Origin of the sequence: Halomonas sp. KM072, assembly GCF_050710315.1 — a bacterium.
In the GTDB taxonomy this organism is placed as follows: domain Bacteria; phylum Pseudomonadota; class Gammaproteobacteria; order Pseudomonadales; family Halomonadaceae; genus Vreelandella; species Vreelandella hamiltonii.
In genome coordinates, this window is the sequence record NZ_CP136132.1 from 1,818,448 (window position 1) to 1,930,936 (window position 112,489).

The 112,489-nt window shown below is 60.5% G+C and carries 104 protein-coding genes, 4 tRNA genes and 1 pseudogene (1 of these 109 cut by a window edge); 46 read left to right on the top strand and 63 right to left on the bottom strand.

The window, feature by feature from the left end; genetic code table 11:
* Positions 1–83 precede the first annotated feature (83 nt).
* The 3 genes from RVM26_RS08525 to RVM26_RS08535 form a co-directional block, all read right to left on the bottom strand.
* The gene (locus RVM26_RS08525) at positions 84–851 is read right to left on the bottom strand and encodes an SDR family NAD(P)-dependent oxidoreductase (RefSeq protein WP_287806689.1); all 768 of its coding nucleotides are present in this window, start codon (positions 849–851) and stop codon (positions 84–86) included.
* A 31-nt stretch (positions 852–882) separates the two neighbouring features.
* Positions 883–2,559 carry an acyl-CoA synthetase family protein gene (locus tag RVM26_RS08530; RefSeq protein ID WP_498941641.1) on the bottom strand — a complete coding sequence of 559 codons (1,677 nt, stop codon included), beginning with the start codon at positions 2,557–2,559 and terminating at the stop codon, positions 883–885.
* A gap of 249 nt (positions 2,560–2,808) precedes the next feature.
* Positions 2,809–3,372, bottom strand: coding sequence for a TetR/AcrR family transcriptional regulator (locus RVM26_RS08535; protein ID WP_498941642.1), 564 nt, complete (start codon positions 3,370–3,372; stop codon positions 2,809–2,811).
* A 127-nt stretch (positions 3,373–3,499) separates the two neighbouring features.
* On the opposite strand from RVM26_RS08535, the gene RVM26_RS08540 reads away from it, so the two are divergent.
* From RVM26_RS08540 to RVM26_RS08550, 3 genes and pseudogenes are all read left to right on the top strand, one after another.
* Positions 3,500–4,687, top strand: coding sequence for a thiolase family protein (locus RVM26_RS08540; protein ID WP_498941643.1), 1,188 nt, complete (start codon positions 3,500–3,502; stop codon positions 4,685–4,687).
* A gap of 149 nt (positions 4,688–4,836) precedes the next feature.
* Positions 4,837–4,995: an ArsC/Spx/MgsR family protein gene (locus RVM26_RS08545; RefSeq protein WP_498941644.1), complete on the top strand. Its 159-nt coding sequence runs from the start codon at positions 4,837–4,839 to the stop codon at positions 4,993–4,995.
* 46 nt (positions 4,996–5,041) lie between these two features.
* Positions 5,042–5,221: pseudogene (locus RVM26_RS08550) on the top strand (CC/Se motif family (seleno)protein); the annotation flags it as partial.
* 25 nt (positions 5,222–5,246) lie between these two features.
* On the opposite strand, the gene RVM26_RS08555 reads toward RVM26_RS08550, so the two are convergent.
* The 9 genes from RVM26_RS08555 to RVM26_RS08595 form a co-directional block, all read right to left on the bottom strand.
* A complete protein-coding gene (locus RVM26_RS08555; protein WP_498941809.1) occupies positions 5,247–5,432 on the bottom strand; it encodes a hypothetical protein in 186 nt (61 codons plus the stop codon).
* Positions 5,429–6,652 (bottom strand): MFS transporter, encoded by a 1,224-nt coding sequence (arsJ, locus tag RVM26_RS08560; RefSeq protein ID WP_498941645.1) that lies wholly within the window; start codon positions 6,650–6,652, stop codon positions 5,429–5,431. Before arsJ ends, RVM26_RS08555 begins: the two co-directional genes overlap by 4 nt.
* Positions 6,645–7,676 carry an ArsJ-associated glyceraldehyde-3-phosphate dehydrogenase gene (locus RVM26_RS08565; protein WP_498941646.1) on the bottom strand — a complete coding sequence of 344 codons (1,032 nt, stop codon included), beginning with the start codon at positions 7,674–7,676 and terminating at the stop codon, positions 6,645–6,647. Before RVM26_RS08565 ends, arsJ begins: the two co-directional genes overlap by 8 nt.
* A gap of 130 nt (positions 7,677–7,806) precedes the next feature.
* The gene (pstB, locus tag RVM26_RS08570) at positions 7,807–8,553 is read right to left on the bottom strand and encodes a phosphate ABC transporter ATP-binding protein (protein ID WP_498941720.1); all 747 of its coding nucleotides are present in this window, start codon (positions 8,551–8,553) and stop codon (positions 7,807–7,809) included.
* A 90-nt stretch (positions 8,554–8,643) separates the two neighbouring features.
* Positions 8,644–10,002, bottom strand: a complete 1,359-nt coding sequence (gene pstA / locus RVM26_RS08575) for a PstA family ABC transporter permease (RefSeq protein WP_498941647.1) — start codon at positions 10,000–10,002, stop codon at positions 8,644–8,646.
* 6 nt (positions 10,003–10,008) lie between these two features.
* Entirely contained in the window at positions 10,009–11,403 is a 1,395-nt protein-coding gene (pstC, locus tag RVM26_RS08580) for a PstC family ABC transporter permease (protein WP_498941648.1), read from the bottom strand.
* Positions 11,404–11,490: 87 nt separating this feature from the next.
* On the bottom strand, positions 11,491–12,510 hold the full coding sequence (locus RVM26_RS08585; RefSeq protein WP_498941649.1) for a type 2 periplasmic-binding domain-containing protein: 1,020 nt from the start codon (positions 12,508–12,510) through the stop codon (positions 11,491–11,493).
* A gap of 166 nt (positions 12,511–12,676) precedes the next feature.
* Positions 12,677–13,423: a sulfite exporter TauE/SafE family protein gene (locus RVM26_RS08590; protein ID WP_498941721.1), complete on the bottom strand. Its 747-nt coding sequence runs from the start codon at positions 13,421–13,423 to the stop codon at positions 12,677–12,679.
* 8 nt (positions 13,424–13,431) lie between these two features.
* Entirely contained in the window at positions 13,432–14,607 is a 1,176-nt protein-coding gene (locus RVM26_RS08595) for a multidrug effflux MFS transporter (protein ID WP_498941650.1), read from the bottom strand.
* Positions 14,608–14,758: 151 nt separating this feature from the next.
* Here RVM26_RS08595 and RVM26_RS08600 point away from each other — a divergent pair, with 151 nt between their 5' ends.
* Together RVM26_RS08600 and tal are read left to right on the top strand one after the other, a co-directional pair.
* Complete coding sequence (locus tag RVM26_RS08600; protein WP_498941651.1) at positions 14,759–16,414, top strand: methyl-accepting chemotaxis protein; 1,656 nt, start codon at positions 14,759–14,761, stop codon at positions 16,412–16,414.
* A 25-nt stretch (positions 16,415–16,439) separates the two neighbouring features.
* Positions 16,440–17,378, top strand: coding sequence for a transaldolase (tal, locus tag RVM26_RS08605; protein WP_498941652.1), 939 nt, complete (start codon positions 16,440–16,442; stop codon positions 17,376–17,378).
* A gap of 72 nt (positions 17,379–17,450) precedes the next feature.
* Here the strand turns inward: tal and RVM26_RS08610 are convergent, their stop codons facing one another.
* The 8 genes from RVM26_RS08610 to RVM26_RS08645 all read right to left on the bottom strand — a co-directional run bounded on the left by RVM26_RS08610 (position 17,451) and on the right by RVM26_RS08645 (position 28,440).
* On the bottom strand, positions 17,451–17,966 hold the full coding sequence (locus RVM26_RS08610) for an STAS domain-containing protein (protein ID WP_039182597.1): 516 nt from the start codon (positions 17,964–17,966) through the stop codon (positions 17,451–17,453).
* A complete protein-coding gene (locus RVM26_RS08615) occupies positions 17,956–19,149 on the bottom strand; it encodes a PP2C family protein-serine/threonine phosphatase (RefSeq protein ID WP_287806719.1) in 1,194 nt (397 codons plus the stop codon). Before RVM26_RS08615 ends, RVM26_RS08610 begins: the two co-directional genes overlap by 11 nt.
* Positions 19,150–19,157: 8 nt before the next feature.
* Complete coding sequence (locus RVM26_RS08620; protein WP_287806721.1) at positions 19,158–19,988, bottom strand: MlaA family lipoprotein; 831 nt, start codon at positions 19,986–19,988, stop codon at positions 19,158–19,160.
* Positions 19,989–20,072: 84 nt separating this feature from the next.
* Positions 20,073–21,197 carry a beta-ketoacyl-ACP synthase III gene (locus RVM26_RS08625; protein ID WP_039182588.1) on the bottom strand — a complete coding sequence of 375 codons (1,125 nt, stop codon included), beginning with the start codon at positions 21,195–21,197 and terminating at the stop codon, positions 20,073–20,075.
* 11 nt (positions 21,198–21,208) lie between these two features.
* Positions 21,209–25,240, bottom strand: a complete 4,032-nt coding sequence (gene hrpA / locus RVM26_RS08630) for an ATP-dependent RNA helicase HrpA (RefSeq protein WP_287806915.1) — start codon at positions 25,238–25,240, stop codon at positions 21,209–21,211.
* Between the two features lie 94 nt (positions 25,241–25,334).
* Positions 25,335–27,005: an AMP-binding protein gene (locus RVM26_RS08635; protein ID WP_287806723.1), complete on the bottom strand. Its 1,671-nt coding sequence runs from the start codon at positions 27,003–27,005 to the stop codon at positions 25,335–25,337.
* 195 nt (positions 27,006–27,200) lie between these two features.
* A complete protein-coding gene (locus tag RVM26_RS08640; protein ID WP_498941653.1) occupies positions 27,201–27,986 on the bottom strand; it encodes a class II glutamine amidotransferase in 786 nt (261 codons plus the stop codon).
* A 28-nt stretch (positions 27,987–28,014) separates the two neighbouring features.
* Positions 28,015–28,440, bottom strand: coding sequence for a hypothetical protein (locus RVM26_RS08645; protein ID WP_498941654.1), 426 nt, complete (start codon positions 28,438–28,440; stop codon positions 28,015–28,017).
* Between the two features lie 62 nt (positions 28,441–28,502).
* On the opposite strand from RVM26_RS08645, the gene RVM26_RS08650 reads away from it, so the two are divergent.
* From RVM26_RS08650 to RVM26_RS08665, 4 genes are all read left to right on the top strand, one after another.
* The gene (locus RVM26_RS08650; protein WP_498941655.1) at positions 28,503–30,605 is read left to right on the top strand and encodes a S9 family peptidase; all 2,103 of its coding nucleotides are present in this window, start codon (positions 28,503–28,505) and stop codon (positions 30,603–30,605) included.
* A 108-nt stretch (positions 30,606–30,713) separates the two neighbouring features.
* Entirely contained in the window at positions 30,714–31,412 is a 699-nt protein-coding gene (locus RVM26_RS08655; RefSeq protein WP_498941656.1) for a putative bifunctional diguanylate cyclase/phosphodiesterase, read from the top strand.
* Complete coding sequence (locus RVM26_RS08660; RefSeq protein WP_498941657.1) at positions 31,387–31,710, top strand: EAL domain-containing protein; 324 nt, start codon at positions 31,387–31,389, stop codon at positions 31,708–31,710. Before RVM26_RS08655 ends, RVM26_RS08660 begins: the two co-directional genes overlap by 26 nt.
* 181 nt (positions 31,711–31,891) lie before the next feature.
* Positions 31,892–32,050 carry a hypothetical protein gene (locus RVM26_RS08665; protein WP_498941658.1) on the top strand — a complete coding sequence of 53 codons (159 nt, stop codon included), beginning with the start codon at positions 31,892–31,894 and terminating at the stop codon, positions 32,048–32,050.
* A 59-nt stretch (positions 32,051–32,109) separates the two neighbouring features.
* On the opposite strand, the gene RVM26_RS08670 is transcribed toward RVM26_RS08665, so the two are convergent.
* From RVM26_RS08670 to grxD, 8 genes are read right to left on the bottom strand one after another with little or no spacing between them, the layout of a single operon-like run.
* Positions 32,110–32,568, bottom strand: a complete 459-nt coding sequence (locus RVM26_RS08670; protein WP_498941659.1) for a YcgN family cysteine cluster protein — start codon at positions 32,566–32,568, stop codon at positions 32,110–32,112.
* Between the two features lie 42 nt (positions 32,569–32,610).
* Positions 32,611–33,192, bottom strand: coding sequence for an acyl carrier protein phosphodiesterase (locus RVM26_RS08675; protein WP_498941660.1), 582 nt, complete (start codon positions 33,190–33,192; stop codon positions 32,611–32,613).
* A 10-nt stretch (positions 33,193–33,202) separates the two neighbouring features.
* Positions 33,203–33,496, bottom strand: a complete 294-nt coding sequence (locus RVM26_RS08680) for a YcgL domain-containing protein (RefSeq protein ID WP_498941661.1) — start codon at positions 33,494–33,496, stop codon at positions 33,203–33,205.
* Entirely contained in the window at positions 33,493–34,626 is a 1,134-nt protein-coding gene (rnd, locus tag RVM26_RS08685) for a ribonuclease D (protein WP_287806736.1), read from the bottom strand. Before rnd ends, RVM26_RS08680 begins: the two co-directional genes overlap by 4 nt.
* Positions 34,627–34,677: 51 nt before the next feature.
* The gene (gene recR, locus RVM26_RS08690; protein ID WP_227406690.1) at positions 34,678–35,283 is read right to left on the bottom strand and encodes a recombination mediator RecR; all 606 of its coding nucleotides are present in this window, start codon (positions 35,281–35,283) and stop codon (positions 34,678–34,680) included.
* A 3-nt stretch (positions 35,284–35,286) separates the two neighbouring features.
* On the bottom strand, positions 35,287–35,613 hold the full coding sequence (locus tag RVM26_RS08695; protein WP_016914346.1) for a YbaB/EbfC family nucleoid-associated protein: 327 nt from the start codon (positions 35,611–35,613) through the stop codon (positions 35,287–35,289).
* Between the two features lie 38 nt (positions 35,614–35,651).
* Positions 35,652–37,571, bottom strand: coding sequence for a DNA polymerase III subunit gamma/tau (dnaX, locus tag RVM26_RS08700; RefSeq protein ID WP_287806739.1), 1,920 nt, complete (start codon positions 37,569–37,571; stop codon positions 35,652–35,654).
* Positions 37,572–37,603: 32 nt separating this feature from the next.
* Positions 37,604–37,954, bottom strand: a complete 351-nt coding sequence (gene grxD, locus RVM26_RS08705) for a Grx4 family monothiol glutaredoxin (RefSeq protein ID WP_039182647.1) — start codon at positions 37,952–37,954, stop codon at positions 37,604–37,606.
* 220 nt (positions 37,955–38,174) lie between these two features.
* Here grxD and argF point away from each other — a divergent pair, with 220 nt between their 5' ends.
* Positions 38,175–39,095, top strand: a complete 921-nt coding sequence (argF, locus tag RVM26_RS08710) for an ornithine carbamoyltransferase (RefSeq protein WP_227406692.1) — start codon at positions 38,175–38,177, stop codon at positions 39,093–39,095.
* A 142-nt stretch (positions 39,096–39,237) separates the two neighbouring features.
* On the opposite strand, the gene RVM26_RS08715 is transcribed toward argF, so the two are convergent.
* A tRNA-Ala gene (locus tag RVM26_RS08715) sits at positions 39,238–39,313 on the bottom strand.
* A 196-nt stretch (positions 39,314–39,509) separates the two neighbouring features.
* On the opposite strand from RVM26_RS08715, the gene uvrY reads away from it, so the two are divergent.
* The 7 genes from uvrY to nadB all read left to right on the top strand — a co-directional run bounded on the left by uvrY (position 39,510) and on the right by nadB (position 44,832).
* A complete protein-coding gene (uvrY, locus tag RVM26_RS08720) occupies positions 39,510–40,160 on the top strand; it encodes a UvrY/SirA/GacA family response regulator transcription factor (RefSeq protein WP_287806743.1) in 651 nt (216 codons plus the stop codon).
* 46 nt (positions 40,161–40,206) lie between these two features.
* A complete protein-coding gene (gene uvrC, locus RVM26_RS08725; RefSeq protein WP_498941662.1) occupies positions 40,207–42,021 on the top strand; it encodes an excinuclease ABC subunit UvrC in 1,815 nt (604 codons plus the stop codon).
* 100 nt (positions 42,022–42,121) lie between these two features.
* Positions 42,122–42,670 (top strand): CDP-diacylglycerol--glycerol-3-phosphate 3-phosphatidyltransferase, encoded by a 549-nt coding sequence (pgsA, locus tag RVM26_RS08730; protein WP_039182535.1) that lies wholly within the window; start codon positions 42,122–42,124, stop codon positions 42,668–42,670.
* Between the two features lie 86 nt (positions 42,671–42,756).
* Positions 42,757–42,831, top strand: a tRNA-Gly gene (locus RVM26_RS08735).
* Between the two features lie 26 nt (positions 42,832–42,857).
* Positions 42,858–42,931: transfer RNA gene (locus RVM26_RS08740), tRNA-Cys, on the top strand.
* A gap of 31 nt (positions 42,932–42,962) precedes the next feature.
* A tRNA-Leu gene (locus RVM26_RS08745) sits at positions 42,963–43,049 on the top strand.
* A 187-nt stretch (positions 43,050–43,236) separates the two neighbouring features.
* Positions 43,237–44,832, top strand: coding sequence for an L-aspartate oxidase (nadB, locus tag RVM26_RS08750; protein WP_498941663.1), 1,596 nt, complete (start codon positions 43,237–43,239; stop codon positions 44,830–44,832).
* Here the strand turns inward: nadB and RVM26_RS08755 are convergent.
* Positions 44,829–45,227, bottom strand: coding sequence for a hypothetical protein (locus tag RVM26_RS08755; protein ID WP_227406695.1), 399 nt, complete (start codon positions 45,225–45,227; stop codon positions 44,829–44,831). The genes nadB and RVM26_RS08755 overlap by 4 nt on opposite strands.
* Positions 45,187–45,480, bottom strand: a complete 294-nt coding sequence (locus RVM26_RS08760) for an FAD assembly factor SdhE (protein WP_193462094.1) — start codon at positions 45,478–45,480, stop codon at positions 45,187–45,189. The genes RVM26_RS08755 and RVM26_RS08760 overlap by 41 nt, the downstream gene beginning before the upstream one ends.
* A 222-nt stretch (positions 45,481–45,702) precedes the next feature.
* On the opposite strand from RVM26_RS08760, the gene RVM26_RS08765 reads away from it, so the two are divergent.
* From RVM26_RS08765 to lapB, 3 genes are all read left to right on the top strand, one after another.
* Positions 45,703–45,999, top strand: a complete 297-nt coding sequence (locus tag RVM26_RS08765; RefSeq protein ID WP_016914356.1) for an integration host factor subunit beta — start codon at positions 45,703–45,705, stop codon at positions 45,997–45,999.
* 99 nt (positions 46,000–46,098) lie between these two features.
* Positions 46,099–46,404, top strand: a complete 306-nt coding sequence (locus tag RVM26_RS08770; RefSeq protein ID WP_039182525.1) for a lipopolysaccharide assembly protein LapA domain-containing protein — start codon at positions 46,099–46,101, stop codon at positions 46,402–46,404.
* A complete protein-coding gene (lapB, locus tag RVM26_RS08775) occupies positions 46,405–47,604 on the top strand; it encodes a lipopolysaccharide assembly protein LapB (protein WP_498941664.1) in 1,200 nt (399 codons plus the stop codon). It abuts the gene before it with no gap.
* A 16-nt stretch (positions 47,605–47,620) separates the two neighbouring features.
* Here the strand turns inward: lapB and pyrF are convergent, their stop codons facing one another.
* On the bottom strand, positions 47,621–48,322 hold the full coding sequence (gene pyrF / locus RVM26_RS08780; protein ID WP_193462096.1) for an orotidine-5'-phosphate decarboxylase: 702 nt from the start codon (positions 48,320–48,322) through the stop codon (positions 47,621–47,623).
* A gap of 301 nt (positions 48,323–48,623) precedes the next feature.
* On the opposite strand from pyrF, the gene RVM26_RS08785 reads away from it, so the two are divergent.
* A complete protein-coding gene (locus RVM26_RS08785) occupies positions 48,624–48,908 on the top strand; it encodes a ComEA family DNA-binding protein (RefSeq protein ID WP_016914360.1) in 285 nt (94 codons plus the stop codon).
* A 119-nt stretch (positions 48,909–49,027) separates the two neighbouring features.
* Here RVM26_RS08785 and prpF read toward each other — a convergent pair whose 3' ends face one another.
* The 5 genes from prpF to RVM26_RS08810 all read right to left on the bottom strand — a co-directional run bounded on the left by prpF (position 49,028) and on the right by RVM26_RS08810 (position 55,812).
* Positions 49,028–50,206: a 2-methylaconitate cis-trans isomerase PrpF family protein gene (prpF, locus tag RVM26_RS08790; protein ID WP_498941665.1), complete on the bottom strand. Its 1,179-nt coding sequence runs from the start codon at positions 50,204–50,206 to the stop codon at positions 49,028–49,030.
* A gap of 92 nt (positions 50,207–50,298) precedes the next feature.
* A complete protein-coding gene (gene acnD / locus RVM26_RS08795; protein WP_498941666.1) occupies positions 50,299–52,941 on the bottom strand; it encodes a Fe/S-dependent 2-methylisocitrate dehydratase family protein in 2,643 nt (880 codons plus the stop codon).
* A gap of 32 nt (positions 52,942–52,973) precedes the next feature.
* Positions 52,974–54,101: a bifunctional 2-methylcitrate synthase/citrate synthase gene (prpC, locus tag RVM26_RS08800; RefSeq protein ID WP_062359127.1), complete on the bottom strand. Its 1,128-nt coding sequence runs from the start codon at positions 54,099–54,101 to the stop codon at positions 52,974–52,976.
* A 57-nt stretch (positions 54,102–54,158) separates the two neighbouring features.
* A complete protein-coding gene (gene prpB / locus RVM26_RS08805; RefSeq protein ID WP_062359128.1) occupies positions 54,159–55,061 on the bottom strand; it encodes a methylisocitrate lyase in 903 nt (300 codons plus the stop codon).
* A 4-nt stretch (positions 55,062–55,065) separates the two neighbouring features.
* Positions 55,066–55,812, bottom strand: coding sequence for a GntR family transcriptional regulator (locus RVM26_RS08810; protein ID WP_287806760.1), 747 nt, complete (start codon positions 55,810–55,812; stop codon positions 55,066–55,068).
* Between the two features lie 252 nt (positions 55,813–56,064).
* On the opposite strand from RVM26_RS08810, the gene pabB reads away from it, so the two are divergent.
* Both pabB and RVM26_RS08820 read left to right on the top strand, forming a co-directional pair.
* Complete coding sequence (gene pabB, locus RVM26_RS08815) at positions 56,065–57,423, top strand: aminodeoxychorismate synthase component I (RefSeq protein WP_287806761.1); 1,359 nt, start codon at positions 56,065–56,067, stop codon at positions 57,421–57,423.
* 133 nt (positions 57,424–57,556) lie between these two features.
* Complete coding sequence (locus tag RVM26_RS08820) at positions 57,557–58,177, top strand: phosphoadenosine phosphosulfate reductase domain-containing protein (RefSeq protein ID WP_287806763.1); 621 nt, start codon at positions 57,557–57,559, stop codon at positions 58,175–58,177.
* Positions 58,178–58,274: 97 nt separating this feature from the next.
* Here RVM26_RS08820 and cysB read toward each other — a convergent pair whose 3' ends face one another.
* Positions 58,275–59,249 (bottom strand): HTH-type transcriptional regulator CysB, encoded by a 975-nt coding sequence (gene cysB, locus RVM26_RS08825; RefSeq protein ID WP_498941667.1) that lies wholly within the window; start codon positions 59,247–59,249, stop codon positions 58,275–58,277.
* A 336-nt stretch (positions 59,250–59,585) separates the two neighbouring features.
* Between cysB and trxA the strand changes: the two genes are divergently transcribed.
* Positions 59,586–59,909 (top strand): thioredoxin, encoded by a 324-nt coding sequence (gene trxA / locus RVM26_RS08830; protein ID WP_016914369.1) that lies wholly within the window; start codon positions 59,586–59,588, stop codon positions 59,907–59,909.
* A gap of 60 nt (positions 59,910–59,969) precedes the next feature.
* Here trxA and RVM26_RS08835 read toward each other — a convergent pair whose 3' ends face one another.
* Positions 59,970–61,082 carry an AI-2E family transporter gene (locus RVM26_RS08835; RefSeq protein WP_287806768.1) on the bottom strand — a complete coding sequence of 371 codons (1,113 nt, stop codon included), beginning with the start codon at positions 61,080–61,082 and terminating at the stop codon, positions 59,970–59,972.
* Positions 61,083–61,278: 196 nt separating this feature from the next.
* Between RVM26_RS08835 and RVM26_RS08840 the strand changes: the two genes are divergently transcribed.
* Positions 61,279–62,127: an SIMPL domain-containing protein gene (locus RVM26_RS08840; protein WP_498941668.1), complete on the top strand. Its 849-nt coding sequence runs from the start codon at positions 61,279–61,281 to the stop codon at positions 62,125–62,127.
* Here RVM26_RS08840 and serS read toward each other — a convergent pair.
* The gene (gene serS / locus RVM26_RS08845) at positions 62,069–63,346 is read right to left on the bottom strand and encodes a serine--tRNA ligase (RefSeq protein WP_498941669.1); all 1,278 of its coding nucleotides are present in this window, start codon (positions 63,344–63,346) and stop codon (positions 62,069–62,071) included. The two genes, RVM26_RS08840 and serS, sit on opposite strands and share 59 nt — an antisense overlap.
* A 314-nt stretch (positions 63,347–63,660) precedes the next feature.
* On the opposite strand from serS, the gene ydiJ reads away from it, so the two are divergent.
* Positions 63,661–66,756, top strand: a complete 3,096-nt coding sequence (gene ydiJ / locus RVM26_RS08850) for an FAD-binding and (Fe-S)-binding domain-containing protein (protein ID WP_498941670.1) — start codon at positions 63,661–63,663, stop codon at positions 66,754–66,756.
* Between the two features lie 76 nt (positions 66,757–66,832).
* Here the strand turns inward: ydiJ and RVM26_RS08855 are convergent, their stop codons facing one another.
* From RVM26_RS08855 to RVM26_RS08880, 6 genes are all read right to left on the bottom strand, one after another.
* Entirely contained in the window at positions 66,833–67,399 is a 567-nt protein-coding gene (locus RVM26_RS08855; protein ID WP_287806775.1) for a metal-independent carbonic anhydrase family protein, read from the bottom strand.
* Positions 67,400–67,556: 157 nt separating this feature from the next.
* Positions 67,557–68,267: a response regulator transcription factor gene (locus RVM26_RS08860; RefSeq protein ID WP_498941671.1), complete on the bottom strand. Its 711-nt coding sequence runs from the start codon at positions 68,265–68,267 to the stop codon at positions 67,557–67,559.
* Between the two features lie 5 nt (positions 68,268–68,272).
* Positions 68,273–69,865 carry a sensor histidine kinase gene (locus tag RVM26_RS08865; protein ID WP_498941672.1) on the bottom strand — a complete coding sequence of 531 codons (1,593 nt, stop codon included), beginning with the start codon at positions 69,863–69,865 and terminating at the stop codon, positions 68,273–68,275.
* Between the two features lie 51 nt (positions 69,866–69,916).
* Positions 69,917–70,720, bottom strand: a complete 804-nt coding sequence (gene trpC / locus RVM26_RS08870) for an indole-3-glycerol phosphate synthase TrpC (RefSeq protein WP_498941673.1) — start codon at positions 70,718–70,720, stop codon at positions 69,917–69,919.
* 8 nt (positions 70,721–70,728) lie between these two features.
* Positions 70,729–71,748, bottom strand: coding sequence for an anthranilate phosphoribosyltransferase (gene trpD / locus RVM26_RS08875; protein WP_039180987.1), 1,020 nt, complete (start codon positions 71,746–71,748; stop codon positions 70,729–70,731).
* Positions 71,749–71,784: 36 nt separating this feature from the next.
* Complete coding sequence (locus tag RVM26_RS08880) at positions 71,785–72,384, bottom strand: anthranilate synthase component II (protein ID WP_186299151.1); 600 nt, start codon at positions 72,382–72,384, stop codon at positions 71,785–71,787.
* A 236-nt stretch (positions 72,385–72,620) separates the two neighbouring features.
* Here RVM26_RS08880 and RVM26_RS08885 point away from each other — a divergent pair, with 236 nt between their 5' ends.
* A complete protein-coding gene (locus tag RVM26_RS08885; RefSeq protein ID WP_498941674.1) occupies positions 72,621–73,538 on the top strand; it encodes a TroA family protein in 918 nt (305 codons plus the stop codon).
* A 3-nt stretch (positions 73,539–73,541) separates the two neighbouring features.
* On the opposite strand, the gene RVM26_RS08890 is transcribed toward RVM26_RS08885, so the two are convergent.
* Positions 73,542–74,219, bottom strand: coding sequence for a phosphoglycolate phosphatase (locus RVM26_RS08890; RefSeq protein WP_498941675.1), 678 nt, complete (start codon positions 74,217–74,219; stop codon positions 73,542–73,544).
* A gap of 125 nt (positions 74,220–74,344) precedes the next feature.
* Here RVM26_RS08890 and RVM26_RS08895 point away from each other — a divergent pair, with 125 nt between their 5' ends.
* Complete coding sequence (locus RVM26_RS08895; RefSeq protein WP_039180998.1) at positions 74,345–75,643, top strand: NAD(P)/FAD-dependent oxidoreductase; 1,299 nt, start codon at positions 74,345–74,347, stop codon at positions 75,641–75,643.
* A 13-nt stretch (positions 75,644–75,656) separates the two neighbouring features.
* Here RVM26_RS08895 and rpe read toward each other — a convergent pair whose 3' ends face one another.
* Positions 75,657–76,355 carry a ribulose-phosphate 3-epimerase gene (gene rpe / locus RVM26_RS08900; protein WP_039181002.1) on the bottom strand — a complete coding sequence of 233 codons (699 nt, stop codon included), beginning with the start codon at positions 76,353–76,355 and terminating at the stop codon, positions 75,657–75,659.
* Between the two features lie 227 nt (positions 76,356–76,582).
* On the opposite strand from rpe, the gene cysP reads away from it, so the two are divergent.
* From cysP to RVM26_RS08925, 5 genes are all read left to right on the top strand, one after another.
* Positions 76,583–77,635 carry a thiosulfate ABC transporter substrate-binding protein CysP gene (gene cysP / locus RVM26_RS08905; protein ID WP_052196450.1) on the top strand — a complete coding sequence of 351 codons (1,053 nt, stop codon included), beginning with the start codon at positions 76,583–76,585 and terminating at the stop codon, positions 77,633–77,635.
* A gap of 9 nt (positions 77,636–77,644) precedes the next feature.
* Positions 77,645–78,499: a sulfate ABC transporter permease subunit CysT gene (cysT, locus tag RVM26_RS08910; RefSeq protein WP_016914399.1), complete on the top strand. Its 855-nt coding sequence runs from the start codon at positions 77,645–77,647 to the stop codon at positions 78,497–78,499.
* Positions 78,499–79,326: a sulfate ABC transporter permease subunit CysW gene (cysW, locus tag RVM26_RS08915; RefSeq protein WP_016914400.1), complete on the top strand. Its 828-nt coding sequence runs from the start codon at positions 78,499–78,501 to the stop codon at positions 79,324–79,326. The genes cysT and cysW overlap by 1 nt, the downstream gene beginning before the upstream one ends.
* Positions 79,323–80,417 (top strand): sulfate/molybdate ABC transporter ATP-binding protein, encoded by a 1,095-nt coding sequence (locus RVM26_RS08920; RefSeq protein WP_096922664.1) that lies wholly within the window; start codon positions 79,323–79,325, stop codon positions 80,415–80,417. The genes cysW and RVM26_RS08920 overlap by 4 nt, the downstream gene beginning before the upstream one ends.
* 157 nt (positions 80,418–80,574) lie before the next feature.
* Positions 80,575–81,168 (top strand): YajG family lipoprotein, encoded by a 594-nt coding sequence (locus tag RVM26_RS08925; protein WP_016914402.1) that lies wholly within the window; start codon positions 80,575–80,577, stop codon positions 81,166–81,168.
* Positions 81,169–81,179: 11 nt separating this feature from the next.
* Here RVM26_RS08925 and RVM26_RS08930 read toward each other — a convergent pair whose 3' ends face one another.
* The 3 genes from RVM26_RS08930 to RVM26_RS08940 all read right to left on the bottom strand — a co-directional run bounded on the left by RVM26_RS08930 (position 81,180) and on the right by RVM26_RS08940 (position 82,907).
* The gene (locus RVM26_RS08930) at positions 81,180–81,812 is read right to left on the bottom strand and encodes a class I SAM-dependent methyltransferase (RefSeq protein WP_498941676.1); all 633 of its coding nucleotides are present in this window, start codon (positions 81,810–81,812) and stop codon (positions 81,180–81,182) included.
* Positions 81,813–81,858: 46 nt separating this feature from the next.
* Entirely contained in the window at positions 81,859–82,494 is a 636-nt protein-coding gene (locus tag RVM26_RS08935) for a TIGR04211 family SH3 domain-containing protein (RefSeq protein WP_039181012.1), read from the bottom strand.
* A gap of 83 nt (positions 82,495–82,577) precedes the next feature.
* Positions 82,578–82,907 carry a DUF1820 family protein gene (locus RVM26_RS08940; protein WP_009100748.1) on the bottom strand — a complete coding sequence of 110 codons (330 nt, stop codon included), beginning with the start codon at positions 82,905–82,907 and terminating at the stop codon, positions 82,578–82,580.
* 208 nt (positions 82,908–83,115) lie between these two features.
* On the opposite strand from RVM26_RS08940, the gene RVM26_RS08945 reads away from it, so the two are divergent.
* The 3 genes from RVM26_RS08945 to RVM26_RS08955 are packed head-to-tail and all read left to right on the top strand — an operon-like array spanning position 83,116 to position 87,182.
* Entirely contained in the window at positions 83,116–84,339 is a 1,224-nt protein-coding gene (locus RVM26_RS08945) for an ATP-grasp domain-containing protein (protein ID WP_144983771.1), read from the top strand.
* Positions 84,340–84,369: 30 nt separating this feature from the next.
* Positions 84,370–86,394 carry a hypothetical protein gene (locus RVM26_RS08950; RefSeq protein ID WP_096922660.1) on the top strand — a complete coding sequence of 675 codons (2,025 nt, stop codon included), beginning with the start codon at positions 84,370–84,372 and terminating at the stop codon, positions 86,392–86,394.
* Positions 86,395–86,432: 38 nt separating this feature from the next.
* Positions 86,433–87,182, top strand: coding sequence for a TlyA family RNA methyltransferase (locus RVM26_RS08955; protein WP_096922659.1), 750 nt, complete (start codon positions 86,433–86,435; stop codon positions 87,180–87,182).
* Positions 87,183–87,187: 5 nt separating this feature from the next.
* Here the strand turns inward: RVM26_RS08955 and mscK are convergent, their stop codons facing one another.
* A complete protein-coding gene (gene mscK, locus RVM26_RS08960) occupies positions 87,188–90,532 on the bottom strand; it encodes a mechanosensitive channel MscK (RefSeq protein ID WP_096922658.1) in 3,345 nt (1,114 codons plus the stop codon).
* Positions 90,533–90,706: 174 nt separating this feature from the next.
* Between mscK and RVM26_RS08965 the strand changes: the two genes are divergently transcribed.
* The 4 genes from RVM26_RS08965 (at position 90,707) to RVM26_RS08980 (ending at position 92,837) form a co-directional block, all read left to right on the top strand.
* Entirely contained in the window at positions 90,707–91,726 is a 1,020-nt protein-coding gene (locus RVM26_RS08965) for a phospholipase A (protein WP_096922657.1), read from the top strand.
* Positions 91,727–91,814: 88 nt separating this feature from the next.
* Entirely contained in the window at positions 91,815–92,147 is a 333-nt protein-coding gene (locus tag RVM26_RS08970; protein WP_016914410.1) for an ElaB/YgaM/YqjD family protein, read from the top strand.
* Positions 92,147–92,551, top strand: coding sequence for a phage holin family protein (locus RVM26_RS08975; RefSeq protein ID WP_016914411.1), 405 nt, complete (start codon positions 92,147–92,149; stop codon positions 92,549–92,551). Before RVM26_RS08970 ends, RVM26_RS08975 begins: the two co-directional genes overlap by 1 nt.
* A complete protein-coding gene (locus tag RVM26_RS08980; protein WP_096922656.1) occupies positions 92,523–92,837 on the top strand; it encodes a YqjK-like family protein in 315 nt (104 codons plus the stop codon). The genes RVM26_RS08975 and RVM26_RS08980 overlap by 29 nt, the downstream gene beginning before the upstream one ends.
* Positions 92,838–92,899: 62 nt before the next feature.
* Here RVM26_RS08980 and RVM26_RS08985 read toward each other — a convergent pair whose 3' ends face one another.
* On the bottom strand, positions 92,900–94,084 hold the full coding sequence (locus RVM26_RS08985) for a BaiN/RdsA family NAD(P)/FAD-dependent oxidoreductase (RefSeq protein ID WP_498941677.1): 1,185 nt from the start codon (positions 94,082–94,084) through the stop codon (positions 92,900–92,902).
* A 190-nt stretch (positions 94,085–94,274) separates the two neighbouring features.
* Here RVM26_RS08985 and RVM26_RS08990 point away from each other — a divergent pair, with 190 nt between their 5' ends.
* On the top strand, positions 94,275–95,339 hold the full coding sequence (locus tag RVM26_RS08990) for an efflux RND transporter periplasmic adaptor subunit (protein ID WP_498941678.1): 1,065 nt from the start codon (positions 94,275–94,277) through the stop codon (positions 95,337–95,339).
* The gene (locus RVM26_RS08995; protein ID WP_498941679.1) at positions 95,339–98,479 is read left to right on the top strand and encodes an efflux RND transporter permease subunit; all 3,141 of its coding nucleotides are present in this window, start codon (positions 95,339–95,341) and stop codon (positions 98,477–98,479) included. The genes RVM26_RS08990 and RVM26_RS08995 overlap by 1 nt, the downstream gene beginning before the upstream one ends.
* A 110-nt stretch (positions 98,480–98,589) precedes the next feature.
* On the opposite strand, the gene RVM26_RS09000 is transcribed toward RVM26_RS08995, so the two are convergent.
* Positions 98,590–99,018 carry a DUF3617 domain-containing protein gene (locus tag RVM26_RS09000; RefSeq protein WP_498941680.1) on the bottom strand — a complete coding sequence of 143 codons (429 nt, stop codon included), beginning with the start codon at positions 99,016–99,018 and terminating at the stop codon, positions 98,590–98,592.
* 125 nt (positions 99,019–99,143) lie between these two features.
* On the opposite strand from RVM26_RS09000, the gene RVM26_RS09005 reads away from it, so the two are divergent.
* Entirely contained in the window at positions 99,144–99,353 is a 210-nt protein-coding gene (locus RVM26_RS09005; RefSeq protein WP_039181041.1) for a zinc ribbon domain-containing protein, read from the top strand.
* Positions 99,354–99,360: 7 nt separating this feature from the next.
* Here the strand turns inward: RVM26_RS09005 and RVM26_RS09010 are convergent, their stop codons facing one another.
* The 4 genes from RVM26_RS09010 to RVM26_RS09025 all read right to left on the bottom strand — a co-directional run bounded on the left by RVM26_RS09010 (position 99,361) and on the right by RVM26_RS09025 (position 103,522).
* On the bottom strand, positions 99,361–100,203 hold the full coding sequence (locus RVM26_RS09010) for an ABC transporter permease subunit (RefSeq protein ID WP_016914418.1): 843 nt from the start codon (positions 100,201–100,203) through the stop codon (positions 99,361–99,363).
* Positions 100,200–101,111: an ABC transporter permease subunit gene (locus tag RVM26_RS09015; protein WP_100731924.1), complete on the bottom strand. Its 912-nt coding sequence runs from the start codon at positions 101,109–101,111 to the stop codon at positions 100,200–100,202. The genes RVM26_RS09010 and RVM26_RS09015 overlap by 4 nt, the downstream gene beginning before the upstream one ends.
* 31 nt (positions 101,112–101,142) lie before the next feature.
* Positions 101,143–102,324 carry an ABC transporter ATP-binding protein gene (locus RVM26_RS09020; protein WP_498941681.1) on the bottom strand — a complete coding sequence of 394 codons (1,182 nt, stop codon included), beginning with the start codon at positions 102,322–102,324 and terminating at the stop codon, positions 101,143–101,145.
* Positions 102,325–102,418: 94 nt separating this feature from the next.
* Positions 102,419–103,522 (bottom strand): polyamine ABC transporter substrate-binding protein, encoded by a 1,104-nt coding sequence (locus tag RVM26_RS09025; protein ID WP_498941682.1) that lies wholly within the window; start codon positions 103,520–103,522, stop codon positions 102,419–102,421.
* Positions 103,523–103,883: 361 nt separating this feature from the next.
* On the opposite strand from RVM26_RS09025, the gene ahpC reads away from it, so the two are divergent.
* Entirely contained in the window at positions 103,884–104,447 is a 564-nt protein-coding gene (ahpC, locus tag RVM26_RS09030; RefSeq protein ID WP_081137576.1) for an alkyl hydroperoxide reductase subunit C, read from the top strand.
* Positions 104,448–104,634: 187 nt separating this feature from the next.
* On the top strand, positions 104,635–106,191 hold the full coding sequence (ahpF, locus tag RVM26_RS09035; RefSeq protein ID WP_498941683.1) for an alkyl hydroperoxide reductase subunit F: 1,557 nt from the start codon (positions 104,635–104,637) through the stop codon (positions 106,189–106,191).
* Between the two features lie 103 nt (positions 106,192–106,294).
* Here ahpF and RVM26_RS09040 read toward each other — a convergent pair whose 3' ends face one another.
* The 5 genes from RVM26_RS09040 to hemA are packed head-to-tail and all read right to left on the bottom strand — an operon-like array spanning position 106,295 to position 110,844.
* On the bottom strand, positions 106,295–107,050 hold the full coding sequence (locus RVM26_RS09040) for a HesA/MoeB/ThiF family protein (protein ID WP_044628220.1): 756 nt from the start codon (positions 107,048–107,050) through the stop codon (positions 106,295–106,297).
* A gap of 4 nt (positions 107,051–107,054) precedes the next feature.
* On the bottom strand, positions 107,055–107,555 hold the full coding sequence (locus RVM26_RS09045; RefSeq protein ID WP_044628221.1) for an Lrp/AsnC ligand binding domain-containing protein: 501 nt from the start codon (positions 107,553–107,555) through the stop codon (positions 107,055–107,057).
* Between the two features lie 30 nt (positions 107,556–107,585).
* Positions 107,586–108,449 carry a HemK/PrmC family methyltransferase gene (gene prmC, locus RVM26_RS09050; protein ID WP_498941684.1) on the bottom strand — a complete coding sequence of 288 codons (864 nt, stop codon included), beginning with the start codon at positions 108,447–108,449 and terminating at the stop codon, positions 107,586–107,588.
* Positions 108,449–109,537, bottom strand: a complete 1,089-nt coding sequence (gene prfA / locus RVM26_RS09055; protein ID WP_058577618.1) for a peptide chain release factor 1 — start codon at positions 109,535–109,537, stop codon at positions 108,449–108,451. Before prfA ends, prmC begins: the two co-directional genes overlap by 1 nt.
* Positions 109,534–110,844 carry a glutamyl-tRNA reductase gene (gene hemA, locus RVM26_RS09060; protein WP_498941685.1) on the bottom strand — a complete coding sequence of 437 codons (1,311 nt, stop codon included), beginning with the start codon at positions 110,842–110,844 and terminating at the stop codon, positions 109,534–109,536. Before hemA ends, prfA begins: the two co-directional genes overlap by 4 nt.
* 348 nt (positions 110,845–111,192) lie before the next feature.
* On the opposite strand from hemA, the gene RVM26_RS09065 reads away from it, so the two are divergent.
* On the top strand, positions 111,193–112,489 hold the 5' portion of the coding sequence (locus RVM26_RS09065; protein WP_498941686.1) for a tetratricopeptide repeat protein. It continues 371 nt past the right edge of the window; only the first 1,297 of its 1,668 coding nucleotides appear in the window; the start codon lies at positions 111,193–111,195; its stop codon lies beyond the right edge, outside the window.

Sequence of the window (112,489 nt, forward strand, 5' to 3'; positions counted from 1 at the left end):
TTATTAACACTATGTTTTTAAAATAAAAAAACCTGCCCGAAAAAGTACGGGCAGGCTGTCCATCAGAGCTTACTGAGCGCAGATCACTGCATTCTGATACCACCGTCCAGGCGAACCACTTCACCATTGAGCATCGGGTTGGTAATGATCTGCTCGGCCAGCAGCGCGAACTCGTCAGGCTTGCCCAAACGCTTGGGAAAAGGCACCGCAGCGGCCAATGCCTGGGCAGCTTCGTCCGGTATCTCGCTCATCATGGGGGTTTCGAATACCCCTGGCGCAATGGCCATGACACGAATGGCGTGACGCGACAGCTCTCTGGCGGCAGGCAAACTCATGCCCACAACCCCTGCCTTGGAGGCACTGTAGGCGCACTGCCCGACTTGCCCATCGAACGCGGCAATCGATGCGGTATTGATGATGATGCCCCGCTCACCCCCTTCGTCTGGCGGATTGCTGGCCATGGCAGCGGCCGCCAGACGCATGACATTAAAGGTACCTACCAGATTGATCTGAATGGTGCGCGCATAACTCTCAAGGTCTGCCGGGTTGCCTTGCCGATCCACCAGCTTGGCCACGCTGACCACGCCCGCACAATGAACCACTCCCGAAAGGCCGCTTTCGCCCCCCAGCGCAACGGCCTTGTTCACCGCCTCCTGCATATCGTCGGCGGAGGTAATGTCGGCGATGCAGGCGTACGCCTGAGATCCCAGCTGCTCGGCAAGGTCCGCCACACGATCACTCATGTCGCATAGCACCACCTTCCCACCCGCCTTTACCAGTCGTGCTGCCGTCGCCGCCCCTAGCCCCGAGGCCGCCCCAGTAATCAAAAACGTACGATCCTTTACCTGCATGGCACTCTCCCTCTGAATGATGTCCCGTGAATCATGAGTTGTGGCGCACTTGCTCGGCGGCTTGAGCACGCAGTTTGAAGCGCTGAATCTTGCCGCTGGGCGTTTTGGGCAGCTCATCGACGAACTCGATGACCCGAGGAAAAGCGTGGGTAGAGAGCCGCTCGCGTACCTGCTGGCGAATCTCCTCCGCCAGCGCATCGCTAGGCTCGAAGCCATCGCGCAACACGATGTACGACTTGATGACTTCGCCACGAATCTCATCCGGCTGCCCCACGGCAGCGGACTCGGCCACCGCCGGGTGCGTCATGACGCTATTCTCGACATCCGTTGGCCCCACTCGGTAGCCCGCCGTGGTAATGATGTCATCATCACGGCCAGCAAACTGGAACGACCCATCTTCATTACGAATGACCACATCGCCGGTCAGGTAGTAGCCGTTGACGAAGGGGTCTTTCTCCTGCCAGGTATAGCCTTGGAAAAAGTGGGCTGGCGAGCGCTTGATATCCACTGCCAGTACGCCAGGCTCGCCAGGCGGCAGCTCGTTGTATTCGGCGTCGAGAATGGCCAGACGATAGCCCGGCATCGGGACGCCCATGGCCCCCACGTGCTTGGGGTGGTCCAGGGAGTGGTGATTGTTACAGGTCATGCCCGTTTCAGTCTGGCCATAGTGATCCATCACCGGACAGCCCAATGATTTTTCCACCCAGGTGACCACCTCGGTATTGAGCGGCTCTCCGGCGGAGCTGGCCGCCCGTAGCGTCAGGGTCTGGTGAGCGTCGTCGAACAGGCCAGACGCCTTCATGAGGCGGTAGGCCGTCGGCGCGGCAGCGAAATTGGTGATCTGATGACGCTTCATGAACGCCAGCGCGCCTTCGGCACTGAAGCCCGCTTCGCAAAAGTGTGTCGTTACCCCCAACAGCAGCGGCCCGGCAATGGCGTAATACAGGCCGTAGGCCCAGCCAGGGTCGGCCATGTTCCAGAAACGATCCTCCTCGCGCAGGTCGACCGCCAGCTCCATGTAGAGCGCAAAGGCCGTCATACCCGACAGGGGCACGGCAACGCCTTTGGGCTTGCCGACCGTCCCCGAGGTAAACATCTGCAGGAACGGCTGATCCGGCGACAGCCGGGGCGGGGTATCGCTGATTGACGTATACGTCAATGCCGCCTGCCAATCATGATCCTGGGCATGCTCACGGGTAGCGCCACCCACGGCCAGCACCGGCGGGCACTGGCTCAGGCCATCGAATTTATAGCGGTTGGCGTGATCGGTTATCACCAGCCTGGTATCTGCCCGCCCCAACCGATAATCGACCGCATCAGGCCCAAACGCGGTAAAGAGCGGCTGGTAGACCGCCCCAATCCGCCAGGTGGCGAGCACCGCCACCAGCAGCGCTGCCGAGCGCGGCAGCATGCAGGCAATGCGGTCACCCTCCCCCAGCCCCTGGCTTTTCAGCCACCCTGCCAGATGCCCACTCAGCTGCTCCAGTTCGGCATAGGTCAGCGTGTGGGTTTGGCCTTGGGTATCCTCATGCACCAGCGCCAGCACATCACCACGGCCCTGGCGTACGTGCCTTCCACAGCAAGCCTCGTAGGCATTCAGGCACCCATCGTGGTGGTCATCCAGCCTGGCGACGACGCTATCTATTGAAAAATCCTCGAGAAATGTCGAATACGCGGGAAGTGAGGTTGCTGCTGATGTCGCTGTCATGACGGCTCTCTTGTGTTGTTGGTCGTGAGCACTCGGACAGGCAGGATTCCACGTAGTATTGGTGTTATTGTCCGTTTACGTTAACGGAAGCCTACCGAATAAACCAACGCTAAAAGCATTTACTCAAGAGCGCAAGCCGCAAGCTGCTCGACAGGGTTAGACGTTGGTCGATCAGACAGCGGTTGGAGAAGCCAGAGGGGACTAGAACTGTCGAGAAAAGATCAGCGAGAAAGGAGCATCAAGACAGAATTACCGAGACAGGATCATCGCGACCAGCTCATCGGCCAGGTCGTCCGGGGTCCGCGGGCCGTTGGGGTCATACCAACGAACGGTCCAGTTCAACGCACCTAAAATAAAGCGGGAAACGAGGAAGCGGTCGCCATGAATCAACCCTGCCGCCAGAGCATCATCAATCACCTCAACCCACATCGCCTCATAAGCATCGCGTAGGTGGCTAAGGTGGGCGCTGGCGGCGGGGTCTAAACGTCGCCATTCAAACAGCGCCACCACGTGAGCATTACGATCTGCAAACAGCGTTTCCAGGTGCGCCCTTGCCATGGCATGCAGCCGAGCTTCTGCACTGTCGGGGCAAGATTCCAACGCGGCTTTTGCGATGCCTAGTGCGTTCTGGGTGCCCTCCTCAATTACTGCTGCCAGAATTTCCTGCTTATCTTTGAAGTGATGAAACAGGCTGCCGGACTTGATGCCCATTTCCTGGGCCAACATGCGCACCGTGGTGCGATCAAAGCCCTCTTGGACGAATAGCTGAGCTGCTAAGCGCGTCAATTCCTTGCGGCGAGGAGATGCATTCATTACATTCATGTCATTTACACTAGCGCTTGCTTGGTTACTTAGGAGAAGACCACAGCCCCGCGAATGGGTCAACGCATCGCTAATCGCTCAGCCAGATAATCACAAAAAATCTATCAGGAGATAGACAATGAGTAGCGCTACCGACGTCGTCTTTTTATCCGCCGCCCGCACCCCAATGGGCGGTATGATGGGCAGCCTTTCCACCTTGAGCGCACCGGAACTGGCCGCCGTGGCCATACGCGCCGCCATCGAGCGAGCAGGCATCGACGCTGCGCTCGTCGAAGAGGGCATCATGGGCTGCGTTCTGCCTGGCGGAGTCAAGCAAGGTCCGGCACGCCAGGCCATGCGACAGGCAGGCATTCCCGATGCCAATGGTGCCACGACCATCAACAAACTCTGCGGCTCTGGCATGAAAGCGGCCATGTTGGCCCATGACCTGATCAAGGCAGGCAGTGGAGAAATAGTGCTGGCGGGCGGCATGGAGTCCATGTCGAATGCCCCCCATGTGCTGACCAAGGCACGCGGCGGCTATCGTCTGGGCCACGGTGAGCTGAAAGACCACATGTTTCTCGATGGCCTGGAGGATGCCGAAACTGGCAAGCTGATGGGGGTCTTTGCGCAAGAGGTGGCCACAGAGCGTGGCTACACCCGTGAACGGCTGGACGATTTCGCGATTGCCTCGCTGGAACGGGCCATGGCTGCCACCAACCATGGCAACCTGGATGCCGAGATGGCGCCCGTCACCGTGACGACCCGCCAGGGTGAAACCGTGGTGTCCCACGATGAGCAGCCCTTTCAGGCCAAACTGGACAAGATTCGCCAGCTGCGTCCAGCGTTTGCAAAAGATGGCACCATTACCGCCGCAAATGCGAGTTCGATCTCCGACGGCGCCTCGGCGCTGATTTTATCGAGCCATGAAGCAGCACAGCGTCACGGTATCAAACCGCTGGCCAGAATGCTGGGGCATGCCACCCACTCGCGTCATCCCAGCGAATTTACCATCGCGCCGGTGGGAGCCATCGAGAAACTGATGAAAAAGCTTGGCTGGGGCGTCAATGATGTGGACCTGTTCGAAATCAACGAAGCCTTTGCGGTCGTCACGCTGATGGCCATGGATGATCTGGGCCTGCCTCATGAAAAAGTCAATGTGTTTGGCGGCGCCTGTGCCCAAGGGCATCCCATCGGCTCTACCGGCTCACGCATCATCGCCACGCTGATTCATGCCTTGCGCCAGAAAGGCGGCAAACGCGGCATCGCCAGCTTGTGCATTGGTGGCGGTGAAGCAACCGCCGTGGCGGTCGAGCTGATCGACTGATTCACAGCGCGCTTCATGGAGGCAGCGATGAAGCGCGTCCAGCCTGTGGCGCATGGCTGGCAGAATGATGGGTGTTGCCACGAAAGGTATATGAAATAAGACGCGCACGCATTTTCCTGTAGCCCAACCCTCCTGATGAGGCCCCTGCCATGATGGCTCACCCGCTGCTCATCAATCGGCCCATCGTCAGTACGCCCAAGGGCACGCGATTATGCCGCCCATCCGAGCAGGTATTGGCGCTCCTGGACCGCCCTGTTGCACAATTTACCAAGGAAGACGGAGAGACCGTCTACTATCCCACCACCTAACGGCCCGGCATGGGCAACCAGGAGCGTCATGCATCAGGTCATCGAGATGGAGCACCCTGCCGTGGCATTCATCCAGCAGCATGGAGGCGTGGTGACGGTACGCCGTTCGCCACGTCATGGCTGCTGTGGCGGGACGGCACATATCGCCGTGGCAGAGCTGGGCGCGCCAAGCGATACATCGGCCTTCGAATATCATCAGTTGCCAGAGGTCGGCCTCTGGATAGAGCCGTACCTTGCCTGCGCCCAAACCCCTACGGGCCAAACAGTGCCAGGGGCAGCGCAGCCGAGAAGGCGCCAAATACCCAGCGAGTGGACAGCTCCAATTCCAGCGCCATGGGCCCCGCCAGAATGGCGGGCAGATAGTAGCTGGACGCCCAGGCAAGGGTCTGGGCACTCCCCAGGGTGAGCGTCAGGCCAGCGCCAGGCGAGCGAATCACGCCACCTGCCTGGGCAGCGCCAGTGCCATGAGCGCGCTGGCAGCCACCAGCGCCGCCGCCGCCCACAGGCACGCACTCAAACCATAGGCCATGTAGAGCCAGCCCGAGAGCAGCGTGCCGACCAGGCGGCCCATGGCGTTGGCCATGTAGTAGAAGCCTACGTCCATGGACACACCATCGGCACGGGCATAGTGGACGATCAGATAGCTGTGCCAGCTGGAGTTGACGGCAAACAGCACGCCGAAGGCCAGCAGCCCCACTACCAGCCACCCCACCTGTGCCAGGGGCAGCAGTGCCAGCAGAATGGCGAGCACGGCAAGCGCGGCGGCCCAGCCAGCCGTGAGCATGCGAGCGTCTCCACGGAACAGTGCGGTGAGCCTGGGCGCCTGGGTCTGCACGCCGCCGTAACCAATGATCCAGGCGGCCAACAGCCCACCCACGGTCCAGTGGCTCCAGCCATGCTGATCGTAGAGGAAGACCGGCAAGGCCACGACAAACCACACGTCCCGGGAGGCGAACAGGCAGAAGCGCGCCGCCGAAAGCACATTGATGGCGCGGGACTTGGAGAAAATCTCGGAAAACTTTGGCTTGACCTTCTGTTTGCCGAGGTCAGCCTTCAACCGCCACAGCGACAGCCCCAGCACGGCACCCAGCATCAGCGCCATGGCCACCACCGCACCGCGAAAGTCGATCAGCGTCAGCAGCACGCCGCCCACAAAAAAGCCCAGCCCTTTCAGGGCATTTTTGGAGCCGGTCAACATCGCTACCCAGCGGTACAAGGCGCTGTTGGCATTGGCGCTATCAGCTGGCACCAGCACTTTCACTGCGCTTTTGGCGCTCATCTTGTTCAGGTCTTTGGCAATACCCGACAGCGCCTGGGCCGCCATGACCCAAACGACGGTGAGCATCCCGGCAGGCACCATGAGCATGGCAAGCGCCACGATCTGCAGCCCCAGCCCCACGTTCATGGTGCGGTTGAGCCCCAACCGCGCGCCCAACCACCCTCCCACCAGATTGGTCACCACGCCAAACGCCTCGTAGAACAGAAACAGCATGGCGATTTGCAGCGGCGAATAACCCAACTGGTGGAAGTACATCACCACCAGCATCCGCAGGGCCCCATCGGTGATGGTAAACGCCCAGTAATTGCCCGTGATCAGCATGTACTGGCGCACTTCAAAAGGCAGTGCGCCGATGCGTGCCTTGAGCGACTCAGCCACGGCGCGCCTGCTCCTTGCCCACCTTCCAGGCCAGCTCTGCGGCACGGTTGGCATACCCCCACTCGTTGTCGTACCAGGCGTAGAGCTTCAGCTGCGTTCCGTTCACCACCATGGTAGAAAGAGCATCAATAATCGAGCTTCGTGGGTCGGTGCGATAGTCGATGGACACCAACGGGCGCTCTTCATAGCCTAGAATGCCTTTCAGCGGGCCATCGGCAGCGGCTTTTAGCGCTTGATTCACTTCCTCGACGGTCACTTCGCGCTCGAGCTCGAATACCATATCGGTCAGCGAGGCATTGGCCAGCGGCACGCGAATCGCATGGCCGTTCAGCTTGCCGGTCAGCTCGGGAAAGATGGCGGTGATTGCCTTGGCCGAACCGGTGGTGGTGGGAATCAGGCTCATGCCGCAGGCGCGCGCCCGTCGCAGATCCTTGTGCGGTGCGTCCAGAATCGTCTGGGTATTGGTAATGTCGTGCACCGTGGTCATGGAACCATGACGAATACCGAACGTTTCCAGAATGACCTTGACCACGGGGGCCAGACAGTTGGTGGTGCAGCTGGCCGCAGTGACGATGCGGTGCGTAGCGGGGTCGAACAGATGGTCGTTGACGCCCACCACCACGTTGAGCACGCCCTCCTCCTTGACCGGCGCACTGACCACCACACGCTCGACCCCCTGATCCAGATAGGCCTGCAGCTTCTCCGTGGTTTTCATCTTGCCGGAGCATTCGATCACCACATCGCACCCGGACCAGTCACCTTCGGCAATCGTCTTGTGGACGCTGAAGGCGATGGTACGGCCATCGATGGTGATCGCCTCCGGGGTAGCGCCTATGCCCTGCCCCGGCGCCCACTGGCCATGAACCGAGTCGAACTCCAGCAAATGGGCAAACGTCGCCGCATCGCCGCCCGGGTCGTTGATGCGCACCAGGGTTACCTCGTCGGCAGCGACTCGCGCCCACAGGCTGCGCAGTGCCAGACGACCAATACGGCCAAACCCGTTGATACCAATGCGTAGTGACATGCTGAACCTCCAGAGCCAAGTGAACCTCAAATATATGAAAAATCATATATAAAAAATCAAAAAAAAACCAGCCATCGAACCCGCAGGCGGCCATGCCCCCTGCGGGTAACCCGTGATCAGTACGGCGTGATCACCCGAAGCGTCCCGTGATGTAATCGTGGGTACGCTGGTCTTGCGGATTGGTGAAGATCTGGTCGGTGTTGTCCACCTCCACCAGGTCGCCCATGTGGAAGAACGCCGTACGGTCGGCCACCCGTGCGGCCTGCTGCATGTTGTGGGTCACCATGACGATGGTATAGCTCTCGCTGAGCTCATCGATCAGCTGCTCCACCTTGGCCGTCGCAATGGGGTCGAGGGCCGAGCACGGCTCATCCATCAGGATGATGTCCGGGCTGACGGCCACAGTGCGGGCAATGCACAGGCGCTGCTGCTGGCCACCCGACAACCCGGTGCCCGGCTGATCCAGACGATCCTTGACCTCTTCCCAGAGCCCGGCACGGCGCAGGCTGCTCTCGACGATGTCGTCCAGCTCGGCCTTGCGCGTTGCCAGACCGTGCAGGCGCGGGCCATAGGCGATGTTTTCATAAATCGACTTGGGGAATGGATTGGGTTTCTGAAACACGATGCCTACCTGGGCACGCAGCAGTACCACATCGCGATCCGGGGCATAGATATCCTTGTCATCCAGGGTGATCTTGCCCTCGACCCGACAGATGTCGATGGTGTCGTTCATGCGGTTCAAGCAGCGCAGAAAGGTGGACTTACCGCAGCCAGAAGGCCCGATGAATGCCAGCACTTCGTTTTCGTACACGTCCAGAGTGATACCGTTGATCGCCTGGCTGGCACCGTAAAAGACCTTGACGTCCTGGGCGCTCATCTTGACCGTGTCAGTGGCTTTACTGGTGCGGCTCTCGCCAGCGCCTACGCTCACCAATGGGGATGTCTTGGGCTCTGTTGAAGTATTCACTTACCACCTCGTCTCGAATTTTTTACGCAGCCAGATTGCCAGTGCATTCAGGCTCAGCATCAACCCCAGCAGTACAATGATGGCCGCTGACGTACGCGCTTCGAAGAAATTACGTAGCTCGTTACCCTGCCATAGATAGATTTGCACGGGTAGCGCAGCAGACTGGTCCAACGGCGTAGCAGGCACGTTGGATACGAATGCATTCATGCCGATCAACAGCAGCGGCGCCGTCTCACCCAGCGCCTGGGCAACGCCCAGAATGGAACCCGTCAGAATACCGGGCAGCGCCAAAGGCAGCACATGATGGAAAACGGTCTGCACTCTCGACGCTCCAATTCCCAAGGCCGCCTGGCGTATGGAGGGAGGAATAGAGCGCAGCGACGCCCGAGTCGCGATAATGATGGTCGGCAAGGTCATCAGCGTAAGCACCAGCCCGCCCACCAGCGGGGCCGACAGCGGCATGCCCAGATAGCCGATGAAGATGGAAGCGCCCAGCAAGCCGAACACGATGGAAGGCACGGCTGCCAGATTGTTGATATTGATCTCGATGAGATCGGTCAACCGGTTCTTGGGCGCGAACTCTTCCAGGTAGATGGCGCTGGCCACACCAATGGGGACCGAAAGCGTGATCACGATCAGCATCATGAACAGCGACCCCATGAAGGCCCCTGCCAGACCCGCCGACGCAGGTGAACTACGCGAGTCGGTGTTCAGGAACAGCGACGTGCTGAAGGAGTTGCGGATGACGTTTTCGTCGTAAAGACGGTCGGCCCATTCACGGGTCTGAGCGCTCAACTGCTGACGTGCATCCGGCAGCGAGCGGTCGATATTGCCCTTGATCCAGACGTCGACGTTGGCCGCTGCGAGCATTTTCACTTCCACGGTCTGGCCCAACAGGGAAGGGTCCTTGATGAACTGCTCACGCAGCGAGAAACGCTCACCCGATGCCACCAGGGCACGCAGATCACGTAGCTGTCGAGACTCGACCTCGACCCCCAGCGCCTCTTCCATGGCGCGGTCGATCAGCGACTGCCAATTTACCATTCCCGCTTGAATCAACCACTGTGTGTAGCGCTCATCGAAGGCCGCCTGACTTTCACCGCTGGCACGCTCGGGCTTCTCGTCAAGTTGAATCACTTCAGGATCGAAGTAAATTTCTGGATACAGAGTTGACTGCCAGAATGCCGGCACACCGCGCATCAAAATACTGATGAACAGAATGGTGACAAGCGTGAGGCCAATCACTACCGCGGCCAAACCCGCAAAGCGGAAACGCTTTTCTTGACGATGACGTCTTGCCAGCGAATTTTCGATCGTTGTCAGACGGTGCTGACGGCGCTGCTCAATCGTAATAGACATGGTCGCTTACTCGTATTGCTGGCGGTATTTACGCACCACAACCAGTGCGATGACATTCAGGCCAAGGGTAATGACGAACAGCGTCAGCCCCAGAGCAAAAGCCACCAGCGACTGCGGGCTGGCAAAGTCCATATCCCCTGTCAGCTGGTTGACGATGGTCACCGTAATGGTTGACACCGCTTCGAACGGATTGCCGTGAAGCACCGGATTATTACCAGCCGCCAATACCACGATCATGGTTTCACCAATGGCGCGGCTGGCGGCCAACAAAAACGCACCGACGATACCTGGAAGCGCAGCAGGCAACACGACTTGGCGAATCGTTTCGGACTTCGTTGCACCCAACCCTAGCGCACCATCGCGCAACGACTTAGGCACTTGGGTAATGATGTCGTCTGACAAGGACGAGACGAATGGAATGATCATGATGCCCATCACCAAACCCGCCGTCAGTGCACTGGTGGTGCGAATGTTGATGCCCACCACATCCCCAAGGCTAGACAAAAACGGACCGATGACGATCAACGCGAAAAAACCGTAAACGATCGTGGGAATACCCGCCAGCACTTCGATGATCGGCTTGGCCACACTACGCAGCCAAGGGGGAGCGTACTCGGCCATGTAAATCGCCGTCATCAAGCCCACGGGAATCGCCACCAGCAAGGCAATGATGCTCACCATCATGGTGCCCCACAGCAGCGGCAGCAGGCCAAATTCCCCCTGTGCATCGGTTCCCGACGTGCTGAAACGGGGGTTCCAGGTCGTACCCAGGAAGAACTCTGCCGGGCTGATGAAGCTGAAGAACTTCAGCGCTTCGCCCAGCATCGACAACACGATGCCCACCGTGGTGAAAATCGCGATGGCGGAGCAGGAGGCCAGCGCAATGGAGATGACGCGCTCGACATGATTACGCGCCCGCCACTGAGGGGAAATACGCCGCCGGGCAAACACCAGCCCGACCACGGCCACCACGGCCATCAGCGCGATCAGCGTGGTGTTCTGGAAGGTCTGCAGGCGCGCCATGTGTGCGGCCGCGGCCAACTCCTCGGCGCTTCCACCCCCAGCCACGTTACGTTCATTGGCCAGCGCGGTGATACGCCGTAACAAGGTATTCATTTCACGTTCGCTCATGCCTGCCACCAGCTCGGGAGGCAGTTGCTGAACGACCAGCATGTCAATCAACTGTGGTGCCAACAGCGACCACAATACAAACAGGGCAAGCGCTGGCAGCCCACACCAAAGGGCCACCAACGCTCCATAATAACCGGGGCGCGAATGCATCCGCACATCGTGCTCTGCCGCAACCGCGCGACTACGTGTTAACCCTAAGTGGTAAGCCAAGGCCATTATCACGAGTAGCGTGGCTATCAAGGCAATGTTACTCATTCTCTCTCCGCCCATGATTTCCTACGTTCAAGCGCCAGCACCATTTTCATGATGCCGGCGCGATACCTACCTGATCACCGCTGTGAAGCGATGGCGGCAGTCTTACTCTTCAACGCTTACCACGGTACGGGCCTGGAACTGAGCCAGTGCTTCAGCACGCTCTTCTTCGCTCATCGGAATCAGACCAGCGTCTTCCAGCGGGCTGCCATAGCCAGAGATCATGTCGTTCAGGAAGAACTCGGTGTACTCGGCCAGACCAGGAATCACGTCCAGGTGCTCGCCCTTCACGTAGAAGAACAGCGGACGAGAAACGGGGTATTCGCCAGAACCGATGGTTTCCAGGCTGGGCGTTACGCCATCCACAGTAGCCACTTGCAGGCGGTCACGGTTCTGGTCGTAGAAGCTCAGACCGAAGACGCCAACGGCATCTGCCTGGGCATCCAGACGAGCCAGCGTTTCGGTGTAGTCACCCGCGATCTCGACGATACGGCCATCGCCACGCAGTGAGTTACAGGCATCGCCTTCTACGTTGGCATCGCTTTCACAGCCAGCGTGGATGACTTTCTCTTCGAATACTTCACGGGTGCCGTGGTTGGAAGCCGGAATGACCAACACGATCTCCTGATCGGGTAGGCTGCTGTCGATTTCGTTCCAGCGAGTGTAGGGGTTGTCGACCAACTCACCCTCGTGGGTAACTTGTGCGGCAGCGGCTTTGAACACGTGCTCAGGCGTTAACGCGAACTCTCCACGGTCGATACGAGAAGCAAACACGATACCATCATAGCCGAACATCACTTCGAGAATTTCGTTGACGCCATTTTCGTTACAGCTGGCCACTTCGCCGCTGCGAATGGCGCGAGAAGCGTTGGCGATGTCAATGGTGTTTTCGCCAACGCCCTGGCAGAACTGACGCAAACCGCCACCGGAGCCGCCAGAACCGACGACCGGCGTGTTGAACTGGGGATAGGTGTTACCAAACTCCTCGGCAACGATACTGGCAAACGGAAGTACAGTGGAAGAACCGGCAATCTGCACCGTGTCACGAGCTACGGCGGCAGTCGATACGCCGGTAGCGAGTGCGGCAGCAACAACAACACCAAGTGTCTTTTTCGTTACTTTCATCGTCATGTCCCCTCTGGTTTCATGCCTGGGCTGCTTGAATTAACCCGTTCGGCAATGTTGGCGATTGGCCTTTCACACCGAGGAGTTTGCACAGTGACGATTGCAGAAATATGACAGTGGTAATTTTTTTAGCAAGGAATGTTAACGAAGCGTTGGCCCAAGGGCTTCAAAGCAGCAGCCCCAGTGCTGCTAGCGTGCATAGTGCCAATGAACAGCGCTGCAGCAGCACTTTATCCAGCCGGTGGGCCACTGCATCGGCCAACGCATTGCCGACCAATACAGCAGGCAAAAACGTCAGTGCCAGCTTGAAATGCCATGCGCTGAGCTGCCCCGCCAGCGCCAGCGTCGCCAGAGTCAGCAGCGAGGTGATGACGAAGAAGGCCGCCAGATTGCCGCGCATGCGATCCGGCGAAAAGCCGTGCATCAACAGCACGATGGGCGGCCCACCAATGGCAGCCACGGTGCCGAAGATGCCCGACAGTACACCGGCCACGAACAGCGTGACGCGATTCACCGGCAAATGAAAACGGCACAGCGTCACGCCGACCGCAAACAGCACGATAGCGGCAATCAACGTTTCCAGTACAGCCATGGGCGCCGCCAGCAGCAGCCAGATTCCCAGCCCGTTACCCGGCAGCCGCCCCACCAGTGCCACGCTGATCTCGCGCAGATGCACTTCGTGCCAATAGCGCCGCACCATCATCAGCGAAACCGTAAAACCGAACAGCACCAGCACTACCGGCACCAGCCGTGGCTCCAGCATCAGCAACAGCGGTGCACCGACGACCGCCAGGCCAAACCCCGTGGCACGCTGTACGAAGGCCCCCAGCAGCAGCACGCCGGCACAGGCCAGCCATGTCGCCAGAGAAATTCCCCAGGAGAGCTCCGTGGTGAGCGCCAGCCATTCGAGCACCGCCACGCCTAGACTGCCTGGGTGAGCTTTCTCACCCCGATGTTACCCAGCAGCGCCGCGCCCAGCATGGTCAGCACCATCGGCCAGAGGTGCTCTACCTGGAAGAGCCCCACCAGCACACCCGCCAGCGCGCCACAGCTGAACTGAACGCCCCCCAGCAGCGCCGTGGCCGTGGCGCTGATATGGCCGAAATGATCCAGCAGCGACGAGATGGCGTTGGGTGTGATCAGCCCGATCATGCCGGTAAACAGCATCACCAGCGCCACCACCACCGGCAGCGTGGCCAGATTGAAGGCCGTTGCGACCACCAGTGCCAGCGCGGCACATAACTGCACCGTCAAGCCAAAGCGCAGGTTCTGCTGGGGCGTCCGCTTGCGCAGCAGGTGAATATTCAGCCGGTTGGAGAGCGCAATCATGACCACGTTGACCCCAAACACCAGCGGGTAAATGCCTGGAGAGAGGGAGAAGTAATCGAGATAAAGAAAGGGCGACGCCGTCACGAAAGCAAACAGACCCGCAAACGAGGCTGCCACGGCGCAAATGTAACCCATGCCCTCTCGGTGGCGCAGCACGCTGGCGTAGTTACCCAGCACCTGACGAGGGGTTGCGGCGGGCAAACCGGGGTCGCGGGTTTCAGGCAGGCGCGTCCCCAACAGCCAGAGCAAAAAGCCTGCATAGACAGCCAGAAACACAAAGATCAGCCACCAGCCTGCAATATGCAGCAGCAGGCTCCCGACCGCCGGCGCCACCAACGGTGCCAGCATCATGATCATGGCCATGGTGGACATCACCCTGGCAGCCTCACGCCCGCTGAAACAATCCCGGACGATGGCCGCCGAATTGACCACGCAGGCTCCCCCGCCCAGCGCCTGCACGAACCGCCATACCAGCAGCGACGTCAGGCTATCGGCGGTGGTGATCATCAAGCTGGCCAGCATGAAGACCACCAGCCCGCTGAGCAACACGGGCTTGCGCCCCATGCGGTCCGACAGCGGGCCAAAACAGAGCTGCCCCAGCGCAAAGCCGAACAGAAACATGCTGATGGAAAGCTCAGTATGGTGGATGCTGGCACCGATACTTTCCGCCAGCACTCCCATGGCAGGCAGGTAGGCGTCTATTGCAAAAGGGGCCAACGCCGTATTGGCCGCCACCAATAGCGCTACGCGACGCGGATTGAGTTCCATAGATCTCCTTGAAAGCTACGCTGGTTGGCCACTTAGATAGGACGCTAATCATACACACAACCCCAGAATCGCGCATCGCCCACTCAGAACTGAAACATTTGCCCACTAAGCTGCCCATCATGATTCAAATGACGCTGTCCTGGGGGCCACGATGATACTCAAAAAGCTGGAAAACATTTCGCTACGCAACCTGAGCCTGGCCGCGCTGCTATTGATGGCAGGCTGCCTGCTGATGTTCGCCGCACTAGCCTGGCATATCATGCAGCAGAGCCAGCGTGACCTGGCTTCGCTGGAGCAGGTCAATGTCCAGCAGGCCTCCTCGCTGAATCGGCTGCACATTGCCAGCCTGGAAGGTCTCAATCGCATGGACCGTGCCCTGGAGCGCCAATTGCGTCCGTCGCTCGGTGACCCCATTGCGGCGCTGGAAGCCGTCGAGTATGAATTGAACGAGATGTCCCAGGCGCTTGAAAGCTTCCTGCAGGCCACTCAGGACAGCCCCTATGCAGCGTTGCGCGACGCCATTGGTGAGCGCGCCAACCAATTGCTGGCCAGTATGGATGCCCAGCGCAACGCCATTACCACCGGTGACCGCAGCGGCTATCGGCAAATCACCCTGGAAGCCATGGATCATAGCGAGGCCCTGGCAGGCCATGCACGGGCGTTTTACCAGGTAGCCGATCAGCAGGGTGTCAGTCTGATGCAGGACGCCGAGCAGCGCGCGGGCATGGTGGCCGCTGGGCTGGTGCTGGGCATGGCGGTCTCCCTGGCTCTGATGGGCGCCTTGATCTGGCTGGGCCACTTCCAGTTGCTACAGCCCATCCGCCACTTGATTGGCCACTTTCGTCATATGGCCGAAGGAGACCTGAGTGCCGAGGTTCCAGCCCGTGGCAACAACGAAATCGGCCAGCTCTATGCAGCCCTGGGAGTCATGCAAAACTCCCTGATCGAGACCGTCAAGCAACTGCATGACAACAGCCAGCACGTGTTCCAGAGTGCCCAGCGGCTGGCACTGGGTAACGAGGACCTGGCCACGCGCACCCATCAGCAAACCGCCTCACTGGACAACACGGCCACCAACGTGCATACCCTGACCGATAGCGTGGCCCACACCGCCGAGCATGCCCTGAAGGCCAAGAAACTGACCGAACACGCCACGACACAAGCTCAGCAGAGCCACCACACCATGGAAGCCTTTCTGTCGACCATGGAAGAGATCGATGCCCACGCCAAGCAGGTCAACGACATCGTCAACGTCATCAATGGCATTTCGTTCCAGACGAACCTGCTGGCCCTCAACGCGTCGGTGGAAGCGGCCCGTGCGGGCGCACAGGGTCGTGGCTTTGCCGTGGTGGCCGCTGAAGTGCGTTCACTGGCCACCCGCAGCGCAGAAGCTGCCACTCAGATTCGCAGCCTGCTGGCCTCTTCCAATACCAGTATCGAGCGCGGCAACCAGCTTTCCCGAGATGCCAACCAGCAGTTCGAGGAGATGGTCGGCTCGATCTCCACGACTCACCGATTGATTACCGATATTGCCGAAGCCGCCCACCTGCAGCACCAGAACATCGAAGAGATCAACGAGACCCTGCAGGAGCAGACCCAGGTAACCCAGGCCAATGCGCTTCAGGTGGATGCCACCGCGCAGGATGCCATGTCGCTGGAGTCGGCCGCCGAAGGCATGCGGGAGCAGGCGGCCCGGTTCAGGATCAGCCAGCGGCCCCAGGCCGTCGGCTATCAGTGGCGAGCAGCGGATTCTTCATCATCGTCACCGATCAAGCATACTCAACGCGAGCCAGCCTTGTTAGAGTAACCATGACTCATACAAGGAGCACTGCATGGCCACTAGCCTATTAAGCCAATTGAAAGAGATGACCACCGTGGTGGCCGATACCGGGGATCTGGAAGCCATTCGTCGCTTCCAGCCCGAGGACGCCACCACCAACCCTTCGCTGATTCTTCAGGCGGCCCAGCAGGAGGAGCGTCGCGCTCGCCTGGCCAGTATCGCCAAGGAGAGCACCGACCTGGATGACGCGGCCGATCGGGTGGCAGTGGATATCGGTAGCGAAATCAGCAAGCTGGTTCCCGGTTATGTATCCACCGAGGTCAGCGCGCGTCTCTCTTTCGACAAGGAAGCGACCATCGCCAAGGCCCACTCGCTGATCGAGCGTTATGCCGAGTACGGCGTGGGCCCCGAGCGTATTCTGATCAAGATGGCCTCGACCTGGGAAGGTATTCAGGCCGCTCACCAGCTGGAGCGCGACGGGATTCGTACCAACCTGACGCTGCTGTTCGGCTTTGCCCAGGCCCAAGCCTGCGCCGATGCTGGCGTCACGCTGATCTCGCCTTTCGTGGGGCGGATTCTGGATTGGCACAAGGCGCGTCAGCCTGATGCCGACTTCAGCGGCGCACAGGACCCGGGCGTACAGTCGGTCAAAGGGATTTACGAGTACTACAAAGGCCACGGCTACCCCACCATCGTGATGGGTGCCAGCTTTCGTAACATCGGTGAGATCCAGGCGCTGGCAGGCTGCGACCGCCTGACCATCTCCCCTGCCCTGCTCCAGGAGCTGGACGAGATCGAAGCCGACCTGCCCCGCCAACTCAGCTCCCTCGGCGCCAGCAGCTCACCGGAAGAAGCCTTGGCACAAGCCGATTTTCGCTGGGCAATGAACGAAGACGAGATGGCCACCGACAAGCTGGCCGAAGGGATTCGCAAGTTCATGGCTGACCAGCGCAAGCTGGAAGAGTTGCTGAGCACGCTGAGAAAGGGCTAGGCTACGATTTTTGCGCGCCTGCTCACCAGGCGTCTTTGAACAGCCCTCTGGCGCATCACTGGCCAGAGGGCTTTATTTTGCAGGAGCCCCCTGGGCTTCCAGCATCTCCACCAGCGGCTGAAACTGCTCGCGGTTATGCTCGTTCATGTGCATCAGGATACGGTGCGCTTCCAGAATACGGCCGCGCAGCCCCTCTTCGTCAGCGGGCTCCTCGGGCAGATCTTCCAGTACCGTCTCCAGCGGTGCCGACGGCTGAATCGGTGCCGACATCAGCGTAAAGAATCGCGCAAAACCCATCACATCCAGCATCTGCCGGACATCCGGATTATCCGCGATGATGGTTGGGGGCTGTTCCAGACGACCTTTGACGGCCATGGCCACCTTGGCGAGAAAACCCAGCGCCGTCGAGTCGACGTTCGTGGCTTCACGCAGGTCGATCATCACGGCACGCAGGCCTGGCGTTTCCGCTAGACGCTGTGCTTGGGTATCGAGTGTGGCGCAGAGCGTAAGTCTTACATCACCACACAGCTTTAAAACAAAAACACCGGAGTCGAACGCCGCCTTGATGCGGCCCTCTTCAATCAGCATGACCAAATCCGCTCACCATCATGATTGTCAGGTCATCGGGTAAAGCATCGCGGTCCTGGTTCGCCTCATCGTCCTCGTCGCCCCCACTCAGGAGCGAGTTGGTGTTGGCTAGCCGGTCTCGCAGCTGCTCAAGCGTGACACTTTCGCTTACTAGTTGCTCAAGTTCCGTGAGCCGCGTGTCGAGCGTCTTACCCGGCAAGCATTCCAATACACCATCTGAACACAGCCACAACCTGAAGTCGGCTGGCAGCGGACAGCTAAGCGAAGGATACTCCACATCAGGGAAAAGGCCTACAGGCATTCCTTCCCCCGCCAAACGCGTCAGGTTGCCATCCGCCATCAATAGCGGCATGGGAAGCTGGGCGCCGAGCGAATAGTGCAGAGTCTTTTCCTCATGGTCAATAACACCGACAAATAAAGTGGCGTGTTTGCCGATGTCGGTATCCTGAAGTTCACGGTTCAGGGCCGATAACCAGCGGGGCGGCAGCGCCTGAGGGTCCTGGCCGTCCCATTCGTTCAACCAGCGGTTGCAGAGATATTTCAGCAGCACGGTCACGAAGGCGGAGGAGGCCCCGTGGCCGGATACATCGGCAAAATAGAACACGCTGAAGCGGTCGTCGTAGCGCTGGTAGTCGAGAAAATCGCCTGACAGATAGAGCGACGGCGCAAACCAGTAATCGTAATAGACGCCGCTGATCACCTTGGGCCCTGGTGGCAGCAGACGGCGCTGGATATGTCCCCCACTCTGCTGATCCATTCTCAGCAGGGCCAGATGCGTTTCCAGGCTTTCGTTCAGCTCCGCCAGCCGTTGCCGGTCACGATCACGCTCCTGGGCCAGTTGATGCAGCTCGATGGCCTTGCGGATCATCCTGCGCAGCAATTCGGTATGCCTGAGCGGGTGGACGATGTAATCCACCAACCCGGCGTCGATTGCCTTGATCAAATCCGCATCCTGACGGGTATCACTCACGACCAGTGCGGGCAGGCGATGGGCCAGCTGCGACCACTGCTGCCTGGGCACTGCTCTGGCATGGGCAACGATCAGCGCGGTGCCCACCGGCAGATGATCGATATTGTCTGCGGCAAACACCCACATACCATCACAGGTAATCGCCTCAGCCAGCGCATCACGCTCGCTACCGGGCTCATCGATTACCGCGATCAACTGCTTTGCGTGATCCATGTCTAGCCTCAGTCGGCGAAGTCGTCTTCACCAAAGTCGCTATCGTCGAACTCGAAATCGTCCATGGCAAAGGGGTCGTCGCCCAGCTCACCATCATTGATCTCGAACTGTCGACGCTGCAAATAAGCATCGCGAATGAATCGGTAGCGATCCCCACGAATCAGTGACTCCTGATCCAGCAGGCCCGCCCGCAAGTGCACGATATCGAGTGCAGTCAGGCCAGCACGCAGCTGGTGATCGTCCATGTAGGTGATGGGGTGTGCTGCGGCATCCAGCGGGAAACCCGACGCATCGCGCAGGGTACGCGGCCCCAGCAGCGGCAACACCAGATAACGTGAATCTTCCCAACCCCATACGGCCAGGGTCTGGCCGAAATCTTCACGCTCGGCGGTGATCTCCATATGCGTCGCGTAATCCAGCAGCCCACCGACCCCTACCGTGGAGTTGATCAGGAAGCGTGACGTGGCCAGCCCCGCATTGGCGGGCTTGCCTTGCAGCAAGCTGTTGATGGCCGTGCGAATTTCCCCTAGGTTCGAGAAAAAATTGCCCACGCCAGTCTGCACCGGTTGAGGGGTGATGGTCTTGTATCCCGTGGCCACAGGCTTCAGCGCATAGCGGTCGAGCACGTCATTGAAAGCAAATACGCGCCGATTGAAGCCTTCCCAAGGGTCTTCCGGATGCGCTGACTGCTCAACGACACCCTCTCCGCTCGCGTCGCCGCGCTCCTGGGTAGACGTGCTGGCACATCCACCCATGGTCAACGTGGCCAACAACAGAACGGGGAGCCAGGGGCGCCACGTCCCAGGCGCCGTGTCTTGCTTGGCAAACAACCTCAGCATGGGGTTTCCTCTTTTCACTTCATCAACGCAACTTCAGGGTGTACAACGCCAACGATTCGCCGCTGACGTACTTATCTCAAGTACTTAGCCTTCCCGGCGAAGGATCACACTTCCCGCGCTGTACCCTGCGCCAAACGAACAGATCACCCCGATATCGCCATCCGACAAGTCTTCGCGATGCAGATGGAAGGCGATGATGGACCCCGCCGAGCTGGTATTGGCATAGCGGTCCAGGATGATCGGTGCCTGCGACACATCGGGCTCCTGGCCCAGCACCTTACGGGCAATCAGATCGTTCATGTGGCGATTGGCCTGATGCAACCACATACGCGAAAGGTCCTCACCGCTCAACTCCAGGGAAGCCAGGTGCTCGGTGATCAGCTTGGCGACCAGCGGGCAGACTTCCTTGAACACTCGCCTACCCTCTTGCACGAACAGCTTGTCCAGGGCCAGCGGGTCGCTGTCGGTGACTCGATTGAGAAAACCGGCATTGTTACGAATGGCGTTGGAAAACTGAGTGACCAGGCGTGTCCCCAGAATCGCATAACGCTCCTTGGCCACCGCCACCTCACTGCTTTCCAGTACCATAGCAGTACAAGCATCGCCGAAAATAAAGTGGCTGTCACGGTCTGTAAAATTCAGATGTGCCGAGCAGATCTCCGGATTGACGATCAACGCACGCTTCACCCGCCCCGCGGCAATCGCATTGGCCGCGGTCTCCAGCGCAAACGTGGCGGAGCTGCACGCCACGTTCATGTCAAAGCCGTAGCCCGACGTGCCCAGCGCTTGCTGCACTTCCACGGCCACGGCCGGGTAGGCGCGCTCCAGGTTCGAGCAGGCCACGATGACCAGCTCGATATCCGCCGCCGACACCTTGGCTGATGCCAATGCCTGACGCGCAGCTTCGGTCGCCATCTCGCACTGAATCGACGGCTCGTCGTTGGCACGTTGTGGCAGTTTAGGCCGCATTCGCTCAGGGTCAAGAATCCCGGCGGCATCGAGTACGTAACGGCTCTTGATACCCGAGGCCTTCTCGATGAACTCGGTACTCGAATAGGCCAGCGCCGCCCGCTCACCCTGGGCAATGGCCTCGGCATGGCGCGCGTTCTCGCGATCTACCCATGCATTGAAGGCAGCGACCAGCGCTGCATTATCGACCGCGTGTTCCGGCGTATAGAGTCCTGTTCCGGTAATCACTGCCTGTGTCATGCCAACCTCCTTCATTGAATGCCTTGCCCGCGGGTGATCTCTTCCCAACGCTTCTCCAGGCGTTTTGCCGATACCGGCATGTGCGTGCCCAACTGCTGCGCAAACAGCGACACTCTCAATTCCTGTATCCACCAACCGAACGCTACCAGCGTCGGGTCTTCGGCCGCGCCACGGCGCTCGCTTTTGCGCCGTGCGTCAAAGCGCGCTTCGAGGGCTTGGACATCCTGCATCAGCATTTGGTCCCTGCCCCGCTCTCGGGCAGCCTTTTCCAATCGAATCAAGGCGGCTTCCATGTAGCGTGGATACTCCGTGAGCCACTCGTCCGCATCACGAATGAAGCCTGGGTAAACCAGCCGCTGCATTTGCGCACTGACATCGCTGTAGACCAGGGCCAGTGCAAAATTAAGTTTCCCTTTCAGAATCTTGCTGACGGCAAGATGGCCTTTCAGCGCCTCTTCGACACGCCCCAGCACGGTCCCGGCATGGGCCACCAGTTGAGGCTGCGTCTTTGCCAGTCGCTCGGCCAGCTCACCGGCAGAACGCGGTAGCGGATGCTGTGCCACGACCTGTGTAAACACCGCCAGCAGCAAATCCTCGGCCAGGGCCTGCTTGCTGCCTACCTTCGCGAACAGCAGCGCGCACTTTTCGACTCCGGCTAGCCGTTTGATGGCTTTGACCTGCTCAGGCAGCTTGGCAATGGCCAACCGGGCGACCCCTTCCTGATGCGCAAACTGCGCCTTGGCGGGATGATCGAACAGGCTGACCTTGAAGTGCCCGCCCTCAGCGACCAAGGCCGGGTAGGCTTCCACGCGAATGCCCGCCTGGGTGGTGACACGAGATTCAGGCAGCGGCGATGCGGGCAGCTCTTCCAGCGTGGGTGCCTGGCTGGCCTGCTCGGCCAGCGCCTGGGCGCCGGCACTGGCGGCTTCCTCGAAGCGCCGCTCAAGGGCACGTACATCACGCCCTTGCCCCAGGGTCTTGCCACCATGATCGACCACCCGCACATTCATGCGCAGGTGGGGCGGCAGCAGGTCGAGGCGCCAGTCGTCGGGGTGAACCCGCGTGCCGGTACGCCGCCGGATGAACTCGCCAAGCGCTTCGGTCAGGGGGCGCTCGTCCGGCACCAGTGTTTCCAGGGCGGCATCGACCCAATCGGGGATAGGCACCACCTGGCGGCGCAGGCTTTTGGGCAGCGACTTGAGTAGCGCAATACACTTCTCGCGCAACAGGCCGGGCACCAGCCAGTCGAGGGAAGTGGCAGGCAGCTGCGGCAGCATCGCCGCAGGCACGGTAAGGGTGACGCCATCGTCCTCGGCATCCGGGTCGAAGTGATAGCTCACCGGATAGGCCACCCCCGCCAGGGTGAGGTGATCCGGGTACTGCGCCTGGGTCACGTCATGGGCATCACGAGCCTTGAGCGCCTCGAGATCGAACTTCAGAAGCTCGGGCTGTTGCTGCTCGGCCTGTTTGCGCCAGTGTTCGAAGCCCTTGCCATTGACGATGTCCGGGGGGATGCGCTCGTCGTAGAAGGCGAACAGGCTCTCTTCGTCCACCAGTATATCGCGCCGTCGGGCACGATCTTCCAGCGCTTCGACCTCTGCGATCAACGCCCGATTATGGGCAAAGAACGCGCCTCGCGTCTGGAATTCGCCTTCGACCAGCGCACGACGAATAAACAGCTCCCGCGACTCCTGGGGCGCAATGGGGCCATAGTGCACCCGGCGCCGCGCAACGATAGGCAGGCCAAACAGGGTCACCTGCTCGAACGCCACCACCTGGGCGCGCTTCATTTCCCAGTGGGGCTCGCTGTAGCTGCTTTTGACCAGATGCTGCGCCTGCGGCTCGATCCACTGGGGGTCGATTTTGGCCACGGTGCGTGCAAACAGCTTGGTGGTTTCGATCAGCTCGAAGGCCATGACCCATTTGGGGCTCTTCTTGGCCAACCCGGAGCCGGGATGGATCATGAATTTGCGGTTGCGAGCGCCCAGGTATTCGCGGTTCTCCAGCAGCGTTCCCAAATTGGACAACAGACCCGACAGCAGCGCCTGGTGCAGCTTGCCAGAGGTTTTACGCCGCGCCTGCTTGGCCTGCTCTTCGCTTTCGTCTTCATCGCGAGGCAGCGGTGGCGGCACCTCGATATCCATGTCACGCAGCAGCTGACGCAGTTGGCGGAACGTATCGTGCCACTCGCGCATGCGCAGATAGTTGATGTAGTGCTCGCGACACCAGCGGCGCAGCTGATTGCCCGAGAGCGCCTCGCGAGCATTCTCGATGCCGTGCCATAGGTTGAGCAAAGCGACGAAGTCGGAATCCGGGTCGTGCCAGCGCTGATGCGCCTGGTCGGCCGCCTGACGCTTGTCGGCAGGCCGCTCTCGCGGGTCCTGAATGGCCAGCGCCGAGACCACCACCAGCACGTCGCGCAGGCTGCCCCGTTCGGCCCCTGCCAGCACCATGCGCGCCAGCCTTGGGTCGATGGGCAGTTTGGCCAGCTTACGGCCCAGCGGGCTCAACTGATGCTTGTCGTCCACCGCACCCAGCTCGAACAGCAGCCGGAAACCATCCTTGATGAAGCGGCCGTCAGGCGGGTCGACAAACGGAAAGTCTTCGATGTGCCCCAGCTTCAGCGCCAGCATGGACAGAATCACCGACGCCAGGTTGGTGCGCTGAATTTCGGGGTCGGTAAACGCCGGGCGAGCCAGAAAGTCGTCTTCATCATATAGCCGAATGCATACCCCTTCGGCCACACGGCCACAGCGCCCCTTGCGCTGGTTGGCGCTGGCCTGGCTGATGGGCTCGATGGGCAGCCGCTGGATCTTGGCACGGTAGCTGTAGCGACTGATACGCACCAGGCCCGGGTCGATGACATAGCGAATTCCCGGTACGGTCAGCGAGGTTTCCGCCACGTTGGTGGCCAGCACGATACGTCGCCCGCGATGGGGGGCGAACACGCGATTTTGCTCTTCGTTGGACAGCCGCGCATAGAGCGGCAAAATGTCGGTGCCTTTCAGGTCGGCACGGCGCAGCGTATCGGCGGTTTCCCGAATGTCACGCTCACCGGGCAGAAACACCAGCACGTCCCGGGGGCCGTGAAGCCAGCCTTTCTGGCGCTCGATGGCCTCGATTTCCCGCACGGCATGAAGAATACCCTCTTGCAGCGTGCGGTCTTGTTCGTCCTCTTCACTGCGTACCAGCGGGCGATAAAGGACATCCACCGGGTAGGTACGGCCCGAGACTTCCACCACCGGGGCCGGCGCGTCAGGCGTGCCGAAGTGGGCCGCAAAGCGCTCGACGTCGATGGTGGCGGAGGTGATGATCACCTTCAGGTCCGGGCGTTTCGGCAGCAAACGCTTCAGGTAACCCAGTAGAAAATCGATATTGAGGCTGCGCTCGTGGGCTTCATCGATGATCAGGGTGTCATAGCGCAACAGCAGCGGGTCGTGCTGGGTTTCGGCCAGCAGAATCCCGTCGGTCATCAGTTTGACCAGCGTCGTGGGCGTGCTCTGGTCATTGAACCGTACCTGATAGCCCACCTGCTCACCCAGTGCCACCTCCAGCTCATCGGCAAGCCTGGCTGCCACGCTGCGTGCTGCCAGCCTGCGCGGCTGGGTGTGGCCAATCAGGCCCTGGCGTCCGCGCCCCAGCTCCAGACACATCTTGGGCAACTGGGTGGTTTTACCCGAGCCGGTTTCACCGGCCACGACCACCACCTGGTGCTCCCGAATAGCCGCCAGAATGTCCTCGCGACGCTCGACGACGGGCAGCTCACCGGGGTAGTTCAAGGCAACACGCAAGGCTTCCCGCTGGGCCAGCAGCTGCGTGGCCTTCGCCATGTCGCGGCGCAGCTCGTTGACACCACGGTCAATCGGCTTGTTGTCACGCTGCCGTCGCTTCAAGCCCGACACACGCCGGGCCAGGCGCTCACGGTCGCGATGCATGACATCACCCAGCGATGCGTCGAGTACCGCCAGCAAAGCAGCAGGATCTTGCGGGGATTCAGTGCGAGAAGAGTGCGTGTCGGTGGTCACGTTAGGCTCGGTTTCCATCTCAGAATAAAACGTCGGCCCACTCATGGAGTGGGCCGACCATTGTACCGCTTTCAATCACGTGACGCCTAACGCCAGCCAATATGGCAATGTATCAGGCCTTGTTGGCTTCCTGGTCGCGCAGCTGGCGACGCAACACTTTACCCACATTGGTCTTGGGCAGCTCATCGCGGAATTCAACGTACTTGGGTACTTTGTAGGCGGTCAGCTCCTTTTTGCACCAGGCGCGCAGCGTCTCGGCATCCAGCTGACTGTTTTTCGACACGACGAAGAGCTTGATGGCTTCGCCGGCGTTTTCATCGGCCACCCCGACGGCAGCCACTTCCAGCACGTCGGGATGTGCGGCCACGACGTCTTCCACTTCATTGGGATAGACGTTGAAACCGGACACCAGAATCATGTCCTTCTTGCGATCGACGATCTTGATATAGCCATCGTCTTGAAGGATGGCGATGTCACCGGTGTGGAACCAGCCCTGCTCATCGATGGAATTACGCGTTTCGTCTTCACGCTGCCAGTAGCCTTTCATGACCTGAGGCCCTTGCACGCACAGCTCCCCTGGCTCACCGAACGGCACGTCGTTGCCCTCGCTGTCCACCACCTTCACCGCCGTACCTGCCACGGGTTTGCCGATGGTGCCCAGTTGAATGGCGTCGTTGGGGTTGAAGCTGACGATGGGAGAGGTTTCTGTCAGCCCGTAGCCCTCGGCAATCGGGCAGCCGGTGGTCTCTTCCCAGCGCTGGGCGGCTGCCTTGGTCAAGGCCATGCCGCCGGAAATGGTCAGCTTGAGTTTCGAGAAGTCGAGCTGGCGGAAATCATCACGGTTGCACAGGGCATTGAACAGCGTGTTCAAACCAATGAAACCGGTGAACGGCAGCCCTTTCAACTCCTTGACGAAGGCTGGCAAATCACGCGGATTGGTAATCAGCAGCGAGTGGTTGCCGGTTTCCATCAGGAACAGGCAGTTAACGGTAAACGTGTAGATGTGGTACACCGGCAGCGGCGCAATGACCAGTTCTTCACCGTCGGTCAGATGCTCGCCAATGGCCGAGCGAGCCTGCAACATGTTGGCCACCAGGTTGCGGTGCGTCAGCATTGCCCCTTTGGGCATGCCGGTGGTGCCACCGGTGTACTGCAGCGCGGCCAGATCTTCCTGGGTGCGGTCTACAGGGCGATGGGTGAGCGAAGCGCCCTTCTTCAGCGCATCGCGAAAACCAACTGCGCTGGGCAGCGAGTAGGCGGGCACCATTTTCTTGACGTGCTTGACCACGGCATTGATCAGCCAGCGCTTGGGCACGTCATGCAAGTCCCCCAATTGAGTGACCAGCACGTGCTTGATGTCGGTCTTGTCCAGCACCTTCTCGAGCTTGTCGGCCATGTTGGCCAGAATCAGGATGGCCTTGGCGTTTGAGTCCTTGAACTGATGAGCCATTTCACGCTCGGTGTAGAGCGGGTTGGTATTCACCACCACCAGGCCAGCACGCAGTGCGCCGAAGACGGCCACCGGGAACTGCAGTACGTTGGGGAGCTGGATGGCGATCCGATCCCCCGGCTCCAGATCGGTTTCATGCTGCAGCCAGGCGGCGAAATCCGCTGACAAGCGGTCCAGGTCGGCAAAGCTGAGCGTCTTGCCCATGCAGGTAAAGGCTGGCCTCTGGGCGAAGCGCTTCACTGCCGAATGGAATACATCGGTGACCGAGTCGTACTGCTCCAACCCTTCAAGCGCTGGGCCGCGTAAAATGGGGGTGCTGGCGTGTTCGCTCATGGGGAATCTCCGCTATCCGTGTCGATGCTGTACCGACCTTGTTATTGTGGCGAGGCTATCAAGTGGTTCATGAACGCCAACGATATACGACGTCCAGCAGACTGTAAAACGAACGATTGAAACTTGCGTTTCAACTTTAGCTTAAAGCCCTTCGACCCTCACCACCGTTCTGGTCATGCCATTTCTTTAGCATAGTCAGGATTTTGAGCCATAACGGGCACGGATTTCTCCCCCACGCCATACCAACAGTTCACCTGGCGCCATACGCTGCCAGGCTTCATTGTGGGTCAGAGGCGCGGTGGCCACCACCGAAACGATATCGTTGGGCGTGGTGTGCTCGACGAAATTGACCGTCATCTCGGCATCCGAGAGTTCCGCCTGCCCAAACGGTGCCCGTCGAGTGATGTGCGCCAGTTTGGTAGAACAGTAGCAGTAGAGATAGACACCGTCCGAGAGCAGCAGGTTGAACACCCCCAGCCCGCGCAGCTGTTCGCAGAGCGCATGCAGCCGCTCCCAAAGTGGCTCTGGCGATTCAGGAGGCGAAGGAAAATGTCGCCGCAGCTCGCCCATCAGCCAACAGAAGGCGTGCTCACTGTCGGTACTGCCCACGGGGGTGTAGAGTCCCAGCGGCAGTTGTTGCCAGCCACTCAGTTGACCGTTATGGGCGTAGCACCAGGGCCGCCCCCACATTTCACGGGTAAAAGGGTGCGTATTGGCCAGCCGAACGCCCCCCACGTTGGCCTGACGGATATGGCTGATGACCACGTGCGACTTGATCGGGTAGTCGCATATCAACCGCGCGATAGGCGAATCCACGGAAGGGTGAGGGTCGCGAAACTCGCGATAACCGCCCTCTTCATAGAACGCAATGCCCCAGCCATCGCGGTGGGGCCCCGTACCGCCGCCCCGATGCAGAAAACCCGAAAAGCTGAAGCAGATATCCGTGGGTACATTGGCGCTCATACCCATCAACTCACACATGAAGACGCCTCCCCGGCCAGTTTGGAGATCAACGGATCACCGGCTCACGACGGCGGACAGGCTGAGGCTCTTCGACACTCTGACGGCGTGCAGGGGCTTCTTCGACCGGCATCGGACGCCGCCACCACCACAGCGCAATCCCCACGCAGGCGCCCAGCGCAATGCCCAGGATCGCCCACAGCAGGCCATTGCGCAGGCCACTGGTGCTATGTTCGAAAAACGCCACCGCCGCGACCATGGCCGATGGCGCCCAGCCGGTATAGAACTCGCCTTCTTCCACCAGCGGCAAGCGGTAATTGGCCGGCATCCACATGACGCCCGACACGCCCCAGGTAATGACAAGACGAGGCAGGCGCGGCAACCAGGCCAACGCAAAATAGATGGCCATCACGACCAGCAGCGAAAGTCCGTAATAACTTAGCCACAGCAGTGACATTGAGTCAGCAAACAGCATAATACCCCTCATGTGGGTGGAAGCACCCGACGTTGATTTCCCGTTATGGTACCTGTCAATTTATGAAAGCACAGCCTGGTATGCACGAAGGCTCGCCCGTAGCACGCTATTATCGCGCCGATGACCCTGAATGGCACTGGTTGGAATCTCGTGACGCACCAGACGTTCAACCTTTTTTAGCCGACGCCAACCAGCAGCATACCAACTGGTTTCGCCCCTTGGCGCCGCTGGCCGACGCCCTCTACCATTCACACTTGGCACGGCGCGAGCTGGCGGTCAAAAGCCTGGCCACGGTATTGGATCACTTCACCTGCTGGAGCGAAACGGGAGCCGACGACGACTACCCGTGCTGGTGGCGACATCCCAACGGCCAGCCCCAGCGTGCCGAGTGCTTTCTGGATGTGCGCGAGCGTGCGGCAGAGCAGCCGTTCTACGACATGGGGGACATGGCCCTCTCCCCCGACGAGCAGTGGCTGGCCTGGACCGAAGACACCCAAGGGGACGAACGCTACACCCTCTGGCTGAAAGCGTTGCCCAGCGGCACTCCCCGCCAGTTGCTCGAAGACATCGGGCCGTCGGTGTGCTGGGCAGAGGACCAGACAACCCATGGCGCGACGCTGCTGTTTACCCGCTTCGACGACACCCAGCGCCCCGATAGCTTGTGGCGACTGTGGGTAGGGCTCAATAGCGACGCCGCGGTCGACACCGACGCTCAGGCTAGCGCACCGACACTGATCCTGCGTGAAGACGACCCGGAGTTCTGGCTGGGCGTTGGCAAGACCCGCTCGCGTCAATGGCTGATCATCGAGAGCGGCTCGAAAGATACCACGGAGGTCCACGCCCTGCCCGCCCACCAACCCGCCGCGAGCCCAGTATGCCTGCATGGGCGCACGAATGGCGTGGAGGTCAGCATCGACCATCGGCCGGGGGCTTTCTACCGGCTACACAATCAGGCAGGGCCACACTTTGCCCTGGATACGCGTGCCGACACGCTGGAAGATACGAGCTGGAAAAGCCTGCTGCCCCCGCGGGAGGACGCCACGCTGGAAGGAGTCGATGCGTTCGCCTGGGGGTTGGTCGTGGCCGAACGCAGCCATCAGGAAGCTCAGGTGCGATTGAGGCAACTGAGCCTGGCCGAAGATGGCCATACGCTCATCGAAGATCACTACCTGGCGCTACCCGACACACCTGTCTCGCAACTTCTGGAGGACATGCCCCACTTCGATGCACGCACGCTCCACCTGCGGGAAGAATCTTTTACCCACCCGCCCCGCTGGTTTGCGCTGAACCTGGACAGCGGTGAGCGCACGCTACTCAAGCAAGTACCGGTACACGGCAGCCTCTCCCCTGAGCAACTGGTCAGCCGACGGATCTGGGCCACCAGCCACGACGGTGAACAGGTGCCCGTTTCCGTGGTCATGCGTGCCGATCTGGTCGGACAGCCTCTGCCGACGCTGCTATATGGCTACGGCGCCTATGGCGAAGCACTCGACCCCTGGTTTTCGATTGCCAGGCTGGAGCTTCTGGAGCGTGGCGTGGCCTTTGCCGTGGCCCACGTACGCGGCGGCGGCGAGCGCGGCGAACCATGGTACCTGGCAGGCAAGATGGCCAACAAGGAAAACAGCTTTCATGATTTCCTGGCTGCCCGCGAGGCACTGGTGTCCGAGCAGGTCAGCCAGCCTGAACGGATCGTCGCCTGTGGTGCCAGCGCGGGCGGGCTGCTGGTGGGTACCTGCCTGAACCGGGCACCAGAGGCGTTCTGCGCTGCCGTGCTCGACGTACCCTTTCTGGATGTACTGCGCACCATGCAGAATCCCGAGCTGCCGTTGACCACCGCCGAGTACACCGAATGGGGCAACCCTGAGAGCAACGACGTCCGCGAGCGGATCGCTGGCTACTCTCCCGTGGATAATATTCGCCCTCAGCGCTACCCGGCGATATGGATCGAGGGCAGCTGGTTCGATACCCGAGTCAGCTATTGGGAGCCCGCCAAGTTCTATGCTCGCGTGACCCAGGCTCAGCAGGGAAGCGCCCCTATTCTGCTGCACACCGACATGACCAGCGGCCACGGCGGCGCCTCCGGCAGATTCAAGGCCTGGCGCGATGCAGCACGCCAGGATGCCTTCATTCTATGGGCGCTGGGTCTCGTGACAAGGCCTGAATAAAGCCCTCGAAGGCCTGCTCGGCCCCTTGGCGCACACAAGGCCAATCGGGTTCCGGGCAGGCCGCTCCTGCCTGGCGCCATAACGCGGCCCAGGTGTCATGACGTTGCCTTGGCCCAGCGCCACCAGCAGCAGCTTGCGGTACTCTTCATCGACCTGGACGACTTCAAGCCCATCAACGATACCCTGGGTCATGCCGTGGGAGATCAAGTGCTGATTCACGTCGCCAAGCGGCTGGAAGCCATGATTCGCCCCTCCGATACGCTATGTCGACTGGGCGGGGACGAATTTGTCCTGCTGTTACCCGATCTGGTCAACGCCAGGGACGCGGAAGAGGTCGCGGAAAGGCTACTGGTGGAATTGGCCAAACCCTATCGCATCGAGCGCCACGAGCTGTATCTTTCAGCCAGTATCGGGATCGCCCTGAGCGACGAAACGCTGGAACAGCCTGCCGCGCTGCTGCAGCAAGCCGACATGGCCATGTACAAGGCCAAACAGCAGGGTCGCAATACCCAACAGACCTTTACCCATGATATCAATCATAAGCTGACCCAGCGGGTGACCTTGCGCAACGAGCTGCAGGAGGCCATGGCCCGAGAACAGTTCGAACTGCATTATCAGCCGCTGTTGACGCGTGATGGGAAGGTACACGGTTTCGAGGCCCTGGTACGCTGGAATCACCCCATAAAGGGCGCCATTTCCCCTGGGTTATTCATCCCCATTGCCGAGGAGACGGGGCAAATCATTGGTTTGAGCGCCTGGGTCATGGAGCACGCTGCGCGAGATGGGCGTCAGCATCGCCATCGATGACTTTGGCACCGGCTTCTCCAGCCTGAGCTACCTTCGCCACTTGCCCATCGACAAGATCAAGATCGACCGCAGTTTCATCATGAACATCGACCTCCACCGCAAGGATGCCGCCGTGGTCCAAGGCATCATCGCGCTGGCACACCACCTGGATCTGACCGTGGTCGCCGAAGGCATCGAAACAGACGCCCAGCAACAGCAGCTGTTGCTGCTGGGCTGCGATGTGTTGCAAGGCTATCTTTTGGCCAGGCCCATGCCGTTCGACACGCTGAAATCATGGCTGGCAGAACGCCAAGGCTGACAATAAGACAGTCTCCTGACGACTTTTTCCTGAAGGCAGCGCTCAGCGCTGCTTTTTTATGCCGATAATTTTTTATGAAAATATTTTCCAAAAAAACTTTTCAAAACGCCTTTCTTTGGGCATACTCGCCCTACGTCTTATAGACCAACGTCTAAAACCACCTCTCCATCAGGAGTCTGTCATGAAATATCAGGAACAATTTCTCACTATCTGGGACACCCCGACCAAGGCCTTCGCACCCCAGCCCAAAGCCGCTCCCCAGGCATCGCCCACCCCGCTGAAAGAGATGTTCTTCACCATCTGGGATAGCGCCAAAAACAAAACCGCCAGCCCACGATAAGGTGAGCCAGCGGTGTCAGCCCTGCCATGGATGGCAGCGCATTGCGTATTGGTCGGCAGTCAGGTCATGGGAATGACCGCAATGATATGCTCTTCGAGATGCCGTTCCGGCACCTCATCCTGCGATACCGCAAAGCCTCTGACGCTTACACCCTTGCGATGCACGCGCTCGGCGTCGTTGCTCAACAAGGGATGCCATCCCGCCAACTTGCGCCCTTCGGCCACCCGACGGTAGCCACAGGTATGAGGCAGCCAGGTAAACTCTTTTACCAGCGCTGGCGTCAGCTGTGTGCAGTCCGGCACGCTGGCAAAGCGATTCTCGTAATCACTGCATTGGCAGCTGTGTAGATCCAGCAGGCGGCAAGCAACGTTCAGAATGGCCAATTCCTGAGTGTCATCGTTATGCAGCTTCAATAGGCAGCACTGGCCACAGCCATCGCAGAGCGCTTCCCACTCTGGCGCGGTCAACTCCTCCAACGAGTAGCGCTCCCAGAAGCGCTCACGCAACGTGGTTTCCATGTTCGGTTCTCTCTCGGGTAGGTGCATGATCGCCGACGCCGATCAATGGGCGCTGGTATCGTTGCCGCTGCTGGTCAAGTGCGCCTGACATTCGCGCCACAGCACGCTGAAGTCAGCCTCAAGAAGGGCGTAATCATCGTATAGCCAGGGGACCAGCTCGGCCAAACGGTTCGGGCCTGTCAACCGCTTGCCGATGCCTGCCACGGCCTGACAGGTGAAATCGAAATCCGCATAGCGGCGCAGCCAGTCCTGCTCGACCAGTACGGGCATCATGGTGGCCAACCGCTGGGGAGCAGGCCTGGCCGACAGCAGCTGATAACAGCGCTCGATGAGTTGGTGCTGCCGCTCACCCGCTTGCTGCTGGGCAATGAAGTGATCCCACACCAGATCGAGGGCAATACCGGCATATCGGCGCTGCTGCCTGGGCGCGCGTTGACGGGCAGCCAGTACCCGAGGGTGCTGATCCACCCAGGCATCCACACGGCGGTGATGGCGAATGCCGCCCGCCACGCTGGCTGGCCAGCCGGAGAGATCACTGCCCTTGACCCCATCGGCAATCAGGTTGCCATAGAGAAAACTATCGTTGCCGGGGCGTGCCAGCCAGGCATGGGCCAAAAAATTCATTCTGGCATCATCACGAGCGGCTGGCAGATTCAGCGCGGTGCAGGTCCAGCAGGTACGGCTCCTTGGCGGGGGGCATCTGCAGGTAGAACCCCTGCTCTTCAATGGCCACCATGACATCGCGGGCGGACACGCGTGCCAATGACTTCTCCTCGGTCAAGATCATGGTCAGCACTGGGACGGGCTTGCCGAAAGTCGCCATCAAGGCCTCGGGCACGTCTACCATGCCCTTGCGCTTGTCCACGTAAAGGTACATCTCCTCTTTTCGTGAGCTTCTGAAAATTTCGCAAAGTAACTTCTCGCTCATTCCGACGCTTCCTCTAAGGCTCGTTGAAGGTCCTGACCCAGGCAAACTCCGCGCCAACCGTGCAGTTCATCGAGCGGCTCGCCGGCCATGGCCTGCATGACCAGCGCTTCGATATCACGACGACGAAGCAGCATTTCCGGCGCAATCCCCAAGGCCGCCGCTTTGTCCGCCACGACCTGTTTGATGGCCTTGAAGCGTCGTTTGAAGGGCGGCTGCATGGGGTCAGGCCAGCGGGCCGGCAGGGCGCTTTCAGCACAGTGTTGCGCCTGCTTCACCCACCCCAGCAAGGCATCGCCCTCTTTCTTGACCAGAGGTGGCTTGACGCCCTCTACCTCTGCCAGTTCATAGCGATTTGCAGGCATTTTTTCGGCCACGGCAAACAGCAGCTTGTCACTGACCAGCCAGTTGCGTGGCAGGTCACGCCGCCGGGTTTCACCTTCTCGCCAGATGGTCATCAGACGATAGGCTTCCAGCTGGCGTGGCGTCAGGCGCCACAGCTGACGCTGGCGGGTGTACCACTGGCCGTCGCTCTCTTCGTCACGACCCGCTTGTTCGATAAGTGATGCACACTCTTCCTCGACCCAGCCAAGCCGCCCTGACTCAGCCAACTGGATAGCCTGGCGCCTCCAGACCTGAAGCAGGTAGGTCACGTCCAGCGCCGCATACTCGCATTGAGAAGCGGTCAAAGGCCGCTCCAACCAGTTGGAGCGAGTCTCTTCCTTGGGCAGCGTGTCACCTATCCAGTGCTCCACCAGCTTCTGATACCCCATTCCCGGGTTCTCACCCAGAAACGCTTGCGCCACTTGGGTATCGATCAGCGGCGTCGGAAGCGTTCCTGCCCAGCGCTGAAATACCTCTAAGTCTTCACTGCAAGCATGCAGCAGCTTAGGCACCTGGCTTTGCAGAAGAGCCTTGAAAGCGGGCGTACAAGGGGTCACCAGCGGGTCCACCAGGTACGCTTTTTCCCCTGCGGCAAACTGGATCAGTGCAGGCACGGGAAAGAAGGTGTTTTCACGAAAAAACTCGGTATCCAGTGCAATGACCTCTGCACTGGCCACCTGTTGGCAGGCGGCATCCAACGCCTCGGCGCTGTCGATCCATTGATACAAGGAGGAGGTTGAAGAGGACAATTCGGTCTTCCAGGTTGTCACAACCGCCTTGGCGCTTGCGTTTTATCCGACTTAATCGCTAGCAAAAGGCTGACGACCGTTAAAGGCACGACTCAAGGTGCCACCATCCACATACTCGAGCTCCCCCCCCATCGGGACACCGTAGGCGAGGCGAGAAAACGCCACACCGTACTGAGCAAGCTGGGCTGCGATGTAATGCGCCGTCGCCTCGCCTTCTACCGTAGGGTTGGTGGCCAGCACGATCTCGCGAATGTGCCCTTCGGCCACTTGGCTTTCCAACAGCGCCAAGCCCAAGGCATCAGGGCCTACACCATCCAGCGGTGAAAGGTGACCATGCAGGACGAAGTAGCGACCCTGAAAACCGCCCGCCTCTTCGATGGCGAGCTGATCCGCTGGCGACTCGACCACGCACAGCAAGCTGTCGTCGCGGCGCGGGCTCTCGCACAAGGCGCATATGTCGGCCTCGGTCAGCGTGCGGCAGTGCTGGCAATAACCCACGTCTTCGATGGCACGCAAGATCACCTCGGCAAGCCGCTGCCCGCCGGGGCGCTCACGCTCCAGAAGGTGCATCGCCATGCGCTGGGCCGTCTTGGGCCCAACGCCGGGCAGCACACGAAACGCATCCATCAACTGCTCTACGAGGGGGGAAAAGCGCATGGATCAGAACGGCATCTTGAAGCCAGGCGGAAGGTTAAGGCCCGCCGTTGCCTCTTCCATTCTGGCTTTCGAGTTGGCTTCTACCTTGCGCACAGCGTCGTTGACGGCCGCGGCCAGCAGGTCTTCCAGCAACTCCTTGTCTTCCTCCATGACGCTTTGGTCGATGGCCACGCTGATCACATCGTGGCGGCCGTTCATGACGACCTTCACCATGCCAGCGCCAGCCTCACCATGCACTTCTGCCTTGGCGACCTCTTCCTGAGCGCGCTGCATTTTTTCCTGCATTTCCTGGGCTTGCTTCATGATGTTGCCCATTCCGCCTTTGAACATGCGGTGATCTCCTGAGTGATATGACTGAAGTGATAGGGTCAAGAGTGCGATGCGGGTTTTACCGTCGACTCAATCAGCGTAGCCCCAAAAGCGTGACGTAACTTCTCAATATTGGGGTCACGATAAAGTAGATCAACCGCTTCGGCATGTCGCTCCTGCTGGAGACGCTCTTCCTGCTGCCGCGGGGTCTCGATTCCCGTGTCCAGCGCCGCTACCTTGAAGTGCACTTTTCTGGGCAGCCCAATCCCGTTCAACGCGCGCTCGATGCGCTGGTTGTGCACCTCAGCCTGCATGGCCGACTGCGATGGATCCAGGCGCAGCACCAGCGTGGCGCCATCATCGCTTTCCACCTGGCAGTGTGCCGCGAGGTTGCGCGTCAGCCCCCCCAGGGCCAACGCATCAAAGCAGCCCAGCCACCCGGCCTGATCCAACGGGCCTTCCAACGAGGGCGAAGATGACGAGGAAACCATCGGCTCTTGGTGAACTGGCTCTGGCTCTGGCTCTGGCTCTGGCTCTGGCTCTGGCTCTGGCTCTGGCTCTGGCTCTGGCTCTGGCTCTGGCTCTGGCTCTGGCGAGAGCATGGCGGCCTGATTCACTTCGTCAAGCGACCAGGGGGGCGGCTCCTCTGCTGGCTGTGCCACAGCCACGTTACTTTCTGGTGGGTAGCTCTCTGGTGCGTTTTGGGGCGGCTCAGCAGATACCCGCGCAACAGGTGTTTGCGGCGGTGCAGCCTGCGCAGCGGGCGGCGCAGGCTCAGGCTTTTTTGGCTCGCTCTCAACGGCCGCAGCCTCGGCCGCGGGCTCAATGACCGGTTCACGACGCAGCGGCAGCGGCACCGTGGGTGGTTTTGGAACCCCCTGCGGGCGAAACGCCAGCATCCTCAACAGCGTCATTTCCAGCGCGCTGCGCAAGTCGGGCGCATGCACCATGTCGCCTCTTCCCTGGATACCGATCTGGTAGTAAAGCTGCAGATCTTCGGCGGTAAAGCGCCCGGCAAGCTGCTGAATCTGGGCGCGGTCACCGTGACTGTTATCCACCGCGTCAGGCACCATCTGGGCAACGGCCAGCCGGTGCAAAATGGCGGTCAGCTCATCCAGCACTGCGGCAAAGTCCGGCCCCTGCTCGGCGAGCTGAGCAACCTCCTGCAGCAGCTGTTGAACGTCCACGTTCGCCAGCGCTTCTACCAGCGCCAGTACGTGGCGATGATCCAGCGTACCCAGCATGGCCGCAACATCGCCATGGCGTACCGCCCCCTGACCAAAAGCAATGGCTTGATCGGTCAGGCTCATGGCATCACGCATCGAGCCCCCAGCGGCTTTGCCCAGCAGCCAAAGCGCACTCTCGTCGTATTCGACGCCTTCTTCACCCAGCACGAAGCTGAGGTGTTCGACTACCCTCTCAGGCGGCATGTGCTTCAGAGTGAACTGCAAGCACCGAGAGAGCACGGTGGCAGGCAATTTTTGCGGGTCAGTGGTCGCCAGCAGAAACTTGACGTGGGGCGGGGGTTCTTCCAGTGTCTTCAGCAGCGCATTGAAGCTGCTGGTCGACAACATGTGCACCTCGTCGATCAGGTACACCTTGTAACGTCCTTGGGTAGGCGCGTACTGAACGTTGTCCAGCAGCTCACGGGTATCTTCGACCTTGGTTCGCGACGCGGCATCGACTTCGATCAGGTCGACGAAGCGCCCCTGGTCAATCGCCTCACAGCTGGGGCACTGGCCACAAGGTGTCGACGTGACGCCCTCGTCACCACGGCCTTTGGCCGTGCAGTTGAGGCACTTTGCCAATATCCGTGCCAGGGTGGTCTTGCCGACGCCCCGCGTCCCCGTAAACAGGTAAGCGTGGTGCAAACGCCCCTGGTCAAGAGCATTGACCAGGGCGCGTTGGACATGGGCCTGCCCCACAAGCTCGTGAAATGTGCGTGGCCGCCACTTGCGGGCCAGAACTTGATAGCTCATGGAGCAAAACTTCCTTGGGCGCTGTTCTTGGGTTAGGCGTCAGTGCCGTTCTCAGCAGCGCCTGCACGCTGGGCAGCTTCTTTGATCAACTTCTCGAGATCGCCACTCTGGTGCATTTCCATCACGATATCGCATCCGCCGACCAGCTCGCCTTCTACCCACAGCTGCGGGAAGGTGGGCCAGTTGGCAATCTTGGGCAGTTCGGCGCGAATATCAGGGTTATCCAGCACGTTGACGAAAGCGAAACGCTCGCCGCAGCTCATCAGCGCCTGAACGGTCTGTGCAGAAAAGCCACACTGCGGCAGCTGAGGCGTGCCTTTCATGTAGATGAGAATCGGGTTTTCAGTGATTTGACGCTGGATATTGTCAGCCGTGGTGCTCATAGGATGCTCCTCGATAAAAGATGTGGTCTCTTCCAGTGTACGCAATTCGGCCACTGGCTTTAACCCTGCGACCGGGTAATCGTCAGTCTTGATCATGCACGTCAATACCTGAGCAAACGACTCGGTCATATTGCGTGGCGGATATTCTACGCATGCCGCTTGCGTTGCGCATCCCCTGCGGCCTCGCTAGGATGGTGTTTTTGCGCGGAGAGACGTCATCATGGCGACACGCCATTTCCTTACCCTGCTGGATTTGACCCCTGAAGAGCTGGACTATCTGATTCAGCGCGCCATCAAGATCAAGACGGACCTCAAGGCCAACGGACCGGTTTACACGCCGCTGCCCAACCGCACTCTGGCGATGATTTTCGAGAAGTCCTCCACGCGAACCCGTGTTTCCTTCGAGACCGGCATGGCCCAGTTTGGTGGCCACGCCCTGTTTTTGTCTCCGCGCGACACCCAACTGGGCCGCGGCGAGCCCATCGAAGACACCGCCCGCGTGCTGGCCGAAATGGTCGACGCGGTGATGATCCGCACTTTCTCCCATGCAGGGCTGGAAGCGTACGCCAGCGCCAGCAGCGTGCCCGTCATCAATGCGCTCAGCGACGACTACCACCCTTGCCAATTGCTGGCAGACGTCATGACCTGGACCGAGCTGCGCGGCAGCGTCAAGGGCAAGACCGCCGCATGGATCGGCGATGGCAACAACATGTGCCACTCGTGGATCAATGCTGCCCGCCAGTTCGGTTTCCACTTGAGAATTTGCTGCCCGGAAGGCTACGAGCCCCGCGACGACATCATGCAAGCCGCCGGCGACTGCATCACTCTGTTGCGCGACCCACAGCAAGCCGCTCAAGGCGCTGACCTGATCACTACCGACGTCTGGGCCTCCATGGGCCAGGAACAGGAACAGGCGAAGCGAGAGGCCGATTTTACGGGCTTCCAGGTAACGGAAGCGATGCTCGACAGCGCTAACGCGGACGTCCTGTTCTTGCACTGCCTGCCGGCACATCGCGGCGAAGAGATCAGCCAAACGCTGCTCGATGACCCGCGCTCGGTGGTCTGGCAAGAGGCAGGCAACCGCCTGCACGCACAAAAAGCCTTGATCGAGTTCCTGCTGCTGGGCAAGGTCGACGACTAGCCCACAGCGGCGCCCGCTCACCCATGAACGGGCGCCGATAGCAGCGCAGCAATAGAAGGAGTTCAAATGAGAGGCTACATGACAGTCAAGATGACAGGCAAAACAAAAAGCGCCGCGTAAGATACGCGGCGCTTCGAAATCTTGGTGGAGCCTAGCGGGATCGAACCGCTGACCTCAACACTGCCAGTGTTGCGCTCTCCCAGCTGAGCTAAGGCCCCACATGCTGCCATTGCGGCAGCGGTGCGAATATTACCCCATGGTTTGCGCGAGGTCAAGAGTTAAAGTGAACAAGCATTAACTAATTCTCCTTTGCCAAGAGCTATGGCACTCTATGGCCAAGAGCTATGGCACTCTATGTCAACGCAGCGTGCGTATCGCCCCAGTCCACGATGATTACCTGCAGGAGCCAGCCCCTTGATCAACGTTTTAATCGCCGATGATCACCACCTGGTAAGAACCAGCATCGCCCACCTCCTGAACGAAGAGAGCGATATCAAGATCGTAGGTGAAGTGGATGATGGTGAGAACGCAGTCACACAAAGCCGACAACTGAAGCCTGACATCGTATTGATGGACATTCGTATGCCAGGCATTGGCGGTCTGGAAGCGACCCGCCGTATCTACCGCACGCTTTCGGATGTCAAAGTCATCATCCTTACGGCACATCTGGAAGACAGCGTCTTGCGGCGCATGCTCGAAGCAGGGGCGTCAGGCTTTCTCAGCAAGGGTGCCGATGCAACGGAAATGACCGATGCCATTCGCCAGGTCTTTCACGGGCGCCGCTATGTCAGCCAGGAAATCGCCCAGCGGCTGGCACTCTCCCATTTCGACGATGAAGACAACCCTTTCAGCCACCTCTCGCATCGTGAATTGCAAATCGCCCTGATGATCGTCAATTGCCAGCGCGTACAGGATATTTCGGACCGATTGCACCTAAGTCCCAAAACCGTCAACACCTACCGCTACCGCTTATTCAACAAACTGCAAGTGGCCACCGACGTAGAGCTGACTCATCTTGCAATGCGCCATGGACTGGTCGAGGGCTTTGACGCCATCCTGGGATAGACCTACCATCACTGCTTCAGCCGACAAGAAGCGCCGTTGATACGCCATGCCCTTTGATGCCAAGCAGTTCCTCAGCTCCGTCAGCGCCTCTCCTGGCGTCTATAAAATGCTGGATGAGCATCAGAATGCGCTCTACGTCGGCAAGGCCAAGCGCCTAAAGCCGCGTCTGGCCAGCTACTTTCGCGGCCAGCTCAATGCCAAGACCCAGGCCATGGTCTCGCGCATTGCCGACATCCAGATCACGGTCACGCGCAGCGAGACCGAAGCGCTGCTGCTGGAACAGACCCTGATCAAGGAGCTACGTCCGCCCTACAACATTCTCCTGCGCGACGACAAATCCTACCCTTTCGTATTCGTGACCGACCGCCACCCCTACCCTGCCCTCGAGTACAAGCGAGCCCGACAGCGGCGCGGTGACGGCAAGTATCTTGGCCCCTACCCCAGCAGCGGCGCAGTCAGGGAAAGCCTGACCCTGATGCAGAAAATCTTTCGTATCCGCAACTGCGAGGATAGCGTCTTCGCCCATCGCTCTCGCCCGTGCCTGCAATACCAGATCGAGCGCTGCAGCGCCCCTTGCGTGGACTACATTTCACAGCCAGAGTACCAGCGGGATGTCGACCATGCCGTCATGTGCCTGGAAGGCAAGAGCGAACATGTGACACAACTGCTTACCGAAGAGATGGAGGCAGCGAGCCGGACGCTCAACTTTGAAGAAGCCGCCCGCCTGCGTGACCAGATCCAGCAGTTGCGCCAGATGCAGCAACGCCAGTTCGTCGACAACGAGAGCGGCGATGCGGATATTTTCGCGCTGGCTCAACGCCCTGGCGCGCTGGGCATCTCCATCCTCAGCGTACGCGATGGGCGCCTGCTGGGTGCACGACATCACATGCCCAAGAACGACCTGGATCTTTCCCCCGAGGCACTGCTGACCGAAGTGGTCAGCCAATACTATTTTGGTCAACCCCACAGCGTGCCCAGTGAAGTGATCACCAATCTCCCGCTTGAAGACGGCACACTGATTGCCGACGCGCTTGCCCAGCAGGCGGGCAAAAAAGTCCGCGTGACCCATCAGGTGCGCGGGCACCGCGCCCAGTGGCAGCATCTGGCCATGACCAATGCCGAACAGCAGCTCGCCTCGCAGCTGGCCAACACCACGCAGCTCACCGAACGCTTCACGTCACTGCAGCAAGCGCTGGGGCTACCCTCACTACCGGAGCGCCTGGAGTGCTTCGACATCAGCCACAGCCAGGGCGAGGCCACCGTGGCTTCCTGCGTGGTGTTCGACCACCAAGGGCCACGCAAGAGCGACTACCGCCACTTTCGCATCGAAGGCGTGGCCGCAGGCGACGACTACGCCGCCATGCAACAGGCACTCACGCGACGCCTCAAACGCGTCAAAAGTGGCGAAGCCATTGCGCCTGACGTGCTGATCGTGGATGGCGGCAAGGGCCAATTGAACATGGCACGGCAAGTGCTGACCGACCTGCAGGTGCCAGGCATCGTCCTGCTGGGCGTGGCCAAAGGCACTACCCGCAAGGCAGGGCTCGAAACCCTGTTTCTGGAAAGTAGCGACAACCCGCTGGTACTGGCACCAGCCTCTCCCGCCCTGCACCTCGTTCAGCATATTCGCGATGAATCGCACCGCTTCGCCATCGCGGGGCACCGAGCAGCACGCGACAAGGCGCGACGCACCTCTACCCTGCAGGACATTCCCGGCATCGGCCCCAAGCGGCGCCGCGAATTGCTCAAGTTTTTTGGCGGCCTACAGGGCGTGCAAAAGGCCAGCCGTGACGAACTCTCTCGGGTGCCGGGCATCAGCGCCGCCCTGGCGGAGACGATTTATGTCACTCTGAACGGATAAAGCGGTGGTTAACATGGATGCAATGCGCCAAGGGGGATAGAATGACCGGGCACATTACATTCCGACTTTCATGATTCTCCGGCAAGGATCGCGCCCTGCGATGAATATACCCAACATACTGACACTGGCACGAATCGCGTTCATCCCACTCCTGGTAGTGCTCTTTTACCTGCCCTTTGGCTGGAGCATGCCGATGGCGGCCGGGCTGTTTGCCCTGGCATCGGTGACGGACTGGCTGGACGGCTATCTTGCTCGCCGCTGGAACCAATCGACACCGTTTGGCGCATTTCTGGACCCGGTGGCCGACAAGCTGATGGTCGCAGTGGCACTGGCGCTGCTCATCGAGCGCTTCGACACGCTGGTATTGACGCTCCCCGCTCTGGTCATCATCGGTCGAGAAATCGTCATTTCCGCCCTTCGGGAGTGGATGGCCGAAATGGGCAAACGCGGCATGGTGGCCGTGTCGTGGATCGGCAAGCTCAAGACCACGCTGCAGATGGTCGCCATTCTCGTCTTGCTCGCCTTCCCGCCCGGACACGACGTTGCGCTGCTGGGCGTGGTCATACTGTATGCAGCAGCGACCCTGACCCTGTGGTCTATGATCCAGTACCTGCGCGCCGCCTGGCCGCATCTCAGTCGTTCGATGTAGGCAGGGTAAGCTCGCTTTTTTAAGCACTTAACGAATTGATTGATTGACAATCGCTGGGCGATGCGTATAATTCGCCCTCGAGTCAAGCGGGAATAGCTCAGTGGTAGAGCATCGCCTTGCCAAGGCGAGGGTCGGGAGTTCGAATCTCCTTTCCCGCTCCAATTTGGTTCAATCCAATGACTTGTCAGGCTGGATGGCAGAGTGGTTATGCAGCGGACTGCAACTCCGTGTACGCCGGTTCGATTCCGACTCCAGCCTCCATTTCCCAGTGTATCGATCTCTTCGACACACTGCCCGGATGGCGAAATTGGTAGACGCAAGAGACTTAAAATCTCTCGGAGGTAACTCCGTGCCGGTTCAAGTCCGGCTCCGGGCACCAATATGAAAGACGACGACGCTGCGAGATCATCTGATCGACGCGGCTTTTTTTGTGTCTGGCCACCGCCTACCATCTCTTCCTGTTGTCGATGCATCGCCCGACACCCTCAGTCGCGCTATGATGCCGAGCGAACGATGGCGACGCTAGCCACCCACTTGTACTTGTAAGTCATGGAGGAGCGGGCCCAATGAGCACGTCAACATCCGACATCGTCATTATTGGTGGGGGCGTCGCCGGCTTGACGCTGGCACTGGAAGTGGCCGATCAACGCTCGGTGCTGCTGGTGCGCCCTGCCCAGGACGACAAAGGGGCCAGCCGCTGGGCCCAGGGCGGGATTGCTGCCGTCCTGTCACCCGACGACCAGCTCGAAGACCATGTCCAGGACACGCTCATTGCCGGGGACGGCCTGTGCGATGAAGCGGCCGTACGCTTTACGGTCGACCACGGCCCCCAGGCCATTCAGTGGCTCATCGACAATGGCGTGCCGTTCACCCCAGACCCTGACCCCAGCGCCCGCTACCCCTTTCACCTCACCCGAGAGGGCGGCCATAACGCAAGACGCATCATCCATGCCGACGATGCCACAGGGCGCGCCGTGGTCGATACGCTGCTGGATAAAGTCGCTGCCCACCCCAACATCACCCAGCGCAGCGACCTGACCATTCTGCACCTGCTTCAGAACGCCTCTGGCCACTGCCTGGGCGCACTGGGCATCGACAGCGGCGGCAATCTTCACCACCTGCTGGCTACGCATACCGTACTGGCAACGGGCGGCGCCAGCGGCCTGTATCGCCATACGACGACCCCCGCCCCCAGCAGCGGAGAAGGCATGATGATGGCCGCCGAGCTGGGCGCCACCCTGTGCAATCTGGAGTTTCAGCAGTTTCACCCCACCTGCCTGTTCGACCCCAACGGCCCTGCGTTTCTGATCAGCGAAGCCGTGCGAGGAGAAGGTGGCCACCTGCTGAACGAGGCGGGAGAGCGCTTCATGCTGGCGCTGGATGCGCGTGCCGAACTGGCGCCCCGTGACATCGTGGCCCGCGCCATCGATGCCAACATTCAGCAAGGTACGCTGGGGCATGTCTGGCTCGACGTGCGCCACCTGGGCGACACCAACCTACGCCACCACTTCCCGACTATTCTGGCCCACTGCGCCTCACGGGGCATCGACATCACCCGGGAACCCATTCCCGTCGTACCCGCCGCCCACTACAGCTGCGGCGGCATTGCCACCAACAGCGCAGGCGCAACCGACGTGCCTAACCTTTACGCCATCGGCGAGACCGCCTATACCGGCTTGCATGGCGCCAATCGCATGGCCAGCAACTCCCTGCTGGAGTGCCTGGTCTACGCCCGCAGCTGCGCCCTGCATCTGCTCAGCCAGCCGCAGACGGCGCCTTGCCAACTCTCTGAAGCGCTGGCTGACAGGCCCTTTGATGCACACATCAAGGTGGACCGGAACGCCCTCGACGAGCTGCGCCACGCCATGCGCAGCGTGATGAGCCAGCATGTTTCCATCGTGCGCAGCGAGCAGGGCTTGAACAGCGCTTATGCGGCGCTGGAGAACATGGCGCAGAACCTGAAAGCGCTGGATCCTGAGCGGCAGCACCCCGACAGCCTTCAGCTTGGCCAGGCACTGGCCCTGGCACAGTTGACCACCCTGGCAGCCCTGCGACGCCATGAGTCACGCGGCCTGCATTACTCCACCGATTGGCCCTCGGCCCAGCCAGACAGCCAACCTTCCCGACTGACGCTGGACGACCTGCCCAACGCCAGGCGCTAACGACCGGGACGGTGCAGGCAGCGGCGCAGCTGGCGCTGCTCTGAGGCAGGCAGGCTGTCAGGCCATATCCAGATACGCTGGCTGCCGACACGCAGCCCCACCAACCAGGGCCCCAAATAGTCACAGCGCACAGGCTGCTCGGGGCCCAGTTCACCAGTAGGCAACAACCAGCTTGCCGCCCAGTGTTGCCCTGTATGCACGAGCTGCAATGTTCCTGCCGGCTGACGGCAGCGGCTGCCCCACCACACCGCCAACCCCACCACCAAGGCCACCCCGATCCAAGCAGCGCTGACGAGGAGCATCAGCAACGTCATGCAGCCCATCAACAATGCTGCATGAACGCCGCTGGCCACGTTAGAGCGTACGATAGGCAGCGTTATCGGTGGTTTCTGCATGCTCGACGATCATCTGGACCAATTGACGCAACTCCGGGTCTTCCGGCCACTCGCGGTGCATCAGCCAGACGAACAGATCCTGATCTTCCTCTTCGATCAACCTTTGATAGGTCAGTTGCTGCTCATGGCTGAGCGACTCGAAGCGTGCCTCCAGAAACGGAATCAACAGCAAGTCCAACTCCCACATGCCACGACGGGAGTGCCAATAGAGCCGCTTGCGCAGCACAGCTGCTGGGGATGTATCGTCGTTCAACGCCACTTCTCCACGTAAAGGGAATGAAAAGGCAGTATACCGGAGCGACAGGGTCGCGCCAGCGCCCGGCTTCGCCTATGCTGTTACTCAGCCTTGAGCTCACCAAGCTAGTACCTTGTTTTATCTGAATTGTTTTATGCCGTTTGGCGAAGTATGCTGATTTCGATGGTATCGAGGTCGCATGCGCAAGAACGGCCTTTAACGTTTGCAGGGAGCCAACCGATGACCAAGTCTGAACTAATCGAACAAATCGCGATGCGTCAACCGGAGCTATCCGCCAAGGAAGTCGAAACGGCAGTGCGTATCATCCTGGATGATATGACCGATGCCTTGTCCAGCGGCGGGCGAGTAGAAATACGGGGCTTTGGCAGCTTTTCACTTCACTACCGCGAGCCACGCACCGGCAGAAACCCCAAGACGGGCGACCCGGTGGAACTGGACGGCAAATATGTCCCCCACTTCAAGCCCGGCAAAGAGCTGCGGGAACAGGTAGACGCCAGTCGAGCGCTGGGCTATTGAGCCTGAGTAAACGCCCCCTTCGACGTTCTTCGGGATGACGTCACGCTTAGACTCAGACACAATAGCACTACCGCGAACGCCACTAACCAGGAAACACACATGCGTTGGATCAAAGGGCTGATTCTGGCCATCATTCTACTGATAGTGCTGCTGGTCGGCATTCTTTTTGCCGTCAACAACCAGCAGACCATTGCCTTGAACCTGATCTGGACAGAGCTGCCTGCCGTCTCGCTGTCGGTCTGGCTGCTGGCAACGCTGACGCTGGGCGTGGTGGTCGGCATGATCGCCATGCTGGGCGTGTACGTACGCCTGAGAGCCAAGCTGGTGCGCAGCGAACGCCACAACAAGCAACAGCGCAAGGAGCTCGACCGCCTCCGCACCCAGGAGTTCAAGGAACTGGCATAAATGCAAGATGCCGTGCTGCTGGGCGTGCTGCTGACCGCCATTGTGCTGGGCTTTGCGCTTGGGGTCAGACATGCGACCAGGCGCCAGCGGCAGGTCCCTTTGTCACGCCCACCCGATCTATCTCGAGAGTACTTCGTCGGGTTGAACTATCTGCTCAACGAGCAGCCCGACGAAGCCATCAACACCTTCATTCATGCCCTCGACATCAATAGCGAGACGGCAGAAACACATATTGCCCTGGGCAAGCTGTTTCGCGCTCGCGGTGAAGCCGACAAGGCCGTCAGTATTCATCAAAACCTGCTGGCCCGCCCCGCCCTGTCGGCAGAGACCAACGAACACGTTCAACTGGAGCTGGCGCGAGATTTCATCGCTCTGGGCGTGCATGATCGCGCCCAGCGGCTGCTGCGCAGCGTGCTCGAACACTCGAGCAGCGAGCCTATGTGCCTGGAAGCGCGCCGACTGCTGATCGACCTGCTGGAAAGAGAAAACGACTGGCATGAAGCGCTGGAGACCGCCCAGCCCCTGATGAAGCTGCAACCTGCCATGCGCCGACCCGCCGCCCACTGGCTGTGCGAACTGGCAGAACAGGAGATCGCCCAGGCAAGCCGCCCGCTGGCCCGCAAACATCTGAAAAAAGCGCTGCAGTTCGATGAGCGCTGCGTCAGAGCTACCCTGCTGTTGGCCGAACTCGATATGGAAAACGGCCATCATGACAAGGCCATCGAGCGGCTCGACCATATACTTCAACAGGATATCGCCCACGTCCCCACCATGCTGCCGGTCCTGCAACGGGCCTATACCCGCAACGATGACCTGGACGGCCTGGAAAACCACCTGTATCGGCTGCTGGGGCAAGCCCCCTACACCAGCGTCATGATTACCCTGGGGGCCCTGATCCACCAGCGAGAAGGAGTCGACAACGCCATCGAGCGGATCGGCACGTGGTTACGAGAAGCGCCGAGCCTGGGTGGCCTCGACTACCTGGTGGATCTTTATCTCGAAAGCGAGAAACTGTCAGGCAAAGCTTCTCCCGACACACGCTTGCTGCTGCTCAAGCACCACACTGACCAGCTGCTGTCCGACCGACATCGTCACCGCTGCCGCCGCTGCGGCTTCAACAGCGACAGCCTGAGCTGGCAGTGCCCCAGCTGCCGACGCTGGGGCACCATCAAGCCCGTCACGGGCGTTCAGGGCGAATAGCCACTCGCATCCAGCCTCAGACGCTCGCCAGCTCGCTTTCGATAGCGACCAATGCCGCCATCGGGTCTTCTGCCTGAGTGACCGGCCTGCCGATGACCAGATGAGTGCTACCGGCCTGCATGGCTTCTGCAGGTGTCATGATCCGCTGCTGGTCATTGGCTGCGGCGAAATGGGGACGAATTCCCGGCGTCACCTTGAGGAAGCCATCGCCATACCGAGCCTTCAGAGGTGCCGCCTCGTGGGCAGAACACACCACTCCCGCCAAACCACTGGCATGCGTCAACGCCGCGAGACGATCCACCTGGGCATCGATCCCGCCGCTCACGCCGGCGCTGGCCAAATCCTCTTCCTGCATGCTGGTCAACACGGTGACGGCTATCAAGTGCGTCTTCAAACGATGCTCCGCCAGCCGCTGGGCCGCGGCCTCCATCATCTTGCGCCCACCGGAGGCATGAACATTGACCATCCACACGCCCTGCTCTGCCGCCGCCTGCACCGCACTGGCGGTGGTGTTGGGAATGTCGTGAAACTTGAGGTCCAGGAATACCTCGAAGCCCCGACCATGCAATGCCTCCAGTACTGCTGGGCCGCTGCGCGTGAACAGCTCCTTGCCGACCTTCACACGGCAACGCGCCGGGTCGAGCTGGTCAGCCATGCACAGGGCCGCGTCAAGCGAAGGGTAATCAAGGGCAATGATGATAGGTGAGTCGGTGGACACGCGCTTACTCCGTGCTCGTTAGATCAACAATGGAAAGGTTCATGTCTGTCACGAACCCGTTCAATGGGCGACGGTCTGCCACCCTGCTAGTGTAACAGCCCTCGTCACGCGGCTGTGTAAGCGATTACCGACATCCCTCATGGCAAACGGATTACAAAAACTGTCGGCAATGGCTTACAGCGCGAGGCGCGCCAAAAGATTAAGTTGACTAAGGACGCAAGCAATTCGGTCATGCTGGCGATCAAGGAGGCTTGGCTCTTGGCGAGCCGAGCGACGAACCAACACCGATGAGGTACTTCACATGCAGAAAACGTTCAAGGGATTTGTAGCCGCACTCGTGATGTCACTGTGCCTGGGCTTGTCCAGCGCCGCGCTGGCCCAGGCAATCGCCCCCATCAATGTCAATAGTGCCGACGCCGAGCTGCTGGCGGAACTGCCGGGCATTGGCCCCAGCCGGGCGGCCGCCATCATCGAGGAGCGTGAAACCAACGGCGCTTTCGAGAGCGCTGACGACCTGACACGGGTCAGCGGCATTGGTCCGGCCACCGTTGACCGGATGCGCGACCAGGTCGTGGTAGAGGATTAATCACATCACACGCGACACCATGACCACCCCGCCCGTCACGGCAAGCCTTGCGCCTATACCGTGACGGGCACCACTCAGCAAGTGGACACCAGGGTGGGCAAAGCAGTGCCTGCCGTCGATTACAGCACATCACCCGGCACGCGCACTCGCCCTTCCATCAATACCCGAGCACTGCGGCTCATGACCGCCTGATCGATTTGCCAGCGTCCCTCCACCAGGCTGGCCTTGGCGCCTACCCTGAGCGTGCCGGAGGGGTGGCCAAAAGTGACCGACTCCCGTTCGCTGCCGCCTGCTGCCAGGTTCACCAGTGTCCCCTGAATGGCCGCTGCCGCGGCAATGGCCACGGCCGCAGTGCCCATCATGGCGTGATGCAACTTGCCCATGGAGAGCGCCCTGACCAACAGATCGATCGACTCGGCCTCGACCCGCTTCCCACTGGAAGACGTATAGCCAGCCGGTGGTGCCACGAACGCCACCTTGGGCGTGTGCTGACGGCTGGCGGCCTCGTCCACATGGGTAATCAACCCCATCTTGACGGCCCCATGGGCGCGTATTCTTTCGAACCTGGCCAGTGCATCCGGGTCGCCGTTGATCGCCTCTTGCAGCTCACAGCCGCTGTAGCCCAGGGCTTGCGCATCGATGAACACGGTAGGAATACCCGCATTGATCAGCGTCGCCTTGAGCACACCGATGCCGGGCACCTCCAGCTCATCCACCGGCTGCCCGGTGGGGAAGATCGCCCCCTCACCGTCGGCAGGATCCAGAAACGCCACCGGAATCTCGGCAGCAGGAAAGGTGACGCCATCCAGCTCGAAGTCTCCGGTTTCCTGAACGGCGCCGTGGCTGATCGGCACCTGAGAAACGATGGTTTTCTGTATGTTGACCTGCCAGATGCGCACTTCCACGACGCCGTTTTCAGGCACCCGCGCGGGGTCGACCAGCCCATTGGCCACGGCATAGGGGCCCACCGCCGCAGACAAGTTGCCGCAGTTGCCGCTCCAGTCCACGAAAGGCTTGTCGATGGACACCTGCCCAAACAGGTAATCCACATCATGCTCCGGGGAAGTACTTTTCGAGAGAATCACCGCCTTGCTGGTGCTGGACGTGGCACCGCCCATCCCATCGATCTGTTTTTCATAGGGGTCGGGGCTACCCATCACCCGCAACAGCAGCCTGTCTCGCGCCTCACCCGGCTGCTGCGCAGCGGGAGGCAGGTCACTGAGGGTGAAAAACACCCCTTTGCTGGTGCCACCTCGCATGTAGGTGGCGGGAATACTCATCTGCGCTGCGTGCGCCATGGTCACTCTCCTGACAACGGCCTGACACGCGTCAGGCCGTCGATGTTCACTCGTTGGGCTTTCCCTTCCGGTGCTACGCTGGGACAACGCGGCTAGACAGCGGCGCTGGATTCCAGAAAATCCTGCGCAAAGCGCTGCAGCACACCACCGGCGGAGTAGATGGTGACCTCCTCGGCGGTGTCCAGACGGCACACCACCGGCACACGCTCCACAGCTCCCTGCTGGCGATGGATCACCAGCGTCAGTTGGGCTCTGGGTGCAGGCGTTCCTTCCACGTCGTAGATTTCGGTGCCATCCAGCGCCAGCGTTTTCCGAGTCGTGCCCTCCTCGAATTGCAGCGGCATCACGCCCATACCCACCAGATTGGTGCGGTGGATACGTTCAAAGCCTTCTGCCACGATCGCTTCGACCCCGGCCAGAGCCACGCCCTTGGCCGCCCAGTCTCGAGACGACCCCTGGCCATAGTCGGCACCCGCGATGATGATCAGCGGCTGTTTGCGCGCCATATAGGTTTCGATGGCTTCCCACATGCGGGTCACGGTGCCTTCCGGCTCGATACGCGCCAGCGAGCCTTGCATGACCTTGCCCTGCTCGTCGTGCACCATCTCATTGAAGAGCTTGGGATTGGCCAGGGTGGCCCGCTGGGCGGTCAGGTGGTCTCCGCGGTGGGTGGCGTAGGAGTTGAAGTCCTCCTCCGGCAAACCCATGGCATGCAGATACTCGCCAGCGGCGCTGTCCATGAGAATGGCATTGGACGGCGACAGGTGGTCCGTGGTGATGTTGTCCGGCAGGATGGCCAGCGGGCGCATGCCTTTCAGCCCTCGCTCCCGGGCCATGTTGCCCTCCCAATAGGGAGGCCGCCGGATGTAGGTGCTCTGGGGCCGCCATTCGTAGAGCGGGCTTACCTGAGTACGCGCACTTTTATCCAGATCGAACATCGGGATATAGGTTTGGCGGAACTGCTCGGGCTTCACCGCCGACTTCACGATAGCATCGATTTCGCTATCGTCGGGCCAGATGTCCTTGAGGGTGACCGGATTACCCTTCGTGTCATACCCCAGCACGTCTTTTTCAATATCAAAGCGAATGGTGCCTGCGATGGCATACGCCACCACCAACGGCGGTGAGGCCAAAAACGCCTGCTTGGCGTAGGGGTGGATACGCCCGTCAAAGTTACGGTTACCGGAAAGCACCGCCGTGGCGTACAGGTCGCGGTCGATGATTTCCTGCTGGATGTGCGGCTCCAGCGCACCAGACATCCCGTTACAGGTGGTACAGGCGTAGGCCACCACACCAAAGCCGAGGTTCTCCAACTCATCCATCAAGTGCGCTTCTTCTAAGTACATCTTGACGGTTTTTGAGCCAGGGGCCAGCGACGACTTCACCCACGGTTTGCGGGTCAGCCCTAACCGGTTGGCGTTGCGAGCAATCAACCCAGCCGCCACCATATTGCGCGGGTTAGACGTGTTGGTGCAGCTGGTGATGGCGGCAATAATCACCGCACCGTCCGGCATTCTGCCTGCCTGCTCATCGGCCCGGGCTTTATCCAAGTCGATGGCGATACCCCGCTTTGCCAGCTCGGAAGTAGGCAGATGGGCATGGGGGTTAGAAGGGCCAGCCAACGTGCGCGCCACGCTTGAGAGATCAAACGTCAATACCCGTTCGTAATAGGCACTTTTGAGATCATCTGCCCATAGCCCAGTATGCTTGGCGTACGCTTCCACCAGCGCGACTTGCTCATCTTCACGCCCAGTGAGCTTGAGATACTCAATGGTTTGGTTATCGATGTAGAACATCGCCGCCGTAGCACCATACTCCGGCGTCATATTGGAAATCGTGGCGCGGTCGCCCACGGTCAGCGCATCAGCCCCTTCGCCGTAGAACTCTAAGTAAGCGCCCACTACCCGCTCTTTACGCAGAAACTCGGTAATCGCCAGCACCATATCCGTGCCGGTAATCCCCGGCTGCAGCTTGCCAGTGAGCTCGACCCCGACAATATCCGGCAGGCGCATCATCGAGGCGCGGCCCAGCATCACGCTCTCGGCTTCCAGCCCCCCGACCCCCACGGAAATCACGCCCAGCGCGTCCACCATGGGCGTGTGGCTGTCGGTGCCCACGCAGGTGTCCGGGTAGGCCACCTGCACGCCCTGCTCATCCGGGCGGCATTGCACCACCGGAGACATCTTTTCCAGGTTGATCTGGTGCATGATGCCGTTGCCGGGAGGAATCACGTCGACGTTCTCGAACGCCAGCTTGGTCCAGTTGATGAAGTGAAAGCGGTCGTCGTTACGCCGATCTTCCACCTGGCGATTCTTCTCGAAGGCGTCCTTCTCGAAACCGGCGTGCTCCACGGCCAGCGAGTGGTCGACGATCAGTTGCGTCGGTACCACCGGGTTCACCTTGGCAGGGTCACCGCCCTTCTCCGCGATGGCGTCGCGCAGCCCGGCCAGGTCGACCAGCGCGGTCTGGCCCAGGATATCGTGGCACACCACCCGGGCCGGGTACCAGGGAAAGTCCAGCTCCTGCTTGCGCTCGATCAGTTGCTTGAGGGCGTCGGTCAGCAGCGCCGGATCACAGCGCCGAACCAGTTGCTCGGCCAGCACCCGAGACGTATAGGGCAACTGGGCATAGGCACCGGGCTGGATCTCCTCGACGGCCTGGCGCGTATCGAAAAAGTCCACTGGTGCGCCCGCCACCGACACATTCGGCAGCGGTTTGCGATAATTCGTGTTCATGATGCCTCTCACTTGGTCACAGAGCCAAACGCCTAGTCACGGGCTTCAATGGGCACCCATTCGCTCTTCTCCGGGCCGATGTAGTCGGCGCTGGGGCGAATAATGCGGTTATTGGCACGCTGCTCGAATACGTGGGCGGCCCAGCCGGTCAGCCGCGACATGACGAAGATGGGCGTGAACAGCTTGGTCGGAATATCCATGAAGTGGTATGCGCTGGCGTGGAAGAAATCGGCATTGCAGAACAGCTTCTTCTCCCGCCACATGACCTCTTCGCAACGTACCGATACCGGGTAGAGCACGGTGTCGCCGACGTCGTCAGCCAGCTTCTTCGACCACTCCTTGATGATCGCATTGCGCGGGTCGGACTCACGGTAGATGGCATGACCAAAGCCCATGATTTTCTCTTTGCGCTCCAGCATTCCGAGCATCTCCCGCTCGGCTTCTTCGGGCGAGCGCCAGTGCTCGATCATCGCCATGGCCGCCTCGTTGGCGCCACCGTGCAGCGGGCCGCGCAGGGAGCCAATCGCCCCCGTGACACAGGAGTGCATATCCGACAGCGTCGAGGCACACACCCGCGCGGTGAACGTGGAGGCATTGAATTCGTGCTCGGCATAGAGAATCAGCGAGACGTTCATGACCCGAGCATGCAGCTCGGAAGCGGGCTCACCACGCAGCATATGCAGGAAGTGGCCACCCACCGAGTCGTCGTCGGTCTGGGTGTCGATGCGCACGCCGTCGTGGCTGAAGCGGTACCAGTAGCAGATGATCGACGGCAGCACCGCCAGCAGCCGATCCGCCACGTCCTGCTGCTGATCGAAGCTCTCTTCGGTTTCCAGATTACCCAGCATGGAGGCACCGGTACGCATCACATCCATGGGATGGGCGTCTTTGGGAATCTGCTCGAGCACCGTCTTCAGGGCCTCGGGCAGCCCACGCAGACCTTTCAGCTTGGTAATGTAATGATCGAGCTCCGCCTGATTGGGCAGCTTGCCCTTGAGCAGCAGGTACGCTACTTCTTCGAACTTGGCCTTCTCAGCCAGCTCCTTGATGTCGAAGCCGCGATAGGTCAAGCCGGAACCGGTTTTACCCACGGTACACAGCGCCGTCGAGCCCGCACTCTGCCCACGTAATCCTGCACCTGCTAGCGGTTTATCAGCCATGGTAGTCTCCTGACGTACTCAGTATTGTCACTGTTATTAGGTGTATTGCCTGCGCACTCAAGCGTCTTTTTGTTCGGCGAACAGCGCATCGAGCTTCTGTTCGAAATCGTGGTAATTCAAGAAGTCGTACAGCTCATCGCGTGTCTGCATGGTGTCGATCACCTCGCGCTGATGGCCATGCTCCAGAATGCTCTGGTAAACCTTCAGGGCCGCTGCGTTCATGGCGCGGAAAGCCGACAGCGGATAGAGCACCATCCGGCAGCCGACGTCTCCTAACTCCTGCTGGCTGAACAGCGGCGTGGCGCCAAACTCGGTGATATTGGCCAGAATCGGCGCATTGACGCGCTGGCAGAAGGCGCGATAGTCGTCGAGGGTATGCACGGCCTCGGCGAAGATGGCATCGGCTCCCGCTTCCACGCAGGCGTTGGCGCGCTCGATGGCGGCATCGAGCCCCTCTTTCTGGAACGCATCGGTACGTGCGATGAGATAGAAATCCGGATCCAGCTTCGCATCGGCCGCAGCCTTGATGCGGTCCACCATCTCCTGCTGGGAAACGATCGCCTTGTTGGGGCGATGACCGCAGCGCTTCTGAGCGACCTGATCTTCCAGATGCACTGCGGCGACTCCGGCACGCTGCATCTCTTTCACGGTGCGCGCAATGTTGAACGCGCCGCCCCAGCCGGTATCGATATCCACCAGCAGAGGAAGCTCCGTGGCAGCACAGATACGATGTGCATCCTCGACCACGTCGTTCATGGTCGTCATGCCCAGATCCGGCAGGCCGAAGGAGGCATTGGCCACGCCGCCGCCGGAGAGATAAATGGCCTGGTGCCCCACGCGTTGGGCCATCATGGCCGTATAGGCATTGATGGTGCCCAGGATGGGCAGCGGGCGCTGGGCTTCCAGCGCGGCACGAAAGCGCCCACCGGGGCTCAGGCGAGAAGTGGATGAAGCGGTCATGACATCAGCTCCTGTCTTCGGTTGTTGTTTGTTGTTCAAGAATGGCGGCGTAGCGGTCTGCCACGTTCGCCCGTGACGCGCTGACATGGCGACGCATCAACAGCTCGGCCAGCTCGGCATCGCCGGCCTCGATGGCATCGACAATTCGGTGGTGCTCCACGAACGCCCGCTGAGGGCGGGTACCGCTGGCGCTGAACTGCGTGCGATAGAGGCGCACCAGGTAGTAGAGGTCGTCACACAGCAGGTTCATCAACATTTTGTTGTGGCTACCCTGAACGATGCGATAATGGAAATCGAGATCGCCTTCGCGCTGGTAATAGGCTTCACCGCGCTTTAAGTCGCCCTGGCTTTCATGCACCGCCAGTACATCGCGTAAGCCCTGAATCTCCTCAGGTGACATATGCTCGGCGGCCAAGCGAGCAGCCATGCTCTCTAAGGCTTCGCGTACGTCGAAGAGCTCCAGCAGCTCTTTCATGGAGAGTTTGACCACCCGCGCGCCTACGTGGGGCACGCGTTCAATCAAGCGGTGAGCTTCCAGGCGTCGCATGGCTTCACGCAGCGGCCCCCGGGAGATACCGTAGGTTTTGGATAGCCCTGGCTCGGTAATTTTACTGCCTGGCGCTAGCTCGCCGCGCACAATGGCGCTTTGCAGCTGATGAAACACACGCTCGGCCAGTGTGCGTACTTCTGGCGAGACGACGTCGCTGGCGTCGCCGTCCGGCAGTGGTGAAGTGGAAGCAAGTAAGGTCATGGCTAATTGTCGACAATTAAGGAATAATGAAACTTTAACCCTCCCCTTTTCTGGCGTCAACCTCGGAAAATAAGCGTTTTTATTCACCTTTCGTTGCACGCCTGACGAGACCTCCCGCGTAAATGTCTACAATCCCTGTCGCGACCCCCTCTCCCCGCCTGCTTACGTGAGAACGCCGTCGATAAACGCGGCTGGTGTCCTTGGCGCGAGCACCCTAAAATGTGCCGCCCTTTCCGGATTGGCGTTTGCTTCATGACAACGGCGTTGACGATATCCGCTCTGCCCTATTTCTCCCACCCGCTGGCCACCTTTGCCCGATTACGGCAACGGCCAGGGGCGGTGCTGCTGGACAGTGGCCGACCCGTGGCCACCAGCGGCCGTTACGACATTCTCAGCAGCGACCCGCTAGCCACGCTGGAAATCTTCGCAAACCGCCAGGCACAGCTCAGCTCCACCACGTTGTCGCTGCCAGCTCATCTCGACGATGACAGCACAGCGCAACAGCAGTGGCTGCTGGAACAGCTTCCCACGCCCGCTCTCGACAGCGACCTGCCCTTTCTGGGCGGCTTGATCGGCTACTGGAGCTACGACCTGGGCCGCCAAAGCTGTACGGTGCCCAGCCAGCACCCGCCCGCCACCCAACTGCCGCTGGCCCGCCTGGGCCTGTATGACTGGTGCATCACCTTTGACCACGTCACCCGACAAGCCTGGCTGGTGGCCAGCGATGCGCGCCGTCGAGAGGTGTTGGCCTGGCTGGAAGAAGCCCCACCAGCAGGCGAGCCTTTCACGCTGACGCAGCCGTTCAAGGCCCAGCTCAACCAGGCCGAATATACCGAGCGCTTCGATGCCGTACAGCGCTATATCCGCGCCGGTGACTGCTACCAGATCAATCTTGCACAGCGCTTCTCTGCCCGCTACGAAGGGGATGAGTGGCAGGCCTATCTGCAGCTGAGACGCGCCACACCGACGCCTTTCTCGGGGTATATGGCCTGGCAGGGCCAGGCGGTACTGTCGCTGTCGCCCGAGCGCTTCATTCAGTGCCGTGATGGCCGCGTCGAAACTCGCCCCATCAAGGGCACCAGACCCCGCGGCGATACGCCCGCAAAAGACCAGGCGCTAGCCGAGGAGCTGCTCGACAGCTCCAAGGACCGAGCCGAGAACGTGATGATCGTCGACCTGCTGCGTAACGACCTCGGGCGAGTCTGCATCCCCGGTTCGATACGTGTGCCGCAGCTTTGCCAACTGGAAAGCTACCCCAACGTGCACCATCTGGTCAGCGTCGTTCAGGGGGAGTTGGCGGCCGCACACTCACCGCTTTCGCTGCTCACGGCGGCCTTCCCCGGCGGCTCGATCACCGGCGCGCCCAAAATACGCGCCATGCAGATCATCGATGAGCTGGAACCCTGCCAGCGTAGCGTCTATTGCGGAAGCCTGGGCTATATCGACACCCGCGGCAGCATGGACACCTCGATTGCCATTCGCACCATGCTGGCCGATCACGGCAGTCTGCATGTATGGGGCGGCGGCGGATTGGTCGCCGACTCTCAGGCAGACGAGGAGTACACGGAAACCCTCGACAAGATCCGTCACCTGATCAGTGCTCTGGAATAGATCAGCGCGTTGGAATAACAAAGAAGCATTGTTACATCAGAAAGGAATATAAAACCCAAACCAAACGGTATTGGGGCACCACACAGGGCTTTGGTAGCCTAAGGGCATCGCACGCTTTTCAACAGGAAACAGCATGTCCTCAGTTCTCGAAGCCATTCATCAAGAGTACGCCAACGACCCTCAAGGGTTGATCGAGTGGGCGTTTCGTCAGGGCGAGCGCCCTATTTGCACCACCAATTTCCGCCCGTTCGAAGCCGTGATTCTGCACATGGTGACGCAGGTTCGCCCTGATATCCCCATTGTCTGGATGGACAGCGGTTACAACACCGAGGCTACTTACCGGTTTGCCGATGACGTGATTCGACGGCTCGACCTCAACCTGGTGAGCTTTTTACCCCAGCGCACCCGCGCGCACCGGGAGGCCTTGGACGGCCCCATGCCGGGCATCGACGACCCGCGCCATGCGGCGTTCACTCAGGAAGTAAAGATCGAGCCGTTCGAGCGCGCCCTGGCCACCATGCGGCCCGACATCTGGTTCACCGCCCTGCGCGCCGAAGACACGCCCGAGCGGGCCAAGATGCAGTCCGTTAGCCGCAACAGCGACGGCCTGCTGAAAGTGGCGCCGCTGCTGAAGTGGACCGCCAAGGACATGTACGAATATCTGCAGGCCCATGACCTGCCCAACAACTTCGACTACTTCGACCCCACCAAGGTGGAAGAGAAACGCGAATGTGGGCTGCACCTGCAGCATTGATATAGCCACCCGACGAGCTCACCGCCCTGCTCACCACACAATGGGGCGGTGAACAGAACGGTGAGTTGGCTTATCAACCCTGAATCACTGGCCGCACTCAATATTCGGGGAGTTCGACACCTTCGAACAGCGCGTGCTCATGGCGAGGCCCTGCCGTGAGCGCTTCATCCACTCGGTCGCGGGTCAGGTGGGGAGCAAAGCGCGCCAGGAAGTCATACATGTACCCGCGCATGAACGTTCCACGACGAATGCCGATCTTGGTGGTGGAGCTGGCAAACAAGTGGCTTGCGTCCAGCGCCACCAGATCATCATCCTGCGTAGAATCCACCGCCATATGGGCCACGATGCCCACTCCCATGCCCAGGCGCACATAGGTCTTGATGACGTCGGCATCGGCAGCCGTCAGCACAACGTTGGGGGTCAACCCCTTGGCCTTGAAGGCATCGTCCAGCTGCGAGCGCCCGGTGAAGCCAAAGACGTAGGTCACCAAGGGATACTCGGCCAGAGCATCAAGGGTGAGCGGCCCCTCCAGCGAAGCGAGCGGGTGCTCCTTGGGTACCAGTATGCAGCGATTCCAGCGGTAGCAGGGCAGCAACACCAGGTCGGTAAACAGCTCCAGCGACTCGGTGGCAATAGCAAAGTCCGCCTGCCCTTCACTCACCATCTGGGCAATTTGCTTGGGCGTACCCTGCTGCATGTGCAGCGCCACATCTGGGTACTTGAGCGTGAATTCGCTGATGATGGGTGGCAAGGCATAGCGGGCCTGGGTATGGGTGGTCGCAATGGCCAAGCTGCCACGGCGCTCGTCGCTGTGCTCCTGGGCTACCTGCTTGATGTTTTCGGTAAGCTTGAGCACTTGCCCGGCCAGCTCGATGATCGACTGGCCAGCGGGGGTGACACGCGTGAGATGCTTGCCACTGCGAGCAAAGATCTCCACGCCCAATTCGTCTTCCAGCAGGCGAATCTGCTTGGAAATACCTGGCTGAGAGGTAAACAGACTCTGGGCAGTTGCTGACACATTCAGGTTATGTCGATTGACTTCCCAGATATAGCGAAGTTGCTGTAGCTTCATATCCTCACCTAATGTTCGATGCTGGGAAACGTCCCAAAACGCCCCGCGCTGCTGCCACTGCGTACCTGCCCGATGCTCGGAGCATGACGCTCAACGAGCATAATTGTGAATAAAAAAACGATCTATAATTCCCATATAGTATAAAAAATCATCGCTATCAGCATCCATTAATTTTTTCTATTTCAGCGTAAAACGCATCTGGAATTTGCCAGCATCCGCCGTGACCGCTAACATCTGGCAACTTGGCGCGGTGAAAGAGCGCTGGTAAATCGCGTATAGACCGTTGCTCCATTTGAGGCAACGTAACTGCAAGAGCAACGCAAACGGGAGAAGCAAATGGCTAACAATGTTGATGTCACCAACGCCAATTTTGAGCAAGAAGTCCTCAACGCCGAACAGCCTGTCCTGCTCAAATTCTGGGCCCCCTGGTGCGGCCCATGTAAAGTCATGGCACCTGTGGTCGATGAAGTCGCTGCCGAGCGCGGCGACAATCTGAAAGTCGTCAGCGTCAACGTAGACGATGCACCGGAAATTGCCGCTGAGCAGGGTGTACGTGGCGTGCCCACGGTCATGCTGTTCAAGTCGGGCACCAAGGTCGCTTCGCTGGTCGGCGCGCAGTCCAAGTCGCAACTGACTCAGTTCATCGACCAGAACGCCTGAGCACTTCCAATCACCGCTGGCCTCGCCAGCGGTGATTGCCCCTCCCGCCCTTGCCTGTCCCTACTGCTCCTGCTTATCCCGCTTCAGCGGTGGCCGCCGCGCATCGCCCGGCTGAAGAGTCGAACGGCGCTGCTTGCCAGGCCCTAACAGGTGCGCCATCCAGCGCGTTTGTGGATGACTGTCCAAGGCAATCTTGAGCGTCATGGTCAGCACCACCGACAGCAACATACCCGCCGCGCCGAAAATCCAGCCCCATACCACCAGGGAAAGAAACGCCACGAAGGTGGATAGCCCCAGCGCCTGCCCCATGACCCGCGGCTCGACCAGATTGCCCAGAATGAAGTTGATGACCAAATAGGCCGACGCCAGCATGAATGCTTGCAGCACACCGCCATCCTGAGACACCAGCAGCAGCAAGACAGGAGGAATGGCCGCCAGAGCAGAGCCAATGTTGGGAATGAAGTTGAGGGCAAAGGCCAGCACCCCCCAGAGCAGCGGGAAATCGACCCCTACCATCAGGCAGGAAAGCCACACCAGAACACCGGTGGCCAGGCTGATGACCGTCTTTACGGCCAGATAGCGCTTCAGGGTCAAGCTGAACTCGCTGAAACGTTTCAGGCTAGGCGCAGGGTTTTCCAACGCGCGCGAGACCTTGTCACGAAAGTGCAGCGTCTCGAACAGCATGAAGATCACCAACAGCGCCACGATGGTGCCCTGCATGAACAGCGAGCCCAGCTCTCCCAGCAGCAGGGCAACCCATGAGCCATCGTCTTCCATGGCAAACATTGAGCTTAGCTGCTCCGGGTTGATCGCCAAGCCATGGGACGCCAGCGTATTGAGCAAATTCCAGTAATGCTCGTACAAGCGCGCCTCGATGTCCGGCAGCGCTTCCACGAAAGTGCCGAAGCTGTTGACCACCAGCAGGCCAATCAGGGAAATGAAGGCCAGTAGCACCAGCAGCGTCAGCATGGCTGCCGTACGCCGACTCAGCCCCCAGCCATGCAGCCACTGCACTGGCGACGTGCACACCACCGCAATGAACACCGCCAATAGCAAAGGCACCAGCAGATCGGCACCTACTTTCATTCCGGCAACAATGACCACCAGCGCGGCCAGCGCCAGGGTAGCGTTAAGTGGAATACTGCGATAATCCTCATCTGACAACTTCGACATAGCCTGATCCTTAGCATGTTATCCGTACATAATGGCTGCTGGCGTGACAATGCACAAACCGTGCACCTATTGAGAAAGACGTCATCACGACTCATTAGCCTGTGAACTTTCCGTGCATCTCTGCTTCAAAGCTGCGGGTAATCACCCAACATTCGCTCTCACGACACATTGGCTCTCTCAGCAAGGAAGTGACTCCATGAACACCCAGCTCAACTCCGTCAATCGGCTGCGCCACCCTGTCAAACGCCTTCGTCATGGCGTGTTGGGAGGCGCCCTGCTCGCGCTATTGGTCGCCCCCATCACCCAGGCGGCCCCTCCTTCCCCTGGCGTCTTCGTGCAAGCGCAGTCGTGGGTCGAAGTCGAGCCCGACAAGGCGACGCTCAGCGCACGCCTGTGGGAACACACCTCTGCCGTGTCTGCCCTGGAAGATACCCGAAGCGATGAGCTGAGCGACGCACGGCAGCGCCTGGAGCAGCGCGCCAGTGAGCTGATTGCGACCATCGAGGAAGCGGGCATCGAGCAGCGCGCCATCACGGCGGGCTCGCTCAACGTCTACCCCGAGTACGTGGCAGGCCCGCGTAGTGAAGACGGCGAGCAGGAGAACCTGATGCGTACGCGTCTCGAACGCCCGTTCAGCGTCGAACTGGCTGACGTAGAACAGCTGGGGGATGTGCTGGACGCGCTGATCGACGCGGGGGTCAATGCCCTGGATGGCGTGCAGTTTGACCTGCACGACCGCGACGCCGCCACCGATGAGGCATTGACCAAGGCACTGGAGAAGGCCCGTCACAAGGCGGACCTGATGGCCACCACCCTTGGCGTGGAGCTGGGCCATGTCCAGCGTATCGAAGAGACCCAGGCGCCCATCTTCCAGCCACGCATGATGGCCATGCGCGCCGAGAGTGACGCCGTGGGTAGCGGTTCAGCCAACGACTATCGCCCCGGCACCATTCGCATCGATGCTGGCGTGAACGTCGAGTGGGCCATTACAGGGCAAGACGCTCCTGACCGCCCAGATAGCGCTGAAGAGGCGCCGGCACGCTAATTGAGCCATCCGCCTGCTGGTGGTTCTCCAATACCGCCAGCAGGCACCGCCCTACCGCCAACCCAGAGCCGTTCAACGTATGCAGCAACAGCGGCTTTTTCGAATCCGGGTGGCGGTAGCGAGCCTGCATGCGACGCGCCTGGAAGTCTTCGCAGTTGGAGACCGACGAAATTTCCCGATAGGTGTTCTGGCTGGGCAGCCACACTTCCAGGTCGTAGGTTTTCGCTGCCCCAAAGCCCATATCCCCTGTGCAAAGCGTCACGACCCGGTAAGGCAGCTCCAGAGCCTGCAGGATCGCCTCGGCATGCTCGCGCATCTCCTCCAGCGCCGCGTAGCTCTTGTCGGGCTCGACGATCTGTACCATTTCGACCTTGTCGAACTGGTGCTGGCGAATCATGCCCCGGGTGTCGCGCCCATGAGAACCGGCCTCGCTGCGAAAACAGGGCGTGTGCGCGGTCAGCTTCAGGGGTAGCGCCGACAGCTCGACGATCTCGTCGCGCACAAAGTTGGTCAGCGGCACCTCGGAAGTGGGAATCAGGTGGTACTCTCGCTCATCGTCGAGCTTGAACAGGTCTTCACCAAATTTCGGCAGTTGCCCCGTTCCCATCAGCGAATCGCGATTCACCATGTAGGGCACATAGCACTCTTCGTAACCATGCTGCTGGGTTTGCGTATCCAGCATGAACTGTGCCAGTGCACGATGCAGGCGCGCAATCGGCCCACGCATGACGGCAAACCGCGCTCCGGTCAGCTTGGCTGCCAGTTCGAAATCCAGATAGCCCGAACGCTTGCCCAGGTCCACGTGGTCCAACACCTCGAAGTCGAACTCACGGGGCGTGCCCCAGCGGTGCAACTCGACGTTGTCGTCTTCGTTCTTGCCTTCCGGCACGCTGTCATGGGGCAGGTTCGGAATACCGCTGATGGCATCGTCCCACTCCTCCTGGACCTCAGCCAACTCTTTCTTGGCCTTGTCCAGGCGGTCGCCCAGGTCGCTCACTTCATCCAGCAGCGGCTGAATGTCTTCGCCATTGGCCTTGGCCTTGCCAATCGCCTTGGAGCGCATGTTGCGCTCGTTTTGCAGCTGCTCGGTCTGAGTCTGCAGCTCACGACGGCGCGACTCCAGCGCCTGCAGTGCCGCTGTATCGAGTTCGAAGCCCCGCCGGGCCAGTTGTTGCGCCGTCGTCTCCAGATCACCGCGCAGCAGTTTCGGATCGAGCATGAGGTATCCCTTGGCCAGAATTCAATGACACGCGCCGCCCAGGGCGCGACAAAGGCGACCATTGTAGGCAAAAGCGCGGACGGGAGCCATGGCCATTGTGCGAGGGAAAAGCGGACATGAAGATTGTAGGCGTTTAGCTATAGCAAAACGCTGCATTTTAAAGCTAAGGTAGTGCAAAGCCTCACCATACTGAGCAACCATAATCTCTCACGGTCTCGCCAGCGCCAACGGCCAGGCAAGATGCACGCTTGGAGTAGCTGGGGTAAAGTACGCTATTCCCCTATTCGCTCCCAGCAGTGACGGCTCGATTCACTATGATTGCATCTCTGGATACCCGCACGGCCCCCGCTGAACGTTTGAAGGGCCACTACGTCCGCTTCCTCGACGCCCTGCGCGCCCGCGGTTTCGAGGGCGAAATCGCCCCGGACTACGCCAACCGCACCGTGCTGGCCACCGATAACTCGATTTATCAGCGCTTGCCCCAGGCAGCGGTCTTCCCCAAGCACGCCGAAGACCTGGAGCGCCTGGCCAAGCTGGCTGCCGAGCTGCCCCACCGGGAAGTGGTGCTGACCCCCCGAGGTGGCGGCACCGGCACCAATGGCCAATCGCTGACCGACGGCATCGTGGTGGACGTTTCCCGCCACATGAACCAGATCCTCGAGATCGACGTGGCGGCCAGGCGGGTGCGGGTGCAGGCTGGGGTGGTCAAGGACCAGTTGAACGCCGCTCTGAAACCCCACGGGTTGTTTTTCGCCCCCGAACTGTCCACCTCCAATCGGGCCACCATCGGCGGCATGATTTCCACCGATGCCAGCGGCCAGGGCAGCTGCGAATACGGCAAGACCCGCCATCATGTACTGGCGCTGGATACCATCCTGCTCGGTGGGCAGCACCTGCACAGCCGCCCGCTGAGCGAGGAAGAGGAGCAGCAAGCACTGGCCGAGGAAGGCGTACTGGGGAAAGTACACCGTACCGCTGCCACCATCATCGACCAGCAGAAGGCGTTGATCGACGCCAAGTTCCCCCCGCTCAACCGCTGCCTCACCGGCTATGACCTGGCCCATCTGCGTGAGGACGGCCAGCTCAACCTGAACAGCCTGCTGTGTGGCTCCGAAGGCTCGCTGGGCTTCCTGAACGAGGCGGTGCTGAACGTACTGCCGATTCCGAAGCACGCAACGCTGGTGAACGTTCGCTATGCCAGCTTCATGGATGCGCTGCGCGATGCCAAGGCGCTGATGGACAGTAGCGCCCGCCCTACCTCCATCGAGACCGTGGACGACACCGTGCTGCAGCTGGCCATGGAAGATTTCGTCTGGGACAGCGTGGCCGAGTTCTTCCCGGCGGGCAGCACGCCCATACAGGGCATCAACCTGATCGAGTTCAACGACGACGACGCCGATACACTGGCCGAGCGTGTAGCGTCGTTCACCCGGCACCTTGGCCAGGACACCCGCGTCGAACGGCTAGGCTATACCCTGGCGGAGGGCCGCCCGCAAATTCAGAAAGTCTACGCCATGCGCAAGCGCTCGGTGGGCCTGCTGGGCAATGTGCAGGGGGAAAAGCGCCCGCTACCCTTCGTGGAAGATACCGCCGTGCCGCCGGAACACCTGGCCGAGTTCATCGCCGAGTTCCGCGCGGCGCTGGATGCTCGCCAGCTCTCCTACGGCATGTTCGGCCATGTGGATGCAGGGGTGCTGCACGTGCGCCCGGCACTGGACATGAAAGACCCCGAGCAGCAAGCGCTGATTCGGGAGATTTCCGATGAAGTGGTCGCCCTGACCCAGAAATATGGCGGGCTGCTGTGGGGTGAACATGGCAAGGGGGTGCGTTCGGAGTATGGCCCCACCTTCTTTGGTGAGCTGTACCCTTGCCTGCAGCAGATCAAGGCGGCCTTCGACCCGCATAACCAGCTCAACCCCGGCAAGATCGCCTCGCCCGCTGAAAATGCCCCGCTGATCGCCAAGCAGAGCGACCCGGAACTGCTGCGCGTAGATGGCGTAACGATGCGCGGCCAGCTGGACCGCACCATCGACGAACGCGCCTGGCAGGCCTACGACGCAGCGGTTTACTGCAACGGCAACGGCGCCTGCTACAACTACGATGTGGACGACCCCATGTGCCCCTCGTGGAAGGCCACCCGCGACCGCCGACACTCTCCCAAAGGCCGTGCCAGCCTGATCCGTGAATGGCTGCGCTTGCAGTCTCAGGCAGGCATCGACGTGGTCGAAGAGTCGCGCAAGAAGAAAGCCGAACGCAGCTGGGGCTTTATCAAGAGCTTTCCCAAGCGAGTGATGAACACCCTCAGCCGTCAGCAGCACCACGACTACTCCCACGAAGTGTACGATGCCATGGCAGGCTGCCTGGCGTGCAAATCCTGCGCAGGCCAGTGCCCGATCAAGGTCAACGTGCCTCAGTTCCGTGCGCAGTTCCTGGAGGTCTACCACGGCCGCTATTTGCGCCCGCTGCGCGACTACGTGATCGGGGGCACCGAGTTCATGCTGCCCGCGCTGACCAGGATCGCCCCTCTGTATAACGCCGCCCTGGGGCAGCGCTGGGTCACCCAACTGATGCACAAAGGGCTCGGCATCAGCGACTCCCCCACGCTCTCCCGCGCCAGCGTGAAAAAGCAGCTGCGTGCTTGGGGGGTGGCAGAAGCCACGCCTACGTCACTGGCCCTGCTCACCGAACAGCAGCGAGCGCAGAGCGTGATCATCGTGCAGGACGCGTTCACGACTCACTTCGAAGCCAAGCTGGTGATGGATGTCGTAGAGCTGCTGTCGCGGCTGAACCTGCGCGTGTTCGTGATGCCGTTTTCCGCCAACGGCAAGCCACTCCACGTACAAGGCTTTTTAGGTGCCTTCGAGCGCACCGCGGCCAAGCAGGCCAGACGCCTGAGGGCGCTGAGCGAGTTCGACGTGCCCATGGTAGGCATCGACCCAGCCATGACGCTGACCTATCGCCAGGAGTACGTCAAAGCGCTGGGCAGTGAACAGGTGCCCACGGTGCTGATGCTGCAGGAGTGGCTCGCTACCCGTGTCAACACGCTCAATCCCAGCCCGGTGAAGCTGAATGACCCGGGCTACAAGCTGCTTTCCCACTGCACCGAAAAAACCAACGCGCCGGGCAGCCCCAAAGCGTGGCAGCAGGTGTTTACTGCCTTTGGTTTGCAGCTGGAGCTGGCCACCACGGGCTGCTGCGGCATGTCGGGAACTTACGGCCATGAAACCCGTAATGTCGCCACCTCCAAAACCATCTACGCCCAGTCTTGGCAGCCTCAGGTAGAGGCCGAAGAGAACGCAGGCAAGTTGCTGGCCACCGGGTACTCGTGCCGTAGCCAGGTGAAGCGTTACTCAGTGCAAACGCTGGCTCATCCGCTTCAGGCGCTGCTCCACTGCCTGCGTAGCCAATAACCGCCTCGAACCGCAACGCGAAGGGCCTGCTGTCTCCAGCAGGCCCTTTGGTTTTCCGGCGTTCGCCGCTAATCCGTTAGCTCTCTTCCTGCTGATAAGGCAGCGAAGAGTGGTGCAGCACGATGCGCAGACTGCCCTCGTCATCCAACTGATAGCCCCAGGTCTTGTCGACCGTGGTGACGTTACCATCGCTGTCGGTCATGGCCACATGGCCCATGGTGAGGGCCGTATCACCACTGATGAAAATGGCCGCATTGTCGATCTCAACCGCTTGCCAGCCTTTCAGCGCGAAGCCGCTGTCTTCTGCGAAGTCGTCGCTATGGCCCACGAAGTAGGCCAATGCCCCGTCAGCCGTGGTGCGGAAGGTCTGTGGCTCGCTGGCCAGCGTGGGTTTGAACAGCACCGGGCCCATCTCATAGCCGTAGGCTTCATCGATGATCGTGCTGGCCAGTTCGCGGGCCGCATCGATGCCGTCGTTTTCATAGGTGGTGGCAATCGCCACCAGCGCCTCGCCCCACGCCTGCTGAGCCTGCTTCACCTGCTCGGGGGTAATGTCTCCCCCCAGGTGGGTTACTTCGGTGGCCTGAGCCAAAGAAGCGGCGCCAAGCCCTAGTGCAGTACCGAGTAGGATTTTTTTCAACATGGTGTCGTCTCCGTGGTGTGTTCGACGGTTACAGCTGTTGCGACGTGACATGCAACAGGGATGCCGTTCACTATACGGGGCCAACACTTACATTCAGGTCACCAGAGTATTAACAGAGCGCGAGTTTTAGATTAATACAAGGTGAATAACCGCCCCGTCACGGGGAGGGCGCGGGGTCCAGACGGTAGCCAAAACCGCGCTGGGTCGTGATCAACGACTCCCCGGCACCATGTACGTCCAGTTTGCTACGCAGCCGCCGGATATAGACATTGACGATATTGGTCAGCGGGTCTTCGTGGGCACCCCAGACACTGGCCAGGATGCGCTCTCGGCTGTACAGCTTGCCGGGCGTACTCATCAGCAGTTCGAGGATCGCCAGCTCCTTGGGTGTCAGCTCGATCCGCTGGCCGCCCCGGGTCACGCTACGCTGCTCACGATTCAGGCACAGGTCGCCCACCCGCAGCTCGTTCACTTCCTGGCTGGCCGGGTGGCCCCAGGAACGGCGCTGCAGGGCGGCAATGCGTGCCAGCAGCTCCTCGAAGGCAAACGGCTTGACCAGATAGTCGTCGGCCCCGGACTCCAGGCCCGAGACACGGTCCTCGATGCTGTCCAGCGCGGTCAGCATCAGGATGGGAAACGCCACCCCCGCCGTGCGCAAGCTGCGACACATATCGGTGCCGGTGATGTCCGGCAGCAGCCTATCCAGAATGACCACCGGCTGCCGGTCGGGCTCCCGGGCACACTGGACGAGGTGCAGCAGCGCCACCTGCCCTTCACTGAAGGCTTCCACCTGATAGCCTTCGGCTGCCAGGCCTCTGCTCAAGAAGTCGCGAATCCTGGGGTCATCTTCGATGACGACTATATGCATCCTGATTACCTCATGACGCTCAGCGCGGGGCCAGCCTGGGCGTGCACCGGCAGCTGCAGCAGCGCCTCACAGCCGCCTTCAGGGGCGGCCCTCAGGCTGAGCGTACCTCCATGTAAACGCGTCAACAGCATGGCAATGGCCAGCCCGACGCCTTGCCCATCGGGGCGGTGCGAACGCGCCTTCACGCCGCGGTAGCCGCGCTCGAACAGCCGCGGCAGTTCATCTTCCGCCACCCCGATACCATCATCACGCACCCGTAATGCCCACACTTGCTTGCCTTGCAGCACCTCAGTGGTAGCGCTCACTTCCACCATGCCCCCCGCATGGGAATAGTGCACGGCGTTATCCAGCAAAATACCGAATATCTGCTGTAACCGCTGAGGGTCTCCCAGCACCGTGGCCTGGGCTGTGACGTCTCCATGGAGGGCAATACCACGCAATCTGCCTAACGTCGAAGCCTGCTCCATGGCATCGGCCAGCGGCACGGCAGGGTCCAGCAGCTGGCGTTTCACCTGCCACTCGACGATATCGCTGCGCGCCATGGTCAGCAGGTCGCTGATCACGTCCGAAAGCCGCTTGGCATCGCTGGCGATTCGCTCCAGGGCCTGGCGGTACTCGGCTTCGCTGCGCATACCGCCGCGCAGGGTGATCTCGGCTTCCCCACGAATCGACGTGGTGGGGGTGCGCAGCTCGTGGCTGATATCCTCCAGCAGCTGCTGGCGCTGCTGACCCAGCTGGCGCAGGCTATCCAGCGCCGTGGCCAGCTCCCGAGTACGCACCGCTACCAGATCTTCCAAATGCTGCTGGCGGTCCTGCTCCGTCTGGCGATGCTGTCGAAGCTCGTCTGCCATGAGGTTCATGCGGGTAGCAACATGGCCGAACTCATCGCTCATGCGCTCATCCAGCCGATGGGCAAGATCACCGCGCTGAAACGCCTGGGCACCATTTACCAGCTCGAGGATGGGCCGCTGCAGGGCGCGGGCAAAATAGCCGAACACGGCCATGATGGTCAGCATCAAGGTGAGCGTGGCGCCAATCGCCAGGGTGATCAGCTGCTGCAGAGAGTGGTCGGCGTCGCTGCGCTGTTGTGCCAGCAGCGTGCGCTCCCGGGCCAGCGCATCGTAGAGCACCATGCGCAGGCCCTGGCTGTCGACCAGTTCGAACTGCTCCGCAGCCGGGATCATGGAGGTCGCCAGTACTGCCCGTTCAAGGGCGTGAAACAGTTTATCGAAGGTCGCCAGCGCCGCCTGGCGCTCCTCGACCAGCGCAGCCGTCAGCTCACTGGAGGGCTGCATCCTGGCCGCCAGGCGGTCGCTGTTGACATGCAGACGCTCAAGATGGGAGTGCATCTCGTGAAGAATGAAATCGCGCTCTTGCACGTCGGCAGGCTGGCCGCCCTGTTGAGCGTTGGCCAGCCAGGTACGCAGCTGGTTCTTGCTGTCGGAAAACGCCAGAAAACCCGCGTGAAGGTCACTGGAAAGCCTGCCCAGCTCTACCTTTTGCCGAGCGCCGTCGATGGCCCACACGGCCACGCCGCCCTGAGCGAGGGTCAGCATGATCAACACCAGCAGTGCCACCAGCAGGCGACGCTGAAACATCGGCAGCTCTCCTGAAAACCGCTTTCCGCAGCGCTTGTTCGACCCCCAGGATCAGAAGAACAGACGCTTCAATGCAAGGCCCGGGTCCTCTTCACGCATGAAGGCTTCCCCTACCAGAAAACCGTTGACGTCGTGATCACGCATGCGCTCCACATCGTCACGGGTATGAATCCCCGATTCGGTGATCACGGTGACGCTGTCCGGAATGCGCGTCAGCAGGTCCAGTGTGGTATCCAGGCTGGTATCGAAGGTATGCAGGTTGCGGTTATTGATGCCGACCAGCTTGAGATTCAGCGCCAGAGCACGCTCGAGTTCATCGGCATCGTGCACTTCGACCAGCACGTCCATGCCCATGGCGTTGGCCTGCTGATGCAGGTCCCGAAGCTTCGCATCGTCCAGCGCCGCCACGATCAGCAGGATACAGTCTGCGCCAATGGCTCGCGCTTCCGTCACCTGATAGCCGTGGGTAATGAAGTCCTTGCGAATGACCGGCAGCTCGCAGGCATCCCGCGCGGCGATCAGATAATCTTCGTGGCCCTGAAAAAAGTCGGCATCCGTGAGCACCGACAGACAAGCGGCGCCGCCCTGGGCATAGCTGCGGGCTATGTCGGCAGGATGGAACTTCTCGCGCATGACTCCCTTGGAGGGGGACGCCTTCTTCACTTCGGCAATCACCGCAGGGTCACCCGCCTGGATGCGCTGATTCAACGCCTCGATGAAGCCGCGCGGCGCGCTCTGCTGACCCGCCAGTGCCAACAGGTCCTGTTCGGAAACCGCCTGCTCGCGTTCGGCGACCTCCTGGTCCTTGCGAGCCAGAATGCGCGTGAGAATGGTGGGAGTAGCCTGCTCTGTCATGGCATTGATCATCCTTTGAAAACACTGGTGAAGTGCGAAAGCTCTCTGAGCTTTTCGAGGGGCAATTTGGAGGCCTGCGCATCCTGGGCCACCATCACGCCCTCTTTCAAGCTGTCGGCTATGCCGGCACAGTAGAGCGCGGCACCGGCGTTCAGGGCCACGATATCTGCCGCTGCGCCTTCGCCACTCAGGGCTGCCTTTACTAACCGCAGGCTATCTTCGGCACTGGTGGCTTTCAGCGCCGCCAGGCTCTGGCGCTCGATGCCCAGCGCTTCGGGGGTAATGGTGTAGCGGGTGATCTCGCCCTCTTTCAGCTCGGCCACCTGGGTGGGGGCTGCCAGGGAGATTTCGTCCAGGCCATCATCGGAGTGGACGACCATCACGTGGCGACTGCCCAGTTTGCGCAGCACTTCAGCCATCAGCGGCACCAGTTCGGCGGAATACACGCCCAGCACCTGATTGGGCGCACCGGCCGGGTTGGTCAACGGGCCAAGAATATTGAACAGCGTGCGCACGCCCATTTCACGACGCGGCCCAATCGCATAGCGCATGGCCGGATGGTGGTTGGGGGCAAACATGAAGCCGACCCCCACCTGCTCGATACAGCGCGCCACTTGTTCCGGCTTCAAATCAAGGTAGATGCCCGCGATATCGAACAGGTCCGCACTGCCAGATGACGAGGAAACGCTGCGATTACCGTGCTTGGCCACATGGGCACCGGCTGCAGCCGCCACAAAACTGGCCGCCGTGGAGACATTGAACAGATTGGCGCCGTCACCACCGGTGCCGACGATATCCACCACGTTATCGGCATGCAGCGTGACGCGCTTCATCAGGTCGCGCATCACCTGGGCGGCGGCGCTGATCTCCTCGGCGCTCTCACCCTTCATGGCCAGCCCCACCAACAGGCCGCCAATTTGTGCATCGGAGGCCTCGCCGGTCATGATCTGGCGCATCAACGCGTGCATGGCATCGAAAGAGAGGTCTTCGCGGCGCATCACCGCGTTAATTGCGTCTCGCATTTGCATGAGCAGATAAGCCCCTAAAGCGTATGAATTTGGCGATCAGCCGCGTCGCAAGAAATTGGCCAATAACGCATGGCCCTGGCGCGTGAGTATCGACTCCGGATGAAACTGCACGCCCTCGACGTCTAGGGTACGGTGACGAAACCCCATGATGAGCCCCGGCGTCACGTCACTCTCTGCGGTCCAGGCGGTGACTTCCAGGCAGTCGGGCAAGCTGTGCTGGTCGACCACCAGCGAGTGGTAGCGCGTGACTTCCAGCGGATTTTCCAGACCGTCAAACACCCCGGCTCCACCATGTACCACCGCAGACGTCTTGCCGTGCATCACCTGAGGAGCGCGCACCACCTTACCACCGTATACCTGCCCGATGGCCTGATGACCCAGACAAACCCCCAGAATGGGCAGTCGGCCCGCGAAGTGTTCGATGGCAGCCAGCGAGACGCCCGCCTCATTCGGGGTACATGGCCCCGGCGAAATCACCAGATGGGTAGGCGCCAGCGCTTCCATTTGCGCCAACGTGATCTCATCGTTGCGGTAGGTCATCACATCGGCATTCAGCTCACCCAGGTACTGGACGATGTTGAAGGTGAAGCTATCGTAATTATCGACCATCAATACCCGTTGCATTGCCTTCGCCATCGTCCCACTTACTCCATGACACCCATAGAACTACGTGCCTGGCATGATACCCCAACCAAAGGCCTACTTGCAGTGGCTACCGGTGACTAATGCCAGGGCGACAGGACACCCCTGCCACTCGCTGAATAGGCGGGGCAGCGTTCATCGACTACCCTGCATAGGAAGTGGCCGACACTGGCAACACTGCCCAACACTCTTTATGATCTGCTGTTTTTTTAACGGGTTAGGAGCGTGACATGGATAGGCGATTCCCTGGGACGATCACGCTGTTGCTCTTGGCACTGCTTGCTGCCCCTCCCGCCTTCGCGACCGCCACCATCAACGTGATTGCATCGTTCTCGATCATCGAGGACCTGGTGAAACGCGTGGCAGGCAGTGACGTGCGCATCGTGACCATCGTACCGCCCGGTGAGGATGTTCACCGCTGGGAACTGACGCCCCCCAACGTGCTGGCCCTGGAAGAGGCCGATATCGTGTTTTACAACGGCTATGGCCTGGAGCCCTGGCTGCGCCATGTACAGGCCATGGCGGATGACACACTGACACTGACTGCTCTGGCGGAAAACGCGGCCATGTCGCCGCTGACCATTCCCATGGGCCAGTACAAGGGCAACCCCGACCCGCATATGTGGATGGACCCCAAGGGCGCTGCCGCCTACCTCGATGTGATTGCCGAAACGCTGAGTGAGCACTACCCACACAAGGCCGACGCCTTCCAGCAACGTGCCGTTGAAGCCAGGGAAGCCCTGCTGGCGCTGGACCAGCAGGTGCGAGAGCGTCTGCAGGGCATCCCGCAGACCAACCGCACCCTCATCACCAGCGAAGCCTCGATGGGCTACTTTGCCCGCGCCTACGAGTTCGAGTACAACGCCATCTGGGGCCTCAATAGCGAAACCCAGGGCAGCGCATCGGCCATGGAGACCATGAGCATACAGCTCGCCGAGCAGCGTCCGCCTGCGCTCTTTTATGAAAGCACGGTGCCCGACATTCACATGGACGCCTTGGCGAGAGAGTCAGGCCTGGCCCTGGCAGGCCCGCTCTACATCGATACGCTCAGCGAGGCCGATGGCCCTGCCTACAATTACCCTGCCCTGCTGCTGCACAACGCCGAGCTGCTTCATGAGGCGCTGGGGGGCGCCCGCGCCGATCACTGACGCCTAAGCGCCAGAGCCGATCAGCTCAGCCAAGGACTCGATCAGCACATCCGGCTGGCTCTGTTCGATAGGGTCGCCGTGATTGTAGCCGTAAGGCAGCGCCACCGTGGCAAAACCCGCTGCCTTGCCCGCCTCGATATCGTGGCGTGAGTCTCCGACCATCACGCAGGCACTCGGCGCAACGTCCAACAAACGTGCGATATGTAGCAGCGGTGCGGGGCTGGGCTTTTTCTCTGGCAGCGAGTCGCCACCCACGCAGTGGGCAAACAGCGCCAGCAGTTCGAAATGCTCCAGAATGGGCGCAATGAAGCGCTCGGGCTTGTTGGTAATGAGTGCCAGCGTGAAGCCTGCGTCATGCAACTGCTGCAGCGCTTGCGCCACGTGCGGGTACAGCACGGTGCGTGCGTTGGGCGCCGCCGCATAATGGCGCATGAACGCCGCCAGCGCAGCCTCGACAAGCCCCGGCTCCGGCGCTGACGAAGTCGCCCAACTGAGTGCGCGCTCCACCAACACCTGTGCACCGTTGCCTACCCAGTGGCGCACCTGCTGCTCATCGGGCAGCGGCAGCGCCATCTCCCGCATGGATTGCTGTACGGCCACGGCCAGGTCGGGCACGGAATCGATCAAGGTGCCATCGAGGTCAAAGGCGATCAGTTGCTTCTGCTGCAGAATGGTATGCACACGGGCTCCTTGGTCATGGCACTGGACGCGATAATCTCGATCAATTTTATCATCTTATCGGCCTGCGATTACCCATACCGCGTGGAAGCTTCTATGCTGAGGCTATATTAGCCAAGGAGAGAGTAATGGCCACTCCCCGAATCGTGATTGTGGGCGGCGGCGCCGGAGGCTTGGCCCTCGCCACCAAGCTGGGGCACACGCTGGGCAAGAAAAAACGCGCCGAGATCGTGCTGCTGGACCGTAACGCTACCCATGTCTGGAAACCGCTGCTCCATGAGCTGGCTACCGGCGTGTTGAACTCGAGCATGGACGAAGTGGACTATCGTGGCCACTCCACCGCCCATCACTACCGCTACCAGCGGGGCTCGCTGAGCGGGCTGGATCGTGAACAGAAGGTGATTCACCTGGCGGCCATCGTCGATGAAGAGGGCGAAGAAGTGCTGCCCGCTCGGCAGATCACCTATGACTACCTGGTGCTGGCACTGGGCAGCGTTTCCAACGACTTTGGCACTCAGGGCGTGGCCGAGCATTGCCACTTCATCGATTCGCCCCAACAGGCCAAGGCGTTCCAACGGGACATGATCAACACCTTCCTGCGTTACACCGACCCATCGCTGCGCCAACATACCCAGCTCACCATCGGTATCGTCGGCGGTGGCGCCACAGGGGTAGAGCTGTCGGCGGAGCTGCTGGATGCCTCACGTCTGTTGAACGCCTACGGGGTGACGGCGGTGGACCACCAATCCATCAGCGTACACTTGATCGAGGCCGCGCCGCGCCTGCTGCCGGGTTTGTCCGAACGCATCAGCGGCACCGTACAGCAGGAGCTGGAAAGCCTTGGCGTCACCGTGCACGTCAACACGGCCATTCAGGAAGCGAAGGAGTATCATCTGGTCACCAATGATGGCGAAGTCATCGATACCGACCTGAACGTCTGGGCCGCGGGCATCAAGGCGCCCGAGTTCCTCAGCGAGCTGGGGCTCACTACCAACAAGCGCCATCAGGTCGCCGTGCACCAAACCCTGCAAAGCGTCGATGACCCTGCCATTTTTGCCCTGGGCGACTGCGCCAGCTGCCCACAAGGCGAGGATGCCACCGTGCCGCCCCGCGCCCAGGCCGCCCATCAGCAGGCCAAGGTACTGGCGAAGAACCTGATCAATTGCCTGGAACAGAAACCCCTGGCCGCGTTTCACTACCGTGACCACGGCTCACTGGTATCGCTGGCACGCTACGATGCGGTGGGCAACCTGATGCGCAGCTCCGCTTCTCGCGGGCTGTTTCTGGAGGGCTGGCTGGCGCGCCAAGCGTATGCTTCCTTGTATCGTATGCATCAGCTGTCGATACATGGCGCGCCAAAGACGGGTCTTGCCTGGCTGGTAGATAAACTGAACCGCTACCTCAAGCCACGCATGAAGTTACATTGAGCGCCTGCCTCGATCAGCGGACGCTGGCCAACGCAGCTCGCATCTGCTGAATGACGCTATCGTATCCGTGGGGGTCGCTGGCTTGGTGCGCATTGAAAATGGCCGAGCCAGCCACGAACGTATCGGCACCGGCAGCGGCAATCTCGGCGATGTTATCCACCTTGACGCCCCCATCGATCTCGAGCCGGATCGGCAAGCCCGAAGCATCGATCCGCGCCCGCGCCTCGCGCAGCTTGTCGAGGGTCGTCGGGATGAACGACTGCCCACCAAAGCCCGGGTTGACGCTCATCAGCAGCACCATATCCACTTTGTCCATCACGTAATCGAGATAGGAAAGCGGCGTTGCCGGGTTGAAAACCAGCCCGGCCTTGCAGCCGCCATCGCGGATCAGCTGCAAAGAGCGATCGATATGCTCGGAGGCTTCGGGGTGAAAGGTGATGTAGCTCGCGCCTGCGTCGATGAAATCACCGATCATGCGATCCACCGGCTTGACCATCAGGTGCACATCGATGGGCGCGGTCACGCCATGCTGGCGCAGCGCCTTGCAGACCATTGGGCCAATGGTCAGGTTGGGCACGTAGTGGTTGTCCATGACATCGAAGTGCACCACGTCTGCACCGGCGGCCAGAACGTTGTCTACCTCTTCCCCCAAACGGGCGAAGTTGGCCGACAAAATGGAAGGGGCAATCAAGAAATCCTGGGCAGTGCTCATCATGGGGTCCTTAGCGCGGATTAACGGTATCGCGCTATCTTACCAGAGCGCTGCGCCCAGCCCCACGCAAGGATGAAGCCCTTGAGCGGCATGAAAGGCATGTATCATTGCCTAACCTTCCTCATATATTCACAAATAGAATATAAAACACAATTGTAATTCCACAATGACAGGTTTAACCTTAGCACCATCGCGACTATGTCGCCCCCTGCTATCAGGAGCCTGCCATGACACGCCATACTCTACTTCGCACCAGCCTGCTTCGTAATGGACTGCGCCGCAGCCTGCTCGCCGCTGCCGTCGGCACCGCCGTTGCCGGCATGACGCTCTCCACCAGCGCCGTGGCCCAGGAGCGTGAGCTGCTCAACTCTTCCTACGATATCGCCCGTGAGCTTTTTTCGGCCATCAACCCTGAGTTCCAGGCCTGGTGGCAGGAAGAGCACGGCGAAGAGATCGGTATCAGCCAGTCTCACGGCGGCTCCTCGGCTCAGGCACGGGCCATTCTGCAAGGCCTGCGCGCCGATGTAGTGACCTATAACCAGGTCACCGACGTTCAAGCGCTGGCGGATGCAGGCCTGGTCGCGGAAGATTGGCAGCAGGCGTTCGACAACAATGCGTCACCCTACTATTCCACCACCGCGTTCCTGGTGCGCAAGGGCAACCCCAAGGGCATCGAGAGCTGGGACGACCTGGTACAGGAAGACGTCCGCATGGTCTTCCCGAACCCGAAAACCTCCGGCAATGGCCGCTACACCTATTTGGCCGCCTGGGGCTTCGCCGATCAGGCTTTCGACGGTGACGACGAGCAGATTCAGGACTTCATGCGCACCTTCCTGCGCAACGTCGCGGTATTTGACACCGGCGGTCGTGGTGCCACTACCAGCTTCATCGAACGCGGCATTGGCGATGTGCTGATCAGCTTCGAGTCCGAAGTCAACAATATCCGCACCGAATACGGCAGCGACGATTATGAAGTGATCGTGCCGCCGGTCAGCATCCTGGCCGAATTCCCGGTCGCCGTGGTCGGCCCTAACGCCGAGCGCAACGGCAATAGCGATCTGGCCCAGAGCTACCTTGAGTACCTCTATAGCGAAGAGGCTCAGCGCCTGCTGGCAGGCTTCAACTACCGTGTGCATAACGAGACCGTGGTGGCCGAGTTTGCCGACCAGTTCCCCGAGACCGAACTGCTTCAGGTCGAAGACGTGTTTGGTAGCTGGGAAGAAGCCATGGAAGCCCATTTCGAAGGCGGCGCACTGCTCGATCAACTGCAACGTCGTTAACGGAGCCCCATGAGCCAACTTGCATTCTGGCGATCCGGCAGCACACGCGTGCTGCCGGGTTTTGGCCTTTCCATGGGTATCAGCGTGCTGTTTATCTCGCTGGTACTGCTGCTGCCCATCACCGGGCTGTTTGGCCAACTGGCGGGGCTCAGCCTCAGCGAGTACTGGGCCATCATCACCGATGGCCGCGTGGTGGCCAGCTACACCGTGACCATTGGCGCTGCCGCCGTGGCCGCGCTGGTCAACGCCGTTTTCGGGCTGCTGCTGGCCTGGGTGCTGGTGCGCTACGAGTTCCCCGGCAAGCGTCTGCTGGATGCGCTGATGGACCTGCCCTTCGCCCTGCCCACGGCGGTGGCGGGCATTACCCTGGCCACCTTGTATGCCGGCAATGGCTGGATGGGCCGCCTGCTCGAACCGCTGGGCTTTCAGGTCGCCTATACCTGGGTCGGCATTGCCCTGGCCATGGCTTTCACCAGTATTCCTTTCGTGGTGCGCACCGTGCAGCCAGTACTCGAAGACCTGCCCGCCGAGATCGATGAAGCCGCCATGTCGCTGGGTGCTACCGACAGCGTGGCATTTCGCCGGGTGATCATGCCCCACCTGTGGCCAGCGCTGGTCACAGGTACGGGGCTGGCGTTCGTGCGCTCTCTGGGCGAGTTCGGGGCGATCATCTTCATCGCGGGCAACATGCCCTACGAAACGGAGATCACGGCATTGATGATCTTCGTTCGGCTTCAGGAGTACGACTACGCAGGCGCTTCGGCCATCGCCTCGGTGGTGCTGTTCGTGTCGCTGGCACTGCTGCTGGTCATCAACATCTGGCAGGGGCGCTTCGTGCGCCGCTTGCATGGAGGAAAAGGCTAATGCATCGCGTAGGGGATGCGCCGCTGGTGCGGCGCGTACTGATCGTCAGCGCCCTGCTGCTGTCGGCGCTGTTTCTGCTGCTGCCGCTGGTCGCCATTTTTGCTCAGGCCTTTTCTCAGGGCGTGGCGGTGTTCTGGGCCAACGTGACCAATACCTTCACCCTCCACGCCATCGGCCTGACGCTGGTCATCGCGCTGATGACCATTCCGGTCTGCCTGGTCTTTGGCGTCGCGCTGGCCTGGCTGGTGACCCGCTTCAGCTTCCCCGGCCGCCGCATTTTGCAAACCCTGATCGACATACCCTTTGCCGTTTCGCCAGTCGTGGCCGGTTTGATCTACCTGCTGCTCTACGGCCGCAATGGCTGGATCGGCAGCTGGCTGGACACCCATGACATCCAACTCATGTTTGCCTGGCCCGGCATTCTGATGGTCACCATCTTCGTCACCTGCCCCTTCGTCGCTCGGGAGCTGATTCCGTTGATGCAGGCCCAGGGCTCCCGCGAAGAAGAAGCCGCCGTGACCCTGGGCGCCTCAGGCTGGACCACGTTCTGGCGCGTGACACTACCCAACATCCGTTGGGCACTGCTGTACGGCATCATCCTCACCAATGCTCGCGCGGTAGGTGAATTCGGCGCGGTCTCCGTGGTCTCAGGGGCTATTCGCGGGCAGACCAACACGCTGCCCTTGCATCTCGAACAGCTCTATCAGGATTACAACGCCGTGGGGGCATTTGCCAGCGCGGCCTTGCTGGCGCTGATTGCCCTGTTAACCCTTGCGGCCAAGGCAGGCCTGGAATGGCGCGCATCGCGCCGGGAGGCACTCGTATGAGTATTCGCTTAGAGAATATTGCCAAGCATTTTGCCAACACCCAGGCCCTCGAACCCATCGACCTGGACATTCATGAGGGCGAGCTGGTCGGCTTGCTGGGCCCCTCCGGGTCGGGCAAGACGACCCTGCTGCGTATCATTGCAGGGCTGGAGAGCGCTGACCGCACGCCAACGCCCGGTAAAATTCTGTTTGGCGATCGCGATGTCACCCATGTGCACGTGCGTGACCGGCGCATCGGTTTTGTATTTCAGCACTATGCGCTGTTTCGCCATATGAGCGTCTACGACAACGTGGCCTTTGGCCTGACCGTGATGCCGCGCAAGCGTCGCCCCTCCAGCGGCGAGATTCGTGCACGAGTATTTCGGCTGCTGGAAATGGTTCAGCTCCAGCATTTGGCCAACCGCCTGCCTGCGCAGCTCTCGGGCGGCCAGCAGCAGCGTGTGTCGCTGGCCAGGGCACTGGCCGTAGAGCCCGACGTGCTGCTGCTGGACGAGCCCTTCGGCGCGCTGGACGCCAAGGTACGTCAGGACCTTCGCCGCTGGCTGCGTCGCCTTCATGATGAGCTGAACTTCACCAGCGTATTCGTGACCCACGACCAGGAGGAGGCGCTGGAGCTTTCGGATCGCGTCGTGGTGATGAGCAACGGCCGTATCGAACAGATCGACACGCCGGAAACTCTCTACCGCTCGCCGAAGAACCGCTTTGTGTTCGAATTCCTCGGTGACGTGAACCACCTGGAGGGCAGCGTGCAGCAAGGTGTGCTGACCTGCGGAGACGCGCGCCTGCAGGTAGACCTGCCAGACGGTGACGAAGAGCTGCTGTTGCGCCCCCACGAAGTGCGCCTGGCTGAAGCACCCAGCCCGGAAAGCCACCTGCCTGTCACGGTCACCGCGCTTTCCCCTGTGGGGGCCGAAGTACGGGTCGAGCTGGAGGCGGACTGGCTTGCCAAGCCCTGGCTGGCCACCGTGCGTCATGCCGACTTCGAACGGCTGAACCTGCAGCGCGGCCAGCGGCTGTTTGCACATCCGCGCCAGTGGCATCGCTTCAAGGAAGAGACCGCACCCCAGCCGCAGCCTAGCCGGGTCACGTAAGCCGCTGGCCTCGCCTGTCGCAGCAGGGCTATACTGTACCGACCCTGGACAGCAATGCCTTGTTACGACAGGCTTTTACTATCCAGGCAAGTGACTACCCAATCAGGTTACTATCCAAGCAAGTTACGCCCCAAACAAGTAGAGTGTGGAGAGTTGTATGCGTCGGCGTCATTTTTTACGTATTTCCGGTGCGCTGTTGGCCACCGCCCTGCTGGCCGGCTGCGCCAGCCCCCAGTTCCTGCAGCTGAACCCTTCCCGCACGGCCAACGTGCCGCAGGTAGGTTCCGGGCAGCAGGTGACCGTGGTGGCCGTGGATGCCCGCCCCAGTGAAGTCATTGGCACCCGGGCAGGCGGCAGCATGTCGACGGCGCAAATCACCGTCAACCGACATGAATTGATTCCGAAACTTCAGGCCGAAGCAGAGCGTGCGGTGCGCGACATGGGCTTCAATCCCACCCGGGAAACCGCCCAAGGCCGCCCCACTCTGACGCTGGAGCTCGCCAGTCTGGCCTACCTGCGGGGCGATAGCGGCCAGCCGCTCATTGACGAGGCCCGTATCGAGGGTGTCTTCCGCGCCATCGCGCAGCATCAGGGCACGACCTATACCGGCACCTATACATCACGCCGTACGCAGGGCTACGCCATCAAACCTGGTGAAGACAGCAATACCCGCATGCTGAACGACCTGTTGAGCGATGGTTTGAACCGCGCCTTCAGCGACCCGGAACTGGGCCGCCTGCTGGCGCGCTGATCTGTATCAACTCACACGCGAGGGCCGCGCCGCTCCAATGCCCAAAGGCTCTCGCGACGGCCACGCTCATCGACGGGCTCCGTAGAGAGCCGATCAACGCGAAAATTGGGCGCCAGCAGGCGCTCTATTTCGTGGTCGGGCACGTTGAAGGGCGGCCCTGCTTCGCCTTCCTGATGGGTCAGCGCGACGAGCAAACCCTTGGCACCAGGCGGTATCAGCTGTGCCAGGTGGAACGCATAGCGCTCACGAGTGGCGGGTGGCAGGGCAATCAACGCCGCCCGGTCATAGAAGGCCCCGACTTCGGCAGCCTGTTTGATATGCAGATGAAAGAAGTCCCCGCACCAAAGCTCGACACTCCCCTGACGAAACACCTCGAAACCTGACTGGCGGTAGCGTGAAACGCCATCTTCCCGCTGGGCCAGAAACTGCTCGATGGCTTCTGGGGCCAGCTCGACGCCCAGCACCGGATGACCCTGCTCGGCCAGCCAGCGCATGTCCAGGCTCTTGCCGCACAGCGGCACCAAGACCTTGGCGCCCTCCTCCACCCCCAGCTCGGGCCAGTATTGCGGCAGCGCGGCGTGCGTTGCCGCCAAATGAAAGCCAATGCGCCCTTCCTGCCAGCGCAACCGCCAGGGGTTGTCCATGGTACTTACCTCGTCAGGCCGTGATGGGTGATGACCAGCAAGACGCTTAGAACCAGCGGTCACGTTTCTTGCGGCGACGCGGCAGGTGCGGCACGACCAGCCCCACCAGCAGGCCTGCACCGGCCACACCCCCGCCGTACATGAAGTAGCGCATCAACAGGTCCTCTTCCTGGGTATCCAGGCGGGCCTGCAGCGCACGCACCTGGCGGCGAGCCTGCTCGGATTGGGCGTCCAGTTCGTGATTACGCGCTTCCAGCTCGGCAATGCGCTGCTCACGGACATCCAGGGTTTCCGTCATCGAAGAGACCCGCTGCTCCCAGGTATCGTTGATGCCGTCAAGCTCCTGGGTCAGCTCTTCCACCTGCGCCTGAAGCTCAGGCAACTGCTGACGAGCACTGGGCGTTTGCTGCAATTCGCTGCTCAGCACCCACACGGTATCGCCGCTGTTGCTGCGCACTCGGGTGTAGTTCCCGCTGGTTTCCAGTACGTCTACCTGCTCACCCGCATTCAGCGTTCCCACAATGCGATAGCCATCCGTGGGCCCACTGCGCACATAGGTGCTCAGCTCGTCACTGACCCAGGCTTGGCTATCGGATTGAGCAAACGCTGAATGGCCACTGGCACTCAACAGCACGCCCATGGCGGCGGCGTAACAATTCCTGCGAAATTTCTCTACTTGCATGACGTCATGTCCTGATCATAAAAACGCAGCTGACCGACGAAGCCAGCCTGCGTATCGCTATAGCGTTGCGCGTTCTTGGGCGCTTACCCTTCCCCCCTGGGCGGTAACGGGAAGGGACGAGGAAACTCTGCGACGCGAGCATCACTTTTCACTGCCTTCAAGGGGCCTTCACGCTCTACTTCGTCAATGCGCACAATGGCATTGAGCGGCAGGTAGCTGCGCTTGACGCCTTCGAAGGTACGCTGCAGTTTTTCCGCTCCTGGATCCACCACGACTCGCGACGCATCGTCAAAGACAAACTCCTCGACTTCAATAAAGCCCCAGAGTTCGCTCTGAAAGATCTCTCTTACGTATAAATCCCAAATTTCACCCTGCTGGTGAACCACCACACGGTAGATCGGCTTGGCCGCCATCTTGGCCTGTTCCTCTTGACGCTTGAACGTATCCAACAACGGGGTAGCCTACCACACTCACAGGGCAGCCCCTTAGCAGACATCATCAATGCCCACTAATTCCCTACCGCCCTTCAGTGGGTGCTAATTAGCCCCGGGTCGCTTGGGTCGTGTATGGTGAGGTGAGTGGTTGGCACGATCATTCATCTACCCAACAGGAGTCACCACCATGCAGAAGGATCCCAACAAGGGCTATATCGCCCTCCTCGGCTGGAGCCTCAATGCAATCGAAGCGGCCGAGCAATTCGACCGGCGCTACATCGTGGTTGCCCCCGACTGGGCAGAAGAGCACTGCCAGAAACACGACATCCCCTACGTTCCCTGGAACTTCGAGCGCCTCAACGATCGCTCCATGGAGATTGCCGAGACCCTCAAGGAAAAAGGCGTGGATGTCGCCATCCCGCTGTTCGAGGAGACCGTCGAATGGGCCGGTGCCATCAACTCCGTGCTGCTCGACAACCCCCGTCTTTACGGCCAGTCCCTGCTCCTGCGTGACAAGGCGCTGATGAAGCGGCGAGCCCAACTGGGCGGGATCCGCGTGGGCATTTTCGAAGAGGCCCACGACAGAGACGATGTCATCCGTTTTCTGAAGCGGGTCAACCAGACCCTGCTCAAGCTGGACGGCGACCCCAACGATCCAATCCACCTGAAGGCGTTCGACAAGGCGGGCTGCCTGGGGCACCGCGTCATCCGCACCCCGGACGAGGTGGATACCATTCCGGACGAAGAGTTTCCCGTGCTGATGGAGTCGCACCTCGATGGCTGGGAATTTGCCGTGGAAGCGTGGATTCACGACGGCAAGATCGCCTTCCTGAACATTTCGGAATACGTCACGCTGGGCTATTCGGTGTTCGTTCCCGCCTCGCCGGAGCTCGAGCAGTATCGCCAGCAGATCACCGCCCAGATCGAAAAACTGATCAAGGCCTTCGATATCGAGTTTGGCCTGATCCATCCGGAGTATTTCGTCACCAGCGATGGCGAGATGTACTTTGGTGAAGTCGCCTATCGTCCGCCAGGGTTCAAGGTGTTCGAACTCCTTGAGCGCGTCTATGGTTTCAACGCCTATCAAGCGTCGATGCTGGTCTTCGACCCCAAAGCCACGGCAGAAGAAGTGGCCGAGTTCTTTCCCAAGGAGATCGTCGATGCCAACGGGTTTGCGGGCTGCTTTGGCGTCTATCCACGCCGCCGCGTGGTCAGCCGCCTGGAGATACCCGAAGAGACCGAAGATCATGACTACTTCGAGTCCCATGAGCTGACCCCACCCGTCGAAGAGACCGTCACCAAGCGCACCGCGTTTGGCACCCACTGGGGGCTGGTCTATTTCAAGGGTGACGATGCTCATACGCTTCGCGATCTGCTCAAACGCCAGGAAGCACTCGACTTCTATGTTTAACTCTCCCCCTTGCCGGGATAAGGAGTCAGCGTGACCAATCAGCGTTCCACCCCTGAGGGGGAAGAAGGCAAACTCGATGGGCTGCTGAGCAAGTTCGATGAAGCCGTGGCGCTGCTTGCCCAGGCTCCCGCCGTCTCCAAGCTGGCCAAGCTACCCCGTGTGATGGACACCGCCAGGCGCATCCTGATGCTCAGCGGAGGCTGCGCAGCGCTGGAAGCACGCGCTGCCTGCTTCGAAGCCGCAGGCGTGTTTGCCGGCTCGGACTGGGACACACCGCAGTACCTGATCCCGACCCTGACGCCCTTTGCATTGAAAAGCGCCGATGCCAATGTGGTGGTGATCGAGACGCTGAGTGAACTGCGGCTGCTGGCGGTGGCCAAGGGAGGCTACGAGCATCCACAGGTATCGCCAGAACACGCCCATCACTACCTTACCCAGGTCATGGCCATCAACTTGGGCCTGCTGTTCAATGCCCCCAGCGAGGCCGAGCGCGAAACCCAAGGGCGGCTGGCGACCATTCCACGCCAGCTGTTTCAGCACCTGGCCGAGCGGGTCGGGCACGAGCACGTCATCGATCAACTGATCGATGAAATCTGGCGGATTCTCAAGCAGCGGCCCATCCAGGTCGACTCGATCAAGCAGATGATCACCCAGATCGCGCTGTGCCAGGCCAACCCGGAGATCGACTTGGGCGCCAGCGGCCAAGGCGCCGACCGGTTGGTCAGCTCGCTCTATGGGCCCACCCAAGCCTGCCGAGAAGACCCTGGCATCGAGATATACCAGGCACGCCTGGAGCGCATGGACCACGCGACGCTTCAAGCGGAGTCCACCGGTTTTGCACGCGCCATGCACGATACCGGCCTCGTATCGCCCTACCATGCCGTGCTGCTGCGCTTCCTGCTGGAAGAAGCCGACCAGCTGCTTTCCGAAGCGCTGGGGCTTTCGTCCACGGGGCGCGACTGCCTGCTGTGCTATCGCGAATTGGCGCACACCTTGATTCGCAGCGGCGTCTACCCTGCCACCGCCCAAGCCGTCTATGGTCTGGCGTTACTGCTGGAGCGCGGGATTCTCTATCAACCGCCGGTGGCTCCCGCCATGTGGCGGCAGCTTAGCCTGCCGCTCTCCGACTGGGCCATCTCGCGCTTGACGCTGGCGTATGGCGATACGGCATCACCCAGAGCACGCTTGATCGAGGGCGTGCTGTGCATGCTGGGGCTACCGCTGGGTGTGGGCCAAGGCAACAACCCTACCTGCCAATCGGCGCGAGCGCTGTCGATGTGGGCCTACAACGACCCGGACTACCTGCTCCAGATGGTGACCTGGGCCGCCCGAGACGATGAAATCATCATGCATTTCGAAGGCCAGCCCATCTCCTCCCAGGAGAGCGTGGCAGGCCTGGCCAGCGAACTGCCCCTCGACCTCGACCCTGTGTCATTGGTCGTCGTCCCGCACCTGGATCGCATTTATGCAGAAATGGGCCGACGCTGCATCGGCCGGGAAGGCGACCCGCACCGCTGGGTCAATCCTGAGTTTCACGGCTGGTGGTCTGGCCGTGGATTCAGTATCAATGTGGACGTGGCCACCGGGCAGCTGGATGACGTCGACACCTTCATTCGCCACTTCTACGCCAGCTATCACCCTTTCTACAACGGTAATCAGCCGCTGATCCACCCCCAGCCTGCCGGCATTGCGGTCACGGACAGCGCTGCGCGCTTCATCGGCTGGCACGCCATCACCATTTTGCGCGCCTCGCTCGACCCCAGCGATGTCATGCGCGTCTACTTCTACAACCCCAACAACGATAGCGGCCAGGACTGGGGAGACGGGCTCAAGGTCAGCACGGCTGGCAACGGCGAGCGCTTCGGTGAGGCGTCACTGCCCTTCGAGCAGTTTCTCTCACGGCTATACATCTACCACTACGACCCTCTGGAGAGCGGCAAACTGGCCACCGTCAGCGAGGAGGAGCTGGAGCGCGTCAAGGGCTATCTGCATCGTAGTTGGGGGGCCACGCGAATCCCACCCACCGAGCTGCAGGCAGAGCCAGGCACAACATGACATAATGCGCGGTCTTTCAAAGATCCTGATACCCCGCCATGATACGACTCGATCAACTGCTGGTCAGCCAGGCGCTGGCCAGCTCACGCACCCGCGCCCAGCGCCTCATCAAGAACGGGCGTGTCTTCTTGGCCGACGGCACCCCACTCACCAAGCCTTCCGAAAAGTGGCCCGCCGACACATCACTGCACGTCGAGGAAGACCCCGAGGAGCGCTACGCCTCCCGGGCAGGCCTTAAACTGGAGGGGGCGCTCTCCACGCTGGGTATGCGGCTGGAGGGCAAGGGGGTGCTGGATGTGGGCCAGTCCACCGGTGGTTTTACCGACTGTGCCCTACGCTACGGTGCCCGCCATGTGGTGGGTGTCGAGGTAGGCCATGACCAGTTGGCCGAAGCGCTGCGCCAGGACCCGCGGGTAGTGTGCCTGGAAGGCTTGAACGCACGCCACATGAGCACCTCGGCCGCCTTGCGGGAGGTACTGCAAGCATTTCCCATCGAGATGACCATCATGGACGTGTCGTTTATCTCCCAAACGCTGATCCTGCCGGAAATCGCCGCCCTGCTACCGGCCCAGGGCCAGCTTATCTCTCTGGTCAAACCGCAGTTCGAGCTGGAGCCCAGCGCGCTGGACAAGCGCGGCGTGGTGCGCGACCCAGCCCGCTACAGCGAGGTGGAGCACAAGATACGCATGGCCTGCCAGGCCTGCGGTTTGCGCATCGCCCACTGGCAGGAGAGCCCGATCACCGGCGGGGACGGCAATCGGGAATTTCTCATGCTGGCCTGCAAATAGACGCCTTAGCCCAGGTTTTCAGGAGGCAGCGGCTTGCGGGTCTGTACTTTCACCGACTCCCCCTGATCACGATGCAGCCAAACGTCCATCTGCTCGAAGGCCACCCGTACACCCGCTTCGCGGAACAGCTCATCCACCCGGCAGTTCACTTCGTCGGCCGCAAACAGTCGGTCCAGCAGGTCGTTGACGAAGATGCGCAGCTCGAAATTCAGGCTGTGCGGGCCATAGTTGAGGTAGAACACCTGAGGCTCCGGGTCCGCCAGCACGCGTGGGTTTTCATCGGCGGCCTGGCGCAGCAGCTGATGCACCAACGGCAAATCAGAGCCGTGCGCCACGCCATAGGTCAGCACCACCCGGGTGACATTGTCCGACAGCGACCAGTTGATCAACTGGTCGGTGACGAACGTCTTGTTGGGTATGATGATCTCCTTGCGATCGAAGTCGGTCACCGTGGTGGCACGGATGCGGATACGGCTGACGGTGCCATGCAGGTTGCCCAGCGTGATGGTGTCGCCAATCCGAATCGGGCGCTCGAACAGAATGATCAGGCCCGAGATGAAGTTGGCAAAGATCTCCTGCAAACCAAAACCCAGCCCCACGCTCAACGCGGCCACCAGCCACTGCAGCTTGTCCCAGGAGACCCCCAGGGTGGCCAGCGACATGACGACTCCCGTCCCCACGATGGTATAAGAGAGCAGCGAGCTGATGGCGTAGGCGCTGCCCTGTTTCAGGGCCAGCCGCGACAGCACCATGACTTCGAGCAACCCTGGCAGGTTGCGCGCCATGATGAAGGTGATGGCGACCACCAGCAAGGCCGTGAAAAAATCAGAGAGCGAAAGCGAATTGTCCACCAGGTCGCCTTCATCGGCATCCCACAGCGCCACCTGATCCAGATACCCCAACACCGCCAGCAGGTCCGACCAGACCAGATAAAGCAGCAGGCTGAACCCGATCAGCAGGATGAGCTTGGAGAGCCGCAGCGACTGGGTGTTGATCTTCTCCATGTCCAGGGGTGGCTCTTCGACCACTTCCAGCCCGCCCTCGGCCCCCTCCTGTACCTGGGCCCGCCGCCGCGCCAGGGCTCGGCGATACGCCAAGCGGCGAGCGGCCACTGCCAGGCTGCGAACCACCGTGGCTTCCACCACGACCCACAGCCCCAACAGGTAAAGCGTCATCGCAAAACGTGCTACCAGCCGCAGCGCCGTGTATTCATACCCCCAGGCCACCAGCCCCAGCATGACCAGCGGCACGCTGGCCATGGCCAGCCCCAGGACCAACCGGAACAGCCGAACCCCAAAAATCGGCACGTGAGCCAGAATCAGCTGCATCAACCACCACGCCATGGCCAACAGCCCCAGCATGAATAGCCCCATGGCTACCGGACGCATGGCCAGCGGGGTTTCCATCTGCTCTGACATGGCCGCGATCCCCACCACAGGCACCAGCGCTATGCCCAGGCCCCCCAGCAGTTGACGTAGCCGCGCATTGTAGGCAGGCGCCCAGGTAAAATGACGCTCTGCAACGCCATCGGGCACCAGCAGGCGGCGCCCCAGCGCGACCACACCCCAGCTCAGGCTCAATTGCAGCAAGGCCGGTGCCAGCCCCATCGCCAGGGCACCTTCTGCCGTCCGCAGGGCAACGCCCGCGCCCGCCAGCGCCAGCGGGCCTGGCAGCGCCAGCAGCGCATTCATCAGAACCGCTTTGGGCGTATGCAGCTGCGTATCACTCTTCAGACGACCTATTTGCGAGTGCAGCCGCGCCAGGGCGGCCTTGATACGAGAGCGCAGCCCCAGCAAGGTCAGGCTCAGCAGCAGTAGCGGCGCACCGACCAGCATGTCCCAGCCAAGGCCCTGCCAGCGGTTGGGCAGCACGGCTCGCCATTCGCCCTGCTGCCACTCCTGCTGCAGGTAATTGGGTAACTGGCGCACCCAGTTGAGGTCCAGCGGACGACTGTTGGCTACCCAGAAGAGCTGTTCATCGATGGTGGCGCGCAGGTCGTGGGTGGTGGTCAAGAGCTGTTGCTGGTTCAGCTGAAGCTCGATGGCGGCGCTCAACAGGCTGCCATAGGACTGCTCGAGCTGCTCCACCAGCTCACGGCGAGATTGATAAAGCCGCGTCAGGGAGTCCACCAGCCCAGGCGTCACCTCGACACCCGCTTCCTGCAGCCGCTGGGTGGCCAATCGCTCCCCCTGGCGCAGCTGATCACGTTGACGTATCAGATCGAACTGCTTGAGGCGCAAGTCGGCAATTTCATCCTGCAGGTCCCGGCGCGGCACGATTACCGGCAGCGATTGACGCTGCTCACGGAGTATCCGCGATAGCAGCTGGCTGCCGCGAATGGCTTCCAACTGCTCATTGAGACTACGCTGCAACTGGCGCACCAACTCCAATTGACGCTGGGCTTCGATATTCTCGCGCACGATGCTGTTGGCGCGGTCAGTGGCCCGCAGCAGCTCGAGACTCAAGGTCTGGTTCATCTGCTGGGCGCGCAGCACTACCGGATGCCCTTCGGCGATCAGCGGGTCATCCCGCGCGGCATCGGCAATCGCCTGTTCGGACTGCAAGCGCCGCTGACGATCGATGACCCCTTGCAGCAGGTTAAGCCGCTGCTCCTGATGATCGATCTGCAAAGCCAATAGCTCACGCCGCTGCTGAGCCAGCTCCCGCAGTCGGCTGTTGGCACTGAGCTCACGTTGATTGAGGGAGACTTCCTGCTCGGCCAGGGAGCGTTCCAGACGCCACTGAATCAGCTGCGCATCCTCGCGAGCCGAGAGCTGGCGGTCGGCCAACAGCGCTTCGCGGGTATCGTGCTCGCGGCGCAAGGTCTCGGCCCGCTGCAGAGCTTCGGAGATGGCCTGCTGGGCACGTTCGGGCAAGGTTTGCGCAGCCAACAGCTGTGAGTTGACCTCGGCCAACTGGCTCTGCAACTGCTGGAGCTCGATCACCGCGCTGCCCTGCTGCGCCTCCAAGGCTTCCAGCGGCATGTCGCTGAGGCTATCCACGGAGAGCTGTTGGCTCTCTTCCTCGGCTTCTCGCAGCTCTCGTTCGAGTTGCAGCAGCTGCTCAGGGGCCTGGCTGACACGCTGCTCCAGCGCCCGTTGGCGCTCTTCCAGCGCCGTGAGCCGCTCATAGGCTTGCAACGCGGCGCTCAGGGCCGCCTGCTCACGCTGCTGCGCGGCGGTAAGCTCCCCTTCCTGGGACTCGAGCGCAGCCAATCGCTCGTTCAGGGCGCTTTCAGAAGGCGCCCGCTCACCATCTTCTGCCCACCCCATGGGCGACACGCACAACAACACGACACACAGCAATATTCCTAGCGCGCCGCTCACCGCCTTCATGGCATTCTTCACCACGTATAGAAGCCTCATTGACTGGTCGACCCGTATCATCGGGCAAGGCATCATTGTCAATCGTAAGGCCCGGCGGCGCAATCCAGCCCGGCACGAGAATATTGGCAGTTGACTTACCTCATCCGCCTGTATAGAACGTCGCTAACATTTATCTACTTTTCATTGCGAGCCATATCAATGGTTATCCGACCCCTGATGTTCACAGGCCTGCTGGTTGCCTTGGCCACGCAGTCGGCCATGGCCGAGACGCGTGACGATATCGAAGCGCGTATTCGCGCCTTGAATACCGAGCTCTATCAGCTCCGCCAGCAGCTGCAGCAAATTGACGCACCCGAGGCTGCCGCCCAGGGTATTCCACCGACGCCGCTGCCGGAAGAAGTGGCCCTGGAGGACCTGTCCGAACGCCGCCAGCTGGAACAGCAGTCGTCGCGGAACCCATTCTCCATCACGACGCATCGCACCAATTACCTGTTTCCGGTGAGCTACAACACCAATCAGGACTCCAACAACTTTCGTGAAGTGACCGATGCTTCAGGCCCCAACAACAACGAAGTGAAGTTTCAGTTCAGTGCCAAGTTCAACCTGGCCGAAGACGTGTTTGGCGACATTGGCGACGTCTATTTCGCCTATACCCAGCGAAGCTGGTGGCAGGCCTATAACACTGATGCCTCTTCCCCTTTCCGGGAAACCAACTACGAGCCCGAGGTGTTCATCGATTTCGATAACGCCTGGAGCGCCTTGGGCTGGGTGAATACGCGCAATCGTATCGCCTTCAACCATCAATCCAATGGCCGCTCGGACCCGCTGTCACGGAGCTGGAACCGCGTCTATCTGGAAAGCACGCTGCAGCGCGGCGACTGGGCACTGACCCTGGCACCCCACTGGCGCGTGCCGGAGTCCGACGGTGACGACGACAACCCGGATATCGAGCGTTACATGGGGTATGGGGATATTCGTCTGGCCAAGCGCCTGGACAACAATCACGAAGTCGCCGGACAGCTGCGTGGCAATCCTAGCCCCGGCAACCTGGGTACTCAGATCGATTACAGCTGGCCAGCCTTCAATGGGGTGCGAGCACACGTACAGTATTATTACGGGTACGGCGAAAGCATGATCGATTACGACAACCGCGTGCATCGCCTGAGTCTTGGCTTCAGCCTCAACCCGCTGTTCAGCGCCACGGGCCTGAACCGCTGATGCGGAACCACTAAACTTTGGGGTTGTCTATGGAGTGACGGCTGCTATGCTGAAGCTGTCACTCATTCATTCGTCAAAGGAAGACATCATGGCTAAACGTAACACAGACGCCTCCGCACGTGCCGACCAGCTGAAAGAAGACCTGCGCCATCTCAGCGAGACGGTCGAAGAGCTGATGAACGCCACATCGAAAGATGCCAGCGGTGAAATGCGCGACCTGCGTGAGCGTGCCGAACGTCGTTTGAAGGATACTCGTGCCCGCCTGGAAGCCCGCGGCGAGCGCATCTATGAAGACACCCGCGAGTCACTGGCTCAGCAAGCCGATTGCTGCGACCGCTATGTACATGAGAACCCCTGGACCAGCATCGGTATCGGTGCCGCAGCTGGCCTGGTGGTAGGTATGCTGCTCGGTCGTCGCTAATGGCATTGGGGCCAACCCAACGCGTCTTTTCTGCCGCCAAACGCTTGTTGAGGTCACTGTTAGCCAACGGTGAAACCCGCCTGCGTTTGGCGGTGTTGGAATTGGAGGAAGAGCGCGCTCGTTTATTGGTACTACTGTTGTTGGCTGGCGCTAGCCTGCTGCTACTGCTGCTGGGTGTGGCCACGCTGACGGCGCTGGTAGTCGTTCTGTTCTGGGACACCTATCGGCTGACGGCCATTGGCGTGAGTGCTGGCGTACTGATGGCACTCAGCCTGCTGCTGGCAGTGATTGCCATACGTCAGGCAAAGCGGCACTCGCTGCTCAAGGAAACCTTGAAACAGCTGGCAGCCGATCGCGCCCTGCTGGAGGCCAATGATGAAGAACTCACCGACCGTCGACGTTAAGACCACAGACAAGCCGTTGAGTCGCCAGCAGCGCAAGGCAGCACTGCTGGCCGAGCTGGAACAGCAGCGTATCGATATACTGGTGAGCAGTGATACGTTGCAACGCACTTCCGCGCCGCTCGACCGGCACTGGCGAAGCCTGCGCTTACCGCTGTACGTCGTGGGCGGGCTCGCTGCCGTGCGGCTGGTTCGCCATCCTGGTGGCGCCATGGCCGTCGGCAAACGCGCATTGGCAGGCTATATGCTGCTTCGCAAGCTGAAACTGCTGGCCAAAGTCGCCAGCTGACGAGGCGTTTGCCTGTTCAGAGCCGCCGGATGCCTTGCATCAGGCGGCTTTTTCAATGGTGATCAACACGCCTGGCCACAGGCGACGCCACTCGCCCAGGCCCACTGAAAGTTGTAACCACCCAACTGGCCCGTGACATCCAGCACTTCGCCAATGAAACGCAGCTGGGGTAAGCCTCGCACTTCAAAATTCTTCGACGAAATGGCCTCGGTACTGATCCCGCCCATGGTCACCTCAGCCGTACGCCAACCCTCTGTGCCCGCCGGTTTCACCTGCCACTCATTGAGGTACTGTGCCCAGCAGTCGATCGCCTCGTTGCTGTACTGTGCCAATGGCATGGCGGTGGCGTGCTCGGGGTACCACTCCACTATCGCCTGTGCCAGACGTTTGGGAAACCGCTCGCCCAGCCAGGTAGACAGCATGCGCTTGGGAGTTTGCTCACGCGCATGACGCAGCGAAGCCGCCACCTCCTCACCCGGCAATAAATCAATCGTAATGGCGCTACCGGGCTGCCAGACGCTCGAAATCTGGAGCATCGCCGGCCCCGACAGCCCCCGATGGGTAAACAGCATGGGCTCATTGAAGCGCCCTTGACCACAGCTGACCGATACCGGCACGCTGAGCCCTGACAGCGTTTCGGCACGCGCTTTCCAGACATCACTGAGCGTGAAAGGCACCAGCCCAGGCCGAGTAGGCAACACTTCAAGTCCAAATTGACGGGCGAGATCGTAACCGAAGCCCGAAGCCCCCATGGTGGGAATGGAGAGCCCCCCCGTGGCCACTACCAACACACCACAGCTGATGGTGCCCATCGAGGTAGTCAACAGCATCCCCTCGCCCAGGCGCTCCACCTTGGAAATGGACGTCTTCAATGCCAGTTCGACACCGGCCCATTCACATTCGGTCAGCAGGACTCTCACGATCTCCTTGGCGGAGTCGGCACAAAAGAGTTGCCCCGGCGCTTTTTCCACATACTCGACGCCATGGCGCTCCACCAGAGATACAAAATGTTCTGGACGGTAACGTTTCAACGCAGAAATGCAAAAATAAGGATTTTCCGAATAAAAATGGCTTGGTGAGGCATCAAGGTTGGTAAAGTTACAGCGGCCTCCTCCCGACATGAGGATTTTCTTGCCCGGTTTATTGGCATGGTCAACCACCAGCACGCGCCGCCCTGCATAACCTGCTTGAGCCGCACACATCAACCCGGCGGCACCTGCGCCAATGACGACGACGTCGTAAACCATCTTGGAAGCCCTACATGAAAAGCTGACTATCTTAGCAGCAGTGAGGCTGCTCATCACTCTACAAATCCAAAATAGATGTACATATAATGTACAACAAATATCTTTTCATCCCGCTATCTTACCGTTTGCCCTTATCACGGCAGTCGATTTCAGGATAATGCAGGTCACCTCTGTTTACGTTGAGACGCCAATGCTTGTTTACAAACGCCTCTTCTGCTGTCTGCTGCTGGCCGCCTTGCCGCCATACGCCATAGCGCAAACCCCGCCACCCGTGATCGGTCACTACGCCACGGCCACCGCCTGGTCCGACCCATTAGAAGCCCTGGGCACCCTGCGTGCTGACGAGAGCGTCACGCTGTCAGCCACCGTGACCGATACCATTGCCGAAATCACCTTCGAAGATGGTGCCCAGGTCGAACAGGGCGAGCTGCTGATACGCCTTGAAGATGCCGAGGAGCAGGCGCTGCTGAGGGCAGCACGGGCGATCACCGATGAGCGCCGTAACGCGGTGGGCAGAACGTCTCAACTTCAGGAACGCAACTTGGCCCCCCGCGCCGAACTGGAAGATACCCAAGCGCGGTTGAGGCAGGCAGAAGCCGATGTCCAGGCGTTAGAGGCACGCCTGGCCAACTATCAGGTAGTGGCACCGTTCAGTGGTCGCGTCGGCTTTCGTAATGTCAGCGCTGGTGCACTGGTGACCCCGGGCATGGAGCTGGTGACCCTCGACAAGCTGGATGTCATGAAACTGGATTTTACCGTACCGGAGGTGTTTCTGGGCCGCCTGTCGGCAGGGCTGGCGCTGAGCGCGACCACCGCCGCCTATCCGGATGATGTCTTCCGCGGTGAAATCGCCAGTATTGGTACCCGTATCGACCCGGTGTCTCGCAGTATCAGTGTGCGGGCCGAGCTGGCCAACCCAGAGCTGCGCCTGCGCCCCGGCATGTTGATGGAGGTCGTCGTGCAGCAACGCGTGCGCAATACGTTGGTACTGCCTGAAGCCGCTATCGAGCCGAGCGGCAATCGCCATTTCGTGATGGTCATTCACGAGGAGGAAGGAGAGCATCGCCTGGAGCGCCGAGAGGTCGCCTTGGGTGAGCGTCGCAGTGGCGAAGTGGAAGTGCTCGAAGGCGTGGCAGATGGCGAGCTGGTGGCAGTACACGGTCTGCAGCTGGCACGAGATGGCCAGCAGGTACGTTTACTGGGCATCACCGATGAAGAGACCAGCATCCGTACCCTGCTGGAGGCTGACCGCTGATGCGCTTATCCGACATCTCCGTACAGCGTCCGGTGCTGGCCATGGTCATCGCCGCGCTGATCGTGGCCTTCGGCCTGCTGGCGCTGAATCGCCTGCCGCTGCAGGAGTACCCCACGGTCGACCCACCGGTCGTCAGCATCGATACACGTTACCCCGGTGCTTCGGCCAGCGTGGTCGAAACCCGCATTACCCAGGTGCTGGAAGATCGTATCGCCGGGGTAGAAGGGATCGAGCTGATTACCTCCCAGAGCGAAGATGGACGATCACGCATCCAGATCGAGTTTGCCATCAGCATGGATATCGACGCGGCGGCCAACGATGTGCGCGACCGTATATCGGGTGCCTTGCGCAACCTACCCGATGATGCCGACAACCCTGAAGTCACCAAGGCCGACAGCAGCGATGAAATCGTCATCTGGCTGAGTCTCTCAGGGGCGGACTACTCGATCACCGAGCTCACCGACTACGCCAACCGTTTTCTGGTAGATAGCCTGTCGGTGCAGCCGGGGGTAGCCAGGGTGCGCGTGGGCGGTGGCCGCGACTATGCCATGCGTGTCTGGCTGGACCGCAACGCGCTGGCAGCACGAGGCCTCACCGTGGGTGATATCGAGGATGCCCTGCGCGCCGAAAACGTCGAGCTGCCCGCCGGCTCCATCGAGTCCGATGATCGCCAGTTCATCGTACGGCTGCCGCGCAACTTCGCCACCGCCGATGACTTTCAGCGGTTGGCGGTTACCCAGGGCAGCAACGGGCACCTGATTCGTCTGGCCGATGTGGCCCGAGTGGAAGTGGGCTCGGTAGAAGACCGTTCGGTGTTTCGTGCCAACGGCGTGCCCATGGTGGGGCTAGGCATGATCATGCAGTCCACCGCCAACGTGGTGGAGCTTTCCGAAGCGGTGCAGCAGGAGCTGGAGCGCTTGCAAGGCACCCTGCCCGAGGGCATGTCATTGACGCTCAACTACGACGCCTCGGTGTTCGTGTCGGGTGCCATCGACCAGGTGGTCATGACGCTGTTCATCGCCATGGGCCTGGTAGTCATCGTGATTTTCCTGTTCCTGGGCAACCTGCGAACGACCATCGTGCCTGCCGTGACCGTCCCCATCGCCGTGATTGGCGCCTTCACCGCGCTGGCTGCCATGAATTTCTCGATCAACCTGTTGACGCTGCTGGCACTGGTACTGGCCATTGGCCTGATCGTCGATGACGCCATCGTGGTGTTGGAAAACATCAACCGCCGCATGCACGATTACGGTGAAACGCCGCTGGTGGCGGCCTTCCGCGGCACTCGACAGATCGCTTTTGCGGTCATTGCCACGACCCTCGTGCTGGTAGCCGTATTCGTGCCCCTGAGTATGCTGCAGGGCGATATCGGCAGACTGTTTTCCGAGTTTGCACTGACCATGGCCGCCGCGGTGGTCATCTCCACGCTGCTGGCCCTGACCCTGACCCCCATGATGGCTTCCAAGATCCTCAAGCCGGGGATGCACGATAGTCGCATTGGCCAAGGGGTTCAGTGGCTGCTGGACGGTGCTCGGAAACGTTACCAGCGTGCGCTGGAAGTCGTGCTGGCATTCAAATGGGTAGTGGTGGCCTTGTTTGCGCTTCTGGTGGCGGGCACTGCCTGGCTGGCCTCGGCACTGCCCAGCGAGTACACCCCTCAAGAAGACCGGGGCAACTTCATCGTGCTGGTCAACGGGCCCGAAGGCGCCACCTTCGATTACATGATGGATTACATGGATGAAATCGAAGCACGCCTGACACCCTTCGTCGATAGCGGTGAGCTGGAGCGCGTGGTAGTAAGGGCTCCACGGGGGTTCGGCAATATCGAAAACTTCAACAGCGGCTTCATCATCGTCAACATGGCCGACTGGGGCAGCCGCCGCAGCGCCTGGGAGATCATGGCAGACGTGCGTCAAACTCTGGGGTCCCTGCCTGGAGTCCAGGCCTTCCCGGTCATGCGCCAGGGGTTTGGTCAACGCACCCAGAAACCGGTCCAGTTCGTGTTGGGGGGTGGCACTTACGAGGAGCTGGCCAGCTGGCGGGATACGCTGGTCAACCATATTCGCGAGCACAACCCGCGCCTGACCGCCGTAGAGAGCAACTACAACGAAACCCAGCCGCAGCTCAGGGTCGACATCAACTACGAACGAGCCGCCGCGCTGGGGGTCACCGTCACGGAAATAGGCCGTACGCTGGAGGTGCTGCTCGGTGGGCGCAACGTGACCCGTTACGTGGATGACGGCGAAGAGTACGATGTGATTCTGGAAGGCGACCGTGGCCGCCAGAAGAGCCCGCGAGCGCTGGACAACATCCAGGTACGCTCCGCGCGGTCCGGTGAACTGATTCCACTGGCCAGCCTGGTGACGCTCTCTGACTTCGCGGGTGCCAGCACGCTCAACCGCTTCGACCGCGTGCGCGCCATTACCATCGAGGCCAACCTGGCCGATGGCTACCCCCTGGGTGAAGCGCTGGCCTATCTGCAAGACACCGCGAATACCATCCTGCCTGAAGAAGTGCAGACCAATCTGGCAGGCCCCTCTCGAGACTTCCAGCAGGCCAGCGGGGCGACGACCTTTCTGCTGGTGCTTGGCGCCGTGGTGGTATTCCTGGTGCTTGCCGCCCAGTTCGAGAGCCTGGTTCACCCCTTCGTGATCATGCTGACGGTGCCGCTGGCCATGAGCGGTGCCCTGCTGGCCCTGCTGCTGACCGGCCAGTCATTGAATATCTACAGTCAGGTGGGGCTGGTGCTGCTGATAGGATTGGCGGCCAAGAATGGCATACTGATCGTCGAGTTCGCCAACCAGCTGCGCGATGAGGGCCAAGCCTTTCGTTCGGCCCTGATCGAAGCATCGGTCACCCGCCTGCGGCCCATTCTGATGACGGCAGTCACCACCATGGCCGGGGCGATCCCGTTGATCATCTCCAGCGGCCCTGGCGCAGAGTCTCGCCTGGTGATTGGCACGGTGATCATGGCGGGGGTAGGCGCGGCCACGGTGTTTACGCTGTTCGTGGTACCCGTGGCCTACGATTTGCTGGCACGCTACTCAGGCTCCCCTGGCGCCGTGAAGCGACAGCTGGAAGAAGAAATTGCCAATGCGCCGGAGCCCGACCACGAACCGCTGGCTACGCCCGATCGCTAAGCAACCTCTTCTACCGAGCAGACAGACAACCAGGGCGCCAAAAGGCGCCCTGGTTGTTAAAGAGTGCTGTTGAAGACTGCGCTTGATGATCGCTAACGCACTGTACGCGATTACTCGCAGTCGCCGATGCGCTCGCCTTCGATCACGGTGTTCATGGTCAATTCGCCCATGGGTGACTGGGTGAAGATGTCCACACTGCCTTCGATACGCTCACCCATGAAGCGCATTTCACCGTCGATATTGGCTTCGCCGCCTTCAGCACGACATACCATGCTGTAGGAGAGGCCATCAGCATTCATATCCTGGTCAAGCAGTTCGCAGCCCTCTTCTTCTTCGATGAAGCCAAACTCTGCGCCATTCAGCTCTTCTTGAGTGATGCACTGACGTTCGGTTTCGGTCTGATCGGGAATCTGCATGTCACCGCTGATACTGGTTACGCTGACGAACTCCCATTCGCCAGGCGTCACGTTCGGTGTTTCCGCCAGAGCGACCATCGGGAAGGCCAATAAGGCCGCTACTGCCATGTGACGTTTCATCATCGTTTTTTCTCACTAGGTTAATTGGGCAAACCCGCTCATATCCTACCTGATTCGTTCCGCTTGTGCCCGCCCCAGGCAGGGCTGTTACACTGGATATCCTTTTTTCACCTGGCAGGGCAACCGCCATGCATGACGACGCGCTGGTTCCTCACGACTTTTATTGCCCTTACTGCGACACGCCGCTGACCTTCGTGATCGACACATCTCAGGGCAGCCATGATACCTGGGAAGACTGCCATCAGTGTTGCGCGCCGATACGACTGCAGGTGGTGGTATCACCTTTCACAGGCGAACTCGACGCCGTCATCACCGGCCGTGACGACGACGTCTTGTGAGCCATGGTCAGGCCACGTCATCCTGCTGCATCTGAGCCACCCGCCTGGCCTCGCTGCGGCGCATGAAGTACCACGCCAGCAGCGTCGCCAACGAGACGGTCAGAATGATCAGCGTGGCCAACGCATTGATCTTGGGCGAGACGCCCATGCGCACAGAGGAGAACACCACCATGGGCAGCGTATTGGCTCCCGGGCCCGATACGAAGCTGGCGATCACCAGGTCATCCAGCGACAGCGTGAACGCCAGCAGCCAGCCTGCCGCCAGGGCAGGCGCAATGACCGGCAGCGTCACGCTGAAGAATGTCTTGACCGGCGGCGAGCCAAGGTCCATGGCCGCCTCTTCGATGGAACGATCCAGTTCCCGGAGACGCGCCGACACCACCACCGCCACATAGGCACTGCAGAACGTGGTGTGGGCAATCCATATCGTCGCCATCCCTCGGTCCGCGGGCCAGCCAATCAGTTGCGCCATCTGCACGAACAGCAGCAGCAGGGAAAGCCCGGTGATCACTTCGGGCATGACCAGTGGTGCCGTCACCATGCTGGAGAGCGCCGTCTTGCCCCGAAAGTGCCCGTAGCGAGTCATCACGAAAGCCGCCACCGTACCCAGGCACACCGCCATGCTGGCAGCGAAAAAGGCGATCTTGAGACTGGTCCATACCGCCGAGAGAATCTGCCGATCCCGGAACAGCTCGCCGTACCAGTGGGTCGAGAAGCCCGCCCACACCGTCACCAGGCGCGATGAGTTGAACGAGTAGAACACCAGCACGAACATCGGCAGATAGAGAAACAGCAGGCCAAGCACCAGCATCACCGTGGTAAAGCTGGGGCGCCGAGAGGACGTCATCATTGTTCGAGCTCCCGTGACTGGTAACGGTGAAACCAGACGATGGGGATCAACAACAGCAACAGCATGACCATCGCCAACGCCGCAGCCACCGGCCAGTCACGATTCAGGAAGAACTCTTCCCAAAGCACCTTGCCGATCATCAGGGTGTCAGGCCCTCCCAACAGCTCGGGGATCACGAACTCACCCACCGCAGGAATGAACACCAGCATGGAACCCGCTACGATGCCTCCCATGGAAAGCGGCAAGGTGACTTTCAGGAAGGTATTCACTTTACGCGACCCCAGGTCTGAGGCCGCTTCCAACAGTGACGTATCCAGACGCGTCAGATGGGCATACAGCGGCAGCACCATGAACGGCAGGTAGGCATACACGATACCCACGACGACCGCAAACTGGGTATTCATCATGCGTAGCGGCGAGTCGATGAGGCCGATGCTCAGCAGCAGATTGTTGATCAGGCCATTGTTGCTGAGTATGCCCATCCACGCATACACGCGGATCAGAAACGACGTCCAGGAGGGCAGCATCACCAGCAGCAGCAGAATCAACTGCCAGCGCCCCGGGGCACGGGCCATGGCATAGGCCATGGGATAACCGAGCAGCAAGCACACCACCGTGGCGGTAAATGCCGTCTTGATGGAGCCCCAGTAAGCCGCGACATACAGCGAGTCGGTCAGCAGAAACAGATAGTTGCCGACATTCAGAAAGATACTCAGGGTTTGATCGGCATACTCGACCAGCGGCCCGTAGGGAGGAATGGCAATCGCCCCTTCGGCAAGGCTGATCTTGAGCACCAACGCAAAGGGCAGCAAAAAGAACAGCGTGAGCCACACCAGCGGGAATGCGATTACCGCACGCCGCCCCAGCTGTAGACGCTTGATCATGCCGGTAAAGCCAGATGGCATCATGGTAGGCAATCTCCTTCAAGAGACCGAATCATCAGCGATTCAGCACGATAGCGCTGTGATCTTCCCAATAAACGTACACGCTATCCTCCCAGGTGGGACGATCACCGCGCCGCTCCGTGTTGGCCATGCTCACCTTGATCAACTTGCCCGAGGCCGTACGCACGTAATACAGCGAATACCCCCCCAGATAGGCAATGTCGTCCACCTTGCCGGCCTCCCAGTTGTACTCACCGACAGGCTGTTCACGGGTCAGCCAGATTTTCTCGGGCCGCAGGGCTGCCCATACTCGACGGTCCACCGCCTGGGTGGTGATCCCGTGGTCGAGATAGATCGGCCGTGAAAGCGCAGGGCTGGCGATGCGGCAATGATCCGCCGCGTCTTCGATGATCTCCCCTTCGAACAGGTTCACGGTACCGACGAATTCCGCCACCATGCGACTGGCGGGGCTTTCGTAAATATCGACCGGAGAGCCCACCTGCTCGATCCAGCCATCGGCCATGATCGCCACGCGGTCCGCCATGGTCATGGCTTCTTCCTGATCGTGGGTCACCATGATGCAGGTAACGCCTACCTGTTCGATGATCTCGACCACTTCCAGCTGCATTTCCGTGCGCAGCTTCTTGTCGAGAGCGCCCATGGGCTCGTCCAGCAGCAAGAGCTTCGGCCGTTTGGCCAGTGAGCGCGCCAAGGCCACCCGCTGGCGCTGGCCGCCAGAAAGCTGATGCGGCTTGCGCTTGGCAAAGCGTTCCATATGCACCAGTTTCAGCATCTGGGCTACCCGCGCCTCGATTTCCGCCTTGGGCAGCTTGTCCTGCTTCAACCCGAAGGCGATGTTCTGCGCCACCGTCATATGCGGAAAGAGCGCATAGGATTGAAACATCATGTTGATCGGGCGCTTGTGCGGCGGCATGTCGGTAATGTTTTCGCCACTCAGCAGGATGCGGCCCTCGCTCGGCGTCTCGAAGCCCGCCAGCATGCGCAGCAGGGTCGACTTGCCAGACCCCGAGCCCCCCAACAGGGCGAAGATTTCGCCGCGTTTGACCTGCAAATTCACGTCATCCACCGCCAGCGCGTCATCGAAGCGCTTGCTCAGGCGTTTGACTTCCAACACGATATCCTCGGCAAAACGGGGTGCCTTTCCCTGTGGTCTCATCGACGGGGGAATGGCAGATGACGAGGATGAAGTGTCGTTCGACAGGGGCGTAGTGACCATTCGCCACTCCCATCAAAAGGCCCGAGAAGCCGGGCGATAAAAGACGAACAGCGAGCCAGGCAACTGCCCGGCTCGCTGTCAGACAAGGGTCGGTTTAGCGACCAGACTTGACGCGGTTCCAGATACGAGTGCGCGCACGCAGCACGTCCTGCGGCTTTTCCGCCTGAACGTACAGGTTCTGCATGACGTCTGCATTCGGGTAAACCGCAGGGTCATTCAGCAGCTCCTCGGACAGGAACTCGTTAGCGGCCAGGTTGGGGTTGGCGTAGCTGACGTACTCGCTGATCTCGGCGGCAATTTCCGGGTCGAGAATAAAATTGATGAACGCATGAGCGTTCTCGGGGTTAGGCGCATCGGCAGGCACGGCCATCATGTCGAACCACAGCGCAGCGCCTTCCTTCGGGATGCTGTAAGCGATGGTGAATTCGCGACCTGCTTCTTCAGCTCGGTCTGCTGCCTGGAACACGTCTCCCGAGTAGCCTGCGGCGACACAGATCTCACCATTGGCCAGGTCAGAGATATAGCGCGAGGAGTGGAAGTAAGTGACATGGTTGCGCACGGCCGCGATCACTTGGCCAGCGGCTTCGATGTCATCCAGGTTCTCGCTCAGCGGGTCGCCGCCCGAGTAAGCAATGGCAGGCGAGAGCATTTCGTCCGCCGAGTCCATCATGGAGATACCGCAACCGGCCGCATGCAGAGCCGCGGTAATTTCAGGGTCGAAGAGCAGTGCCCAGCTATCTACCGGGGCATCGTCGCCGAGAATTTCCTTCACTCGCTCGACATTGTAGCCAATGCCATTGGTGCCCCACATGTAGGGGATGGAGTACTGGCTGCCCTCGTCGATGGCTTCCAGGTTGGCCATCAACTCCGGATTGAGGTTTTCGAAATTGGGCAGTTGCTCGTGATCGAGCGGCTGGAACACACCTGCCCTGGCCTGACGAGTAAAGTAGTAGTTGGAGGGCACGACGACATCGTAGCCCGAGCGGCCAGACAGCAGCGCCGCATCGAGGATCTCGTTACTGTCGTAGACATCGTAGGTCACGGAGATACCGGTGCGCTCGGTGAATTTCTCCAGCGTTTCCGGCGCAATGTAGTCGGACCAGTTGTATACCCGCACTTCATTGGCGTGGGCAGCGGTGGCCGCTACGGCAAAAGCGATTGCCGTAACGGCCACTGAACGTTTTGGGATATTCCCCATCTAGCTACTCCTTATCTCGAAAGTCCACTTGTCTTGAAAGTGCCCGTCGAACAGGCGCACCGAGCTTGGCAACGGTTAGCGCTGACGCCGATACCTCTTTGACTCATTTGCCGCTGCTGAGAAACAGCTTAGGCCATTCTCCTGACCGTGCGAATTTTGCGGCGCAGCGACGTCCATCGCAAGTCCAAGTGAAAAATTCTTGCATTACCCTGTTGGTGACCCCACATCCAAGGGCGCAGGCAAGCTATAGACCCTGGCTATTGGCAATATCATTTTTTCCAATTTTAGCTATTAGTCGCAGTTCGCTAGTATGGCCAGCAACTTTTCCAACCACCATTCACTCACAGCGGAGATGTTTTCAATGTCTTTGATCAATACCGAAGTAAAACCGTTTAAAGCGACTGCTTACCTGAACGGCGAGTTCGTTGACGTTACTGAAGCGGATCTGAAAGGTCAGTGGTCAGTGTTCTTCTTCTACCCCGCTGACTTCACCTTCGTATGCCCCACGGAGCTTGGTGATCTGGCCGACAACTACGAAGAGTTCAAGAAGCTGGGCGTCGAGATCTACAGCGTCTCCACCGACACCCACTTCACCCACAAGGCCTGGCACGACAGCTCCGAGACCATTGGTAAGCTGCAGTACCCGATGATTGCCGATCCGACCCTGCAAATTTCACGCAACTTCGAAGTACTGATCGAAGAAGCTGGCCTGGCCGAGCGCGGCACTTTCGTTGTCGACCCCGACGGCAAGATCCAGATCGTCGAAATCAACGCGGGCAACATCGGCCGTAACGCCGAAGAGCTGCTGCGCAAGGTCAAGGCTGCCCAGTACGTTCGCGCCAACCCGAACGAAGTGTGCCCGGCCAAATGGAAAGAAGGCGAAGAGACCTTGGCCCCGTCTCTGGACCTCGTAGGCAAGATCTAAACGCCTACCGCTGCCGACCCGGCGCGTGTCGGTCGGCAGCATCACACCCGGGCATGTCCCGGGTGTCTTTTTTTCAGCACCCTGTTAATGCATCCCTGTTTTCCCACACGCTTGCTCCTTATCGCATACCCAAGGCTGGCGTGCCTGGTCGAGAACGTTCTACTGCTGACTACGAGGAACCACTGTCATGCTGGACGCCAATTTAAAGAATCAATTGAAAGCGTATCTGGAAAAAGTGACTCAGCCCTTCGAGATCGTTGCGTCCCTCGATGACGGTGCCAAGTCACGCGAGCTGCTGGGCCTGCTGGAAGACATCAGCAGCCTGAGCACTCAGATCACCCTCAAAACCGACGGCCAGGATGCGCGCAAGCCCTCCTTTGCTCTCAACCGTGCCGGTGAAGAGACAGGTGTCGTGTTTGCGGGCATTCCCATGGGCCACGAATTCACGTCGCTGGTACTGGCGTTGCTGCAGGTCGGTGGACACCCGCCCAAAACGTCGCAAGAGCAGCTCGATCAGATCAAGGCGCTGGACAGCGAGATGCTGTTCGAGACCTACTACTCGCTCTCCTGCCAGAACTGCCCGGACGTCGTCCAGGCGCTGAACCTGATGGCCATCTTCAACCCCAAGGTGCGCCACGTCGCCATCGACGGCGCCCTGTTCCAGGAGGAAGTCGAGGCCCGCGAAATCATGTCGGTGCCCAGCATCTACCTCAACGGCAAGCCCTTCGACCAGGGTCGCATGACGCTGGAGCAGATCCTGGCCAAGGTGGATACCGGTGCAGCCGAGCGTGAAGCCAAGAAACTGAATGACAAGGCAGCCTTCGACACGCTGGTCATCGGCGGCGGCCCGGCGGGCGCCTCGGCGGCTATCTACTCTGCGCGCAAGGGCATCAATACCGGCGTTGCCGCCGAGCGCTTCGGTGGTCAGGTGGCCGATACCATGGGGATCGAGAACTTCATCTCCGTGACCCATACCGAAGGTCCCAAGCTGGTCAGCGCCCTGGAAGAGCACGTCAAGCAGTACGAAGTGGACGTCATGAACCTGCAGCGTGCCACCGCCTTCAAAGCAGCAGAAACCGAAGGTGGCCTGCACGAAGTGACCTTCGAATCCGGCGCCAAGCTGAAAAGCAAGACCCTGGTACTGGCCACCGGTGCCCGCTGGCGTGAAATGAACGTGCCCGGCGAGCAAGAGTACCGCAACAAAGGTGTTGCCTACTGCCCCCACTGCGACGGCCCGCTGTTCAAAGGCAAGCGTGTCGCGGTGATTGGTGGCGGTAACTCCGGCGTTGAAGCCGCTATCGACTTGGCTGGCATCGTCGGCCACGTAACGCTGGTTGAGTTTATGGGTGAAATGCGCGCCGACGCGGTACTGCAGAAGAAGCTGAAGAGCCTGCCTAACGTCGACATCGTGCTAAATGCCCAAACCACCGAAGTGACCGGCGACGGCAGCCGCGTTAACGGCCTGACTTACAAAGACCGCAACACCGATGAAGTGAAGAGCATCGCGTTGGAAGGCATCTTTGTACAGATTGGCCTGGTGCCTAACACCGAGTGGCTGAAAGGCTCGCCAATTGAAATGTCACCCCGTGGCGAGATCATCGTCGATGCCCACGGTATGACCTCGGTGCCCGGCGTGTTCGCCGCTGGCGATGTCACCACCGTGCCCTACAAGCAGATCATTATTGCGATGGGTGAAGGTGCCAAAGCGTCACTGGGTGCCTTCGATTATCTGATTCGTAACTAATCTGCTAGATGACTGGCTGATAGGGCGGCAGCGCCGCCCTACTGAGTTCGTTCCCTTTGACGTGAAGACCGTGACGTCGCGCCCGCCTCCCTGCGGGCTTTTTTTATGTGCGAGCGCTACACACCGGGCACGCCGGGTCTCTTGGCACCTGAAAATGGCGCCACTGGCCGCTTAAGCCATCAAACGTAGATAACCCCTGATGTGCACTCCCTGCGCCGCTTAGCAGCTTAAATGCCTCTACCGCCTGGAAGCAGCCAATTAGCCCCACTAGCGGGGCCATGACACCGCTCTCTGCACAGCTCAGCGCCTCATCCTCACTATCCCCTGGCGGGTATAAACAGGCGTAGCAGGGACACGCGTCATCACGCGGGTCAAACACCGCCAACTGGCCCGAAAAACGAATCGCCGCGCCGGAAATCAGCGGTACGCCTGCCTGTTGGGAGGCGGCATTGATGGCATAGCGGCTGGAAAAACGGTCGGTGCAGTCCAACACCACATCGGCCGAGGCCACCAGGGCGGTGAGCGCTTCACCTTCTGCATGCTGCTCAAAGACCACAACGTGGCACTCTGGGTTAAGCGCCTGCATGCTCTCCTTCGCGGAGCGCGCTTTGTTCACCCCCAGGCTTGCCTGCTGATGGGCAATTTGGCGCTGCAGATTGGTTAGCTCGACATGGTCAGCATCGGCGATGGTAATGTTTCCTACACCAGCCGCCGCCAGATAGAGCGCCACCGGCGAGCCCAGCCCACCGGCACCGATAATCAGCGCATGGGCAGCGTGCAAGCGCTCCTGCCCTTCAATGTCCACCTCAGGCAGCATGATTTGGCGGCTATAGCGCAGCAGCGCCTGATCGTCCATCATCGCGTTACTTATCCTCAAATTCCTCAAAGTCGGGGATGTGCAGGCTGAAGCTCTCCTTCACCTCCTCCATCACCACGTAGCTTTTCGACTCTTTCACGCCCGGTAATGTCAGCACCACATCGCCTAATAGCTGACGATACGCGGCCATCTCAGGAATGCGGCACTTCAAGATGTAGTCAAACTGCCCAGAGACCAGATGGCACTCCTGAATCTGCGGCAGCTTCTCCACCGCGCGGCGGAACTCGTCGAATACGGCGGGCGACTGGGTTTCCAGGCTAATTTCAACAAACACCAGTAAATTCGCCTTGAGCGCTCTGGGGTCAAGAATGGCTTGGTAGCCGCGGATAATGCCCGCACGCTCCAAGCGCTTCACCCGCTCTAGGCAAGGGGTTGTGGATAAACCAACTTCAGAGGCAAGGTCTACATAGGAAATGCGTGCGTTCTCTTGCAGGCAACGCAAAATTTTCAGGTCGATACGGTCCAGCGTTCTATTTTTTGGTTTCATGGCAGGATCCAATACTGATGAATCAGGCAGTTATTCGAGGTACCCCAGGGTAACCCGTTCATGGCCGCCCATGTCTTGCACGCTTTCAACGCTTTGATAGCCCGCCAGCTTTAGCGCTTGGCGCACACTGGGAGCCTGCTGATAGCCGTGCTCCAGCACCAGCCAGCCGCCGGGCGAGAGAAATGCCTGCGCGGTGGTAATCAAGTGCAGCAGATCCGCCATACCATCGGCCTCGGCCACCAGCGCCGAGCGTGGCTCAAAGCGCACATCGCCTTGGCCCAAATGCGGGTCATCGGCGGCAATATAGGGCGGATTACTAACAATAATCTCAAATGTTGAACCAGGTGAGGACGCACTAGGAGAAGAAAGCGTGAAAGCGCTGAACCAATCGCTGACCAGGAACGTAGCGTTAGTGATATTAAGTGTACGGGCATTGTCAGCCGCCAGCGCCACCGCCTCTGGGCGAACATCCACCCCGACCACCTGCCAATCCGGCTTTTCACTGGCAAAGGCCAGCGCGATGGCCCCGGTGCCCGTACCCAGGTCAAGCAGCCTGCCGGTTGGCGTGCCTGCTCGCGCTAGCGCGGCCTCTACCAGGGTTTCGGTATCGGGACGGGGAATCAGCGTCGTGGGAGAGGTAGCCAGCGGCAGCCCCCAAAACTCACGCTCTCCGGTTAAATAGGCCACCGGCTGGCCCTGGGCGCGGGCGGCAATTAGCGCGTCAAAGCGGGCATGCTCCCAAGTCGGGCATTCGCTATCGCCCCAGGTATAGAGCCATGTGCGGCTGCGGCCAGTAGCGAACTCCATCAGCACCTCGGCATCTACGCGAGGCGACGGCGAGCCTGCCAGCTGCAGCCGCTGGGCAGCGTTCTTCAGCAAAGCGTCGAACGTCATTAAGCGTCCTGCAGCGCCGAAAGCTGTTCCGCTTGGTACTCATGAATCAGCGGCTCGATCACGTCGTCCAACTGCTCGCCGCTCACTACTTCGGTCAGCTTATACAGCGTCAGGTTAATGCGGTGATCGGTAATGCGCCCCTGAGGGAAGTTGTAAGTGCGGATACGCTCACTGCGGTCACCAGACCCTACCAGCGAGCGGCGGGCATCGGCCTGCTCCTGGCGCTGGGAATCCACCGCGTTGCGCTTGAGCTTGGCGGCCAGCAGCGACATCGCTTTGGCGCGGTTCTTGTGCTGGCTTCGCTCTTCCTGACACTCCACCACCACGCCGGTAGGCAGGTGGGTAATACGGATCGCGGAATCTGTGGTGTTAACGTGCTGACCACCGGCACCGCTTGAACGGTAGGTATCAACCCGCAAATCCGCAGGGTTAATATCAATATCCCCCACCTCATCCACTTCAGGCATCACCGCAACGGTACAAGCGGAGGTGTGGATTCGGCCCTGGGATTCGGTCGCCGGTACGCGCTGTACCCGATGAGCGCCAGACTCGAACTTGAGGCGGGCATAGACGCCGTCGCCCTTCACGCGGGAAATGACTTCTTTATAACCGCCCTGCTCGCCGTGGCTAGCGCTAACAATTTCTACGCGCCAGCCGCGCTTTTCCGCATAGCGGGAGTACATGCGGAAGAGATCACCCGCAAAGATGGCCGCTTCATCACCACCCGTGCCCGCGCGCACTTCCAAGAAGACACCGCGACCGTCGTCCGGGTCTTTCGGAATCAGCAGGCGCTTGAGCTCAACGTCGAGAGTCTCCAACTGCTCGCGACCATCGAGGATTTCCATCTCCGCCAACTCGCGCATCTCCGGGTCACTGTCGCGGCTTAGCTGCTCGGCTTCGGCAATGCTGTTTTCCACCTCAAGGTAGCGCTTCCAGGCGGCGACCAGTTCTTCCAGCTCCGAGTACTCGCGAGAGTAGTCGCGAAAGCGCTGCTGATTGTTGATCACCTCAGGATCGGACAGCAGCATGGCCAGCTCTTCAAACCGGTCGGAGAAGCTGTCTAAACGTTGACGCAAAGTCTCTTTCATGCGGGCGTATCATCCTTCTGGCGTTTTACCGGGGGCGCAGGCTGCTCAAAGGCGGGCTTCGGCGGTAGCAGCAGGCGCGGCGCGGCGCTAAGCAAATCGTGGTTTTCCTGAGAGGCCGCTTCGCGAATGGTGAGCGTTGGCTGATGCATTAGGCGGCTGGCTAGCTGATGCGCTAGGCGCTCAACCACTTTTACCGGGTCTTCGCCTTTTGCCAAACGCTCAAGCGCCTGCTCCCGCGCTTGATCGCGCAGCGCTTCGCCATGACGACGATAATTTCGAATCACTTCGCCGCCATTGCGAATGCGGCGCTCATGCTGCCAGCTGCCGACGCCGTGTTCAATCAGCGACTCGGCCTGGTCGGCAGCCACTTGGCGATGGCGGCGATTCTCTTCGATGACCTCTTCCAAGTCATCCACGGTATAGAGAAACACATCGGCCAGCTCACCCACCTGTGGCTCGATATCCCGCGGTACGGCGATATCGACCATAAACACGGGACGATGGCGACGCTTCTTCAGGGCACGCTCGACCATCCCCTTGCCCAGAATCGGCAGCGGGGAAGCCGTGGACGAGATCACGATATCGGCATGCTCCAGTGCATCCGGAATCTCGGGCAGGGTGATGGCCGACCCGCCCAGCGCCGCAGACACCTGTTCGGCACGCTCCCGGGTACGGTTGGCCACGGTGAGCTGACGCACGCCCGCCTCATGCAGATGGCGCGCCACCAACTCGATGGTTTCTCCGGCACCGATCAAAAGCGCCCGTGCACGACTGAAATCATCGAAGATACGGCTGGCCATGCTGACCGCCGCGTAAGCCACCGACACGGGGTTCTTGCCGATACCCGTTTCGGTGCGCACCTGCTTGGCCACGGCGAAGGTGTGCTGAAAAAGACGCTCCAGCTCGCCACCCAGGCCCTTGGCCTGACGCGCTTGCTGATAAGCATCTTTTAACTGGCCCAGTATTTGCGGCTCACCCAACACCATGGAGTCCAACCCCACAGCCACGCGCATCAAATGACGAGCAGCGTCGTTGTCGTGGTAGTGGTAGGCGCAGCGGGAGAGCTCTTCAACGCGTAAATTATGAAAACGACCCAGCCAGTCCAGCACAATCTGCTCACCGGCGGCATCCGTCACACAGTAGAGTTCCGTGCGATTACACGTCGAAAGCACCGCAGCTTCGTGGATATGTGGCAGGCCACGCAGTTCAGCCAACGCGCTTTCCAGCTGCGTCGGCGTAAAGGCCACCTGCTCACGCACGGCCACGCTGGCAGTACGATGATTAATTCCCAAGGCAAGAAGCGTCATGCGGTCTGCGTCTTCGCTAGTAGATCGGTCGTCACGTCACTGTTCGTCGTTATCGCTTGGAGAGGAGCCGAACAAGGCAGCTTTAACGGGTGAATTGTGCTGACTCGGCCCGCTTTCAAGGTGGAACATTCTATCACAACACTGCATGTTCTGGCGCACACCACTTTGCCGCAGGCAGCCAAGCCGCTATGCTGAATACTCGGCCACTTGATCGAGATACGCATGCCCCACCGCGCAATACTTCCGGGTTTGTCCCGAGCACTATCGGGTCTCCCTCTGTTACCGCTGGCCGCGACGCTGCTGTTGAGCGGCTGTCAGCTGTCCTCCACGCTTCCAGATCGCGGGTTCATGAGCGCTAGCCGCGACCCCATGCTGACGGCCCCGCCGGTCACACGCGGCCTGGATGCGGCAGGGCTCAGCACGCTGCTGGCCGCCGAGCTGGCTGGCCAGCGCGGCGACTATCGTTATGCAAGCCGTGGCTACCTGGAAGCCGCCCAGCGCTACAGCGCGCCCGGGCTGGCCGAGCGTGCCACCTTTGCAGCACGCTTTGGCAACGACGCCGCGTTGATGGAAGCATCTGCGCTACGCTGGCGCGAGCTGTCGCCCACCGCGGAAACGCCCAATCGGCTGCTGGCCGCCCTGTCACTGCAGCGCGGTGACTGGCTGGACAGCCTGGAACAGCGGCTGGTGATTGCCGAATCGGGCGGCTACGGCGACATATCGAGTTTCGCCGAGCTTGCGGTGGCAGAAGAAGCGCCGCTCAATGTCCTGGTACAGCCGTTACGCACCTATCTGGCGCAACCGGTTGCTGCCGAGCGCGACTCCTACAGCGATGTGCTGCTGGGCACCGCGCTCATCGAAGCCGCCCTGGGCGAGACACAAACCGCTCAGCAGCACCTCGACCTGGTCGAGCAGCGCGAGCCCGAGTCCGCAGCACTGTGGCTGGCCAAGGCACGCCTGGCGCTGGAAAGCGGCGACCACCGCGCAGCTCAGCGGGCGGCCCAGCAAGGGCTGAGCCTGTCACCCGATGACGTGCGCTTCATTCTCATGCTGGCCCAGGCCGAAATCCGCCTCAACAACATTACCGCCGCCGAAACCCAGACCAACGCCCTGCTGGAAACCCACGGCGGCAATCAGGAACTGCGCATCGCCCTGGCTCAGCTCTATCTCGAAGAGGGCCACAGTGAGCCCGCCTATCGGCTGCTGCAGCCTCTGATCGGCCAGGACAGAATTCCCAATATTGCCTACTTTCTGCTGGGCGCCATTGCACAATCTCAGGGCGATATCGACAACGCCCTGCTCTATTACCGCCAGGTGCGCGATGGCACCGAGTTCCTGCCTGCGCGAGCAGCCGCCGCTCGCATGCTGATCGACGACGACCGCCTGCTGGACGCGCGCGCCTTCCTACGCATCGAGCGCATGCGCCACGACACCTACTTTGGCGATCTGGTACTGCTCGAAGTGCAGCTGCTGGACGATCTCGCCATGGAGCAAGAGGCAAGCGCCCTGCTGGACCGAGAAATCACCCGCACGCCCGACGACACGCGACTGCTGTACCTGCGTGCCATGCGTGGTTGGGAGATGGGCGACCTGGCAGCCATGGAGCGCGACCTGCAGCAGATCCTGCTCACCGAGCCCAACAACC

What these genes read in the sequence shown, in the direction of transcription:
- pstB (WP_498941720.1), bottom strand. Translation starts at nt 8,553, where the DNA reads ATGAGCGCCCAGGACGTCAAGGTCTTTTACGGTGCCAGCCAGGCGATC.
- hemA (WP_498941685.1), bottom strand. Translation starts at nt 110,844, where the DNA reads ATGACGCTTCTTGCCTTGGGAATTAATCATCGTACTGCCAGCGTGGCC.
- RVM26_RS08635 (WP_287806723.1), bottom strand. Translation starts at nt 27,005, where the DNA reads ATGAGCGAACACGCCAGCACCCCCATTTTACGCGGCCCAGCGCTTGAA.
- RVM26_RS08975 (WP_016914411.1), top strand. Translation starts at nt 92,147, where the DNA reads ATGGCATTGGGGCCAACCCAACGCGTCTTTTCTGCCGCCAAACGCTTG.
- RVM26_RS08770 (WP_039182525.1), top strand. Translation starts at nt 46,099, where the DNA reads ATGCGTTGGATCAAAGGGCTGATTCTGGCCATCATTCTACTGATAGTG.
- ahpC (WP_081137576.1), top strand. Translation starts at nt 103,884, where the DNA reads ATGTCTTTGATCAATACCGAAGTAAAACCGTTTAAAGCGACTGCTTAC.
- RVM26_RS08695 (WP_016914346.1), bottom strand. Translation starts at nt 35,613, where the DNA reads ATGTTCAAAGGCGGAATGGGCAACATCATGAAGCAAGCCCAGGAAATG.
- RVM26_RS08610 (WP_039182597.1), bottom strand. Translation starts at nt 17,966, where the DNA reads ATGCTGATTGAAGAGGGCCGCATCAAGGCGGCGTTCGACTCCGGTGTT.
- RVM26_RS09045 (WP_044628221.1), bottom strand. Translation starts at nt 107,555, where the DNA reads ATGAAACCAAAAAATAGAACGCTGGACCGTATCGACCTGAAAATTTTG.
- ydiJ (WP_498941670.1), top strand. Translation starts at nt 63,661, where the DNA reads ATGATTGCATCTCTGGATACCCGCACGGCCCCCGCTGAACGTTTGAAG.
- RVM26_RS08620 (WP_287806721.1), bottom strand. Translation starts at nt 19,988, where the DNA reads ATGCTGAGGTTGTTTGCCAAGCAAGACACGGCGCCTGGGACGTGGCGC.
- RVM26_RS08860 (WP_498941671.1), bottom strand. Translation starts at nt 68,267, where the DNA reads ATGCATATAGTCGTCATCGAAGATGACCCCAGGATTCGCGACTTCTTG.
- hrpA (WP_287806915.1), bottom strand. Translation starts at nt 25,240, where the DNA reads ATGGAAACCGAGCCTAACGTGACCACCGACACGCACTCTTCTCGCACT.
- RVM26_RS08970 (WP_016914410.1), top strand. Translation starts at nt 91,815, where the DNA reads ATGGCTAAACGTAACACAGACGCCTCCGCACGTGCCGACCAGCTGAAA.
- RVM26_RS08785 (WP_016914360.1), top strand. Translation starts at nt 48,624, where the DNA reads ATGCAGAAAACGTTCAAGGGATTTGTAGCCGCACTCGTGATGTCACTG.
- RVM26_RS08810 (WP_287806760.1), bottom strand. Translation starts at nt 55,812, where the DNA reads ATGACCTTACTTGCTTCCACTTCACCACTGCCGGACGGCGACGCCAGC.
- ahpF (WP_498941683.1), top strand. Translation starts at nt 104,635, where the DNA reads ATGCTGGACGCCAATTTAAAGAATCAATTGAAAGCGTATCTGGAAAAA.
- RVM26_RS08925 (WP_016914402.1), top strand. Translation starts at nt 80,575, where the DNA reads ATGCGTCGGCGTCATTTTTTACGTATTTCCGGTGCGCTGTTGGCCACC.
- RVM26_RS08645 (WP_498941654.1), bottom strand. Translation starts at nt 28,440, where the DNA reads ATGCTGTTTGCTGACTCAATGTCACTGCTGTGGCTAAGTTATTACGGA.
- RVM26_RS08755 (WP_227406695.1), bottom strand. Translation starts at nt 45,227, where the DNA reads ATGCAGAAACCACCGATAACGCTGCCTATCGTACGCTCTAACGTGGCC.
- cysP (WP_052196450.1), top strand. Translation starts at nt 76,583, where the DNA reads ATGACACGCCATACTCTACTTCGCACCAGCCTGCTTCGTAATGGACTG.
- RVM26_RS08535 (WP_498941642.1), bottom strand. Translation starts at nt 3,372, where the DNA reads ATGAATGCATCTCCTCGCCGCAAGGAATTGACGCGCTTAGCAGCTCAG.
- RVM26_RS08820 (WP_287806763.1), top strand. Translation starts at nt 57,557, where the DNA reads ATGTCCTCAGTTCTCGAAGCCATTCATCAAGAGTACGCCAACGACCCT.
- pgsA (WP_039182535.1), top strand. Translation starts at nt 42,122, where the DNA reads ATGAATATACCCAACATACTGACACTGGCACGAATCGCGTTCATCCCA.
- rpe (WP_039181002.1), bottom strand. Translation starts at nt 76,355, where the DNA reads ATGAGCACTGCCCAGGATTTCTTGATTGCCCCTTCCATTTTGTCGGCC.
- cysW (WP_016914400.1), top strand. Translation starts at nt 78,499, where the DNA reads ATGCATCGCGTAGGGGATGCGCCGCTGGTGCGGCGCGTACTGATCGTC.
- uvrC (WP_498941662.1), top strand. Translation starts at nt 40,207, where the DNA reads ATGCCCTTTGATGCCAAGCAGTTCCTCAGCTCCGTCAGCGCCTCTCCT.
- tal (WP_498941652.1), top strand. Translation starts at nt 16,440, where the DNA reads ATGGCCACTAGCCTATTAAGCCAATTGAAAGAGATGACCACCGTGGTG.
- RVM26_RS08640 (WP_498941653.1), bottom strand. Translation starts at nt 27,986, where the DNA reads ATGTGTGAGTTGATGGGTATGAGCGCCAATGTACCCACGGATATCTGC.
- RVM26_RS09000 (WP_498941680.1), bottom strand. Translation starts at nt 99,018, where the DNA reads ATGATGAAACGTCACATGGCAGTAGCGGCCTTATTGGCCTTCCCGATG.
- RVM26_RS08525 (WP_287806689.1), bottom strand. Translation starts at nt 851, where the DNA reads ATGCAGGTAAAGGATCGTACGTTTTTGATTACTGGGGCGGCCTCGGGG.
- RVM26_RS08665 (WP_498941658.1), top strand. Translation starts at nt 31,892, where the DNA reads ATGAAATATCAGGAACAATTTCTCACTATCTGGGACACCCCGACCAAG.
- pstC (WP_498941648.1), bottom strand. Translation starts at nt 11,403, where the DNA reads ATGGGCGGAGAGAGAATGAGTAACATTGCCTTGATAGCCACGCTACTC.
- RVM26_RS08545 (WP_498941644.1), top strand. Translation starts at nt 4,837, where the DNA reads ATGATGGCTCACCCGCTGCTCATCAATCGGCCCATCGTCAGTACGCCC.
- RVM26_RS08680 (WP_498941661.1), bottom strand. Translation starts at nt 33,496, where the DNA reads ATGAGCGAGAAGTTACTTTGCGAAATTTTCAGAAGCTCACGAAAAGAG.
- trpD (WP_039180987.1), bottom strand. Translation starts at nt 71,748, where the DNA reads ATGCAAATGCGAGACGCAATTAACGCGGTGATGCGCCGCGAAGACCTC.
- RVM26_RS09010 (WP_016914418.1), bottom strand. Translation starts at nt 100,203, where the DNA reads ATGATGACGTCCTCTCGGCGCCCCAGCTTTACCACGGTGATGCTGGTG.
- RVM26_RS08945 (WP_144983771.1), top strand. Translation starts at nt 83,116, where the DNA reads ATGCAGAAGGATCCCAACAAGGGCTATATCGCCCTCCTCGGCTGGAGC.
- RVM26_RS09020 (WP_498941681.1), bottom strand. Translation starts at nt 102,324, where the DNA reads ATGGTCACTACGCCCCTGTCGAACGACACTTCATCCTCGTCATCTGCC.
- RVM26_RS08985 (WP_498941677.1), bottom strand. Translation starts at nt 94,084, where the DNA reads ATGGTTTACGACGTCGTCGTCATTGGCGCAGGTGCCGCCGGGTTGATG.
- RVM26_RS09005 (WP_039181041.1), top strand. Translation starts at nt 99,144, where the DNA reads ATGCATGACGACGCGCTGGTTCCTCACGACTTTTATTGCCCTTACTGC.
- prpB (WP_062359128.1), bottom strand. Translation starts at nt 55,061, where the DNA reads ATGACCGCTTCATCCACTTCTCGCCTGAGCCCCGGTGGGCGCTTTCGT.
- RVM26_RS08840 (WP_498941668.1), top strand. Translation starts at nt 61,279, where the DNA reads ATGAACACCCAGCTCAACTCCGTCAATCGGCTGCGCCACCCTGTCAAA.
- RVM26_RS08675 (WP_498941660.1), bottom strand. Translation starts at nt 33,192, where the DNA reads ATGAATTTTTTGGCCCATGCCTGGCTGGCACGCCCCGGCAACGATAGT.
- RVM26_RS08880 (WP_186299151.1), bottom strand. Translation starts at nt 72,384, where the DNA reads ATGGCGAAGGCAATGCAACGGGTATTGATGGTCGATAATTACGATAGC.
- RVM26_RS08765 (WP_016914356.1), top strand. Translation starts at nt 45,703, where the DNA reads ATGACCAAGTCTGAACTAATCGAACAAATCGCGATGCGTCAACCGGAG.
- RVM26_RS08670 (WP_498941659.1), bottom strand. Translation starts at nt 32,568, where the DNA reads ATGGAAACCACGTTGCGTGAGCGCTTCTGGGAGCGCTACTCGTTGGAG.
- cysT (WP_016914399.1), top strand. Translation starts at nt 77,645, where the DNA reads ATGAGCCAACTTGCATTCTGGCGATCCGGCAGCACACGCGTGCTGCCG.
- RVM26_RS09015 (WP_100731924.1), bottom strand. Translation starts at nt 101,111, where the DNA reads ATGATGCCATCTGGCTTTACCGGCATGATCAAGCGTCTACAGCTGGGG.
- RVM26_RS08980 (WP_096922656.1), top strand. Translation starts at nt 92,523, where the DNA reads ATGAAGAACTCACCGACCGTCGACGTTAAGACCACAGACAAGCCGTTG.
- dnaX (WP_287806739.1), bottom strand. Translation starts at nt 37,571, where the DNA reads ATGAGCTATCAAGTTCTGGCCCGCAAGTGGCGGCCACGCACATTTCAC.
- RVM26_RS08940 (WP_009100748.1), bottom strand. Translation starts at nt 82,907, where the DNA reads ATGGCGGCCAAGCCGATCTACCGTGTGGTGGTTCACCAGCAGGGTGAA.
- RVM26_RS08920 (WP_096922664.1), top strand. Translation starts at nt 79,323, where the DNA reads ATGAGTATTCGCTTAGAGAATATTGCCAAGCATTTTGCCAACACCCAG.
- prfA (WP_058577618.1), bottom strand. Translation starts at nt 109,537, where the DNA reads ATGAAAGAGACTTTGCGTCAACGTTTAGACAGCTTCTCCGACCGGTTT.
- argF (WP_227406692.1), top strand. Translation starts at nt 38,175, where the DNA reads ATGGCGACACGCCATTTCCTTACCCTGCTGGATTTGACCCCTGAAGAG.
- RVM26_RS08990 (WP_498941678.1), top strand. Translation starts at nt 94,275, where the DNA reads ATGCTTGTTTACAAACGCCTCTTCTGCTGTCTGCTGCTGGCCGCCTTG.
- RVM26_RS08565 (WP_498941646.1), bottom strand. Translation starts at nt 7,676, where the DNA reads ATGTCACTACGCATTGGTATCAACGGGTTTGGCCGTATTGGTCGTCTG.
- RVM26_RS08865 (WP_498941672.1), bottom strand. Translation starts at nt 69,865, where the DNA reads ATGTTTCAGCGTCGCCTGCTGGTGGCACTGCTGGTGTTGATCATGCTG.
- lapB (WP_498941664.1), top strand. Translation starts at nt 46,405, where the DNA reads ATGCAAGATGCCGTGCTGCTGGGCGTGCTGCTGACCGCCATTGTGCTG.
- nadB (WP_498941663.1), top strand. Translation starts at nt 43,237, where the DNA reads ATGAGCACGTCAACATCCGACATCGTCATTATTGGTGGGGGCGTCGCC.
- pabB (WP_287806761.1), top strand. Translation starts at nt 56,065, where the DNA reads ATGACAACGGCGTTGACGATATCCGCTCTGCCCTATTTCTCCCACCCG.
- RVM26_RS08595 (WP_498941650.1), bottom strand. Translation starts at nt 14,607, where the DNA reads ATGGAACTCAATCCGCGTCGCGTAGCGCTATTGGTGGCGGCCAATACG.
- RVM26_RS08600 (WP_498941651.1), top strand. Translation starts at nt 14,759, where the DNA reads ATGATACTCAAAAAGCTGGAAAACATTTCGCTACGCAACCTGAGCCTG.
- RVM26_RS08885 (WP_498941674.1), top strand. Translation starts at nt 72,621, where the DNA reads ATGGATAGGCGATTCCCTGGGACGATCACGCTGTTGCTCTTGGCACTG.
- grxD (WP_039182647.1), bottom strand. Translation starts at nt 37,954, where the DNA reads ATGAGCACCACGGCTGACAATATCCAGCGTCAAATCACTGAAAACCCG.
- RVM26_RS09025 (WP_498941682.1), bottom strand. Translation starts at nt 103,522, where the DNA reads ATGGGGAATATCCCAAAACGTTCAGTGGCCGTTACGGCAATCGCTTTT.
- RVM26_RS08540 (WP_498941643.1), top strand. Translation starts at nt 3,500, where the DNA reads ATGAGTAGCGCTACCGACGTCGTCTTTTTATCCGCCGCCCGCACCCCA.
- prpF (WP_498941665.1), bottom strand. Translation starts at nt 50,206, where the DNA reads ATGGCGCACGCAGCGCAGATGAGTATTCCCGCCACCTACATGCGAGGT.
- RVM26_RS08625 (WP_039182588.1), bottom strand. Translation starts at nt 21,197, where the DNA reads ATGACACAGGCAGTGATTACCGGAACAGGACTCTATACGCCGGAACAC.
- RVM26_RS08660 (WP_498941657.1), top strand. Translation starts at nt 31,387, where the DNA reads ATGGGCGTCAGCATCGCCATCGATGACTTTGGCACCGGCTTCTCCAGC.
- RVM26_RS08895 (WP_039180998.1), top strand. Translation starts at nt 74,345, where the DNA reads ATGGCCACTCCCCGAATCGTGATTGTGGGCGGCGGCGCCGGAGGCTTG.
- prmC (WP_498941684.1), bottom strand. Translation starts at nt 108,449, where the DNA reads ATGACGTTCGACGCTTTGCTGAAGAACGCTGCCCAGCGGCTGCAGCTG.
- serS (WP_498941669.1), bottom strand. Translation starts at nt 63,346, where the DNA reads ATGCTCGATCCGAAACTGCTGCGCGGTGATCTGGAGACGACGGCGCAA.
- cysB (WP_498941667.1), bottom strand. Translation starts at nt 59,249, where the DNA reads ATGAAGCTACAGCAACTTCGCTATATCTGGGAAGTCAATCGACATAAC.
- RVM26_RS08855 (WP_287806775.1), bottom strand. Translation starts at nt 67,399, where the DNA reads ATGTTGAAAAAAATCCTACTCGGTACTGCACTAGGGCTTGGCGCCGCT.
- trpC (WP_498941673.1), bottom strand. Translation starts at nt 70,720, where the DNA reads ATGACAGAGCAGGCTACTCCCACCATTCTCACGCGCATTCTGGCTCGC.
- RVM26_RS08995 (WP_498941679.1), top strand. Translation starts at nt 95,339, where the DNA reads ATGCGCTTATCCGACATCTCCGTACAGCGTCCGGTGCTGGCCATGGTC.
- RVM26_RS08930 (WP_498941676.1), bottom strand. Translation starts at nt 81,812, where the DNA reads ATGGACAACCCCTGGCGGTTGCGCTGGCAGGAAGGGCGCATTGGCTTT.
- acnD (WP_498941666.1), bottom strand. Translation starts at nt 52,941, where the DNA reads ATGAACACGAATTATCGCAAACCGCTGCCGAATGTGTCGGTGGCGGGC.
- RVM26_RS08835 (WP_287806768.1), bottom strand. Translation starts at nt 61,082, where the DNA reads ATGTCGAAGTTGTCAGATGAGGATTATCGCAGTATTCCACTTAACGCT.
- trxA (WP_016914369.1), top strand. Translation starts at nt 59,586, where the DNA reads ATGGCTAACAATGTTGATGTCACCAACGCCAATTTTGAGCAAGAAGTC.
- RVM26_RS08650 (WP_498941655.1), top strand. Translation starts at nt 28,503, where the DNA reads ATGAAAGCACAGCCTGGTATGCACGAAGGCTCGCCCGTAGCACGCTAT.
- RVM26_RS08585 (WP_498941649.1), bottom strand. Translation starts at nt 12,510, where the DNA reads ATGAAAGTAACGAAAAAGACACTTGGTGTTGTTGTTGCTGCCGCACTC.
- RVM26_RS08935 (WP_039181012.1), bottom strand. Translation starts at nt 82,494, where the DNA reads ATGCAAGTAGAGAAATTTCGCAGGAATTGTTACGCCGCCGCCATGGGC.
- prpC (WP_062359127.1), bottom strand. Translation starts at nt 54,101, where the DNA reads ATGGCTGATAAACCGCTAGCAGGTGCAGGATTACGTGGGCAGAGTGCG.
- RVM26_RS08965 (WP_096922657.1), top strand. Translation starts at nt 90,707, where the DNA reads ATGGTTATCCGACCCCTGATGTTCACAGGCCTGCTGGTTGCCTTGGCC.
- pstA (WP_498941647.1), bottom strand. Translation starts at nt 10,002, where the DNA reads ATGTCTATTACGATTGAGCAGCGCCGTCAGCACCGTCTGACAACGATC.
- RVM26_RS08955 (WP_096922659.1), top strand. Translation starts at nt 86,433, where the DNA reads ATGATACGACTCGATCAACTGCTGGTCAGCCAGGCGCTGGCCAGCTCA.
- RVM26_RS08615 (WP_287806719.1), bottom strand. Translation starts at nt 19,149, where the DNA reads ATGGATCACGCAAAGCAGTTGATCGCGGTAATCGATGAGCCCGGTAGC.
- recR (WP_227406690.1), bottom strand. Translation starts at nt 35,283, where the DNA reads ATGCGCTTTTCCCCCCTCGTAGAGCAGTTGATGGATGCGTTTCGTGTG.
- RVM26_RS09040 (WP_044628220.1), bottom strand. Translation starts at nt 107,050, where the DNA reads ATGATGGACGATCAGGCGCTGCTGCGCTATAGCCGCCAAATCATGCTG.
- RVM26_RS08530 (WP_498941641.1), bottom strand. Translation starts at nt 2,559, where the DNA reads ATGACAGCGACATCAGCAGCAACCTCACTTCCCGCGTATTCGACATTT.